This is a genomic window from Halosolutus gelatinilyticus (assembly GCF_023028105.1).
Taxonomy (GTDB): Archaea; Halobacteriota; Halobacteria; order Halobacteriales; family Natrialbaceae; genus Halosolutus; species Halosolutus gelatinilyticus.
This window is the reverse complement of record NZ_CP095491.1, coordinates 3374337-3487338: the sequence shown is the minus strand read 5'-3', so window position 1 is coordinate 3487338 and position 113002 is coordinate 3374337. Positions and strand designations below refer to the sequence as shown.

105 protein-coding genes, 1 tRNA gene, 3 rRNA genes and 1 pseudogene (2 of these 110 only partly in view) are annotated in these 113002 nt (G+C 64.8%); 53 read left to right on the top strand and 57 right to left on the bottom strand.

Annotated features, from left to right (window positions below):
- A protein-coding gene (locus tag MUH00_RS17100; RefSeq protein ID WP_247000650.1) for an NAD(P)/FAD-dependent oxidoreductase crosses the window boundary here: on the top strand, window positions 1-329 show its 3' portion. 1063 nt of this gene lie to the left of the window's left edge; 329 of the gene's 1392 nt are visible here — the last part of the coding sequence; its start codon lies beyond the left edge, outside the window; it ends in the stop codon at window positions 327-329.
- A gap of 237 nt (window positions 330-566) precedes the next feature.
- Entirely contained in the window at window positions 567-1508 is a 942-nt protein-coding gene (locus MUH00_RS17095; protein WP_247000649.1) for a cytochrome c oxidase subunit 3, read from the top strand.
- On the opposite strand, the gene MUH00_RS17090 is transcribed toward MUH00_RS17095, so the two are convergent.
- Together MUH00_RS17090 and MUH00_RS17085 are read right to left on the bottom strand one after the other, a co-directional pair.
- Window positions 1509-1685 carry a hypothetical protein gene (locus MUH00_RS17090; protein ID WP_247000648.1) on the bottom strand — a complete coding sequence of 59 codons (177 nt, stop codon included), beginning with the start codon at window positions 1683-1685 and terminating at the stop codon, window positions 1509-1511.
- Between the two features lie 98 nt (window positions 1686-1783).
- The gene (locus MUH00_RS17085) at window positions 1784-2230 is read right to left on the bottom strand and encodes a hypothetical protein (protein WP_247000647.1); all 447 of its coding nucleotides are present in this window, start codon (window positions 2228-2230) and stop codon (window positions 1784-1786) included.
- Window positions 2231-2384: 154 nt separating this feature from the next.
- On the opposite strand from MUH00_RS17085, the gene MUH00_RS17080 reads away from it, so the two are divergent.
- Window positions 2385-3215: a manganese catalase gene (locus MUH00_RS17080; RefSeq protein WP_247000646.1), complete on the top strand. Its 831-nt coding sequence runs from the start codon at window positions 2385-2387 to the stop codon at window positions 3213-3215.
- Between the two features lie 128 nt (window positions 3216-3343).
- Here the strand turns inward: MUH00_RS17080 and MUH00_RS17075 are convergent, their stop codons facing one another.
- On the bottom strand, window positions 3344-3925 hold the full coding sequence (locus MUH00_RS17075) for a DUF7979 domain-containing protein (RefSeq protein WP_247000645.1): 582 nt from the start codon (window positions 3923-3925) through the stop codon (window positions 3344-3346).
- Window positions 3922-6204, bottom strand: coding sequence for a DUF6789 family protein (locus tag MUH00_RS17070; RefSeq protein WP_247000644.1), 2283 nt, complete (start codon window positions 6202-6204; stop codon window positions 3922-3924). Before MUH00_RS17070 ends, MUH00_RS17075 begins: the two co-directional genes overlap by 4 nt.
- A 224-nt stretch (window positions 6205-6428) precedes the next feature.
- Between MUH00_RS17070 and coxB the strand changes: the two genes are divergently transcribed.
- Complete coding sequence (coxB, locus tag MUH00_RS17065) at window positions 6429-7199, top strand: cytochrome c oxidase subunit II (protein ID WP_247000643.1); 771 nt, start codon at window positions 6429-6431, stop codon at window positions 7197-7199.
- 455 nt (window positions 7200-7654) lie between these two features.
- Window positions 7655-8140, top strand: coding sequence for a plastocyanin/azurin family copper-binding protein (locus MUH00_RS17060; protein WP_247000641.1), 486 nt, complete (start codon window positions 7655-7657; stop codon window positions 8138-8140).
- Between the two features lie 104 nt (window positions 8141-8244).
- On the opposite strand, the gene MUH00_RS17055 is transcribed toward MUH00_RS17060, so the two are convergent.
- The 7 genes from MUH00_RS17055 to MUH00_RS17025 all read right to left on the bottom strand — a co-directional run bounded on the left by MUH00_RS17055 (window position 8245) and on the right by MUH00_RS17025 (window position 16870).
- Complete coding sequence (locus MUH00_RS17055; RefSeq protein ID WP_247000639.1) at window positions 8245-8658, bottom strand: DUF7344 domain-containing protein; 414 nt, start codon at window positions 8656-8658, stop codon at window positions 8245-8247.
- Window positions 8659-8847: 189 nt separating this feature from the next.
- Window positions 8848-8969, bottom strand: a 5S ribosomal RNA gene (rrf, locus tag MUH00_RS17050).
- Between the two features lie 134 nt (window positions 8970-9103).
- Window positions 9104-12022 (bottom strand): 23S ribosomal RNA (locus tag MUH00_RS17045).
- Between the two features lie 230 nt (window positions 12023-12252).
- A tRNA-Ala gene (locus MUH00_RS17040) sits at window positions 12253-12324 on the bottom strand.
- A gap of 136 nt (window positions 12325-12460) precedes the next feature.
- Window positions 12461-13932 (bottom strand): 16S ribosomal RNA (locus MUH00_RS17035).
- The 16S, 23S and 5S rRNA genes sit together here with 1 tRNA gene alongside, the layout of an rRNA operon.
- Window positions 13933-14809: 877 nt before the next feature.
- Window positions 14810-16168, bottom strand: coding sequence for a metallophosphoesterase (locus MUH00_RS17030; protein ID WP_247000637.1), 1359 nt, complete (start codon window positions 16166-16168; stop codon window positions 14810-14812).
- Window positions 16169-16237: 69 nt separating this feature from the next.
- A complete protein-coding gene (locus MUH00_RS17025; protein ID WP_247000635.1) occupies window positions 16238-16870 on the bottom strand; it encodes a metal-dependent hydrolase in 633 nt (210 codons plus the stop codon).
- A gap of 200 nt (window positions 16871-17070) precedes the next feature.
- Between MUH00_RS17025 and MUH00_RS17020 the strand changes: the two genes are divergently transcribed.
- From MUH00_RS17020 to MUH00_RS17000, 5 genes are all read left to right on the top strand, one after another.
- Entirely contained in the window at window positions 17071-17286 is a 216-nt protein-coding gene (locus MUH00_RS17020; RefSeq protein WP_247000633.1) for a hypothetical protein, read from the top strand.
- 66 nt (window positions 17287-17352) lie between these two features.
- On the top strand, window positions 17353-18645 hold the full coding sequence (gene hisD, locus MUH00_RS17015) for a histidinol dehydrogenase (RefSeq protein WP_247000631.1): 1293 nt from the start codon (window positions 17353-17355) through the stop codon (window positions 18643-18645).
- Between the two features lie 101 nt (window positions 18646-18746).
- Window positions 18747-18962, top strand: coding sequence for a hypothetical protein (locus MUH00_RS17010; protein ID WP_247000630.1), 216 nt, complete (start codon window positions 18747-18749; stop codon window positions 18960-18962).
- Window positions 18963-19203: 241 nt separating this feature from the next.
- Window positions 19204-19578, top strand: a complete 375-nt coding sequence (locus MUH00_RS17005; protein WP_247000628.1) for a HesB/IscA family protein — start codon at window positions 19204-19206, stop codon at window positions 19576-19578.
- A 98-nt stretch (window positions 19579-19676) separates the two neighbouring features.
- Window positions 19677-20570, top strand: coding sequence for a polysaccharide deacetylase family protein (locus MUH00_RS17000; RefSeq protein WP_247000626.1), 894 nt, complete (start codon window positions 19677-19679; stop codon window positions 20568-20570).
- A gap of 55 nt (window positions 20571-20625) precedes the next feature.
- Here MUH00_RS17000 and MUH00_RS16995 read toward each other — a convergent pair whose 3' ends face one another.
- The 4 genes from MUH00_RS16995 to MUH00_RS16980 all read right to left on the bottom strand — a co-directional run bounded on the left by MUH00_RS16995 (window position 20626) and on the right by MUH00_RS16980 (window position 23243).
- A complete protein-coding gene (locus MUH00_RS16995; protein WP_247000624.1) occupies window positions 20626-20826 on the bottom strand; it encodes a dodecin in 201 nt (66 codons plus the stop codon).
- A 90-nt stretch (window positions 20827-20916) separates the two neighbouring features.
- Complete coding sequence (locus tag MUH00_RS16990) at window positions 20917-21576, bottom strand: DUF2238 domain-containing protein (protein ID WP_247000622.1); 660 nt, start codon at window positions 21574-21576, stop codon at window positions 20917-20919.
- Entirely contained in the window at window positions 21569-22180 is a 612-nt protein-coding gene (locus MUH00_RS16985; RefSeq protein WP_247000620.1) for a hypothetical protein, read from the bottom strand. Before MUH00_RS16985 ends, MUH00_RS16990 begins: the two co-directional genes overlap by 8 nt.
- Before the next feature lie 79 nt (window positions 22181-22259).
- Complete coding sequence (locus MUH00_RS16980; RefSeq protein ID WP_247000618.1) at window positions 22260-23243, bottom strand: metal-dependent hydrolase; 984 nt, start codon at window positions 23241-23243, stop codon at window positions 22260-22262.
- Between the two features lie 189 nt (window positions 23244-23432).
- Between MUH00_RS16980 and MUH00_RS16975 the strand changes: the two genes are divergently transcribed.
- Window positions 23433-24638, top strand: a complete 1206-nt coding sequence (locus MUH00_RS16975) for a pyridoxal-phosphate-dependent aminotransferase family protein (protein ID WP_247000616.1) — start codon at window positions 23433-23435, stop codon at window positions 24636-24638.
- Between the two features lie 32 nt (window positions 24639-24670).
- On the opposite strand, the gene MUH00_RS16970 is transcribed toward MUH00_RS16975, so the two are convergent.
- Window positions 24671-24976: a DUF7116 family protein gene (locus MUH00_RS16970; protein WP_247003996.1), complete on the bottom strand. Its 306-nt coding sequence runs from the start codon at window positions 24974-24976 to the stop codon at window positions 24671-24673.
- Window positions 24977-25237: 261 nt separating this feature from the next.
- Window positions 25238-25477 carry a DUF5816 domain-containing protein gene (locus MUH00_RS16965; protein ID WP_247000614.1) on the bottom strand — a complete coding sequence of 80 codons (240 nt, stop codon included), beginning with the start codon at window positions 25475-25477 and terminating at the stop codon, window positions 25238-25240.
- Between the two features lie 183 nt (window positions 25478-25660).
- Here MUH00_RS16965 and MUH00_RS16960 point away from each other — a divergent pair, with 183 nt between their 5' ends.
- Window positions 25661-26071: a universal stress protein gene (locus tag MUH00_RS16960; protein WP_247000612.1), complete on the top strand. Its 411-nt coding sequence runs from the start codon at window positions 25661-25663 to the stop codon at window positions 26069-26071.
- 70 nt (window positions 26072-26141) lie between these two features.
- On the opposite strand, the gene MUH00_RS16955 is transcribed toward MUH00_RS16960, so the two are convergent.
- Window positions 26142-26582 carry a universal stress protein gene (locus tag MUH00_RS16955; protein ID WP_247000610.1) on the bottom strand — a complete coding sequence of 147 codons (441 nt, stop codon included), beginning with the start codon at window positions 26580-26582 and terminating at the stop codon, window positions 26142-26144.
- 76 nt (window positions 26583-26658) lie between these two features.
- Window positions 26659-27708 carry a mechanosensitive ion channel family protein gene (locus tag MUH00_RS16950; protein WP_247000608.1) on the bottom strand — a complete coding sequence of 350 codons (1050 nt, stop codon included), beginning with the start codon at window positions 27706-27708 and terminating at the stop codon, window positions 26659-26661.
- Between the two features lie 131 nt (window positions 27709-27839).
- Between MUH00_RS16950 and trmB the strand changes: the two genes are divergently transcribed.
- The 7 genes from trmB (at window position 27840) to MUH00_RS16915 (ending at window position 35528) form a co-directional block, all read left to right on the top strand.
- Window positions 27840-28904, top strand: a complete 1065-nt coding sequence (trmB, locus tag MUH00_RS16945; RefSeq protein WP_247000606.1) for an HTH-type sugar sensing transcriptional regulator TrmB — start codon at window positions 27840-27842, stop codon at window positions 28902-28904.
- A gap of 346 nt (window positions 28905-29250) precedes the next feature.
- Window positions 29251-30720: an extracellular solute-binding protein gene (locus MUH00_RS16940; protein WP_247000604.1), complete on the top strand. Its 1470-nt coding sequence runs from the start codon at window positions 29251-29253 to the stop codon at window positions 30718-30720.
- Window positions 30710-31741, top strand: a complete 1032-nt coding sequence (locus tag MUH00_RS16935) for a carbohydrate ABC transporter permease (protein WP_247000601.1) — start codon at window positions 30710-30712, stop codon at window positions 31739-31741. The genes MUH00_RS16940 and MUH00_RS16935 overlap by 11 nt, the downstream gene beginning before the upstream one ends.
- A 113-nt stretch (window positions 31742-31854) precedes the next feature.
- Window positions 31855-32829: a carbohydrate ABC transporter permease gene (locus MUH00_RS16930; RefSeq protein ID WP_247003994.1), complete on the top strand. Its 975-nt coding sequence runs from the start codon at window positions 31855-31857 to the stop codon at window positions 32827-32829.
- A gap of 14 nt (window positions 32830-32843) precedes the next feature.
- Window positions 32844-34028 (top strand): ABC transporter ATP-binding protein, encoded by a 1185-nt coding sequence (locus MUH00_RS16925; RefSeq protein ID WP_247000599.1) that lies wholly within the window; start codon window positions 32844-32846, stop codon window positions 34026-34028.
- Window positions 34029-34158: 130 nt separating this feature from the next.
- Window positions 34159-35226, top strand: a complete 1068-nt coding sequence (locus MUH00_RS16920; RefSeq protein ID WP_247000597.1) for a Gfo/Idh/MocA family protein — start codon at window positions 34159-34161, stop codon at window positions 35224-35226.
- 113 nt (window positions 35227-35339) lie between these two features.
- A complete protein-coding gene (locus MUH00_RS16915; RefSeq protein ID WP_247000595.1) occupies window positions 35340-35528 on the top strand; it encodes a zinc ribbon domain-containing protein in 189 nt (62 codons plus the stop codon).
- A gap of 90 nt (window positions 35529-35618) precedes the next feature.
- On the opposite strand, the gene MUH00_RS16910 is transcribed toward MUH00_RS16915, so the two are convergent.
- Both MUH00_RS16910 and MUH00_RS16905 read right to left on the bottom strand, forming a co-directional pair.
- Window positions 35619-36494, bottom strand: coding sequence for a phosphatase PAP2 family protein (locus MUH00_RS16910; protein WP_247000593.1), 876 nt, complete (start codon window positions 36492-36494; stop codon window positions 35619-35621).
- A 104-nt stretch (window positions 36495-36598) separates the two neighbouring features.
- Window positions 36599-38341: an ABC transporter substrate-binding protein gene (locus MUH00_RS16905; protein ID WP_247000591.1), complete on the bottom strand. Its 1743-nt coding sequence runs from the start codon at window positions 38339-38341 to the stop codon at window positions 36599-36601.
- Between the two features lie 328 nt (window positions 38342-38669).
- On the opposite strand from MUH00_RS16905, the gene MUH00_RS16900 reads away from it, so the two are divergent.
- Together MUH00_RS16900 and MUH00_RS16895 are read left to right on the top strand one after the other, a co-directional pair.
- Window positions 38670-39827, top strand: a complete 1158-nt coding sequence (locus MUH00_RS16900; protein WP_247000589.1) for a tubulin/FtsZ family protein — start codon at window positions 38670-38672, stop codon at window positions 39825-39827.
- Between the two features lie 341 nt (window positions 39828-40168).
- Window positions 40169-41173, top strand: coding sequence for a TIGR04024 family LLM class F420-dependent oxidoreductase (locus MUH00_RS16895; protein WP_247000587.1), 1005 nt, complete (start codon window positions 40169-40171; stop codon window positions 41171-41173).
- A gap of 147 nt (window positions 41174-41320) precedes the next feature.
- Here MUH00_RS16895 and MUH00_RS16890 read toward each other — a convergent pair whose 3' ends face one another.
- From MUH00_RS16890 to MUH00_RS16880, 3 genes are all read right to left on the bottom strand, one after another.
- Window positions 41321-42019, bottom strand: coding sequence for a 6-hydroxymethylpterin diphosphokinase MptE-like protein (locus tag MUH00_RS16890; protein ID WP_247000585.1), 699 nt, complete (start codon window positions 42017-42019; stop codon window positions 41321-41323).
- Window positions 42020-42270: 251 nt separating this feature from the next.
- The gene (gene folP / locus MUH00_RS16885) at window positions 42271-43464 is read right to left on the bottom strand and encodes a dihydropteroate synthase (RefSeq protein WP_247000583.1); all 1194 of its coding nucleotides are present in this window, start codon (window positions 43462-43464) and stop codon (window positions 42271-42273) included.
- A 78-nt stretch (window positions 43465-43542) separates the two neighbouring features.
- On the bottom strand, window positions 43543-44772 hold the full coding sequence (locus MUH00_RS16880; protein WP_247000581.1) for a Cdc6/Cdc18 family protein: 1230 nt from the start codon (window positions 44770-44772) through the stop codon (window positions 43543-43545).
- Between the two features lie 1242 nt (window positions 44773-46014).
- On the opposite strand from MUH00_RS16880, the gene MUH00_RS16875 reads away from it, so the two are divergent.
- Entirely contained in the window at window positions 46015-46779 is a 765-nt protein-coding gene (locus MUH00_RS16875; protein ID WP_247000579.1) for an RNA methyltransferase, read from the top strand.
- A gap of 320 nt (window positions 46780-47099) precedes the next feature.
- Window positions 47100-47240, top strand: coding sequence for a hypothetical protein (locus MUH00_RS16870; RefSeq protein ID WP_247000577.1), 141 nt, complete (start codon window positions 47100-47102; stop codon window positions 47238-47240).
- A gap of 69 nt (window positions 47241-47309) precedes the next feature.
- Here the strand turns inward: MUH00_RS16870 and MUH00_RS16865 are convergent, their stop codons facing one another.
- The 6 genes from MUH00_RS16865 to btuC form a co-directional block, all read right to left on the bottom strand.
- A complete protein-coding gene (locus MUH00_RS16865; protein WP_247000575.1) occupies window positions 47310-47963 on the bottom strand; it encodes an HTH domain-containing protein in 654 nt (217 codons plus the stop codon).
- Window positions 47964-48125: 162 nt separating this feature from the next.
- Window positions 48126-50000, bottom strand: coding sequence for a Glu-tRNA(Gln) amidotransferase subunit GatE (gatE, locus tag MUH00_RS16860; RefSeq protein WP_247000573.1), 1875 nt, complete (start codon window positions 49998-50000; stop codon window positions 48126-48128).
- Between the two features lie 209 nt (window positions 50001-50209).
- A complete protein-coding gene (locus MUH00_RS16855; protein WP_247000572.1) occupies window positions 50210-50425 on the bottom strand; it encodes a hypothetical protein in 216 nt (71 codons plus the stop codon).
- An 884-nt stretch (window positions 50426-51309) separates the two neighbouring features.
- On the bottom strand, window positions 51310-51837 hold the full coding sequence (locus tag MUH00_RS16850) for a cupredoxin domain-containing protein (protein ID WP_247000571.1): 528 nt from the start codon (window positions 51835-51837) through the stop codon (window positions 51310-51312).
- Window positions 51838-52171: 334 nt separating this feature from the next.
- Window positions 52172-53572, bottom strand: a complete 1401-nt coding sequence (locus MUH00_RS16845) for an ATP-binding cassette domain-containing protein (protein WP_425603021.1) — start codon at window positions 53570-53572, stop codon at window positions 52172-52174.
- Complete coding sequence (btuC, locus tag MUH00_RS16840) at window positions 53569-54582, bottom strand: vitamin B12 ABC transporter permease BtuC (RefSeq protein ID WP_247000569.1); 1014 nt, start codon at window positions 54580-54582, stop codon at window positions 53569-53571. The genes MUH00_RS16845 and btuC overlap by 4 nt, the downstream gene beginning before the upstream one ends.
- A 60-nt stretch (window positions 54583-54642) precedes the next feature.
- Here btuC and MUH00_RS16835 point away from each other — a divergent pair, with 60 nt between their 5' ends.
- The 4 genes from MUH00_RS16835 to MUH00_RS16820 all read left to right on the top strand — a co-directional run bounded on the left by MUH00_RS16835 (window position 54643) and on the right by MUH00_RS16820 (window position 57531).
- Window positions 54643-55779, top strand: a complete 1137-nt coding sequence (locus MUH00_RS16835; RefSeq protein ID WP_247000567.1) for a PGF-CTERM-anchored ABC transporter substrate-binding protein — start codon at window positions 54643-54645, stop codon at window positions 55777-55779.
- A 107-nt stretch (window positions 55780-55886) separates the two neighbouring features.
- Window positions 55887-56168 carry a signal recognition particle subunit SRP19 gene (gene srp19, locus MUH00_RS16830; RefSeq protein WP_247000565.1) on the top strand — a complete coding sequence of 94 codons (282 nt, stop codon included), beginning with the start codon at window positions 55887-55889 and terminating at the stop codon, window positions 56166-56168.
- Window positions 56168-56401: an H/ACA ribonucleoprotein complex subunit GAR1 gene (locus MUH00_RS16825; protein ID WP_247000563.1), complete on the top strand. Its 234-nt coding sequence runs from the start codon at window positions 56168-56170 to the stop codon at window positions 56399-56401. Before srp19 ends, MUH00_RS16825 begins: the two co-directional genes overlap by 1 nt.
- Window positions 56402-56511: 110 nt before the next feature.
- On the top strand, window positions 56512-57531 hold the full coding sequence (locus MUH00_RS16820; protein WP_247000561.1) for a presenilin family intramembrane aspartyl protease PSH: 1020 nt from the start codon (window positions 56512-56514) through the stop codon (window positions 57529-57531).
- Window positions 57532-57589: 58 nt separating this feature from the next.
- Here MUH00_RS16820 and MUH00_RS16815 read toward each other — a convergent pair whose 3' ends face one another.
- Together MUH00_RS16815 and cysS are read right to left on the bottom strand one after the other, a co-directional pair.
- On the bottom strand, window positions 57590-58285 hold the full coding sequence (locus MUH00_RS16815) for a DUF6517 family protein (RefSeq protein WP_247000559.1): 696 nt from the start codon (window positions 58283-58285) through the stop codon (window positions 57590-57592).
- Window positions 58286-58413: 128 nt separating this feature from the next.
- Window positions 58414-59925: a cysteine--tRNA ligase gene (cysS, locus tag MUH00_RS16810; protein ID WP_247000556.1), complete on the bottom strand. Its 1512-nt coding sequence runs from the start codon at window positions 59923-59925 to the stop codon at window positions 58414-58416.
- Window positions 59926-61241: 1316 nt separating this feature from the next.
- Here cysS and MUH00_RS16805 point away from each other — a divergent pair.
- A complete protein-coding gene (locus MUH00_RS16805) occupies window positions 61242-63671 on the top strand; it encodes an ArsR family transcriptional regulator (protein ID WP_247000554.1) in 2430 nt (809 codons plus the stop codon).
- 70 nt (window positions 63672-63741) lie between these two features.
- On the top strand, window positions 63742-64044 hold the full coding sequence (locus MUH00_RS16800; protein WP_247000552.1) for a DUF7344 domain-containing protein: 303 nt from the start codon (window positions 63742-63744) through the stop codon (window positions 64042-64044).
- 46 nt (window positions 64045-64090) lie between these two features.
- Here MUH00_RS16800 and MUH00_RS16795 read toward each other — a convergent pair whose 3' ends face one another.
- Window positions 64091-64594, bottom strand: a complete 504-nt coding sequence (locus tag MUH00_RS16795; protein ID WP_247000549.1) for a DUF7523 family protein — start codon at window positions 64592-64594, stop codon at window positions 64091-64093.
- Window positions 64595-64685: 91 nt separating this feature from the next.
- On the opposite strand from MUH00_RS16795, the gene MUH00_RS16790 reads away from it, so the two are divergent.
- Window positions 64686-64940, top strand: a complete 255-nt coding sequence (locus MUH00_RS16790; protein WP_247000547.1) for a BolA family protein — start codon at window positions 64686-64688, stop codon at window positions 64938-64940.
- A gap of 1514 nt (window positions 64941-66454) precedes the next feature.
- On the opposite strand, the gene MUH00_RS16785 is transcribed toward MUH00_RS16790, so the two are convergent.
- Window positions 66455-67498 (bottom strand): zinc-dependent alcohol dehydrogenase, encoded by a 1044-nt coding sequence (locus MUH00_RS16785; RefSeq protein WP_247000546.1) that lies wholly within the window; start codon window positions 67496-67498, stop codon window positions 66455-66457.
- A gap of 666 nt (window positions 67499-68164) precedes the next feature.
- Between MUH00_RS16785 and MUH00_RS16780 the strand changes: the two genes are divergently transcribed.
- The 5 genes from MUH00_RS16780 (at window position 68165) to MUH00_RS16760 (ending at window position 73763) form a co-directional block, all read left to right on the top strand.
- Window positions 68165-68926, top strand: a complete 762-nt coding sequence (locus MUH00_RS16780) for an IclR family transcriptional regulator (RefSeq protein ID WP_247000544.1) — start codon at window positions 68165-68167, stop codon at window positions 68924-68926.
- Between the two features lie 81 nt (window positions 68927-69007).
- Window positions 69008-69778 (top strand): SDR family NAD(P)-dependent oxidoreductase, encoded by a 771-nt coding sequence (locus tag MUH00_RS16775; RefSeq protein ID WP_247000542.1) that lies wholly within the window; start codon window positions 69008-69010, stop codon window positions 69776-69778.
- Window positions 69779-70788: 1010 nt separating this feature from the next.
- Window positions 70789-71250 (top strand): PH domain-containing protein, encoded by a 462-nt coding sequence (locus tag MUH00_RS16770; protein ID WP_247000539.1) that lies wholly within the window; start codon window positions 70789-70791, stop codon window positions 71248-71250.
- A gap of 1 nt (window position 71251) precedes the next feature.
- On the top strand, window positions 71252-72928 hold the full coding sequence (locus MUH00_RS16765) for a PH domain-containing protein (RefSeq protein WP_247000537.1): 1677 nt from the start codon (window positions 71252-71254) through the stop codon (window positions 72926-72928).
- Window positions 72929-73061: 133 nt separating this feature from the next.
- Window positions 73062-73763 (top strand): hypothetical protein, encoded by a 702-nt coding sequence (locus MUH00_RS16760; RefSeq protein ID WP_247000535.1) that lies wholly within the window; start codon window positions 73062-73064, stop codon window positions 73761-73763.
- A 172-nt stretch (window positions 73764-73935) separates the two neighbouring features.
- On the opposite strand, the gene MUH00_RS16755 is transcribed toward MUH00_RS16760, so the two are convergent.
- The 4 genes from MUH00_RS16755 to MUH00_RS16740 are packed head-to-tail and all read right to left on the bottom strand — an operon-like array spanning window position 73936 to window position 78381.
- Window positions 73936-75108, bottom strand: a complete 1173-nt coding sequence (locus MUH00_RS16755) for an ABC transporter ATP-binding protein (protein ID WP_247000533.1) — start codon at window positions 75106-75108, stop codon at window positions 73936-73938.
- Between the two features lie 40 nt (window positions 75109-75148).
- A complete protein-coding gene (locus tag MUH00_RS16750; protein ID WP_247000531.1) occupies window positions 75149-76075 on the bottom strand; it encodes a carbohydrate ABC transporter permease in 927 nt (308 codons plus the stop codon).
- The gene (locus MUH00_RS16745; protein WP_247000529.1) at window positions 76072-77085 is read right to left on the bottom strand and encodes a carbohydrate ABC transporter permease; all 1014 of its coding nucleotides are present in this window, start codon (window positions 77083-77085) and stop codon (window positions 76072-76074) included. Before MUH00_RS16745 ends, MUH00_RS16750 begins: the two co-directional genes overlap by 4 nt.
- Before the next feature lie 15 nt (window positions 77086-77100).
- Window positions 77101-78381 (bottom strand): ABC transporter substrate-binding protein, encoded by a 1281-nt coding sequence (locus MUH00_RS16740; RefSeq protein ID WP_247000527.1) that lies wholly within the window; start codon window positions 78379-78381, stop codon window positions 77101-77103.
- A gap of 186 nt (window positions 78382-78567) precedes the next feature.
- On the opposite strand from MUH00_RS16740, the gene MUH00_RS16735 reads away from it, so the two are divergent.
- Entirely contained in the window at window positions 78568-79977 is a 1410-nt protein-coding gene (locus MUH00_RS16735) for a class II fumarate hydratase (protein WP_247000525.1), read from the top strand.
- 292 nt (window positions 79978-80269) lie between these two features.
- Complete coding sequence (locus MUH00_RS16730; RefSeq protein ID WP_247000522.1) at window positions 80270-80503, top strand: transcriptional regulator; 234 nt, start codon at window positions 80270-80272, stop codon at window positions 80501-80503.
- Window positions 80504-80672: 169 nt separating this feature from the next.
- On the opposite strand, the gene MUH00_RS16725 is transcribed toward MUH00_RS16730, so the two are convergent.
- The 3 genes from MUH00_RS16725 to MUH00_RS16715 all read right to left on the bottom strand — a co-directional run bounded on the left by MUH00_RS16725 (window position 80673) and on the right by MUH00_RS16715 (window position 83289).
- Window positions 80673-81524, bottom strand: a complete 852-nt coding sequence (locus MUH00_RS16725) for an ABC transporter permease subunit (protein WP_247000521.1) — start codon at window positions 81522-81524, stop codon at window positions 80673-80675.
- Complete coding sequence (locus MUH00_RS16720; protein ID WP_247000518.1) at window positions 81521-82486, bottom strand: ABC transporter ATP-binding protein; 966 nt, start codon at window positions 82484-82486, stop codon at window positions 81521-81523. Before MUH00_RS16720 ends, MUH00_RS16725 begins: the two co-directional genes overlap by 4 nt.
- A 170-nt stretch (window positions 82487-82656) precedes the next feature.
- Window positions 82657-83289 (bottom strand): TetR/AcrR family transcriptional regulator, encoded by a 633-nt coding sequence (locus tag MUH00_RS16715; protein ID WP_247000516.1) that lies wholly within the window; start codon window positions 83287-83289, stop codon window positions 82657-82659.
- A gap of 1281 nt (window positions 83290-84570) precedes the next feature.
- On the opposite strand from MUH00_RS16715, the gene MUH00_RS16710 reads away from it, so the two are divergent.
- Together MUH00_RS16710 and MUH00_RS16705 are read left to right on the top strand one after the other, a co-directional pair.
- Entirely contained in the window at window positions 84571-84960 is a 390-nt protein-coding gene (locus MUH00_RS16710) for a DUF5805 domain-containing protein (protein WP_247000515.1), read from the top strand.
- Complete coding sequence (locus MUH00_RS16705; protein ID WP_247000514.1) at window positions 84953-85984, top strand: tyrosine-type recombinase/integrase; 1032 nt, start codon at window positions 84953-84955, stop codon at window positions 85982-85984. The genes MUH00_RS16710 and MUH00_RS16705 overlap by 8 nt, the downstream gene beginning before the upstream one ends.
- Window positions 85985-86357: 373 nt before the next feature.
- On the opposite strand, the gene MUH00_RS16700 is transcribed toward MUH00_RS16705, so the two are convergent.
- The 6 genes from MUH00_RS16700 to MUH00_RS16675 all read right to left on the bottom strand — a co-directional run bounded on the left by MUH00_RS16700 (window position 86358) and on the right by MUH00_RS16675 (window position 92854).
- Entirely contained in the window at window positions 86358-87284 is a 927-nt protein-coding gene (locus MUH00_RS16700) for a phosphoribosyltransferase HisG-related protein (RefSeq protein ID WP_247000513.1), read from the bottom strand.
- Window positions 87285-87336: 52 nt separating this feature from the next.
- Complete coding sequence (locus MUH00_RS16695; protein WP_247000511.1) at window positions 87337-89094, bottom strand: midas domain-containing protein; 1758 nt, start codon at window positions 89092-89094, stop codon at window positions 87337-87339.
- Between the two features lie 75 nt (window positions 89095-89169).
- Window positions 89170-90006, bottom strand: a complete 837-nt coding sequence (locus tag MUH00_RS16690) for an MBL fold metallo-hydrolase (protein WP_247000510.1) — start codon at window positions 90004-90006, stop codon at window positions 89170-89172.
- 94 nt (window positions 90007-90100) lie between these two features.
- On the bottom strand, window positions 90101-90835 hold the full coding sequence (locus tag MUH00_RS16685; RefSeq protein WP_247000509.1) for a DUF7344 domain-containing protein: 735 nt from the start codon (window positions 90833-90835) through the stop codon (window positions 90101-90103).
- A 216-nt stretch (window positions 90836-91051) separates the two neighbouring features.
- Window positions 91052-92098 carry a diphthamide biosynthesis enzyme Dph2 gene (gene dph2 / locus MUH00_RS16680; protein ID WP_247000508.1) on the bottom strand — a complete coding sequence of 349 codons (1047 nt, stop codon included), beginning with the start codon at window positions 92096-92098 and terminating at the stop codon, window positions 91052-91054.
- 153 nt (window positions 92099-92251) lie between these two features.
- Window positions 92252-92854 carry a HalX domain-containing protein gene (locus MUH00_RS16675; RefSeq protein WP_247000507.1) on the bottom strand — a complete coding sequence of 201 codons (603 nt, stop codon included), beginning with the start codon at window positions 92852-92854 and terminating at the stop codon, window positions 92252-92254.
- Window positions 92855-93042: 188 nt separating this feature from the next.
- Here MUH00_RS16675 and MUH00_RS16670 point away from each other — a divergent pair, with 188 nt between their 5' ends.
- Complete coding sequence (locus MUH00_RS16670; protein WP_247000506.1) at window positions 93043-93948, top strand: cell division protein CdpA domain-containing protein; 906 nt, start codon at window positions 93043-93045, stop codon at window positions 93946-93948.
- Between the two features lie 97 nt (window positions 93949-94045).
- A complete protein-coding gene (locus MUH00_RS16665) occupies window positions 94046-95068 on the top strand; it encodes a disk-shape morphogenesis protein volactin (protein WP_247000505.1) in 1023 nt (340 codons plus the stop codon).
- An 85-nt stretch (window positions 95069-95153) separates the two neighbouring features.
- On the opposite strand, the gene MUH00_RS16660 is transcribed toward MUH00_RS16665, so the two are convergent.
- Complete coding sequence (locus MUH00_RS16660; protein ID WP_247000504.1) at window positions 95154-95324, bottom strand: TFIIB-type zinc ribbon-containing protein; 171 nt, start codon at window positions 95322-95324, stop codon at window positions 95154-95156.
- Window positions 95325-95534: 210 nt separating this feature from the next.
- Between MUH00_RS16660 and MUH00_RS16655 the strand changes: the two genes are divergently transcribed.
- Together MUH00_RS16655 and MUH00_RS16650 are read left to right on the top strand one after the other, a co-directional pair.
- A complete protein-coding gene (locus MUH00_RS16655) occupies window positions 95535-95936 on the top strand; it encodes a DUF7961 family protein (protein WP_247000503.1) in 402 nt (133 codons plus the stop codon).
- A 6-nt stretch (window positions 95937-95942) separates the two neighbouring features.
- Complete coding sequence (locus MUH00_RS16650) at window positions 95943-96569, top strand: METTL5 family protein (RefSeq protein ID WP_247000500.1); 627 nt, start codon at window positions 95943-95945, stop codon at window positions 96567-96569.
- 240 nt (window positions 96570-96809) lie between these two features.
- Here the strand turns inward: MUH00_RS16650 and MUH00_RS16645 are convergent, their stop codons facing one another.
- Window positions 96810-98627: a rhomboid family intramembrane serine protease gene (locus MUH00_RS16645; protein ID WP_247000498.1), complete on the bottom strand. Its 1818-nt coding sequence runs from the start codon at window positions 98625-98627 to the stop codon at window positions 96810-96812.
- Between the two features lie 245 nt (window positions 98628-98872).
- Between MUH00_RS16645 and MUH00_RS16640 the strand changes: the two genes are divergently transcribed.
- Window positions 98873-99157: a DNA-directed RNA polymerase subunit L gene (locus MUH00_RS16640; protein WP_247000497.1), complete on the top strand. Its 285-nt coding sequence runs from the start codon at window positions 98873-98875 to the stop codon at window positions 99155-99157.
- A 44-nt stretch (window positions 99158-99201) separates the two neighbouring features.
- Here the strand turns inward: MUH00_RS16640 and MUH00_RS16635 are convergent, their stop codons facing one another.
- The 3 genes from MUH00_RS16635 to hisF form a co-directional block, all read right to left on the bottom strand.
- Window positions 99202-99966: an MSCRAMM family adhesin SdrC gene (locus tag MUH00_RS16635; protein WP_247000496.1), complete on the bottom strand. Its 765-nt coding sequence runs from the start codon at window positions 99964-99966 to the stop codon at window positions 99202-99204.
- A gap of 84 nt (window positions 99967-100050) precedes the next feature.
- On the bottom strand, window positions 100051-100914 hold the full coding sequence (locus MUH00_RS16630; RefSeq protein WP_247000495.1) for a hypothetical protein: 864 nt from the start codon (window positions 100912-100914) through the stop codon (window positions 100051-100053).
- Between the two features lie 108 nt (window positions 100915-101022).
- The gene (hisF, locus tag MUH00_RS16625) at window positions 101023-101838 is read right to left on the bottom strand and encodes an imidazole glycerol phosphate synthase subunit HisF (RefSeq protein ID WP_247000494.1); all 816 of its coding nucleotides are present in this window, start codon (window positions 101836-101838) and stop codon (window positions 101023-101025) included.
- A gap of 124 nt (window positions 101839-101962) precedes the next feature.
- Between hisF and MUH00_RS16620 the strand changes: the two genes are divergently transcribed.
- Complete coding sequence (locus tag MUH00_RS16620) at window positions 101963-102151, top strand: DUF7550 family protein (protein ID WP_247000493.1); 189 nt, start codon at window positions 101963-101965, stop codon at window positions 102149-102151.
- A gap of 6 nt (window positions 102152-102157) precedes the next feature.
- On the opposite strand, the gene MUH00_RS16615 is transcribed toward MUH00_RS16620, so the two are convergent.
- Together MUH00_RS16615 and MUH00_RS16610 are read right to left on the bottom strand one after the other, a co-directional pair.
- The gene (locus MUH00_RS16615; RefSeq protein WP_247000492.1) at window positions 102158-102379 is read right to left on the bottom strand and encodes a ribbon-helix-helix domain-containing protein; all 222 of its coding nucleotides are present in this window, start codon (window positions 102377-102379) and stop codon (window positions 102158-102160) included.
- Window positions 102380-102701: 322 nt separating this feature from the next.
- Entirely contained in the window at window positions 102702-103001 is a 300-nt protein-coding gene (locus tag MUH00_RS16610) for a hypothetical protein (protein ID WP_247000491.1), read from the bottom strand.
- Between the two features lie 293 nt (window positions 103002-103294).
- On the opposite strand from MUH00_RS16610, the gene MUH00_RS16605 reads away from it, so the two are divergent.
- The 3 genes from MUH00_RS16605 to menD are packed head-to-tail and all read left to right on the top strand — an operon-like array spanning window position 103295 to window position 107086.
- Window positions 103295-103885, top strand: a complete 591-nt coding sequence (locus MUH00_RS16605) for a sulfite oxidase-like oxidoreductase (RefSeq protein WP_247000490.1) — start codon at window positions 103295-103297, stop codon at window positions 103883-103885.
- Between the two features lie 53 nt (window positions 103886-103938).
- The gene (locus tag MUH00_RS16600) at window positions 103939-105303 is read left to right on the top strand and encodes an isochorismate synthase (RefSeq protein ID WP_247000488.1); all 1365 of its coding nucleotides are present in this window, start codon (window positions 103939-103941) and stop codon (window positions 105301-105303) included.
- Complete coding sequence (gene menD / locus MUH00_RS16595) at window positions 105290-107086, top strand: 2-succinyl-5-enolpyruvyl-6-hydroxy-3-cyclohexene-1-carboxylic-acid synthase (RefSeq protein WP_247000486.1); 1797 nt, start codon at window positions 105290-105292, stop codon at window positions 107084-107086. The genes MUH00_RS16600 and menD overlap by 14 nt, the downstream gene beginning before the upstream one ends.
- Window positions 107087-107103: 17 nt before the next feature.
- Here menD and MUH00_RS16590 read toward each other — a convergent pair whose 3' ends face one another.
- Window positions 107104-107274, bottom strand: a complete 171-nt coding sequence (locus MUH00_RS16590) for a hypothetical protein (RefSeq protein ID WP_247004088.1) — start codon at window positions 107272-107274, stop codon at window positions 107104-107106.
- A 92-nt stretch (window positions 107275-107366) separates the two neighbouring features.
- Window positions 107367-107594 (bottom strand): annotated as a pseudogene (locus MUH00_RS16585) (DnaJ domain-containing protein); the annotation flags it as partial.
- A 245-nt stretch (window positions 107595-107839) separates the two neighbouring features.
- Between MUH00_RS16585 and MUH00_RS22890 the strand changes: the two are divergent.
- Window positions 107840-107971, top strand: coding sequence for a hypothetical protein (locus MUH00_RS22890; RefSeq protein WP_256464795.1), 132 nt, complete (start codon window positions 107840-107842; stop codon window positions 107969-107971).
- An 84-nt stretch (window positions 107972-108055) separates the two neighbouring features.
- Here the strand turns inward: MUH00_RS22890 and MUH00_RS16580 are convergent, their stop codons facing one another.
- Window positions 108056-108913 (bottom strand): class I SAM-dependent methyltransferase, encoded by an 858-nt coding sequence (locus MUH00_RS16580; RefSeq protein WP_247000484.1) that lies wholly within the window; start codon window positions 108911-108913, stop codon window positions 108056-108058.
- 169 nt (window positions 108914-109082) lie between these two features.
- Between MUH00_RS16580 and MUH00_RS16575 the strand changes: the two genes are divergently transcribed.
- The 4 genes from MUH00_RS16575 to MUH00_RS16560 all read left to right on the top strand — a co-directional run.
- Window positions 109083-110021 carry a 1,4-dihydroxy-2-naphthoyl-CoA synthase gene (locus MUH00_RS16575; protein ID WP_247000482.1) on the top strand — a complete coding sequence of 313 codons (939 nt, stop codon included), beginning with the start codon at window positions 109083-109085 and terminating at the stop codon, window positions 110019-110021.
- A 220-nt stretch (window positions 110022-110241) separates the two neighbouring features.
- A complete protein-coding gene (locus MUH00_RS16570; protein ID WP_247000479.1) occupies window positions 110242-111180 on the top strand; it encodes a 1,4-dihydroxy-2-naphthoate polyprenyltransferase in 939 nt (312 codons plus the stop codon).
- Window positions 111177-112253, top strand: coding sequence for a mandelate racemase/muconate lactonizing enzyme family protein (locus MUH00_RS16565; protein WP_247000477.1), 1077 nt, complete (start codon window positions 111177-111179; stop codon window positions 112251-112253). Before MUH00_RS16570 ends, MUH00_RS16565 begins: the two co-directional genes overlap by 4 nt.
- Window positions 112250-113002: the 5' end (the start) of a class I adenylate-forming enzyme family protein gene (locus MUH00_RS16560; RefSeq protein ID WP_247000475.1), read on the top strand. 828 nt of this gene lie beyond the right edge of the window; 753 of the gene's 1581 nt are visible here — the first part of the coding sequence; it begins with the start codon at window positions 112250-112252; the stop codon falls past the right edge of the window. Before MUH00_RS16565 ends, MUH00_RS16560 begins: the two co-directional genes overlap by 4 nt.

Genomic DNA, 113002 nt, shown 5'->3' with positions numbered 1-113002 from the left:
CCGTCCGGTCCGGCAAGATCGCAGGCCGGCTCGCGGCGACGGACTCGCTCGAAAACTACAACGACGTTTGGAAGCGCGCGATCGGCGACGAGATCCTTCGGAACGTCGCCTTCGCGGACATCGTCGAGGACTACGAACCCGACGACTGGGACCGCGCGTTCGAGATCGTCAACGATATGCAACGCGGCAGCGGTGAGAACGTCCTGTTCAGCAAGCGTTACACGGCTGGAATCGGCGCCACGAGAATTCTCGCCACCTACAAGAAAAAGAAGTTCCAGTACCGCAACGGCGGCTACGTCCAGCTCTCGGAGGACGAGTACTTCTACTAGCTCTCCCGCCGACCGGATCCCGATCGACCGAATCGGTCACGGCAAATCGAAACGCCCCGAAACCGAGTGCAACGAGAGGTATCCGTCCTCGCAGTCCGGATCACGCAAACCGCGGTCTCGCAACCGTGAACCGTCCGACCCGTCGACGAACACTCTCGGATGCGCGAACGTCTCGTTCTCGAGGCACTCACGGAACCGGTAGCGACATCTTTTCGGTCATGCCGTGGTAGCGGGGATATGACCGATCGCTCCCGGACCGCTCCGGACGAGGCGTCGACGCCGCTGGCGGACGGCTCCGGTCACGGCACGGCGCGCGATCAATCGGGCCGAAGCCGAAGCGCCGCCTCCGACGCCGATCCCGGCCGTAGCGGCCCCGATCCTGGCGGCCACGACGAGCACGAGCACGAACACGAGAGCCGCTGGCCGCTCGTGGCCGCCGCCGGAGCCGCCGGCCTCTACAGCGGCATCGCGATCGCCATCTTCGGGGCGGTCGCGGGCGTGGTCCCACCGCTTCTCGGCGCCGGTCTCGCCGGCCTCGGCGCGATCGTTCTCCTGGCCGGGGTCGCCGGCTGGGTCGACGAAGCGTTTCTCGCCCCCGCCCGACGCGCCGACGGCCGGACGGACCGTGAATCGTACGTCACGACGACGCTGCTGTTTCTGGCGACGGACGTCTCGACGTTCAGCGCGCTGTTCGTCTACTACTTCTTTCTCCGGGTCGGGATCGCCTGGCCGCCCGGCGAGGCCCCGTCGCTCCTGCGCTCGATCGTGCTGATCAACACGTTCATCCTGCTCACGAGCAGCGTCACCTTTCACTACGGGCACGAGGCGCTACAACGGGGGAACCGGCGGCGATTTCTGGCCCTCCTCGGCACCACCTTGGTGCTCGGACTCGTCTTCCTCTCGGGGCAGGCCTACGAGTACTACGAGTTCGTCGTTCACGACGACTTTACGCTCGCGACTGGCGTCTTCGGCAGCGCGTTCTACGGACTGACCGGCCTGCACGGGCTCCACGTCACCCTCGGCGTCGGCGGCCTCGCCGTCCTCTGCTGGCGCGGGCTGCGAGGCCACTACGGCCCCGATCAGGACACGTCCGTCGAGACCGTCGGTCTCTACTGGCACTTCGTCGACGCGGTGTGGGTGTTCCTCGTCCTCATCGTCTACGTCGGATCGGCGCTCTGATCACGGTCTGTCGCTGCCTTCGAGGACGTGTAACTCGCCGTCGTCGCACCGACAGAGCTGGTCCTGGCCGAGCGGCTGGATCCGCCCGTCCGGCCAGATCTGGACGATCCCGATCGCCCCGCAGTTCGAACAGCGCGCCGCGGAGCGACGTTTCGTGTCGTTGCCGTTGTCACCCACGTCGATCACCGGATGGGTTCGGCCTACGACAGTCAGCGATGAAAAACCCCCAGTCCGCTCGCAGCGAGCGCCGACGAGGAACGCCTCGGAGCCCGAGATCACCCGACCGGCTCCAGTTCGACCCCCACCAGGCGACGATCGGTGCCGATCGCGGGCGGCCGTCGCGTTCGCTCCAACGTGAACGATCGCCCTCGCTGGAGCGCTTCGCCCGGTTCCGTGAAGACGAACGCTCGAAGCGACGGCGCGCGATCGTACGCGACCACGTGCGTTCCGACGCCCTCGTCGAGGTGCTGCGGTTGCCACTCGAGGTCGGACTCGACGACCGTAAATCTGCGTTCCGCTCTAAACTGGTAGGCTAACAGGGCGCCGCGCTCGGCCGGCGTCGATTCCCGCTCCCGATCGGCGCCCGCTCGGTCCCCTCGCTCGGCCGCGCTCGCGGTCCCGCTCGCGACGCCGACGATACCGGCCGTCGACAGTACTCCCGATTTGAGAACTGCTCGACGTGACGGCGACCGCGTCGGCACTGTGTTCGGTTGCTCGGTCACGGTATCTCCCCGACCAGCAGCGTCGGGATAATCGTTCGCCGTGACGATGCAACGGTGAGCCATCGTTCGGTATCGAACAGCTATCAGCCCGAGATACGGTCACTATCGCCCGTAATGGCCGTTTATTTCTCTGGGCCTCGGCAGACCGGAGTGGATGTTCTTTCACGAACCCGAACTCCAGTACGAGGTCACCGTCGAAGACCCGGACCCGCACTTCGCGAAGCTCCTGCAGCAGGCGATCGGCGGCCAGGAAGGCGAGATGCGAGTCGCGCTCCAGTACATGTTTCAGGCGTGGTCGCTTCCCGAGGAGTACGAAGCGTACCGAAACCTGCTGATGGAAACCGCGACCGAAGAGATCGGCCACATCGAGATGCTCGCTTCCGCCGTCACGAAGAACCTCCGCGGCTCGCCGAAGGAGATGCGCGAGGAGACCGAGGAGACCGCGGCCGCCGCGGCCGCGATGACCGGCCAGAATCCGCGACAGTTCCTCTCGGCGGGCCTCTCGGCGATGCCGGTCGACAGCAACGGCGTCCCGTTCACCGGCGGCTACGTCGTCGCCTCCGGCAACCTCGCGGGCGACCTGTACGCGAACGTGATGGCCGAGGCGACCGGTCGAACCCTCGCGACCCGACTCTGGGAGTACACCGACGATCCCGGGATGAAGGACATGCTCTCCTACCTCATCGCCCGCGACACGATGCACCAGAATCAGTGGCTCGAAGCCCTCCAGTCCCTCGACGACCCGGTGCCCGTCCCCGCGAGCTTTCCGCAGGAAGAGGAAAACCAGGACGTCAACTACACGTTCATCTCGACCCGACGCGAAGAGCAGCCCGACCCCGGATACCCCTGGACCCAGGGCGAGGCGCCGGACGGCAAGGGGCGGTTCTCCTACCTTCCCGAACAGCCGGGCGACGGCGAGGTCGTCGCGCCACCGCCGGATCCGAGCACGTTCGACGAGCCGAACGACACCGACGAGTCGGACTAACGATCGGTCGGGACGACGCGATCGGGATCAGTGCCGACGGATTGGAATCGAAACGAGGCGGATCGCGACGACGCGATCGTCCGTCGACCGATCGAACCGGGGTGCGGACGAAGCCGTGCGTTCACCCCTCAACGGCGCCGACCGCGTTGCATCCGTTCTTCGAATCCCGCCATCTTCCGGTATATCGGCGGCGTCAGCACGCCGGCGATCCCCACGAGGATCGCGACGCTACCGATCGGGAACAACAGCGGCCGGACCTGCAGACACGAATTCACCGACGCGATGCGCACGTAGTAGCGATCGCCGTCGACCGTGACGATCGCACCGTCCGACAGCACGCCCTGATTCTCCATCCGTTCGTCCTGGACGGGAGCTTCTCCGAGCGGGCTGTCGATCGCCTCGCGGATCGCCTCTTGCTCGGCCGGCGTGAGGCGGTCGAACTCGACCGTTTCGACGGTCTGTCCGGGTTGCTCGCCGTCTTCGAGCGCCCGAACCTCGATGTCGGGGTCGCCACAGAGGTCGAATGCGTCCTGCACGACGACGTATCCGCCGAGGATCGCGAGCGGGACGCCGGCGGCGATCAGGAGCACGCCGAAAAACGGAGCCGCGTAGGTCAACAACAGCGACTCCGACGGCTCGGTCGGCTCGCCGGCAACCGTTTCGTCCTCCGTCCGTTCTTCCTCGACTTTCGACGGTTCCTCGTCGCTCATGAGCCTCGTTCCTCGGGTGGGGACGGGCGACGGCCGCCGAGGTACTCGATCGTCCCGGCGAGACCGAGCCCGTAGATCCAGTGTGCGAGCAGGACGAACACGAGGTACGCGACCAGTTCGAGTCCGGTCTGAGTAGTGTGGAACGCGATCGCGAACCCGGAGGCAGCCACGGTCGCGTACCACAGCCCCGTAACGAGGGTGAGTTCGCCGGGCAGATACTCGCCGAGCGCCAGGAAGAGCAGCGGCCAGACGGTCATCCCGCCGACGAGGAAGACGGCGTAGCCGAGGGCGACGTTCGACGGGAAGCCGACCAGCGTCGCGAGCCCCGCGAAGGAGTCGAGGTCAAAGACCCCGAGGAGGACGGCCACGGCGAGCGCCCCGGACATGAGCAGCGTCCCGATGAGGCCGCCGATCGCCCCCACGCTGGCGTCGCTCACGACCGTCCGCGCGACCGGCCTGATCCGGGCGACCAACGAGGGCGGGCGATCGTGCGCCGGTTCGTACGTTCGCCGAACGACGTCCGGTTCCGTCGGAGGAATCCCGCGCTCGCGCTCGAGTTTCTCCTCGAACCACTGCCACTCCGGCGTGAACTGCTCGGTCGATTTGAGGTCCCACGGATCGGCGGACTCGACGGGGTCGCCGTGGAAGTACGACCAGATCAGGTTGTAGAGCCACAGCAGCACGCTCAGCCCGATGATGTAGGCGCCGACGGTCGCAACGATCTGGAAGTTCTGGAACTCGGACGGGTAGGTCGCGTACCGTCGGGGTAACTCCAGAAAGCCGATTGCCAACAGCGTTACGAACGTGAGCGCCGACCCAGCCACGAGCAGCGTCGACTGGAAGAGCGCGAGTCGGCGATCGTAGAGCCGCCCGGTCAGCAGGGGATACCAGTAGTAGCTCGCGGAGAACATCATCAGCGGGATGATTCCCATGACGATGAGGTGGAAGTGCCCCACGACGTAGTAGGTGTCGTGGTAGACGATGTCGATGGGGATCACGGCGAGGAAGATCCCGGTGATGCCGCCGTAAATGAACATCCCGATCCCGCCAACGCAGAGGATCGTCGGCGCGGCGAGTTTGACGTTCCCGTTCCACATCGTCGTAATCCAGTTGAACACCTTGATCGCGCTAGGGACGGCGATCGCGACCGACGTAGCCATGAAACTCGCCCGGACGCGGGGATCGATCCCGGTCGTGAACATGTGGTGTGCCCAGACGCCGAACGAGAGGACGCCGATCGCGATCGTCGAGTAGACGATGAACTTGAAGCCGAACAGCTTCCGCCCGACGAACTTCGGCAGGATGAGGCTCATCAGCCCGGCCGCGGGCAGAAAGAGGATGTACACCTCGGGGTGGCCCCAGAACCAGAACAGGTGCTGCCAGAGGATGGGACCGCCGCCGTCGGTTGCGAAGAAAGTCGTCCCGAAGTTACGATCGAACAGCAGCATCAAGAGCGCGGTGCCCAGCAGCGGGAACGCGAACAGGACGATCATACTCGTCACGAGCATGTTCCACGAGAAGATGTCGAGGTTCGCCCAGCCGATAGCGTCGTCGCGCTCGTAGACGATCGTCGTGACGAAGTTGATCGCACCGATCGTGGTGGCGATGCCGCTTAAGTGGAGCCCCAGCAGGAGGAAGTTGATCTGCGGATCCGGCGTCGTCGAGGACAGCGGCGTGTACATCGTCCAGCCGATCGCCGGCTCGCGGAGCACAAACAGGGCGGTGAGCCAGCTGTCGGGAACGATCAGCGAGAGGGTCTTCGCGGTCACCTCGGCGACGATCCCCAGCCGCGAGAGCAACAGGGCCGGCGGGAGCATCCAGAAACCCAGGGCGTTGAGCCGGGGAAACGCCATGTCGTCGGCCCCGATCAGCAACGGCAAGAAGTAGTTACCGATCCCGAAGAAGACGGGCGTGACGAAGAAAATGAGCATCGTCAGCCCGTGCATCGTGAACAGTTCGTTGTACGTCTGTTCCGTCCAGATGTCCGCCGCAGGGGTGAGCAGGTGGGTCCGCATCATCATCGCGTCGACCCCTCCCCACATCGCCGCGACGGTGCCGAAGGCGATGTAGAGCAATCCGATCTCCCGGTGATTCGTCGTCGTCGTCCAGCGAATCGCCGCCGCCTTCGCGTCGCGCCAGGTCACGCCGCGTTCGCCGACGGTCGCGTATCCACCGTCGGGCGACGGATCAGCCCGAAGCCACCGGGCGACGGCCGCCGTGAGGAGACAGCTCAGAAAAATCGCCGCGAACAGCGACACCTCCACGAGCGCCCGATTCACCGATTCGTCACCTCCCCCAGCGAAATCATCGTCGCTCGCGCACGTCCAACACACTCATCGGCGTTCATGCCCGTGGTCTCATCAGCGACGCCAATAAAGCTCAGTTGATGAGAGCGAGACTATCACAGACACCGATAAGTTCTTCTACAATACAAGTCAGTGTTCGTGATAGTCTGTTTCGTAATGAAGGCCGTATTTCACGGGGGTCGTTGAACGCCACCGCAATGAGTCGCCGCCGGCGTACGATCGGAACCGTCCTCGTCACACTCGCGGCGCTGCTCGCGTCGACCGGGAGCGTCGTCGCCCAGTCGGTAAATCGGGACGCGATCGTGGGGCTCGAGTACCAGCTACTCTACGTGGCGCTGCCCCTGTCGCTGTTCGTCGTCATGATCCTCGTCTACGCGGCCGTCAAGTTCCGCGACAACGACGATCCACAGCCGACCGCGGAAGATCCGGCCCTCGAGATCACCTGGACTATCGCGACGGCGATCATCCTACTGTTCGTCGGAGTCGCCGGCTACAGCGTCCTCGTCAATCCGTACGTCTCCCCTACACAGATCACCGAACCCGGCGCCGGCAGCGGGGAGGCGATCGAGTCGGTCGACGATCTCCCCGAAACCGACGACGAGGAACTGGTCGTCCGAGGCTACCAGTGGCACTGGGAGACGACCTATCCAAGCCACAACATCACGATGGAAGACGAACTGGTGCTGCCCGCCAATCAGGATGTGACGATATGGATCACGACCGAAGACGTCATTCACTCCCTGTTCATCCCGGACCTCGGCGTCAAACAGGACGGGTACCCCGGCGAGTACACCCGCATTCGGACTTTCGTCTACGAACCCGGCGAGTACGAGGCCGTCTGCACCGAGTTTTGCGGGGTCGGCCACTCGCGGATGGACGCCGACGTCGTCGTCCTCGAACAGGACGAATACGAGGCGTGGCTCGAGGAGAACGAAGATAGTCGCGCGACGGCGCCGGACGACCCGTAACGAGGCCGCCGCCGGCGACTGGAACACTTAACCGTCCGGATCGCCTACGTCAGGTGCGTGTCCTTAGTCCCCGTCCGAGCGAACCCATACGGGTGCGATGACAGCACGGCGAACCCGGACACGCGACATATCAGTGGTGTACTCCACCACGAGACGACCGACGTCGTCTCCGCCTGGGGACGCGCACACCCCCGCCCGGCACGAGGGTTAGCCAGCCGACGCGGCACGCCGCCACGGGATGAGGCTGGACGTTAGTGTTCCGGGTGACATTCTCATTGAACGGCAATCAGGCCAGAGAGCCGCTGTACTCCCGCTGCGATCGAGATTAACGACGGTTGTACTGACGCGATTCGCGTACTGTTCACGCTACCCGAATATATTCGGGTCCTGCTCCCACGACGTGGGAACCAAATTACGTCTTCATTGTCTCTGCTCCCCTACAGTCAGGTACACCGATGAGTTCCTTCAACCCCGACCGGCGAACGGTTCTGAAAGCGTCCGGCCTGACGATCGCTGCGCTCGCCGGCTGTCTCAGCGGCGGCGACAGCAGTGGCGAAAACGGCGACGAAAACGCCAATGAGAGCGATGGCAAGAACGGCGGCGACACGTACAAAATCGACCCTGGAACGACGATCGAGTTCGAAGCCAACACCGCCGGCTGGAAAGGGCTCGCCCCGTCGGCCATCGACGGCGTTGAGAACCCGACGCTCGTCCTTAAAGAAGAGAAAGACTACGAGATCGGATGGACCAAAAACGGCGGCAGCATGGAACACAACTTCATGATCTGGAACGATAGCGAGAAGGTCGTCAAAGACTACGAAACCGAGATGGCCTCGGAACCCGGCGACGATCAGATGCTCAAGATCACCGCAACGTCCGAGATGGCGTACTACCGCTGTCGCCCCCACACAAACATGCAGGGAGATATCCAAATCGAATAAGCCCCTGAACCGCGCGCGTTAATGCCTTCTCACCCCTTCGGACACTAATTATCGTTCGTTGCCCAGCCGCGCCGATCGGAGCCCGCTGTCGCCTTGGCCCCTATTCACCGAGTTCCGCCGGTTTCGTTTTCCGACCCATGCTCCGGATTACTGTACAGAAACGACTCTCGCGATTCGTCGATAACTGTCGCATCGTCGGCCGCTCTGGCTCGATCGACGAAGGGGCGAAGCTCTTCGAAGCGCGCTCCGGTCACCACGTCACCGCTTCGCGCGTCGTACTCGGCAACTTCGAGATCTGCGAGCTTCGGGATGTGCTTGTGAACCAACGAGATGACGATCGCCTTCCGATCGTCTTCCGAAACCGCCGTTACCGGGATTCCCGCCTCCCACGCGGCGATCTGGAGCGCCACCCCATCGATATTCCCTTCCTCGTTTTCGAGCAAATAATACAGGACGTACCGACGGCGAGCCGCCGACAAGAGTTCGTAAGCGGCATCCAGGGATAGCGAATTACCCATACCTCACGTACTTTCACACGTCGGGGTAAACGCCTCTCCAAAGTAATTTGGTGTTCGAATCGGCCACGAACCGCGTCCGATCGACGATGCCGCTCGACTGCGCTAACGATAGCCCTGGTGGAGATATGCAAAAAGCCCCGCACAGCCGCTGCTTCGGCTGTGCGGGGCGTGATTGAATAGAGTATGAGTGGTCGGCGGCGAATCGGGGTTTCCAGAGGGTCTCCCACTCCAGTACTGACCGACACGCTGGCGGGCTTATCTTCCGTGTTCGGGATGGGTACGGGAGGGTCCCCGCCGCTGTGGCCGCCGTAACGCCGATTCGCGGAATCGAACCGCGATCATGCCAATATCGGTTGGTTGTGTTGTGACCGTAATGTGCGTGTAGTCCAGTTTACGTCTGGACCCGTTTCCGGGCCAGTGCAGATCCAATGTAACGTAATGTATGATTGTGTGGCTTGATCGGTTAGTGCTCGCGGGCTCAACACCTCGTTGCCTTGGTGCGTACACCCCGAGTCTATCGAACTCGTCTTCTACGAGTGATCTCGGTGGTTCCTCTTTTCCAGGTGGGTTTCGAGCTTAGATGCGTTCAGCTCTTACCCCGTGGTGCGTAGCTGCCCGGCACGTGCTCTTTCGAACAGCCGGTAGACTAGTGGCACCCATTCGTAGTTCCTCTCGTACTATACGAACGTTCCCGTCAGGAACCTCACACCCCCAATAGATAGCAGCCGACCTGTCTCACGACGGTCTAAACCCAGCTCACGACCTCCTTTAATAGGCGAACAACCTCACCCTTGGCCGATGCTGCACGGCCAGGATGGAGGGAACCGACATCGAGGTAGCAAGCCACCCGGTCGATATGTGCTCTTGCGGGTGACGACTCTGTTATCCCTAAGGTAGCTTTTCTGTCAGCAATTGCCCGCATCTATCGGGCTAATTGGTTCGCTAGACCACGCTTTCGCGTCAGCGTCCCTTGTTGTGCAGGACACTGTCAGGCTTCCGTTTGCTCTTGCGCTCTGTTCCGGGTCTCCGACCCGGATGAGGAAACCTTGGGGCGCGCTCGATATCTTTTCAAGCGCGTACCGCCCCAGTCAAACTGCCCGGCTACCGGTGTCCTCCTCCCGGAGTGAGAGTCACAGTCACCATCGGGTAGTATTTCAGTGATGGCTCGGTGGCCCGCTGGCGCGGGTACCTGTGTAACGCCTCCTACCTATGCTGCACAATGGCGACCATGTCTCAGCGACAGCCTGCAGTAAAGCTCTATAGGGTCTTCGCTTCCCCTTGGGGGTCTCCAGACTCCGCACTGGAACGTACAGTTCACCGGGCCCAACGTTGGGACAGTGGCGCTCTCGTTGATCCATTCATGCAAGCCGCTACTGAAGCGGCAAGGTACTACGCTACCTTAAGAGGGTCATAGTTACCCCCGCCGTTAACAGGTCCTTCGTCCCCTTGTACGGGGTGTTCAGATACCTGCACTGGGCAGGATTCAGTGACCGTACGAGTCCTTGCGGATTTGCGGTCACCTATGTTGTTACTAGACAGTCGGAGCGCCCGAGTCACTGCGACCTGCCTCTTTCCGAGGCAGGCATCCCTTATTGCGAACGTACGGGACTAACTTGCCGAATTCCCTAACGTCGGTTATTCCCGACAGACCTTGGCTTTCGCTGCCACGAGTACCTGTGTCGGATCTCGGTACGGACAGTGTGCTCGCCTTTTCACGGGCTCTAGGTTGACCTGACTTGCGCTATCCAGCCATTCGATCGCTTCGTGCCATTACGGCTTCCACGGTCTTCGACTGTTCGACTGGGCGAAGGCCCAGCTCAGGCGGTCCCAAAGCGTCGGCTTTGAGTGCACACTGGCATAGGACTATTAACCTATTTCCCAATTTGTCGTATTCGACTTACGGTACGACTTAGGACCGGCTAACCCTCAGCTGATTAGCATTGCTGAGGAACCCTTACTCGTTCGGCCGTCGGGGTTCTCACCCGACTCACGCTGCTACTATGACCAGGATTTTCGTTACTGCACGGTCCACACGACTTCTCAGCCGTGCTTCCGCCCGAACAGAACGCCGACCTACGCGATTGCCCGCTTATGGGCACGGCTAGGTCTCGGTGGTGGACTTGAGCCCCGATCATTTTCGGCGCCGCAAACCTCGGCCGGTAAGCTGTTACGCTTTTCTTAGAGGGTAGCTGCTTCTAAGCTCACCTCCCGGCTGTCTAGGGCTTGCGACCACCTTCGATCGCACTTAGTCCACACTTGGGGACCTTAACCCAGCTCTGGGTTGTCTCCCTCACGGTACACAGGCTTACCCCGCGCACCGGACTCCCCGCGTCGACGGCGTCCGTAAGTTCGGAGTTGGACAGGGGGGCACACTCCTCTCGGAGTGCGATCCCCCAATCCGTCGCTCTACCTCACGGACTACCTTAACGGAGGTCATGCTTCGACATGTTTCGGTCGGAACCAGCTGTTTCCGGATTCGATGGGCCTTTCACCCCTAGACGCAGGTCACGCGAGGGTATTGTAGGACACCAACGCTAACGGGCCTCCACGTGGCTTTCGCCACGCTTCACCCTGCCTGAGTCTAGATCATCCGGTTTCGGGTCGTGCCCGTTTGACTCCCCGCGCTTGAACACGGTGGCCCTCGTCGTAAGACTGCGGCCATATCGGTTTCCCTACGCCTTCCCCGATGATCGGGTTAGACTCGTCAAACAGGCACACTCCCTGGTTCGTTTTTCAAAACGTACGACGGAACTTCGGCTCCCTGTGATTCCTACTGGAGGCTCGCACCTCGATCGTTTTTCGCAGGGCCTTGTAAGCCCCGTCGCTCTATCGCCAACTGATTTCACGCCCTATTGCACCTCCCTTCTCGGGGTGCTTTTCAGCGTTCGTTCACACTACTTGTTCGCTATCGGTCTCGAGGAGTGTTTAGTCTTCGCGGTTGATGCCCGCGGAATTCACGAGGAATATCCAATCCCCGCTACTCTGGAGCTGACTCGTCCGGTACTCATCTGCAGTACGGGGCTGTCACCCTGTTTCGCACTCTGTTCCAAGAGACTTCGTGCAGATTTTCGCGGAGTGATCGTCAGTCCGAACACCACATTGCCCGTGAGGGCTTCGGTTTGGACTGGGTCGCGTTCACTCGCCGTTACTAACGACATCGCGATTGCTTTCTTTTCCTGTCGATACTAAGATGTTTCAATTCTCGACGTTCCCCATTGCGCGAAGCAATTGCGGTGGGGATTCCCATTCGGAGATCCTGAGTTCTTCGCCTCCGTGCGGCTCCCTCAGGCTTATCGCAGCTTGGCACGTCCTTCTTCAGCTCTCGAGCCGAGCGATCCACCAGCTGGCACAGTAGCCACGTTCGTCGGATCTGGTATGGGTTACATCAGAGATGTAACCGAGTGACCCGGGAACGGGTCCAGTGGACGCCTGGACTACACGTACACACGGTCTCATCTGCACGCTTGGAGACTGCCAAGCGTGCATTAACCCTTCCCACCCACGCTTGCGCGGAGTGGTGCATCGGTTATTGTCGGATTGGATCGTAGCGCCGTCTCCCACTTAAGGGACACGATCTCGATCCGCTCCGAGACATGGACCCACAGGGATTCGAACCCTGGGCATCCTCCTTGCAAAGGAGGCACTCTACCACTGAGCTATGGGCCCACCCTCTCACCGCCGACCTCGGCGGTGAGAGGTACAAACGTTAGCCTCGACAGTTCAAAGGTGCCCGATCGGCCACGCGACGGTCGATCGAACGGTTGGACGTGGTGGGCCACCCCGTCGGGGTGGTCCCGGTCTGTGGAGGTGATCCAGCCGCAGATTCCCCTACGGCTACCTTGTTACGACTTAAGCCCCCTTGCGAAGCCCAGATTCGACCCCTATCGGGGCCTCATCCGGACCTCACTCGGGTGCTTTGACGGGCGGTGTGTGCAAGGAGCAGGGACGTATTCACCGCGCCCTTCTGAGGCGCGATTACTACCGAATCCAGCTTCATGTGGGCGAGTTTCAGCCCACAATCCGAACTACGACCGAGTTTCGGAGATTAGCGCCCCCTCTCGGGGTGGCGTCCCACTGTCTCGGCCATTGTAGCCCGCGTGTAGCCCAGCACATTCGGGGCATACTGACCTACCGTTGCCCGTTCCTTCCTCCAGTTTGGCACTGGCAGTCCTCCTAATGTACCCATCGACCTCAAGGGTCATGCTGGCAATTAGGAGTGCGGGTCTCGCTCGTTGCCTGACTTAACAGGACGCCTCACGGTACGAGCTGACGGCGGCCATGCACCTCCTCTCAGTAGCTCCACTAAGCTCATCACACTGAGCTTCACAGCATACTGTCGGTGCTGGTGAGATGTCCGGCGTTGAGTCCAATTAAACCGCAGGCTCCTCCGGTTGTAGTGCTCCCCCGCCAATTCCTTTAAGTTTCATCCTTGCGGACGTACTTCCCAGGCGGTCTGCTTCTCGGCTTCCCTACGGCACAACACAGGCTCGTAGCCTGTGTCACACCTAGCAGACATCGTTTACAGCTAGGACTACCCGGGTATCTAATCCGGTTCGTGACCCTAGCTTTCGTCCCTCACCGTCGGATCCGTCCTCCTGAGGCGCTTTCGCCACCGGTGGTCCGTCCAGGATTACAGGATTTCACTCCTACCCCGGACGTACCCCTCAGGTCTTCCGGTCCCAAGCCAGACAGTTTCCACCGGACGCCTCTCCGTTAGGCGGAGAGATTTCCCGATGGACTTGACTGGCCAGCTACGGACGCTTTAGGCCCAATAATAGCGGTCATCACTTGTGCTGCCGGTATTACCGCGGCGGCTGGCACCGGTCTTGCCCAGCACTTATTCGTGTACCACCTTACGGTACACAAAAGCGAGGACGATATGCCCTCGCACCTGGAGTCCCCTTATCGCACTGTCGTGCAGTGTAAAGGTTTCGCGCCTGCTGCGCCCCGTAGGGCCCGGTATCTTGTCTCAGATACCGTCTCCGGGCTCTTGCTCTCACAACCCGTACCGATTATCGGCACGGTGGGCCGTTACCCCACCGTCTACCTAATCGGCCGCAGCCACATCCTGTCGCGCCGGAGCGTTTCGAGCTCTCTGCAGTTCCAGCAGGAGAGCCGTATGCGGTATTAGCCTCAGTTTCCCGAGGTTATCCCGCTCGACAGGGTAGTTTGGCCACGTGTTACTGAGCTATCTGCCACGAGTCTGAACTCGTGCGACTAGCATGGCTAAATCGGACTCCACTAGCAATGACCTCCGGCAGGATCAACCGGAATGCTATTCCCCGAGCGAACTCGGGGGTTGGCGGTGAATGTTGGTACACACTCACACTAATGGTCCAATCGTTCGATAACGCGGATCGGATGACCGATCGGGCGTCACCGAACTGTCGAGGCTAACATCAGATCCCATCTGTACGGCGGACCGCAGGGGTGGAATCCTCATTTCCTTCGGACGTAATTGTAGTCCACCGGAGTATATAACCCCTTTGAACCCGATTCGTCCGATCGACGAGGCGTCGAGCGCCTCGTCCGTCACATCGTATCCGAGCGCCCTTGTACACTTAAAGGCAACGGATCGATCCCGCGCCGAAAACAGCATCCGGCATGGGTTTGTGCGTATCATTTCGTACGCGCCCCGAGTATATAAGGGCGTCGTGTCGAAGCGGCGTCGATCGCAGCTCGATCCGGCGCCTCGCGAGCGCGGCGGCGGCAGCGGAAGCCGTGGCCGCGAAACGAGGGGTGGATACGGTGCCTGCCTCCGTGCTGGGACACAGCCGGAGGGGACGCGGCCTGCGCCACGTCGTTCGCATTATCACCGAAGCCCGGGTCCCTACATAAGGCCGTCGTCTCGGTGGTCGCCTGTCCTACGTTGGTCATTCTCGAGGTAGTGCGGTTCCGACCGACGGAGATCGTCCGCGGGCTGCCGATCGAGGCGCCACAGACGAGGGTGGTGCGTCGACACTACGCCGAGTCGGTCAAAAGCGGACGTGTTCGATCGTCCGTACGTGCGACGTCGGACCTGGACGTCGAACGACGGCTGCCGTTTCGACGCGACTCTCCGGTGACCGCAGAGAACGCGCTCCGAGCGTCTACGCGTTCACCGACGGCGATCGAGCGGTGAGCGTCGGCCGTGGAGTGAACATCGTATGCGTCAGTCGTCGCCGTCGGCGGGCACTCCGTCGGCCGCCGAATCGAGAGTGGGGCGGACGATGGTCCGATCGGGAAGCGATGGCTTGCTCGGTGGAGCGGGCGCAACGAGTCGTTCGGTTAGCGTCAACTCCTCCGCGGCCGGATCCGGTTTCTCGATGCCGTGGCACTCGACCGCGACGCCGTCGGAAGCGGCCGTAACCCGTACGTAGTACAGCTGAAAGGAGGGGTAGAACACGGGCGGAAGCAGACCGAACCGCGCCGGCTGGCGGTGGAGGCGCTTGAGCCAGGTCCCCGTGTTGACGACGAGCCGATCGCCCAGTTCGGTCACCGAAGGGCGGTGGGTGTGGCCGTAGATGAAGACCGCGGTCTCCGGCCGGTCAGCGAACACGCGTCGCGCGGCCGCGAGGTACTGCTCGTCCGGATCAGTCGGCGCGTCGTCCTTGACGATCCCGAACCGGTTCAGGGTCCGTTTGGCGTCGAGAGCGAAGAACAGCAGTGGGATGGAAACGAGGACCAGGAGTCCGACGACGGCGAGGGCGACTGCGCCGATGAGTTCCACGGCCGAGCCAACGACTCCGAGCCGGCCGAGGAGGGACTCTAGCAGGGCGACCGGTGCCGACCAGATGCCCGCGTAGTCGAGAGCGACCGGCACGAGCAACCAGAGACACAGGTTGAAAAGTAGGAGAAAGGGAAGGGACGCGTACCGGAGCAGCGGATTCATCTCGCGGTAGAAGTACTTGGACGTGATCCACTCGGGGATCAGATCGAGCGGGACGACCGCTTGAATGTCCTTGAGCCAGTTGTAGCGACCGCGTTCGGAGAGCTGACCCGCCTCGGCCGTGACGTGACGGTTCACGTAGTAGCCCAGCGGGTGGGCGTAGGGGTTCCCGAAATCGGGAATCCGGTTGTTCGGGTCGCGTTGCATCCCGTGTTCGATCCAGATCGATCGATCGCCGACCTCGCGCGTGATCACCTCTTCCTGAACGATATCGACGTTATACGCTGCGAACCGCTCGGCGTAGGCGTCGTAGGCCGCGAGTTCGTAGTCGTGGTTGCCCGGAATGATCGTGATCGGCACGGTTTCGCCGGTCGTGCGGAGTTGCTCAAACAGCTCGGGATACCGCTGGAGGAGCGCGTCGAACTTTTCGATGCCATCGACGTCGGTGAACTCCCAGAGGCCGAAGGCATCGCCGTTGATTATCAGCTCCGCGTTCTCGTCGGTCGCTTCGAGCGTCCGGAGAAACGAGAGCAGCTCGTCGAGAAAATCGACGTCCTCGAGCGCCTCGTCGCCGCCGATGTGGAGATCGCTGATGAAGTAGTAAACCGGGTCCGCTCCCGCTCCGTCGGGGTCGGGCTCCATTGTGTGATAATCGCGAGCCCTGCTGAAAACGGTTGTCGTCGAGTCGATCGCCGCCCGGATCGAAGACGATCACCGATGCCGCGGCGATTCCCCTGACGAATCGCTCGCCAGCCCGATCGCACCGAGGGCGATCCGCTTTGCGCCCCGAAAACACTCGCGCAGCACGGGTGCGCCGTCGGCGAGCCACACCAGGACGGCGACCGCGGCGAGGGCGAGCTGGAGTCGAAGGTACGTCGAGGGAGCACCGCTGAGGAGGTCCTGCTGATAGCGCCCGAACAGCTGAATGAAATTCGTCTTGAAGCTGGTGATCGGTTCCTGGTAGGTCGGCACCGGTGCGATCGGCCACAGCAGGATCTCGAACTGGACGACGCCGCCGCGAACGTAGCTGTCGAACACGTCCGCCGGGAGGTGCAACAGGTAACCCGCCCCGAAGGCCAGACCCAGCCGGGACCGGCCGGCCACCCGAGCGGCCGCCCCGATCAGGATCGCCAGGGGAACCGCGAAAAAAACGGAGTGGCCGAGCGCGTATCCGGTTTCGAAGATTCCGAACTCCCAAGCGAGGGGTTTGTCGATGAGATCCGGTAACACGGAGGCGAAGACCACCAGTACGACTTCGAGCCCGCCAGGCGAATCGCGGTAGACGAGCCGGACGAAGAGCGAATAGACGAGATAGGCGACGATCGCGTGTTCCCACGGCCACATACGGAAGAAGTGCGGCGGCCGTGGGATAGTAATGGATCGCCTGCCCACGCCGGCGATCGGAGTCGAGTCGCGCGACTCCGACCGTCGCAAGCGACCGGGAATGGGGAGAACGTCGCGATAACGAGACCTTACGGACCGGCGAGCGGGATCGATCGGCGGTTAACCGACACGATTTAGCAACCGGAGTCGGAATCGCACGTATGGACCGATCGGGGTTCGTCAAACTCTCGGTGATCGCGATCGGCCTCGTCGTCGCGAGTTTCTTCGTTCGCGGATTCGGTCAGTTGATCGTCGGTCGTCCCGCGGCGGACCTGCTGCAGGCGCCGTTCGCGATCGTCGGCTTCGCCCTGCTCGTGTATCTGTTCGTCAGGGCGACACTCGACGCCGTCGGCGTCTGGGAGGTCGAGGACGCGTGAGTTCGTCCCGTCCGAGGGGAGCGGCGTAAGGAAACGGTTTTTCGCGCGCCGCGCCAACGGAGAGCCATGACAGTCGACGTGCAGGAGATCGCCGATCTCGGACCGGGCGACCGCGCCGCGTTCTTCGACCGCGACGCCGGCATCGAGGCGATCGGCGGCGACGTCCGGGAGATCGTCGACCGGGTTCGCGAGGAGGGCGACGTCGCGGTTCGGGAGTTTTCGAGCGAGTTCGACGCCGTCGAACTCGGAAACATCGAGATCACGGACGCCTGCGAGCGCGCGTACGAGGAGATCGACGCGGAGCTCCGGGAGGCGATCGAGACCGCCGCGGACAACGTCAGGGAGTTCCACGAGGCCCAGGTGCCTGACGACTGGCGCGAGGAGTTCGGCCCCGGTCGGGAACTCGGGCGCCGGTTCCGCCCGATCGATCGGGTCGGCGTCTACGTCCCCGGCGGCTCGGCGGCCTACCCGTCGAGCGCGATCATGGGCGTCGTCCCCGCGGTCGTCGCGGGCGTCGACCACGTCGCGGTCGTTACGCCGCCGGCCGACGATCCGAATCCGGCCACGCTCGCGGCGATCCACGTCGCGGGGGCGGACGCAGTCTACAGCGTCGGCGGCGCGCAGGCGGTGGCCGCCCTCGCGTACGGCACCGAAACGGTCGCCCGCGTCCGGAAGATCGTCGGCCCCGGGAACAAATGGGTCACGGCGGCCAAAGCCGAGGTACGGGGCGACGTCGAGATCGACTTCCTCGCGGGCCCGAGCGAGGTCGTCGCGATCGCGGACGACACCGCGGATCCGGACCTCGTCGCGGCCGAATTGGTCGCCCAGGCCGAACACGACTCGAACGCCTCCGTCGTCGCCGTCACGGACGACGAGGCCACCGCCGATGCCGTCGCGGTCGCCGTCGACGAGCAGGCCGCCTCGCGCGCACGCGAGGATACCATTCGGTCCGCGCTCGACAACGACGCCAGCGGGGTCTTGCTCGCCCGATCGATGAGCGAGGCGATCCTCTTCACCGAGGAGTACGCGCCGGAACACCTCTCGATCGTCGCCGACGACGACGAATCGATCCTCGATCGCATCGACAACGCGGGGAGCGTGTTCCTCGGGCCGAACACCCCCGTCGCGGCGGGCGACTACGCCAGCGGGACCAACCACGTGCTGCCGACCAACGGCGGCGCGCGGGTCACGGGCGGACTCTCCGTCGAGACGTTCGTCCGATCGACGACCGTCCAGCGGCTCTCGGCCGAGGGGGTTGCTGATCTCGGGGAGACGATCACCACCCTCGCCGATGCCGAGGGGCTCGGGGCACACGCCGAGAGCGTTCGGCTGCGTCTCGCGGACGATATCGACGAGTGAATCCGAGCGAAGCCGAGCTTACCCGCCGCTGTCAGGTCCGAGAACAGGTCACCAAGGGGCGAACTGGTTTTACGTGTCTGCGGGCCGGAGGTACACATGCGATGGAACCGCGCGAGGTCGATCCGACCGACGAGCGCGTCCTCGAACGCAACTACGACTACGCACAGAAGAACGTGCGCATCCTCGCGATTTGGTACGATCGCGAGGTCGAGCAGATGGTCGAGTTGCTCGCGGAGAACGACGTTTCGCTGTCGGCAAACGACGAGCGGATGTTCGGGACGTACTACCGGTCGGTGAGGCGGCGATCGCACGTATAGGGCGAGTTCGAGCGATATCTGGCGTCGATCGGCGGGATCGGCGCCGTCGCCGCGTCCAACGGGTCGACGAGTGCCGACAGTATCGATCGCGTCGAGTACGTAACTAGATCGAGCAGCCGAGCGTATCTCGATCGCATCGATCGTACCGAACGGATCGATCGTGTCGGCCGGCCAACTCGGTCGCGATCGAACGGGTTCTCCCGGCGTCACAGTTAACATCGTTGCGCCGGTAGGGATGGATATGAGCACGGACAGTGTGGACGGCGGGGACGCGGAGACGCGCCCCCAGATCGAGATCACGGAGGATGCCGCCGACCAGGCCCGCTCGCTGCTCGAGCGGGAAGGGCTCGACGACGGCGACGCCGGTCTTCGTCTCTTCGTCCAGCAAGGGGGGTGCGCCGGCCTCTCCTACGGGATGCGCTTCGACGACGAACCGGACGACGAGGACACGATCTACGAACACCACGGCCTGCGCGTGTTCGTGGACCCGGCGAGCCTGAAGTACATCGAAGGCAGTATCCTCGACTACGAACACGGACTGCAGGCCGAAGGGTTCCACGTCGAGAATCCTAACGTCGTCAGCGAGTGCGGCTGCGGCGAATCGTTCCGGACGTAGGCGAATCGGCACGATCGTTCCCGAGTCTTCGATTTTCGATCGGAACCGTCACGATTGCCGTAGCGTACGCTTATGCGGATCGGTGTCGTGTAATACGTATGTCACGTGCAACCGTCTGCATCTCGTATCACTTCGACGCCGTCTCGACCTGGCTCTGGTCGTACGACTCGTGGGACATGCCGACGAGACACTCCCGCGGCGTCTTCGGCGCCGAGATCGGCGCCCACCGGCTTCTCGACCTCCACGACGAGTACGACGCCGACGCGACGTGGTGCATCCCCGGGCACACGATCGAGAGCTTTCCGGAGATCTGCGGCGAGGTGGCGGACCGCGGATACGATATCCAGCACCACGGCTGGACCCACCGCGGTCCGTCCACGTACGAGAGCCGCGAAGCCGAGCAGGCGGACATCGAGCGGGGGATCGACGCGATCTACGACCTCACGGGCGAGAAGCCGACCGGCTACGCCTCCCCCGCGTGGGACTTCTCCGAACACACCCTCGAAATCCTCCTCGACCTCGGCTTCGAGTGGGACTCGAGCATCATGACGTCCGACTTCAAACCACACTACGTCTACGGCGGCTGGGAAGCGCCGGAAGACGGCGCGTACGATCGCGGCGAGCCGGTGGACATCGTCGAACTGCCCGCCTCGTGGGAGCGCGACGACTTCCCCGCGCTCACGTACACCTGGTCGCGGCCCCACCGCATGGGGTACGTGAGCGAGGACTCGCTGTTCAGGCGCTGGTACGACCAGTTCGACTGGATGTACGAGCACGTCGACGGCGGCGTGTTCGTCCTGACGCTCCACCCGCAGGTGATCGGACAGGCCCACCGGCTCCAGCGCCTCGATGCGCTACTGGACCACGTGTCGTCGAAGCCCGACGTCGCCTTCTCGACGATGGACGAGGCGGCGTCGGCGTTTCGCGAGAAGAACCCCGATCCCAGCGCGTTCCGCGACGACTACTTCTTCTCGCACCGCGACCGGACCTGAGTCCGAAATCGGTGAGTCGACTGCCGCGCGGGTTCGCCCCGATCCGGTTCGATCATCACTCCTCGAGTTCGAACGCGACGGTGACCTCGGCCTGGTACTCCCGGTCCTCGACGCTCGCGATTTCGACCCCGAGCTCGTCGACCTCGATCCAGTAGACGTTCTGGAGCGTCTCCTCGGCCCGATCGATGGCGTTGTCCGCGGCGGCGTCGAAGCTCTCCGTGCTCGTCCCGATCAGCGTGATCTTCTTGAAGACCATATGTCGGAGAACTATGCCCCGAAGGGACGTAAAACCGCGCGTCGATTTCGGAGCGTGAATCGGCACACGGCGGCGTCAGCGAGCCGCAAGTCAGTCCTCGCGCGAATCGAATCGATCGCGGATCGCGTCGGAGACGTCCGCGAGGTAGACCCAGCCCCACAGCGCGACGACGAGGCCGCCGATCAGATCGAACACGAGGTCGAGCATGGTATCGTCGAGGCCGTACTGGGTGAGCACGGCCCCGACGCCGAACGCCTCGGCCGACAGGGCGATCGCGAACTCGAGGATCTCCCAGAGGACGCCGAACGCGAGGACGAAAAGCAGGATGAACACCGCGACGAACTTCCGAGGGAGATAGATTTCGGTCGTGTGTTCGTCGAGCGCGCGGACGGTCGCGTACCCCGCGGCGGCGACTAACGACGACGATAGCGCGTGGGTCATGTGGTCCCACCACCAGACGTCCCCGTAGAAGTTCGTCGCGGAGCCGGGGAGACCCACGATTCCGAACGCGTGGAGAAAGACGGCGGTGGTAATCCACAGCGTGAGACGCGGATCCATCGGGATCTCGTAATCGCGTTCGAGGACCGGCGGGAGCTGAGTCACGGCCAGCGCGACGGCGGTATTGACCACGATTCCGACGTTCCCGCGATCGACGCCGACGAAGAACAACCCGACCAGCGCGAGTTCCATGCAGTAGGTTAGCTGCCGCTGGCGGCGTCGGGACGGGAACCAGTCGATCCGGTTACGCATCGTCGACACCCGCCGCCGGGTCCTCGGGAAGCCGCGATCCAACGCTGACGAAGCGTCTGAAGTACAGTTCGAACACGACGCCGCCGCCGAGACCGGCGGTCGCGGAGTAGACGAATTCCCACAGTACCGCGTCGTGGTCGGCCGGGAACGGAACGTCGAGGACGCCGGCGACGCCCCACCGGAACAGCGCCCACAGCGCGGCCGCGGCCATCGTCGCGACGACGACGAAGACGACGGCGAAGGTCGGAGTCATCCGAACGGACGTAAAGGAGTGCAACTCGACGGCGAGGACGAGTGCGATCGCCGCGACCGAGAGGTACGACGTGAAGTGGCCGGTCACTCGGTCGGCGCCGATCGCCACCCCGAGCACGGGAAGCGCCGCCAGCAGCAACACCTCCCAGGGGAGCATGATCAGCGGCGACCGAAACGCGATCGGCGAGATCAGCGCGAGGACCAGCAACGCGGTTGCGAACGTCGCCCACAGAACGCCGCCCGTCACCAGTTCGCTACCGCCGACGGCCGCGATCGCGGCAACCAGCAGCCACGAGGCGGCCGCGTTGCGTCGGCCGTCCGCGATCACGTCTTCGAGTCCGATTCGGGACACAGTGACACCTACCGACTGGTCTCGCAAAAGCGTATGCGCTCGCCGATGAACGAACGCCGGAACGAGGCGAGGCGACGGGTCACGTGGGCACGACGACGAATAGATAGACCGCGCCGTAGGCGGCTATCGCCGCCGCCACGGCAGCGACGGCCGTGTGTGCGACCTCGAGAACCGCGTCGGGAGACGGGAGCGCGGCGGCGGTCGAACGATCGAGCGGCGTCGGAGCGCGAACGGCGCCGCAAAGGAGGCCGACGCCGAGGACGGAGAAGACGAAGTGGTACGAGACCGCGAGGGTCGGCGGCGTCGCGGCGAGCGCCACGAGCCCGTAGGTTGCGCCGATCGCGGCCCTGCGGTCGACGGACGCGACGACCGATCGATCGGTGAGCCGACAGACCACCGCGATCGCGAACCAGACGACGGCGAGTTCGATCGCGAAGGCGCCGAGAAGGTGTAGCGTCGGATCCGGGTGGAGGGTAATCCGGGCGGTGAGCGCCGGCGCTTCGAGCGGATAGAGCCAGTCCGGGGGCGCCCCGGTCACGAAGTCCCCCCAGGGGTGAGACCACAGCCCCCAGAGCGCCGCCAGGGCGATCGAACTCGCCGAGAAGGGGAGCGACCGGGCGGCAACCGCGGCGACGAGCGCGCCGCTCACCGCGAACAGCCCCGCTACGAGCGCGATCAGGGGACCGTCGGCGACGAACGAGAGCGCCGCGAGCGATGCGAGGAGTCCGACGGCGACGGTCCGAGCGAGCCGAACGCGGTCCGGGTCGCGGACCGCGAACAACCCGAACGCCGGCGCCGCAATTGCGCCGACGAGAAGCGAGTGTGTGACCGAACGGTGGACGGTCCGGCTCGCGTCCCAGAAGGCCGTCGAGGCCGCGAGCGCGCCGTCCTCGAGTTGCCACTCGGCGAGCCCGACGAGCGCATAGGCGACGTCGACGTCCGGAACGGTGGCGAACGCGCCCGCGACGACGCCGATGGCGGCAGCCCGACGACGGTCCCAGCCTCGCCGATCGGCGACGAGTGCCGCGACGGCGAACGCGAGCAGTGCGTGGCCGATGAACACGACGTATCGGGTAGGCGCGGGGGATTCTTAAGCGACTCGCACCCACGAATATCGACGGTGGCGACGGGTTTCCGCTCGCCCGCGTTGGACGACGCTGACTGGCCGCGCCCGACCGGACCCGCGTCGGTCGTCGGTCTCGATTTCGCCGCGGCGTGAACGTTTTTGGGGGTTCCCATACCACGTATCACCATGCCAGACGCTGACGGCTCGATCGACGTGTCGGAGATCGACGAACTGACCCCGCCGGATCGAACGCTGATGGGGCCGGGGCCGAGCGACGTCCACCCGCGGGTCCTGCAGGCGATGAGCACGCCGCTCGTGGGTCACCTCGATCCGTCGTTCATCGAGATCATGAACGAGGTCCAGGAGCTGCTGCGGTACACCTTCCGGACGGACAACCGGTGGACGATTCCGGTTTCGGGAACCGGCTCCGCCGCGATGGAGGCTGCGATCGGCAACGTCGTCGAACCGGACGATACGATGCTCGTGCCGACGAACGGCTACTTCGGCGGCCGGATGGCGTCGATGGCCCGTCGTGCGGGCGGCGAGGTCGTCGAGGTCGACGCCCCGTGGGGCGAGCCGCTCGATCCCGCCGACGTCTCCGACGCGCTCGCGGAACACGATCCGGACGTGTTCGGATTCATCCACGCCGAGACGAGCACGGGCGTGCTCCAGCCCGACGTCCCGGAACTGACCGCCGCGGCCCACGATCACGACGCCCTGGTGATCGCCGACACCGTGACCTCGATCGGCGGCGTCGAACTGCGCGTCGACGAGTGGGATATCGACGTCGCCTACGCGGGCCCCCAGAAGTGTCTCTCCTGTCCGCCGGGCGCGAGTCCGCTCACGCTCTCGGATACGGCGATGGAGAAGGTCCTCTCGCGCGAGTCGGACCCCCGATCGTGGTACCTCGACCTCTCCCTGCTGGAGGGCTACTGGGGCGACGATCGATCGTACCACCACACCGCGCCGATCACGAACGTCTACGCGATCCGAGAGGCGCTACGGCTGGTCGCCGAGGAGGGCATCGAACGGCGGTGGGCCCGTCACGAACGCCTGGCCGGCGCGCTGAAAGCCGGCGTCGAGGCGATGGGCCTGGGGATGAACGCCCCCGACGAGTACTGGCTCCCCAGCCTCAACGCCGTCCGCGTCCCCGAAGGGATCGACGACGGCGCGGTCTGTTCGGAATTGCTCGATCGGTACGACCTCGAGGTGGCGAGCGGTCTCGGCGACCTCGACGGGGAGATCTTCCGGATCGGTTGTATGGGCCACTCCGCGCGGCCGGAGAACGTCGTCTACGTGGTCACTGCGCTCGGCGACGTACTGGAGGAGATGGGTGCCGACGTCGATCCGGGCGCCGGCGCGACGGCGACGCGACGGGCGCTAAAAGAGTGACGACGGAACCGCGCCGCGACGGCGGTGCGATCCTAGACTGAGGCTCGCGGTCCTGGCGGAGCGCGCTCGACCTGATACTCCTCGCCGTCGGCGACGATAATCGCCCACTCGTAGTCCGGATTCTGACTGGTGAGTCGCCGTTCGAGTTCGTCCGCGTCCTCGGGTCGGGCGACGAAACAATGGAACTTCCCCGTTCCGGATGGAAGCTCGCCGGCCTCGAGTACCGTATTCACGTGAACGACTTTCCACTCCCGTTCTGCGCGGAACTCCGGACCGTCGCCTTCGACGGTGTAGCCCAGTTCAGCGAAAATCGACCTGGCCTGCTCGACGAGTCGCATGTTAACAGGACCCATTCGTGAGTACGTACGTCGGCATCAGGCATAAACGTTAGTATGTGACAAGGTTTCTCCGCAATCCAAAACACTCGACAACCCGTTCGGGAAACCGATCGTATTTTGTCCGCTACCGGACCCGATTACTGGACGTACTTCGAGAGAGACTGGAAATAACTTCTGTTCGGCAACCAACACGACGCGCGGCGCTGACCGGTTGTAGCGGGTGGTGTCCGCTCGGACGTCGACTTGCGAACGCGGCGGTCCTCACTCGTGTGCGGCGTCCCACTCGGTCGGCTTGCGAAAGTTCCCACAGCGGTTGCACTTGATCCGCCCCATCGAGTCCATCGCGTTGTCGAAACTCTCGCAATTCGTACAGAACCAGCCGTATCGGCGATCGGCGTCGCGGGACTCGTAAGCGACGAGAAAGGGGCCTTCGGAGCCGCGATCGCCGTCGGTCGCTGCCACGTAGACGGTCGTTCCGTCTTCGGTCGTCCGTGTTTCCATGCGCGTGCCTACCGCGGCGGGTGGTAAAGGACTGTCTTTCCGGGGCGAATCTGCGAATCGGACGAACACCGTTCCGCCGCTGAGCCCGCCGTCCGGACGGGTTCGCCCTCGTGCGCGAGGGTCGCACATGCCGGCGCACCGTAACTGAAAAGTTTACCCGGCAGGGTCTCGTTCGATGCCGTGATGACGCTGGTCGTGGTCCCCGTTCGGTACCCCTTGACGAAGCACTCACGACGAACGCTCGAACGGGCAATCCAGGTCGCACGAGAGCGGGACGCAGCCCTGACTATCCTGCACGTCGACCTCTACCAGAACGGGCGAAAGGTGCGCCGAACGGACCTGAAAACCGCCGTCGAGGAGACGTTCGGACCGATCGAGAACGCCCGATACGTCGTTCGAACGGGCTTTCTGGTCGAAGAGAGCATCCTCGACGAAGTCGCCGCCGAGAAAGCCGACGTCGTCGTCATCGGCACCCAGCAGGCGAGTCGACTGCGACGGATCTTTCGGCGCTTCACCGACAACCCAGACATCGATCGGTACCTGCGGACCCACCTCGACTGCGACGTGATCACGGTCGAAAGCGCAGCGGCGTGATCAACGCGTCTCCGGCGGACCACCGTTTCGCGAGCGGCGGCCGACGATCGGGAGTGTCGGCCGCCGAAGGCTAGTTCTCCCCCACGCCGCGTACGACGAGCACCGGGATCGACGCATTGTCCACGACGCGCTCGGAAACGCTCCCGAGCGACGCCACTTTCTCCCGCGGGCTCTTTCCGCGCGTCCCGATGACGATCAGATCGATCCCCCGCTCGTCGGCGTACTCGAGGATGGTCTTCGGCGGCGTTCCGCGGCGAACCTCGCCGACCGTCTCGAGGCCGTCCGCGTCCGCGCGATCCCTGACGGCGGCGACCGCGTCGTCGCCCGCCGTCGCCAGCGATCGTTCGAGGTCCGGTCTGGACTCCTCGGCGGCCGCGGCGAGGATGCGGTTGTCGACGACGTACAGCGCGTGGACCGTCGCGTCGTGGGTCTCGGCGATCGGCAACGCGTGATCGAGCGTTCTGGAGACGGTCCGGCTGCCGTCCGTCGGTACGAGAATCGCGTCGTACATGCGGTTCGGATACGCGCCGGAGGCGTATGAAGATCGGCTCCGGTCGGTTCCGAATCGCCGGCTCGCCAGCCGACGATCACCGATCGGTCGACTCGGCGTCACCCTCCCTCGAATCGGGGGAGCCGTCGGCGCGGATCCCGTCGGTCCGTCGCTCCTCGACGGCCATCCGTGCGACGCCGCTCGTGCCGTCGAAGACGAGGTGCCGGTGCGGGTAGGCGAACTCGACGTCGCGATCGGCGAATCGCTCTCGGATCGCCGTCTGGACGGCCGATCGGGAGATGGGCTGCTTGTACGGCTGGTTGATCCAGAAGAACAGTTCGAGGAGGATGCCGCTGTCGGCGTATTTCTTGATAGTACAGATAGGAGCCGCGGCGTAGCGGGCGCTTCCGATCCGGATGTCCGGCCCGCCGGAGATGACCGCGTCGACCGATCGCGCGGCCCGTTCGGCCTGTCGTTTCGCGGTCTCGACGTCGCTTTCGTAGGTGACCTCGAACTCGACCGAGATTCGGGTTCGCTCGTCTTCGGCGGAGTAGTTGATGACGTCCCGCTGTTGAATCGCGGAGTTCGGGACGACGAGGAACGTGTTTTGGAGGGTGAAGATCTTGGTGTAGCGGATCGTGATGTCCTCGACGAAGCCGACGTGACCCTGATCGACGATCTCGATCATGTCGCCGATCTCGTACGGTCGGTCCGCGAGGACGAACAATCCGTTGATGAAACTGCCGACCAGCGGCGCGAGCACGATGGCAACGACGGCCGAAATGACGGTCACTGAAAGGAGGATCTCGAAGCCGCTGACGCCGAGAATCGCGAGAGCGAAGACGAACGAGAGCAACAGCACGGAAGCTCTGACCCCTCGAAGCACGGTTCGGGTGACGCTCGGCCGCTCGATCCGGCGGGCGACCGTCCGGCCGGCGATCCGGACGACGAGCTTCGAGAGGTACCAGCCGATAAGGAGGACGAGCACCGCGAGTGCGACGTCTATGACAGTCTCTGGAACGTACTCCTGGACGATATCCGGGATGAGCCAGGAGTCGGACACGCCCTCGGCAGCCTCACCGATCTCCGTCTGGTTCGTCTCGTTGCCCGTCTCGTTCGTCTCGTTTCCCTGTACGACTCCGCGCATGGAAACACACTCAGGCCGGCCGTGGATAAGCGTTCTGACCCGTCGAATTCGCCGTAGAATACGCAATTTCGGAAATCCGTATTACTCGGTGTATAATAAATCATTTATCCATCGGGAACGTGTCTCGGGCTATGGCACCAGACGAGCTTCGCTCGACCGTCGAACACGTCGGGGATCGATTCAGCCTCGGCGAATACGAGATCGACGCCTACCTCACCGTCCTGGAACAGGGACAGTTGACGGCGAGCGAGATCGCCGATCGCACTGATATTCCCCAACCTCGCGTCTACGACACCGTACGGAGCCTGAGCGATCGCGGCCTCGTCGAACTGCGAGAATCCCGCCCGATGAAGGTCGTCGCGATCGACCCCGCCGAAGCCTTCGACGAGGTCCAGAGCTCCCTGGAACAGATGATCGACGAACTCGAGGCCCGGTACACGGCGCCGGCCCGCGAGACGGAGGCCGTCTCCCTCGTCAAATCCCGATCGACGATCCTACGATATCTCGAAGAGGTCATCGAGGCCGCCGAGTACGAGCTCTCGCTGTCGCTGACGCCGGAACTCCTGACCCGGTTCCGAGACGAGCTCGGCAGCGCCATCGACGACGGCGTGAGCGTCGATCTCATCGTGACGCCGGGAGAGGAGGCGCCGGACCCGGGCGAGTTCGAGTACTTCGACGTCGCGACGACGGCCCGGGCCCGCCGCGGGATCACCACGCCCGTCGTCGCCGTCGCCGACGGGAACTACTCGGTGTATGCGACCCAGGACGCGCTCCGCGACGATCGAGACCGGTACGGCGTCATCTTCAACCGATCGGCGCTCGGCTTTCTGGTATCCGGCTTCTTCGGGACCGTCCTCTGGACGACCGCAGAGCGAACGCTCGCCGAAGACGGCAGCGCCCGCCCCTATCCCCGCAAGTACGCCTCGATCCGTCGGTGCGTAAAGGACGTCATCGACGGCGGCGGCGAGTTCTACGCGACCATCGAGGGACGCGACGTGACGGCCGGCGGCCCGCGTATCGTCAAGGGCCGCATCACCGACGTGTCCTTCGAAGTCACCGAGGAGGTCGCCGCGCTCACTCTGGAAACCAGCGACGGCGAGGTGGTCACGGTCGGCGGCCGCGTCGCCGCGCTCGAAGACGTCGAGGCCCACGAGATCCACATCGGCCGCCACGAACCGCCGACGATCGACGAGTAACGCCGATCGACGGACGATCCCTCGAACCGAACGCGGACCGTCTCTCGATCGGAATTCGAGGAGCGAGTATCGTCCGTATACCGGCCCGGGCGACGATCGGCCAACGACCGATTTCCGATCTCGGGTATCGTTCCGACGACTGCCCCTAACGGTGCGATTCCGCACGTTCGTCTCCCTTTCTCCGGTAGAACCGCGAGAGATCGAGGGTTCGACCGATCTTTGATCGGTTGCGTCTCGTGAACGAAGTAAGCATCCATTGTACACCCACGGCAGTACGACTGTTCGCGTTAGTTACATTCGTGCAAGCCGACCAATTAAGGGCGCGAGCAGCATTGAGTTACGTCGGATGGGACAAGATCATACAAATCCCGGCGCCCGTGCCGGGGTGTCCCGTCGGACGTTCGTAAAGGCCGCATCAGCATCGACGGTGGGCGGGACGATCGCTGTCGCCGGCTGCGTGGGGCAGGGGCGAGAGCCGAACACCGTTGTGATGACCGGTGCGACGGACTTCGAGGGGATTCTCCACACTGAAGGGGACAAACCATCGGTGCAACAGGCGCTGTGGGACGCCGGGCTCGACGAAAACATCACGGTCGAAGTACAGACTGTCGTCAGCGATTCAGTCCAGCGGATGCAGGAGGCCCAATCGACGCTGCAGGCGGGCCGATCACCGCCGGACATCCACATGATGGATACCGGATGGACGGTTCCGTTCATCCTGCGGGAACAAACGACGAACCTGTCCGACGAACTTCCGGACGTCGCCAACCGCGTCGAAAACCAGTATCTCGAGATGCTGGTACGGACGGCGCAACATCCGGAAACGGGCGACCTGCACGGGGTGCCGCTGTTCACGGACCTCGGGTTCACGCTCTATCGGCAGGATCTCATCAAGGACGCCGGTCACAACGCCGAAAATTGGGGCCAGGAACCGCCGTCGTGGGAGGAGTTCTCGACTGCCGTGAGCGACGCGAAGGCAAAGGCCGGCCTCGATTACGGATACACCACTCAGGCGGCCACCTACGAGGGACTGTCGTGTTGTACGTTCAACGAAACGATGACGAGCTGGGGTGGGGCGTACTTCGGCGGCGTCGACAACCTGTTCACCGCTGGCGATCGACCGATCACGGTCGACGAGAAGAACGCCGTGGACGCGGTTCGGATGATGCGGACGTTCGTTGACGAGAACGCCCCGAACGCGCTCGACGAGTACAACGGGATCTGCCCGACGTCGATCGTCCAGTGGACCGAACAGGAGTCGCTCGGTCCGTTCGCCGACGGGAACGCGGTTGCACACCGGAACTGGTCGTTCGCGATGGCCGAAACCGGCGGGGAAGACGCATTCGGCAAGGATCTCGGCGTTACGACGACGCCGATCGGGGTTCCGCAGGACGAAGCCGAGTATCCGGGTGTCGGCGGCACGGCGTCAGCACTCGGCGGCTGGAACCTCGTCGTGAGCCCGTACACCGAACGGAAGGAGGAGGCCTTCCAGGTGCTCGATGCGTTCGCGACCGAGGAGGTCATGCTCACGATCTTCGAACTGCAGGGGTTCCTGCCGCCGAAAATCGAACTCGTGACGGAGGCCAGCGAGGAGGACGTCGGCCCGCTCGCCCGGTACTCCAACCAGATCCAGCAGGCCAGCGAGAACGCGATCCCGCGACCGGTGACTGACGTCTGGCCGGAGCAGTCGGCGCTGATCTACCAGGAGGTCAACGCGGCCTACCGCGGCGCGAAATCGCCCGAGGCGGCGATGAGCGACCTGGCGAATCGGCTGGAACGAAGCGAAACGGAGGTGGCACAACAGAATGGCGGCTGATACGGACACCCTGATCGGCGGCGAAACCGAAACTGAACACGATCGGACGGGGAACGCGGTCGTCAACTGGATGGAGAACCTGAGCGAGGAGGCGTACGCGTATCTCCTCCTGCTTCCGGCGTTCGCCCTGTTGACGCTGATCGCGTTCTATCCGCTGATCAGCACGTTCATCATGTCGTTGCGCGCGGACCAGACCCGCGGACTCGATCCGCTCGGGGGCTTCGTCGGCGTCGAGAACTACGTCGACATCCTGACGGGGAACGCGCGACTCGCCAGGCAGTTCCTCGACGTCTCGCTGTCGGGGTCGTTCCCGTTCGTCGAACTCGGGGTCCCGTTCTTCCAGCAGGCGCTGTTCGTCACGCTGGCGTTCGCGATCATCAGCGTCTTCTTCGAGACGATCATCGGCTTCGGTCAGGCCTACGTCCTTGACCAGGACTTCCGCGGACGGCGCTGGGTTCGCGTCGCCATCATCCTCCCGTGGGCGGTGCCGATCGTGATCCAGGGGATGATCTTCTTCCTGATCTTCCAGCCGGAAGTCGGGTTCGGGACCAACATCATGCAGCAACTCGGCATCTTCAGCGCCGCGCCGCTGGCGAACAGCCGCGACGCGTTCATCATCATCCTCGTCGCCGACATCTGGAAGTCCTCGGCGTTCATGGCCCTGCTCATCCTCGCCGGCCTCCAGAGCGTCGATCGGAGCCTGTACGACGTCGCACGCGTCGCCGGGGCATCGCCGTGGCAGCGATTCAAGATGATCACGTTACCGCTCGTGTTGCCGGCGCTGCTGGTGGCGATGCTGTTCCGCACGATGGACGCGATGCGCGTGTTCGGACTGATCGAGTCGACCGCGGGCTGTACGACCGTGCCGTCGCTGACGTGTCTCGTCGTCGAGGCGATGTTCGGCGGCACCCGCATCTTCGCGACGGCCGCCGCCGTCGCGTTCGCGACCGCACTCGTGATCGGCCTGATAATCGGCGTGTACGTGTTGCTCTTCCGCGACACCGAAGGAGGGCCCTACTGATGACGCACGAAAACGATCCACCGAACGACCGGATGGCGAACGATCGCTCCTCCGAGCGCGACGCGAGCGAGGCCGCCGGGTCCGTGCCGGACCACTGGAAGCACGCGCGCCGGATGACCGACGGGGGACAGACGACCGGAACGGAGCGAAGCGGCGCCTTGATAGACGGAGACGACGCCGAGCTCGATCGCGGCCCGTTCCAGCAATGGGTCGCGGACTCCATCTCCAGCCCGGAGCGAGTGTACCGGGCGATGTTCTACGTCGCGGCGATCTTCTTCCTGTTCACGACGCTGTTCCCGTTCTACTGGCTGCTCATGGTCGCGCTGACGCCGGAAGGCCAACTCCAGGACATCCTCTTTACGCCCAACGGGTTCAATCCCGGCGCGTTCGTCGAAGTGTTCCAGGTCATCCCGTTCCACCGATACATGTTCAACAGCTTCGTGATCGCGCTGGGGTCGACGATCGTCGTCCTCGTCGTTGGCAGCCTCGCGGGGTACGCGTTCGGTCGACTGCGGTTTCGCGGACGGACGCCGCTCATGCTGCTCGTGTTGATCATCTCGTTCTTCCCACCAGCGGCGTTTTTCATTCCGCTGAACGACCTGTTCAACACCCAGTTCTTCTTCCTCGAACCGATCACCGGCGACGGCACCCTCTACAACACACCCTTCGCGATGGTGACGCCGCTGTCGGCGATCTTCATGCCGCTGGCGATCTTCATCCTCACCACCTTCTACTCGCAGATCCCCGACGGGCTCGAGGACGCGGCTCGCGTCGAAGGGACGACCCGACTCGGCGCGCTGTTCCGGGTCATCATCCCGCTGTCGGCGCCCGGCGTCGCGACCGCCGGCGTGTTGACGTTCATCGCCGTCTACAACGAGTTCTTCTTCTCGTTCCTGATGACCGACGGCCAGCCGCAGAACTGGGCGCCGATCCTCGAAGGCATCCTGGCCTACCAGGGTCAGTACGAAGTGCTCTACCACCTCATGGCCGCCGCGAGCATCATCGGGGTGATCCCCGTCGCGATCCTCGTCATCGTCGCACAGGAAAAGATCGTCAGCGGACTCACCGCGGGCGCGCTCAAAGAATAAAGGAGATCACAATCATGGCACGAGTCAAACTCGAGAACATCACGAAACGCTACGAAGACGTCAGCGCGGTCGACGACGTGAGCATGGAAATCGAAGACGGCGAGTTCGTCACCTTCGTCGGCCCGTCGGGCTGTGGCAAGTCGACGACGATGGAAACGGTCGCGGGGTTGACCCAGCCGACCGAGGGCCGAGTCTACATCGGCGATGACGACGTGACGAACCTCGCACCCAAAGACCGGGGCGTGGCGATGGTCTTCCAGAACATCGCACTGTTCCCGCATATGAACGTCTTCGACAACATCTCGTTCGGACTCCGGCTCCGGACGTACGAGGACGAGGAGATCAGACGCCGCGTCGAGCAGGCCGCCGACATCGTTCAACTGGAGGGCATGCTCGAACGGATGCCCGACGAGATGTCCGGCGGCCAGCGCCAGCGCGTCGCGATCGCCCGCGCGATCGTTCGCAATCCGGACGTCTTCCTGATGGACGAACCGCTGGCCAACCTCGACGCGAAGCTGCGCGTCCACATGCGGACGGAACTCCAGCGACTCCACCGCGAACTCGGGACGACGATCATCTACGTCACGCACGATCAGGCAGAGGCGATGACGATGTCCAACCGGATCGCCGTCCTGAACGAGGGGAGACTCCAGCAGATCGACCCGCCGCTTATCTGTTACAACGAACCCGCGAACCTGTTCGTCGCCGGCTTCATCGGCTCGCCATCGATGAACTTCGCTGAGGGCCAACTCGTCGAAGAGGGCCTCGAAACGAGAAACTTCACCGTCGATCTCGATCCGACCAATATCCCGGGAGTGACGGTCGGCGACGACGTCACCCTCGGGATCAGGCCCGAAGACGTCCACCTCTCGCAGTACGCGGACTCGCTCGAATCGTCGACGGAGCCGATTTACGCTCGGACCGACGTCCTGGAGCCGATGGGCAACGAGATATTCGTCTACCTGATGCTCTCCGAAGCCGCCGCCGGATCGATGGAAGAAGACCCCGCGACGTCGCCCGACCAGTTGCTGATGAGTGTCACGCCCGACACGGACATCGAGGCAAACCAGGATATCGACGTCGTGCTGGATCGATCGAAGATCCACATCTTCGATACGGCTACCGGCGAGGCGCTGATCCACGGCATCACCGATCTTCCCGAGGGAGAACCGGGAACCGCCCCGACGGAGGCGGATTGAGAGGACGGACGCGGTGGCGCCGATCGGCTTTTCGTTGGCAACGGAGCAAAGACGTTCGAGCACAAAGTTTTGTATAGCTGAATCAGGTGTACAGATCTGAAATGAGTTACCCCCGCCCGACAGACCTCCGATGACACTCGATCGATCCGACATCAGAGCCGGTATCGTTGGCCTCGGAAACATCGGCCAGTACCACGCCGAACGCCTCCTCGACCTCGACGTGTCGTTGGTCGGTGGGATGGACGTCGCCGCCGAAGCACGGACGCGATTCGCCCGCCGATACGACGTCGACGTCTACGAGGATCACACCGAATTGTACGACACCGTCGACGCAATCATCATCACGACGCCCAACAAGTTCCACGAAGAGTACGCCGTCGATGCGTTCGAGCGCGATCTCCACGTGCTCCTCGAGAAACCGCTCGCGCACTCGATCGAGAGCGCCAGGCGAATCGCCGACGCTGCGGGCGACAGCGACGGCGTCTGTATGGTGGGATTCAACAACCGCTTCGCCAACACGGTCCAAATCGTCAAAAATCGAATCGTCCAGGGCGAACTGGGTGCCGTCTCGCACATCGAGGCCAACTACGTCCGTCGTCGGGGGATCCCCGGCCGCGGATCGTGGTTCACGCGACAGCAGATCGCCGGCGGCGGTGCGCTCATCGATCTCGGCGTCCACGCGATCGATCTCGCTCTCTACCTGCTCGGCTATCCGCCGGTGGCGGAAGTAACCGGCGTCGCCCGCGGCGAATTCGGCTCTCGGAAGGAGTACGCTTACCTCGATATGTGGGGCAACGACGCGGGACCCGCCGGCTTCGACGTGGACGACTCCGCGAGCGCGTTCATCCGCTGTGCGGAAGACTGTACGATCTCGCTGGAGGTCGCGTGGGCGACCAACCGGCCGGCCAACCACGAGTTCGTCGTTCGGGGAACGGAGTCGGCCGCCCGGTTCGACCTGCTCGAGGGCGACCTGTCGGTCCACTCCGCGAGCACGATCGGTCCCGACCACCTCGAGGACACGTCCATCGAAACCCGGCAAAACGACACTCACACGGCCGAGCAGCGCGCGTTCTTCGACGCGATCGTCGAGGGAACGGAGCTCGAAGAGAGCATCAATCGTGCGCTACAGGTCCAGCGGATCATCGACGCGATCTACCGGTCAAGCGAGGCCGGACAGACGATCTCGATCGAGCGGTAGCGGTCCCGTAACCGTACCGTCGCACCCGCTCGACGGGTCGTCTATCGGTCAGCCGCCGTGAGAGTCGCGGTATGAACACCGTAACAAATTGTGATATGCTGGATCGGTGCGATATGACCGATCGACGTCGACTGAACGACCGGTCGTCGAACCGACTGCTACGGACCGCAATCGAGGGCGTGCTCAAGCGCAGGAACCGAACGATCGTCGACGAGTGCCGACACTGCGGGACGTCGGTTTCCTCGCCGGAGCATACGTGTCCGACCTGCGGCTCGGACGAGATCGTCCGGTACACGATCTAGTCGGGCCATCAAGGGGGCGACCGGCACGCGTTCGCCGGGCGGCGATCTGGCGAGGAGCCTCACGGGCACGCTCGAGGCGGCCGTCCCCCTTCAGCCGTCCGGTTCACCCCCGGTATCGCGAGCGGTCGGGACGAGTCGCCGGACGGCGGCTATGCCCCCTTCGACCGTGTAGTTTTGGCCGACGTAGACGCTGACGAGTGCGAGTGCGATTCCGGCGACGACGTCGGCGAACCAGTGGATCCCGAGGTACATCGTCGACACGGAGATGGCGATCGCGAGGAAGCCGGCGATCGGCGTCCAGGGCGGATAGCGATCGCGCGTCGTCCAGGCGAGAAAGAACACCGTCATCGAGAGCGAGGTGTGCAGCGACGGGAACACGTTCGTGTACTGATTCACCGTGTTCGTGAGAAAACTCGACGCAGGGAAGTTGTCGTAGAGTAATCCCTCGAACAACAGCGGATCGTAGTTTCGGGGGCCGAAAGAGACGAACAGCACGTAACACACCAGCCCGATGGCGTAGTTCGTCGCGTAGGCGAGCAGCAGATTAGAGAGGTCGTCCATCTCCGGCAAGGAGAAGTAGGCGACCAACGGAAAGAGGAGCAAGAACGCGTAGCCGTAAATGTAGATGAACACGAAAAACGTCGTCAGCGTCTCGGACTGCAGCGACTGGATGAGCGTCACCGGATGTTCACCGAAGAACAACGATTCGTCGAGTTCGAACAGGTACTGCGTGATGTTGTTCCCGAACACGCGGCGTTCGAGGCGCCGGAACACGTCCTGGGTCGACCACCGGAGGGCCAACACCACGATCAGCGCGCCGATCGGGAGCGCGCAGTCCCGGAGCCGCCAGCGAAATCCGCGTATTGCGACACCTAGTCGTCGAGGGCCGACGATCGCGAACGTCGCGGTGAGCAACATCGCGGCGACGACGAGTGACAGTTCGAGAACGACTCCGGCCAGCGTCATGGGATGCTGATTACACTACTCGGCGGGAGACATTAATAGCGACCGGTTGGGATCCGCCGCACGTCGATCGATCGCCACTCGGTCGGGAGTCGAGCGATCGACGCTCACTTGAGAAGCGCATCGTTCTCGTACCGGTAGCCTTCGGATTCGAACATCGTCCGCACCCGCGGGGCGGAAATCTCGCCGTCGGCGCCGGGGAAGTCGGTAACGCTCGGCTCGGTGGGCGACTCCCAGCGACTGTCGCGAACGCCGAGTAACTGGCTGTGAGAGGACGCCGGATCGCCGCGGCCGTCGAGAAACTGTTCGACGACGTACTCGCGGTCGATCAGTCGGGAGAGGATCCGTCTGAAGTGCGGGTTCGAGAGTTCGGGGTGGTGGATGTTGTACCCGATCATGTAGAACGCGTCGCTCGAGCCGACGATCGGCAGGACGTCCGACGAGCCGTGGATCTCGTCGGCTCGATCGGGCGGGATGGGCGACGCCGTGACGTCGAGTTCGCCGTCGACGAGTAACTCGACGAGCGGGCCGGGGCTCGGGGCGATCTGAAACCGGATTCCGTCGAACCGAGAGAAGCCGTCCATAGCCGCCGGCCGATCGCCCGTACCCGTTCTGAACGGGTGGTCGTCGAACGGTTCGAGGAGGATTTCGTGGTTGGTCGGTTGCTCCTCGAGCCGGAACAGTCCCGAACCGACGGGCTGTTTGTTGTCGTCCACGAGCGCTGCCGTCTGCCGTTCGGCGATGACCTCCGATCGGTCCGCCCAGACGTGTTCCGGGAGCAGCGGAATCGAAAAGACGCGCTTCGCGACGGGACGGGCGGTGGTGTCGAACGAGAACTGGACCGTTAGCCCGTCTACGACGGTCACCGACTCGACGAGCGTCTGGCGACTTCGGTACCGCGGTGCCGGAAGGCCGCCGTCGATCTTGCCCGAGGACGTGTCCTTCAGGAACCGGTACGTGAACGCCACGTCCTCCGCGTCGAGGTCGGTCCCGTCGTGCCACGAGAGCCCGTCGCGGAGTTCGACTCGCGCACCGAGCCAACTCTCCTCGTCCCACTCGATCGAGTCGGCCAGCCAGGGAACGTCGTCGCCGTTCCAGCGGCGCACGAGCGGATCGTACAACAGGTCCAGCAAGCCGTCGCTCCGCACTCGATCGACGACGATCGGGTTCAGCCGCTGTCCCAGTCCCTCGCCGAAGACGCCGACCTTGAGCGGGCGATCCTCCGGGCCGTGTTCCCGATTCGAGAGCACGTCGAGGTAATCGACCGTCCGACAGGGCGGCCGATCGACCTCGAGCGACGCTCGTGCGCCGCCGAACCGGTGGGGAAATGCGACGGTCGTGTAGGGGCTCGTATCCTCGAGATATTCGAACAGCTCCCGGAGCGCCGTGCCGCGGGACTCGCCGTCGGTCGTTTGCTGCGTTTCGAGGAGTTCGTCGGCCGTTACGTCGGAGAAGTGAAACGGGTTCTGCCAGCCGCGTTCGCTGACGAACTGCGAGTGGAGCAGCCCGCGGATAGCGTCCACCTCGTCGAACCCCATGTGTTTCAGCACGAACACGTCGTAATCGCCCTCGAGGAGCACGTCCCGATAAAGTTCCGCCTCCGAGACGGGTTCGTGCGTGACGTCGATCCCGGCGGCTAGAAAGTTCTCCCGGAGCTGACTCTGGATCGTCGAGGCGATGACGTCGTCGTCCGCGGGAACCGTCTTGATCGTGAGCGACACCTGCTCCGGGCCGGCGTTTTCCGCCTGCGACCAGAACCACTCCGAACAGCCGGCGAGGGCGCTGGCGCCGACGACACCTGCACCTGCGAGCACCTCGCGTCGCGGCCTCAACGACTCGCCCTCGTCCATGTGCCCGGGGTATGCCTCCATCGGGTATAGGACTTACTTTTGAGACGACATCTCGATATACCGGTCGTTCCACCCGGGCCCATCGATAATCATCCGTGAATATCATCGAACTAAAACAGTCTCGATTTCGGTACCGTCGTCGGCCGATAAACGTCAGGTTTTACCGAATGTCTTTCGCCAACGACAGTTTTTCATCCGCGTATACGAGGCCCATAACAATACCCGAGTTCGGTAACGGTCCTCATGTGGAATCCGTTCACGTCACGGCCGAACGGGCGAGTCCTCGCTGACTGCCGGTCGGCCGAGAGAACGGCCACGTGAGACAGTTATGAAACTCGCACTCATCGGCTTCGGTCAGGCAGGCGGGAAGGTCGTCGACGAGTTCCTGGCGTTCGACGAGCGGACGGACGGCGGCTTCGTCGAATCGGCGATCGCGGTCAACTCCGCGACGGTCGATCTCCGGGGGCTCGAGAACGTTCCGGAACGGAACCGCGTACTCATCGGACAGGCGCGCGTCAAGGGACACGGCGTCGGCGCCGACAACGAACTCGGTGCGCAGATCACCGAGGAGGACGTCGACGAGATCCAGGGCGCGATCGATCGAATCCCGGTCCACGAGATCGACGCGTTTCTCATCGCCGCCGGCATGGGCGGCGGGACGGGCTCGGGCGGCGCCCCCGTCCTCGCGAAACACCTCAAGCGAATTTACACCGTCCCCGTCTACGGCCTCGGAATCCTCCCCGGAACGGACGAAGGGGGGATCTACACGCTGAACGCGGCTCGATCGTTCCAGACGTTCGTCCGTGAGGTGGACAACCTGCTGGTCTTCGACAACGACGTCTGGCGGAGCACCGGCGAATCGGTCAAGAGCGGTTACGATCGGATCAACCGCGAGATCGTCGAACGGTTCGGGCTACTGTTCGCCGCCGGCGAGGTCGACGAGGGCGATCACGTCGCCGAGAGCGTCGTCGACTCCTCGGAGATCATCAACACGCTCTCCGGGGGCGTCTCGACGATCGGCTACGCCAGCGAGACCGTCGACACCGGCGGCGGTCTGCTCTCGTCGTTCATCGACGGCGACGACTTCGACGAGAGCCAGTCGGTCAACCGCATGACGAGTCTCGTCCGGAAGGCGACCCTCGGTCGTCTCACCCTCCCGTGTGACGTCTCGAGTGCCGACCGAGGCTTGGTCGTCGCCACCGGTCCTGCCGACCACCTCAATCGGAAAGGCGTCGAACGGGGCCGTCAGTGGCTCGAAGAGGAGACGGGAAGCATGGAGATCCGCGGCGGCGACTTCCCGAACCCCCCGACGGACGACGTCGGCGCGATCGTCCTCCTCTCGGGCGTCACGGCGGTTCCGCGAATCAAGCAACTCCAGCAGGTCGCGATCGAAGCGCAGGACAGAACCGAACAGATCCGCACGACCGCGCACCGAGACTTCGACTCGCTGATGGATACCAGCGGCGAACTCGACGCGCTCTTCTAGCCGCCGATCGAGAATCGTCGGATAACGGCCTCGTTCGCCCGATCTGTGTCTGCACACCTCGTCCTCGGAAACCGCGTCTCGCGATCCCCGTCCGCCCGATCTGCACTCGCAGATCTCCGTTTCCTGATCGCGGTATCGGGTGCGAACCGTCCGTCGACGGAGTCGGCGCCGACGGGCGCAATACTATCAGACAACTTTAATAGCGTTGGGTGAGTGTCTACGAGTGGAACTGTCTCGCACGATCGGCGCGTCCCGATCGGAACCCGTCGAGGACGTCAGCACCACCCGAACTCGTCGACCGTGCGAGACCGACCGCTGCCGTCGACGCGGCGTGATCGTCAATGACAGCCCGAAGCCTACACCTGCCGGTCGCTGCACAGCCGAGCGTCGATTCGCTCACCGCGCTCGCCCAACTCGGCGAAACGTGCGGTTACGAGTACGCCTGGCTCCCCGAAACGTGGGGTCGCGACGCCGTGACCGTCCTCACCGATATCGCCCGCGAGACCGACGAAATCGGCCTCGGGCCGAGCATCGTCAACGTCTACTCGCGATCGCCGGCGCTGCTCGCCCAGACCGCGACCACCCTCCAGGAGGTCGCCGACGGACGCCTGCGGATGGGCATCGCGCCCAGCGGTCCCGCCGTTATCGAGGGCTGGCACGGCGTCGACTTCGATCGGCCGCTCCGGCGGACCCGCGAGTACGTGGAGATCATGCGGACCGTCATGAGCGGCGAGACGGTGAACTACGACGGCGACATCTTCTCGCTGGCCGGCTTCCGCCTGCGCTGCGATCCGCCCGATGAGCCCGTTCCGATCGACGCTGCGGGCATGGGTCCGAAGTCGGTCGAACTCGCCGGTCGGTTCGCAGACGGCTGGCACGCCACCGTCTTCACGCCCGAGGGGCTCGAGGACCGACTCGACGACCTGCGCCGCGGGATGGAACTCGGCGATCGCGACCCCGATGATGTCCGGGTAACGCTCTCGCTGACCGGTTGCGCCCTGGAAGACGGCGATCGGGCCCGGGAACTCGCCCGACAGCACCTCGCCTTCTACGTCGGGGCGATGGGCACCTACTACCGCGAATCGCTCTCCCGGCAGGGCTACGAGGAAGAAGCCAACGAGATCGCCGCGAGGTGGGCCAGCGGCGACCGAGAGGCCGCGCTGGCCGCTATTTCGGACGACCTGCTCGACGATCTCGGCGCCGCCGGGGCCCCCGAACGCGCCCGCGAGGAACTGCGCGCGTTCGAGTCCGTCGACGGCGTCGACGACGTCGCGATCGGGTTTCCGCGCGGCGCGACGCGGGAAGAGATCGAGTCGACGATCGAAGCGTTCGCACCCGAGACCTGAGACCGAGCGTCCGCGCGATCCTCGGCCGTCGGGCACCGGCTCGGGAAGGTCGAGATCGAGCGGAGAGCACCCATACTGACGAGTCGTTCATCCGTGGTCGGGTGGACACCGATCGCCTGTCGCGTATTCTCGATCGATACCCGGATCTCACTCGATCGGCAGCGCGCTCGCGTCGATCCCGTCGCGGCACCCGTCCAGCAGGTCGAACCGATCGCCGCGGCGCGTCTCGAGCCAGTAGAGGAGCCGCTCCGCCCACCCCAGTTTTTGGGCTTTGACCGGGTCGACCGACGGATCGTCGAGGTCCCAGCCGACGAAGACGAGCCGATCGGCTCCGAGGTGATCCGCGAGGAACGCGGCCCGATCCCCGTCGGTGAACCCGCCGAAGTTCCGAACCGGCCCCGCGGGAGCGACCTGCGTCGTCGGCAAGACGTATGCGTCGTCGCAGTCGGGAACGACCGCCTGAACGGCCGGGACGTTGTCGCCGTGGGCGTGGACCGCGACCGGCGTCCCGCGATCGGTGAATCGCACCACCGTCTCCGGGTTCTTGTCGAGGTCCGTCACCAGACAGTCGACCCCGAGTCCGCGATCCTCGAGGACGTCCGCCGCCGTCGACGCTGCGACGACGACGTCCGCGCCGGCCGCGCGGTCGAGATCGCGCTCGGAGTCGAGCGACGGTCCCGCGCCCGCGATCGCGACGGTCGCGTCCTCGATCGCCGACAGCCGATCGAGGTCGAAGGGGCCGGTCACGGACGCGAGGACGTCCCGCGCGCGCTCGTCGCCCGTCCGGTCGTAGCCGAAGTCGCGACGGATCGCCTCGTACACGGGTTCCCACTCGTCGAACTCCATCGTCCAAGACACCGATGCGAAGCTACAAGAGTCCCGTCGGTTCCCGTGTGAGTTCGCGCGGCTCACCCGATCGGTACCGCCTCTCCGCGTCGGCATCCGTCCGCCGGTTCGATCGATGGCGCCGCCGCTGGGCAACGTAGTACCGCAATAATTCCGAGTTGTGGGCCGGGGGTCGCCTCCAAAGTACCCCTACCCGGGAGGCCGCCCGGCGTCCACTCTCTCATTTCGATGCCTTCGCCATAAGCTTTCTCTTACTGTAGTATTTCAGCGAGTATGACGCGTATCCGATCGAGACCGTCGTCTTCGCCGTCCAGACGCGTCGAGACGTCCGATAGCGTCGTCGTCGACCCCGACAGGACGACGCGATCGGCGTCCACGCGGCGCTCGTCGACCCCTGACTCGGTCGCGATCGACGCCAGACGGCGGCCGGCCACCGGGTCGAGTCCCTCGATCTCGAGCACGCGGGACCGCCAGTCGTCAGCCGTCGCCGGGTCGATCCCCCGCTCGGCGAGGTACCGCCGAAGTTCCCGATTCGATCGGACGTTCACGTCGGCGACGGAGAGCGAGTCGGTTCTGACGGACCGCCGGTCGGTAAACGCCTCGCCGATCAGCGCCGCGTCCCGCGTTTCGGCCACGTCGTGGGTTCGGATCACGTGCGCGCCGCGCTCGACGGCCATCGACGTGGCGGCCAGGCTGACCGGCAGTCGCTCCTCGGTTTCGCGGCCGGCGATCGCGCCGAGGAAGTTCTTCCGGTTGATCGAGACGAGCATCGGCTGGCCGAGCGCGCGGAACTCCCGTAATCGGCGGAAAGTCTCGCGGTCATCGGCGAGCGTCTGGGCCTCGCTCCAGCCGCCGAACGCCGGGTCGACGATCGTTTTGTCGGTGATGCCGTTCTGTTTCAACGCCTCGTACACCCGATCGACGTAGTCGGCCCGCACAGCCCACTCCTCGGACTTCCGTTCGGCCCAGGGCGTCTCCTCGACCGCACCGGGTCGTTCGAGATCCGGCGGACTGGCCATCTTCGTGACGGCGACGTCGTACTCCTCGCAGACGCGGGGCATCTCGGGATCGGCGAAGCCGCAGATATCGTTGACCATGTCGAATCCCCCGTCCAGAGCCGCTTCAGCGACCTCGGCGTAGCGCGTCTCGATCGAGAAGACCGCATCGCCGGAGACGCTCTCGATCGTCTCGAGCGCGACGTGGAGCCGGTCGAGTTCTTCCTCGGCCGAGAGCACGTCGAAGCGCTTGTTCGCGGATTCGAGCCCGACGTCGACGATGTCGGCGCCCTCGCCGATCAGTTCCTCGTCGACGTACTGCGCCGCCTCCCCGGGATCGTCGTAGACGCTCGGATCGTACGGGGACTCCTCGCTGACGTTCAACACGCCCATGATCCGGGGCGGGTACTCGTCGCCGATCCCCAGTCCGGCGGCGTCGACGCTGTTCATACTGGTGCTGGGAAAGGGAGACAAAAAGGCGCCGCGGTTCCGGCGAACCGTCGCGAGGGTTGCTTCCGGTCGATCGAATCAGCCGTCGTCTTCGAGCACCGCCAGCCGCGAGTCTCGCAGGAGCACTTTCTTGACGATCGACGGGTTCTCGAGCAGTCGGTGTTTCGCGTGAGCGCCGCGCCCGCGCCCGCGTCCCTCGCGCTCGGACTGAATCACGTTGAGGAAGTTCTGCTCCTGGAGGATCTCCTGGACGCGCCGCTCCGAGAGCACGTCAAAATCGAGCCGGCGGGCGATCTCCTTGTACTGGTTGTAGATGATCTTCGTCGGGAACTCCTTCTCGGAGCTGTTCTCCGTCAGCAGGGTCAGCGAGTACAGGATGGCCTTAGCCTGCTGCGGCGAGCCCTCGATCAACTCGTTGAATCGATCGGCCTCCGTCTTCTCCTTCGCGTCGCGGACGTGCTCCGCGGTGACGCGCGTCTCGTTTCGTTTCTTGGCGATCCGGCCGGCGTTCCGGAGAATGTCGATCGCCTTCCGTGCGTCACCGTGTTCCTGGGCGGCGAGGGCGGCCGTGAGCGGGATCACGTCCTCCGACAGCACCCCGTCGTGGAACGCGTCGCGGCGTTTTTCGAGGATCTCGACGAGCTGGTTCGCGTCGTAGGGGGAGAAGACGAGTTCATCCCGCGAGAGGCTGGACTTGACCCGTTCGGAGAGGTGATCCGGAAAGTCGATCTTGTTCGAGATGCCGATGATTCCGATGCTCGAGTTCGAGATCCGGCGGTTCTCGCCCGCCCGGGAGAGCTTTCGGAGCACCTCGTCGTCCTCGAGCATGTCGATCTCGTCCAGGATGACGATGGTCACGTCGGTGCAGTTGTCGACGGCCTCCCAGAGCCGTTTGTAGTAGTCGCCGGTACCCAGCCCCCGATCGGGGACGGTGATCCCGCTCCTGTCGGGTTCGTTGACGAGCTGGGCGATCGTCTTGACGATCGACGCCTCGGTGTTCTGTTCGCCGCAGTCGATGAACGCGTACTTCACCCGGATGTCGTCGCGCTCGGCCTCGGAGATCACGCGCTTGGTGACCGACCGCGAGATGAGCGACTTTCCGGTGCCGGTTTTCCCGAAGATGAACAGGTGGTTGGGCTCGCTCCCGAAGATAGCCGGGTTCAGGGCGTCCGCTACCCGCTGCATCTGCTCGTCGCGTCCGACGATCCGGTCCGGGCCGGGGAGGTGCGTGATCTCGAGCAACCGCTCGTCGGCAAACACCGGATCGTCGTACCGAAAGAGTGGATCACGATCGTCGTTCACGGACATTGCAGTACCCCGTCCCTTCCAACTCGATTGAAATAAAGCTATGGAGATCGATCGCGGGTGTAAATACGGTATTCGAGCGCCGTAACAGCCCCTGAGGACCCGTATTGGTAAGTATTCGAACGACCCGCCGGCATCGCGTTTCTAACTGACGGATCTCCGGAACCATCCGCTCGAGGAGCGGGGGACGGACACCCCCCTCGCGGATGTAACGGAACCGATACGCATTTCAGTGTGGAGTCACGGGTCCGGGTTCGATACCGACGAGAGAAGACGCGACGAACGATGCCGCCGTCGATCCGAAAACCACTATACAGCCGCCGAAACGGCCGAGAGAACCAGTTGAACAGGATCGGCAACGCCGATCCGCACGATTCGAAACGAGAGCACATCGGTCCGCGCGGATCGAATGTGGATCATGCCATCGATCGTCCGCCGCGTTATGACGACGGGCCAACCGCCGCGAGTACGGCGCACACACCTCCGTCGCGGATGTAACGGAAAAGAGGCGGGGTGGTGTTCGACCGATCGGCGAAATTCGGGCTCGAACGGCCGTCGATCGCGGAATTTTACATCCGCGGCGGAGGTGTGTATCCGTCCAGTACTTCCGCACACAATTGGTCTTACAAACGCGACGGGGGTGTGCCCCCGTCTCACTACTCACTCGACGTTCACATCAGACGTGAGTCAGACGGGTTACCGCATATAACGGCCCATTTCGGCGCAGAACGCGGTTCGATCGGTATCTAGCGATCACTACCTGTTTTTCACCCTATCTGTTCTCAGACCTATCAATCAGCACCGAACCCGTTCGACGATCCGCCTGTTCGGGACCATTTGTTTAGCATGGCTACCGGAAAAGACGAGGGAAACCCCGATCTATCGAGTCCACCTCCCTAGACTAGTAGTGCTAGTCTAGTCACACTACTAGTGTAGGAGTAGTGTAGGAGACTGGTGTACGAGAGAAGAGTAGTGTAACACGACACCGAAGGGACGAGAAGATCTACGCAGCCCTCCACCCCGTTCGTCGATCGGAAAGCGTTTTCATGATCGGATACGCACGATCGCTCTCCGAACTGGCCCTCGATCGCTCCTCGAATTGACTTCCCAATCACGCATCTCGGCTCGGGGCGAACACGTCACTTTTGCCCTCCGGGTCGAACTCCAGTATATGAGCAGTCCGAGCGGGATCGACGAACGGACACCAGAAGGCCGAACGAACCGGACGAAGGTCCCTCAACGATCATGAGCAGCGAATCCGTCGACTCGAACGGTCCCGATCGCACGCCGCCGGCAGTCGCCGTCGTCGACGCGCAGACGCCGGGAAACGTGGGAACGATCGCGAGGGCGATGAAGAACTTCGGATTCGAGGAGCTCCTGCTCGTGGACCCGCCGGAACTGGACCCCGACGGTGAGGCGTACGGCTTCGCGGGTCACGCGCGCGAGGACGTCCTTCCGAACGCGACGGAACTGACGTTCGATCGACTCGCCGAGGAGTACCACACGATCGGTTGTACGGCGGTAACGAACGAAGACGATCGCAATCACGTCCGGTTTCCGTACTCCACGCCCGCCGATCTCGCGGTGCGGTTACCGACGGTCGAGGCGCCGACGGCGCTCGTCTTCGGACGCGAACGCGTCGGGTTGACCAACGAGGAACTCGCCCGCATCGACGAGATCTGTTCGATTCCGGCCGCCGCCGAGTACCCCGTCCTCAACCTCGGTCAGGCGGCGACGGTGACGCTGTACGAACTGCGATCGCTCGCGCTGGACGCCGACGATACCCAGCTTCCGGACCTGGAGCGGGTCCGGGCGCCCGAACCGGCGATCGATCGGCTCTATGACCAGTGGGGTGCGCTGCTCGCGGAACTCAACCATCCAGCGGAAAAACGCGAGAAGACGATGCGGATGCTCCGGCGGGTCTTCGGTCGCGCTGACCTCACCGAACGCGAAGTGAACACGCTGCTCGGAATCTTGCGGCGAGCGACGGAGCGGCCGGACAAGCGGTAAGCCGCCCGGTGACGACGTTTCGGATCAGCTGTACCAGTACGTTTCGGACTGACCGATGGCAGTAACTTCTGTACCGGTGACGACGGGGTCTCAGCTGCCCGATGGCAGCGACTCGAACTGATTTCGCCTATCACAGTACTAGCCGGGTAGTGGCCACGTCTACTCGATGACCGACGTAGACCGACGGATTGCCCTCCACCTCCTGGGGGCTGGCGCGGGACTAGCGCTGCTCGCGGGCTGTTCGTCGTCAAGCGACGAACCGAACGACAATTCTGACGACGGTGACGCCGAATCCGGAGCGTTCGACGAATTCGGCGGTCGTGGCACACGAGAACGCCGATCGGATCGACGACGATCGGCTGGAATCGAACCTGGGGACGGACGCCGATGCGATCGCGTTCGATCGGCGGGGAGCGGCGGTGCTGGTCGAAGCCGAGTACGAGGGTACCGTCGACAACTGAGTCCGGTCGACCGATTCTTCGCGAGCCGTCGCTTCGGAGCGGGTACCTCCGACCGGCTCTCCGGAGCCGCTACCGCGGTCCGGCGCGTTCGCCCTCGACGGGTAGTCGCCGGCGCACCTCGTCCCGTTTCGATCCCTGTGGGTGCGGCGCGTACGTTCCCGCCTCGGTGAGCGTTCCGACCCATCCGCAGTCGCCGCAGGCGAACAGGCCCTGTCCGTCGACCAGCGAGCCGCCACAATCCGGACAGCCGTCCGAATCCGTCGCTTCGATCGGCCGCTCCGGCGCGAGCGGCCGGGGGAGTTCCCCCGTCCGAAGCTTCGCGATCGCGTCGTCGGTCGTGTAGGTCTCCTCGCCCAACGAGTGGGGAAACACGCCGACCAGCTCGTCGTCTGCGTACAGTTCCAGACACAGCAGCGGCGTCACGAGCAGTTCGGTCGTCTCCCCGGTAACCTGCGAGGTGGTCGTCCGCTTCCGGAACGGCGGTTCGATGCGCACGCCCCGCCGATCGGCCCACTCGGCGAACCGCTCGTAGGTTTCGAGCACCTCCTGGTGCGGGGTTCCATCGAGCGCAACCTCCTTGGGCCAACTGCGAAGCAGGAGATCGTCGACCGCCCCCTCCATCTCGCACGCTCGAAGCGTTTCGACCTGGCTGTCGATCGGTTCGAAGAGCAAGGGCGCGCGCACGTGGCAGACCACGGTCACGTCGGACGATTGCGGGCTCATTGGGGGATCACCATCTGGGTAGGTGAGCGAGCAACGTTTCCACTGATAAATGTTTTCGACAAGACGTGTCACACCCCTCGCGGTCCGCCGACGAACCGAAGCTTCGGTTCGCGTTCTCGCTGCCACCGAAATCGTCGATCGCGTCCGGAAAATCGACCGCCGTCAGGCGCGCTTCTGAATCTCTTCGCGAAGGAGTCGACTCACGAGGTCGCCGTCCGCTTTCCCGCGGAGAGCACCCATGCACTCGCCCATGAGCCCCGAGAACGCCTGCATCCCCTCTTCTTCGACCTGCGCCTCGTTCCGTTCGACGACTTCGACGACCGTCTCGCGCACCTCGTCCTCGCCGGCGGATCCGAGGCCCGCGTCCTCCGCGGCCGCTTCCGCCGATCGATCGGGATCGGTCGCCAGCGCGGTCAACAGGTCCGGAATCCCCTCTCTGGCGAGATCGCCGCCCTCGGCCATGGCGAAGACGTCCACGAGGCGGTCGTCGGTCAGGTTTTCGACGGGGACGTCGTCCCGGCTGAGTTCGGTCAGCGTGGATTCGAGCGTAGTCGCGGCCAGCGTGGGATCGACGCCGTCGGCGACGAGGCGCTCGAACAGCGGCATCCGCTTGCCGTAGGCGACCTGCTCCGCGAGTCCCGCGTCGAGATCGTACTCGTCCTGATAGCGCTCGACCTTCTCGGTCAGGAGTTCGGGTTCGGGGACGTCGCTCGGGTCCGGTTCGACCGGCGGCACGTCCGTCTCGGGGTACATCCGCGCTGCGCCGGGCAGCGGCCGGAGGTAGCGGGTCGTCCCGTCGTCGTTCGCGCCGCGGGTCTCCTCGGGGACGCCTTCGATCGCGGTCGTCGCCCGGTCGGCGACGGCTTCGATCGCCGTTTCCGCCGTGGTCGCGTCGTCGGCGACGATCGCAACCGCGTCCTCGGGACCGGCCCCCACTGCATCCCGAAGGCCCGCCACCTCGTCTTCCGTTACGCCGTAGGCCGGGAGTTCGTCCGTGTGGAAGATGCCGCCCGCGCCGTGGCGCTTCGCGTGATCGGAGAACTCGGTGCCGAGGCGGCGATCGGGGGCGATCTCCCGGCCGACGAGGCCGTCGAAGCCGTAGAGCGGGACGGCCACCACCGCTCCGCCGGAATCGAGCGCACCCCGGATAACGCCACTGTCCGTCTCGTCGAACACCGCGGTCACGTCCCGCGTCTCGCCGATCGACGCGTCGCGATCGGCCAACTCCTCGGCGATGTCGACCAGTTCGACCTGACGGGCGACCTCGTTGCGGACGATGTCGTCGATGTCGTCGAGGCTCTGGACGCCCTTGATCTCGACGCGGGCACCGTCGGCGATCGAGACGTTGACGTCCTGTCGGATCGTCCCGAGGCCGCGCTTGACCTTGCCCGTCGAGCGCAGCAGCATGCCGATCCGTTCGGCGGCTTCGAGGGCCTGTTCGGGCGTGGAGATGTCCGGACTCGTTCCGATCTCGACCAGCGGAATCCCGAGGCGATCGAGGCTGTACCGGACGCCGTCCTCGGTCTCGGCGACGCGCTGCGCGCTCTCCTCTTCCAGCATGAGGTCCTCGATGCCCACCGCACCGTCGCTCGTCTCGATCTCGCCGCCGGTGGCGATCAGCGTCGATCGCTGGAAGCCCGAGGTGTTCGACCCGTCGACGACGATCTTCCGCATGACGTGCGCCTGGTCGACGGGGGACATGTTCATCAACTGGGCGATCTCGAGGGCCGTCTCGAGGGCGTCGTCGTCCAGTCGATGCGGCGGCTCGTCGTCCTCCTCGACGAGGCAGGTGGTATCGTACGCGAGGTACTCGAACTCCCGATCGACCTTGCTCTCCTCGAGGGCGGCTTGATCGATCTCGCCGAGCTCGCTTCGGGTCGGGTGGAGGTAGCGCGCGAACCGGCGCGTCGACGCCTCGGGCTCTCGCAGTTCGGTCGGACAGTTACAGAACAGCTTCGTCACCGTGTCCAGTTGCTGGTGGATCTCCAGCCCGGCGACGAGTCCGAGCTCGTCGTAGTCGTACTCGGTGGCACTCATTGCCGGCCACTCGGTGGCCGAGGGGTAAAAAACCGTTCAGTTCCGCCCGTCCGCGGCGTCCCTTGCGATCGACGGTCCGCCGACGCGCATCGAGAAATCTTCAGTCTAGTCTTCGAAATTTAGCGCTGTTGATGCCCAAGTTATCGATGTTACCAACGGAAATATAGCACGTGGATAGCTGTGGAACCTCTCAGAATCCAGCTCAGTGATTACTTGTTCTCCTTGTTTTCTGGTCGTCGAACAGCCTGTGTCACGACGGTACTGCTCATTCCGGCAGCAACGATGAGGATAAAAAATACAAGTGCGAAGTGTTCTGATCCGTTCGATACAATCGAAACGGCGATAATCAGCACTGCCCAGATGATAGCGTTCTGGACCTGTGGGTCAGATAACACTCCCTTCCACACGGATTGGTTCTGGTTCATCGTACCGAAATGGCATCCATAGATAAAAAGGGTTTCCGCGGGACTATATCAATTACTGCCCCAGTCCGCGATCTGTTGAGTTCTCCCCTTCGGGATTCCATGCCGGATCATAAGAGAATCGACTGCTACGCCGAACGCGATCCCGCGAGAGTCGTCTCTCTGCAATCCAGAACACCAGCGAATTGACCCCAAGTTCACGTGTTGAATACACGCTCTCTACGTATCGATGGAGGAAGCATTGAACTGGTATTGTTCGAGGGCACGGTAGATCACCTGCGCTTGCGCCCGAGCATGGCTGAACGCAGGGCTAATTAATGTTGTACGGTAGCGGAACTTCACCCTTTGCTCACCTGATGGGAGAGTCACGTCTGAAAGCACAGCAAGGAGAACACCACTTCTCGTCCGCACCTCAATTGTCCGGAACTCCACATCTGGGACGCGCTCAGCAATGGTCTGTCGAGCAGTATCCTACCCGACGTCAAGTATGAGCGTCTTGCACACCGTACCTGAAACTACGTGCCGCCGGTGCAAGATACTGTTCACGAACTGAGACACTCACACAGCATCCTACTATCTGTTTCAGTACTAACCGTCTTGAACAGAACTCCGGGTAGCTCGTCCCATGTGCATTGAGAAGGCCAGTCTCAACTACTGGTTCGCTCCTGATTCTGTATAGCACTCCATGGTATATCTGCCCGAAACACGACGGCGCATCGACTGACACAATTATTACAACTTTGACCGTTCAGACACAGGCCGGCGGGCGACGGACCGATCGCGAACGCCGTCGCTCGGTCGTCGAGGGCACCGATCGCCGCAGTCCGACGTTCCGGACCCCAGGCAACGACGGGACCGCTTTCGTGGCTCCGTGGTTCGCGTTCTCCTCAGTACCCGGCGTCGCCATCGTCCTCGTCGGTTTCGTTCCCCGCTCCGTCGTGTTCGTGCTCGTGTTCCGCGTGATCGTGGGACGACAGGTCGAAGCCGCCGTCGAACTCGACGCCGCCGCGCATCGTTTCGGGATGGTACTCGCAGTAGTACTCGGCGGCGTTCTCGCTCGCTTCGAACGACATCGACACGGCCTCTCCCGCCGTCTCCGACGAGTCGGACGCCTCCAGTTCCCCGCCGTCCTCGTCCTCGACGATCAATTCGTGCTCTGCACCGTCGACGTTGATCCAGACGAGTTCGTACTCCCGTCCTTCTTCGAAGTTCAACGCGGGGTTCTCCTCGCCTTCGATCTCCTCCGGAGCGACGCCGTACCAGTACTCGGTTCGACCGGCGAGGACGATCGGCAGCTGCTCGCCGCTCTCGCCGTTCTCGTCGCTCTGCGCCGTCGCCACGCCCGCGAGGTCGATCACTGCCGCCGTTCCGACGAGTTCCAGCGCCGTTCGTCTGGTGTATCGATTTCCGGGCATATCGCTTCGATCGATGCACAGATCGGGGAAAAACCCGACCGCTCGTTTCGCCCAGCAGAGCGAGGTTTGCCGCCCGAATCCGACGGGGAACTGCTGCGGCTACGGCGCGCTAGCGCCGCTCCCGTTTCGGTAGCGGACGATTACGTTCGTTCGCGTCGGCAGGTGTACGCGTTGGCGGAGAACCGCGGACGAGCGCAGCAGATCGGTCCAGCACGACGTCACAGCGACGTACGGGAGCGGGACGAGCGGATTCAGGCGATAACAAGTGGATTACGCGAGGCCGAGCGGATTCGGCCGGCAGTTCGGTGCGGAGTCGGCTGGGATGCGACCGTTATCAGTCGTCGTCCGCCTCGATCGACGACTGCGACCCGTTCGCCGCCGCGTCCGCGACGGCGTCGAGTACCGCCTCCGGCGTCGTCTCGGTCGCCCGCTCGCGGAGCGCGTCCCTCGGACGCTTCGCGCGACTCCCATCGCGCGCGTCGTTGCGTTCGGAGAACGGCCCCGTCTTCACCACGACGAGAGGGACCGATCCGTCGACGCGATCGAGGACGTTCCCGGTCTGATCTTCGAGGGCCGTACAGATCGTCACGTCGGCGATTTCGATCAGCCGTTCGGCGTCGGTCCGATCCGCGGCCGAGAGCGGCGCGAACGGATCGACCGTGAGCGCGGTGGCGCCGAGCGATCGGGCCGTCTCGGCGGCCGCGTCCCCGCGCGACACCGGGCCGAGGGACGTCTCGACGCCCGCGGCTTCGAGGCGGGCGAGAACCGCGGCCGCTACGGCACCCGATCCCAGCACGTGCGCTCGATCCGGCAGCGACGACGCGACGCGGCCGGTCGCGAGCGCGGTCACGGTCTCAGCGCCGGTGATCGGGTTCGGCGTCACCACGGCGTTCGCGTCGAACGAGTCGGCGAGAGCGTCCCGCGTGAGCACCGACGACGGCCGCCCGACCCGACTGATCGTGCTGTCCGAGAGCAGCGCCAGCCGATCGCAGTAGCGGGCGGCCAGATCCAGGTCGTGGATCGCCGCGATCGCGGTTCGGCCGTCGGCGACCAGCTCTCGGATCAACTCGAGGGTCTCGATCTGGTGGTTGACGTCGAGGCTGGCCGTCGGCTCGTCGAGCACCAGCACCGGCGTCTCCTGTGCGATGGCGCGGGCCAGGACGACCCGCTGGCGCTGCCCGCCGCTGATCTCGTCGATCGGTCGATCCGCGAGGGTCGTCGTGCGCGTCCGCTCCAGCGCGCGCTCGACCGCGGCGCGATCCGCGGGCGCGGGCGACGAGAACCGCGATCGGTGCGGGTGGCGCCCCATCTCGACGACGTCGCGGACGGGAAACGAAAACGAGAGCGTCGTGTCCTGCGGGACGACCGCCACCAGCCGGCTCGAAGCCTTCGAGGAGACCTCGTGGACGTCGACGCCGCCGATCGTCACCGCCCCCGCGTCGGGCTCGATCGCCCCGCTGATCGTGCGCAGGAGCGTCGTCTTTCCCGCCCCGTTGGGACCGACAACGCCGACGAACTCGCCGGGTTCGACGGTCAGCGAGAGCTCCTCCAGCACCCGGAGGTCGTCGAAGGACAGCGAACAGTTTTCGACGGTAACCGACGCCGGATCGATGGGATCGCCTCGATCGGTGTTGCGATGGTGATCGGCGCCACGGCGGCCGTCGCCGTCACGATCTCCGCTGTGATTGTGCCGATCGCGGCGATCGTCGTGGCCGGATCGATCGAACGGTCTCACACCGAATGCACCTCCCGGCGGACGAGCAGGAAGAGGAAGAACGGCGCGCCGACGAACGCGGTGACGATGCCGACCGGGACCTCGGCGGGACCGGCCCGGGCGATCGTGTCGGCGAGGACGAGAAACGAGGCCCCGGCGAGGGCGCTGGTCGGCAGGAGGATCCGGTGATCGGGGCCGACGAGCAGCCGCATGACGTGCGGGACGACGAGTCCGACGAAGCCGATGACGCCCGCGACGGCGACGCCCGCGGCGGTGACGAGGGTCGCGAGCGCGAGCAGGACGAACTTGGTGCGTTCGACCTCCGCCCCGAGGTGGTAGGCGTCCTCCTCGCCGAGCAGGAGGACGTTCAGGTCGCGCGCGTACGCCCCGAGGACGACCGTGCCGACGATCGTGACCGGAAGCGCGAAGCCGACGTCGCTCCAGGTGGTATTGCTGAGGTGGCCCATCATCCAGACGACGGCTCGTCGGAGGCTGTCGCCGCTGTGGACGAGCATGTACGAGATGAGCGCGCCCAGGAATGCCTGCATGGCGACACCGGCGAGCAACAGCGTCGCCACCGGCGTGCGCCCGCCGTCGGTCGCGATCCCGTAGACGAGAAACGCCGTCACGATCGCGCCGACGAACGCGGCGAGGTGGAGACTTCCGAACGGGACGATCGCGGGGAACGCGATCGCCGCGACGGCGCCAGCCGCGGCGCCCGACGAGACGCCGATGATCGACGGATCGGCGAGCGGATTCCGGAAGAACCCCTGCATGACGGTGCCGGCGGTCGCGAGGGCGAAGCCGACCGTCGCCGCGAGCGCGATCCGCGGGAGGCGAATGTCCGCGACGATCGTCTGGTGGGGCGTCGACACGTCGTAGGTGCCGATCCTGGCCAGGTTCAGGATCGCCTTCGAGACCGTCACCGGATCGATTCTGACCGGGCCGAGCGCGGCACTCGCGACGACGACGCAGACGAGCACTCCCGTCAGCGCGAGCGACCACGAGACGATGCGACCTCGGTCTGACACGACTGAAATCTCGCTTGCAGTAGGCAAATATTTGTTGGAGAGCGTTCGAGTGTTCCAGCGATGCGAAAATCACTGATCGCGTTCGTGGCGGTGCTGGTTGCGGCAGCCGCGTTCGCGCCGACCGCAGTCGCGGCGGGACAGGCGAACGCAGCGGAGCGGACGACCATCGCACAGAAGGGACCGACCTGCGAGTACCCGTTCGAAGGCGAAGACGCGACCGGACAACAGGTGACGATCGAGGAGGAACCCGAGTCCGTCGTCGTACTACAGCCGAGCGACGCCCAGATCATGTTCGAGATCGGCGCCGAGGGGAAGCTCGCCGGCATGCCGGTCAACGAGTACACCGCGTACCTCAACCCCGACGAGGACCTCGCCCTCCAGCTGGACGGCAACGGCGTTCCCGTCGCTGAGGACGTCGTCGATCGCAATCCCGACGTCGTCCTCGCCGCGAGCCACGTCGCGGACGACGACGTGATCGATCAACTCCGCGACGCCGGGTTGACCGTCTACGTCTTCCCCACCGAGGAGTCGCTCGACGGCGTCGCCGAGAACGTCAGGCTGACCGGCGAGATCGTCGGCGAGTGCGAGGGTGCCCAGGAGACGCTCGACTGGATGGACGAGCGCCTCGGGATCATCGAGGAGGCGACCGCGAACGTGGAGCGTCCGCTCGCGCTCTACGCGATGGGCGGCGGCTACACCGCCGGCGAAGCGACGTTCCAGCACGAGATCCTGACGACCGCCGGCGTCGAGAACCTCGGTGCGGAAGCCGGAATCCAGGGCTGGGCCGAGATCAGCGACGAGGTCGTCGTCGAGGAAGATCCCGAGTGGATCATCTACGGGGACTCCTTCGAGGAGCCGCCGGTCGGCGAGGCGGCGATGGGGACGACCGCGTACGAGAACGAGCAGTTCGTCGCCGTCGACGCCAACTTCATGAATCAGCCCGGGCCCCTCGTGGTCCAGGCCATCGAGGAGATCGTTCAGCAGGTACACCCCGACGCGTACGAGGAGGCCGAGGCTGCGATCGAGGACGCCGACGGATCCGGGACATCCGACGACGGCAACGAATCCGGCGCGTCCGACGCAGACGACGAGACCGACGCGGGCGCCGAGGCGAACGATTCGATCCCCGGACTCGGCGCTCCCGCGGCCGTCGCCGCGCTGCTCGCGGTCGTCGGCGCGGTCTCGCGACGACCGTAACGGCCCGTCGTTCGGGCGGATCTATCGCCTCGTGAGCGAGTCGCCGCCCACGGGGTGACGCGACAGTTTTGAAAAGTGTTTACCCGCAGGCCCACCGAGGTGACCGCATGGTCGAGAACGTCATCTGGCCCGCCTACCTCGATGCGGCCCTCTCGCGGGCCGAGGGGCGACGGGTATCGCAGGACCTCGCGGTCGAAGAGCCGACGGTCGACGAGATCGCGAAGGCCGTCCAGCAGATCGGGTACGACGCCACGATCGAGCGAGACAAGGCCTACTCGCGCGAGCACTGGGCCGATCGGGGCCGGGTCGTCGTTCGCGGGGCCGACGACTCGACGAAGAACGACCTCGTGCAAGCCGTCGCGGCGTACGTCGTCGCGATGCGAGACTGATGCGCCGGGTCGGACAGGTCGTCCGCACCGCACAGGGGTTGGCGATCCTGCGGGCGGACGACGGCGAGGACGCGAGCGACGAAATCGGCACGATGGTCCTCGACGAGTCGCTCGACGGGGTCGGCCGCGTCGTCGACGTGTTCGGGCCCGTCGATCGTCCCTATCTGGCGGTGACGCCGGACGACGGCGTCCACCTCCCGTCGTTGGTCACGTCGACGCTGTACGCGCGGTAGCTCGGACGACGGCCGACGCGGCGATCGATCGTCGGCGGACGGTCGCGATTCGCCCGGCCGATCGGACGCCAACGAAAACACCCATAGGATCGGGGTTCGAACGCCGGGCTATGAACGATCGGACACGGGTACTCGCTGCGGTCGGCTTGACGGTCCTGCTGTTTCTCGGCGTTCAACTCGGCGCGCTGGCGCTGGTCGAGCCGTTCGACGCCTCGGAGCGCCAGGCCGTCGACGACCCCGAGAATCCGACGAACAGCATCGTCTACTTCGCGATCATCCTCGTCGCGACCGGGATCATGCTCGCGGCGTTCAAGTTCGACCTCCAGTGGCTCATCAGGCTCCTGATCATCGGCGTCAGCGTGATGCTCGCCTGGTTCGTTTTCACCGAGTTCCTCCCGCCGGTCGCCGAGATCGCCGGCGTCAACGTCCCCGCTGCCGTCGCCGCGATCGGCGTCGGCGCGGCCCTGCTGTGGTATCCGGAGTGGTACGTCATCGACACCACCGGCGTCCTGATGGGCGCCGGTGCGGCCGCGCTGTTCGGGATCAGTTTCGGATTGCTTCCTGCACTGCTGTTGTTGACCGTACTCGCCGTTTACGACGCGATCAGCGTCTACGGCACCGAGCACATGCTCGACCTGGCCGAGGGCGTCATGGACCTCAAGATCCCCGTCGTGCTCGTCGTCCCGACGACCCTCTCGTACTCCTATCTCGCTGCGGGCAGCACCGACGACGTCCTCGAAGACGGCGGCAGGAAGGCAGCCGACGACGGCGACGGCGCAGCCGGCGCCGAAAACGACGATCGAAACGACGCCGAGCCGGCGGACGATGATGAACTCGGTCGCGACGCGCTGTTCATCGGCCTCGGCGACGCCGTCATCCCGACGATCCTCGTCGCGAGCGCGGCCTTCTTCCTCGACGCCGGGACGATCGCGGTTCCCGGAATCGTGCTGAACGCGCCCGCGCTCGGCGCCCTCCTCGGCACGATCGCCGGTCTGCTCGTCCTCATGTACATGGTTCTCAAGGGCCGACCCCACGCGGGACTCCCGCTGCTCAACGGCGGCGCCATCGGGGGCTATCTCCTCGGCGCCGTCGCGAGCGGGGTCTCGCTCGTCACGGCGCTCGGACTCTAAGAATCGGACTCCTCGCGTCCGCTCCGGTTGGCAGTCCGGCTCCGATCGACGGCCCGCCTTACCGTTCGTCCGCGTCGACGATCTCGACCGGCACGTCGTCGCCGTGTTCTAACCCGCCGATCATCGTGTCGATCCGGCCCTCCTCGTCGCCCGCGAGCAGGCCGGAGTCGTCCGGGTACGCGCCGACGATCACGAGGTGGTCGTCGCCGTCGTCCGGTTGCGCGACGTCGACGAAGACGTCGACGTCTTGCTGTCCCAGAAACTTCGCCTCGCCCGCGAACGTTTCGACGTCGATCGACTGCCCGAGGCCGTCGACGGTTCGAGTCCCGACCGAGCCGTTGATCGTTAGATCCTCGTACTGGCTCTGGATGCGCTCTGTGATCTCCGCGTTCGACATGTCGCCGACGGGATTGAAATCCCGGCCCGCGATTTGGACTTGCGGCGTGGTGATGACGGCGAACGCCCCCGCCTCGGGGCTGTTCTCGTCGAGCACGTCGAGGCCCACCTCGATCGTCCGCGTGTACTCGCTGATGTAGTTCGTGGCTTCGACGGTCTCGTCGGTTCTGGGCACCTCCCTAGTTTCGACCCGCTCTACGGTCCCCTGGTACTCGTAGCCGGCGTCGGCCGCCCGATCGGGATCGACGATCGCCGGCGACGCGACGAACGAGGTGGCGTCGTCGAACAGCCCGAAACAGCCGGCGGTCGCGCCGATCGACCCCGTGGCGAGCGCGGCGACGAACGGTCGTCGATTCATGCTACGCGTGGAGACCCTCCCTCCACGCATAAGTTTCGCGGGGTCCGTTCGACCGACGAGTCAGTGTAGGAACGTTCTACGGTCAGGTGCGAGTCGATCGAGTAGAACCCGTGGGTCGTACTCGGCCGTCAGGGCAGTCGGTACGCGGGCCCGTCGTCCGTGTCCTGAACCTCGATCCCGAGCGCTTCGAGTTCGTCGCGCAGTTCGTCGGCCCGGTCGTAGTTGCCGTCGGCCCGCTCCCGCTCGCGCACGTCGAGGACGAGTTCGACCACGTCGCCGGCGACCGTCGCCGTCCCCGTCGTCTCGCCCCGGAAGGAGAGGCCGAGGACGCCGCCGAGTTCCTCGAGCGCGTCGAGGGCATTGCGGAGGCCGCGGTAGTCGTACCCGTCCGCCCCTCCGTCCCCGGTGGCCGCCGCGCTCTCGAGGTGACGGTTGATCGCCGTCGCGATCGATAGCAGCGCCGACTGCGCCTCGCGCGTGTTGAAATCGTCGTTCATCGCGGTCGCGAACGCCTCGCGCGCCCGTTCGACGCCGGTTCGAAGCTCCTCGTCTTTGGCCTTCGACGACGCGTCCGGCGAGTCGATCGCGTCGACGGCGGCCTCGTGGGCTCGCCGCAGCCGATCCCACCGCTCCTCGGCTTCGGCGATCGGCTCGTCCCCGTAGACCTGTTTGCTATTGTACGAGCCCGCCGTGAGGAAGATCCGAAGGACGTTCGTTCCCCACCGATCGACCGCCTCGTCGACGGTGACGAAGTTGCCCAGGCTGGAGGACATCTTCTCGTCGTCCATCTGGAACAGTTCACAGTGGAGCCAGTACCTCGCGAACGTCCGGCCGGTCGCGGCTTCGGACTGGGCGATCTCGTTCTCGTGGTGGGGAAAGACGAGATCCCGGCCTCCGACGTGGACGTCGATGGTCTCGCCGAGGTGGGTCGTGCTCATCGCCGAGCACTCGATGTGCCAACCGGGCCGTCCCTCGCCCCACGGCGAGTCCCAGGTCAGCGCCGTCTCGCAGGCGGCTTCGGGGTCCGCCGCGCCCTCGTGGCGGTGTTCGCGGATGGCGTCCGCGTCAATGCCCCCGGCCTTCCAGAGCGCGAAGTCCGCGGCATTGCGCTTCTCCGATCGCTCGTCCGGGTCACCCTGGGACTCGATCTCGTCGAGTTCCTGGTTCGAAAGTTTGCCGTACTCGTCGAACGTCGTCACGTCGAAGTAGACCGACCCGTTGGACTCGTAGGCGTAGCCCCTCTCGACCAGGGTCTCGACGAGGTCGATGATCTCGGGGACGTGCTCGGACACGCGGGGGTAGACCTCCGCCCGGAGGAGGTTGAGCGATCGCATGTCCGCGAGCGTTCGCTCGACGTACGTCCGGGCGACCTCGGCTTCGTCCTCGCCGAGGTCGTCCTCGCCGACGCGGGCGACGATCTTCTCGTTGACGTCCGTGAAGTTTTCGACGTGACGGACGTCGTACCCCAGGTGCTCGAGCCAGCGGTGCACGACGTCGACGTGGACCCACGATCGAGCGTGGCCCAGGTGCGGCGGGTCCGAGACCGTCAGGCCACAGTAGTAGAGGAGGACGTTCTCGGGGTCCTGTGGCTCGAAGGCCTCTTTCTCGCCCGTCAGCGTGTTCGTTACGTGCAGGGTCATGGCGCTAATTTCTCGCGGACGGAAGTTAAACGGTGTGATGGGGTTTCCGGGGCTCAAACCGACGGCGCCCCGAGTATCGAGTCCGCACCGAGAGGTCGTAAACGGGCGCCAACACGGACTGCGAGGATACTCCGATCGGTAATGATCAATTGCACCGGACGGAGGAAGCGGAGGATAAACGCCCGACGGCGGTAATGACGATTTACGCTGCTGTTCTCGCGGTAACGCGGCGCTACGGATCGAAAACCCGGGCTAAGTCTGAGAAATGAGCGGCTACATTTATTCGAGGCGGGTCGGTACGGGCTGGCGACCTGCGTGGATCGACAATTCCGCTACACTCTCCGCGTCCGCTACGCCGGCGCTCGGCTGGCCCGTTCAATCCGATCCACGATCCCGTCGCCTATGATTCGGACACTCCCATCTTCCGCTGACGCTGACAGCACCACACCGCAGAGAAGCGCCCGGGTTACGCGCACGCGGTCTCGACTTCCGCGTCGGTTCGTGTTGGTCGCGGTCGCGCTCGCGATGGTATGTCTGCTGACCACGTCGGTGGCGGCTGCCGCTCCAGCCGACTCTCCGGTTGCTCCCGATGGCGGTGATACCCCGGCTCCCGGCGATCGGAGCCCCGCGAACGACGCAGGGTCCGCCGAAAGCGGGGAGAGCCGGCCACCCGATGCCGAAGCCGATCCCTCGCCGGGGCAAAGGCCCGCCGCTAACGGAGGCGAGGGCGGTAGCGACGATGCTACGGCTACCGGCGGGAACGCCGCCGATACCGGAAACCCGGCCAGTCAAAGCGGTGGCGAAGTGAACGGCAACGACGAGTCCGCTGACGGAGCGAACGAGGACGATTCTACAGGCGGAGCAAACGGCGGTGGACAGCCCGCCGGAGACGGGAACGGTGACGCATCGCCGAGAGGACCGGACCCCGTCGGTACCGCCCCCGAGTCCGGCGCGACCGACGGCGGATCGTCCGAATCGTCGCCCGCACCCGACGATCGTCCCGATCGGATCGGTCAGCAGCGAGCCGACGGACCGGTCAGCACTGGACCGCCGACCGACTCGGACGACGGGACGCCGTCGAGCCAGGTATCGGAACCCCGCGAGTCGACGCCCGTCGAGGCGGATTTCGAACCGAAGGTGCCGTCACAAGGCTCGAGCGCCGGGAACGCACCGGGACGAGCCGGTGTCGCGGACGAGCCGGGAACTGACGCGCCGGGCACCCCCCAAGGGATCGCGCGGACCCCGCCGACGGAACCGCCCCGGTTGATACGAACGGCGAGCCCGGCGATCTCGGCGCTGACACGAAAAACGCCAGAATGGGGCCGATCGAGGCGGGACCGAAACCGGATCGCGCCGGGGACAAGCCGGACCACGCGGGTGGGAAGCCGGCGAACGTCGGAAGCGCGCTCGAAGAGAGGGACGAAAAACCGGACCACGTCGAACTGCCGGACCGCGTGGAAAGCAAACCGGCGGACGTCAGCGGCAAGTCGGACCGGGCAGAAGGGGCTGCGGGCCGCGCGAAAGGGAAGCCGGACCGCGCGGGCGGCGAGTCGATCGACCGACGCGCCGGTCCGATCGATCGCGAACGACCGGCCGAGGCGAGTTCGCTTCCGAAGAACGGCGGGCTCCCCGGAGAGCGAGCCGCCGTCGCCGCTCCGTCCGCCGGTCTCGACGAAGCCGCCCACGTCGAGAACCCGCGCGGTCCGAGCAACGATGTACCGGCGACCGAGCCGCTCGAAAGCGCCGCCCGCGGAGCCACGAACGCGCCCGAGACCGATCGCGGCTCGCTGCGCGCACCCGAGTCCGTCGGCGAATCCGGGGAACCGATTGGAGCGGTCGCCGGCGAGTCGCTCGGTGACGCGACTGACGTTCGAGATCTGACGGACGATCCCTCGCCGTCAACCCGAACGGAGACGCCCCCGCAGAATCCCGCGGAAGACGACGATTCGTTCGTCGGGATTTCGCCATCGATCCGGTCGATCGACGGGACTGCTCGCGGCGAATCCTCTGCGCTCGACGATCCCGCCGTTCGCGACGCTCCCTCCGCGATCGACGGGAGCGCTACGCACGTCGAATCGGCTCCGACGCCCCCGAATTCGGCGCGAGGGCTCGAGTCGGAGCCGATCACCGAACCCGTTATCGGCGGCGCACCGTCGGCGTCACCATCGACCGCCGCTCCCAGCGCGGGCGTTCGCGACGGATCGGAAGCTCACGACGGATCGGGTGTCCTCGACGGGACGGCAGTCCGAACTCCTTCGATCGAGTCGACTACCGATCGGCCGGTCGACGAGACCACGGGGCCGATCGACGGAACCACTGGGCCGAACGACAGAACCGCCGGACCGATCGATCGCGGGCTCGACCCGACGGTCGACACGCCCAGCACGTCCGGAACCAGCACGACCACGACGGCACCCGTATTACGGCCGTCACCGGACGGATCAGACCCCGTGACGACCGCCGCCTCCGGCGCCGATCGCTCGATCGAGGGTTCCGTCGCCGAACCCGAGTCGGTCACGGCGGCAGCGACTGACTCGGACGCCGGACTCGGAGCCGCGACGGCCGGATCCCCGGGGCTCGATCGCCGCTCCTCGAGTCCGATCGCGGCGAGCGATACCGGCGGTTCCGACGCGTCGATCACGACCACCGCGCCGGCACCCGAACCGGGAGTCATGTCGGGCACTCTCGGGAGTTCGAGCGACTCCGGTACGAGTTCGAGCACCCCTGGCGAGACCGCGCTCACGGCGGAAACGCCGACCTCGAACGCTGGCTCGGAACGACCGAACGCCGTCCAGTCGTCCGACGTCGTCTTGAGCGATTCCGCCCGATTTTCGGACGACGAATCGGCCGCTTTCAACGGCCGTGGCACCGACGCCGTCGAACCGGCGTTCACGCCGCCCGAAGGGGCGATCGACCGCGTCGGCGGGCCGCCGTCAGAACCGGATGGAACCCGCCCTGTCGGATCCGGCGGGGAGCCACCCTCCGCGTTCGACGGCTCGTTCGGAAGCGGCCTGCCGACGCCGGACGGGAAAACCGCCGGCATCGTCGCCCTGGTGACTCTGAGCGGGGTGGCCGTCGGTCGATCGCTGACCAGCACCTCGCCCGTGGTCGTCGCGACGCCGTCGTCGTCGGTCTGGCTCCTCCTGCAGTCGCTCTGGTTCCAGATCCAGACGACGGTCGCGGCCGCACGTCGCTGCTTCCAGACCCTTCCGTGGTCGGCCCTCGGAATCGGATACAGCCGATACGACGACACGGACCCGCTCGAGAACGAAACTCGCGCCACCCTCCACGATTCGATTCGATCGATGCCCGGCGTCAACCTCGCGGAGTTGAGCCGGGACGCGGACGTCTCGCGATCGACCGCCCGGTATCACCTGCGGGTCCTCGAATACGAACGGCTGGTCGCCTCGTCGAAGGTTCGCGGGAAACGGCGATTGTACCCCGTCGTGACCGACGAGGACGAACGAATACTCGCAGCGGCGCTCAGAGACGAGTCGACGGCGACGGTGCTCGAGGCCTTGGCCGAGCGCGAACCGGCCACCGGTTCGGAACTGGCGGACGCGCTCGACCGCGATCCGAGCACGATCACCCACCACCTCTCGCGACTCGCGGAGGAGGAACTCGTCGAACGCGAACGCGACGGACGCGCGGTCGTCAATCGACTCTCCGGGGAGACGCGTGCGATGCTCGCTCGTCGCGTCGCTGAGGCCGAAGCGTCGCATCCCGCGACGAACCCGGCCGACTGAGATTCGATCGCACCCTTGGACGCGTTGGTCAGAACCCCTTTTTACGCCGTGTCGGTCTAGTCGGCCGACGATGATCCAGGACGACCACCTCCCGTCGATCGTACTGCGCAGCGAGTCCTCGTCGCCCGACCGGAGCGATCCGATAACACGCCGTAATCGCGTACTCGAGCACCTCGAATCCCGGTCCGGCGTCGCAACGCTTGACGAGCTCGTCGCCGCGCTGTCGACCGCCGACGGGTCCGACGAGCGGTATCGGTTGCGGATACACCTCCATCACGTCGATCTCCCGTGGCTCGAAGACGCGGACAAGATCGTGTACGAACACGCCGGAGGGGCCGTGATCCTCCTCGAGAACCAGCGCGGCCGGTCGTGACCGGGCGAGAAACGCCAGTCGTCGCGTCGGACGGCGAGCCGCGCAGTTAGGCTCTCGGAATCCGCTCGAGCGCCGACTCGACCGTCCGAAGGGCCATCGCTCCGTCGAGCCGGTCGACCACGACGATCATCGTCCCATCGGCGACCGCGGCCGCCGTCGTCGAGACGTCCGCGATCGCGAGCGCCCGGAGCGTTTCGGCGAGCGCGGTCGGCTCGACGTCACCGGTCGCGACGATCGCGGTCCGATCGCCGTCGCCGGGAGCGAGCGTGACGCCCCCGACCGTGAGTAGCCCGTCGGCCGAGGGCGCAGCCGCAGTCTCTTCGACGGGACCGATCCCGCTTTCCATCCTGACGCGAACCTCGCGCGTAGTGGGGTCGTACACCGGTAACTCCTCGGCGTAGCGACGGATCGCCGTCGCGACCGCCTCGGTCTCGCCGTCGACGTCGAGAAACCGCGCGGCGGCCGTATAATTGACGACGCCGGCGCGCAGCGCGGTTACGAGAAAGGGGTGTTCGTCGACGGCCCGGCGCGTCTCGCTCGCGAGTGACATACCGTCGACACCGGATGGCTGCGGTATAAACGCCGCGATCGACGCTCTCGGGACCGCGGCGTTTTTGGCGCGAGCGCGCAACCTCTTCCGTATGAAGCCGGAAGACGTCGCGGAACTCATCGAATCGGAACTCGAGGACGCCGAGGCGACGGTCACGCACGCGCGCGACGAGCACGACGACGATCACCTCGCGGCAACGGTGGTCTCACCCTCGTTTGAGGGGCTCCCGCTGGTCCAGCAACACCAGCGGGTTTACGACGCCCTCGACGATCACATGACGACCGATATCCACGCACTCGAGCTCTCGACGTACACGCCCGAGGAGTACGACGCGACGCGCGAATAGTTTACGAGGCGTGACCCGTTCCCGATCCCGGGATCGGGTCAGACCGTCCGTGGCGCTACGGCGATCGAGCTCCGCGCTGCCGGCGAGGACGAGAGTTCTGCCGCTCGCAGGTCCGGTCCCGTACGCACCGCTCGTCACGAGCACGACATTCCGCAGGATTTTGACGGTCGGCGGCGGTTGGCTACGGATCGAGGAGCGAGCCGTATCGCTCCCTGCGCGCTCGGCACCCGAACTGCACGAACCGGTTTCGATGTCGACCGGCTCGAGCGGTCTATTGCGAGGCGAGAACACCCACGAGCCTTCATAATCTCGGATTCCGTTCTCTACAGAAATATCGTTTTTGAATGCTGTATCTATTTTCGATACGATGTCGTAGCTGGAAGCGGATGACTGCCGATACCTGCGTTCACGACGCTGATCGACGATCGTGTGCCGGATCGCACCTCAGTTAACGCGTCCGAGTTCGGATTCGACAACGAGAAGCGCTGCCCGTACACTTGAGACGGTTTCGCGTCGACTGATTCGATCCGAACGAAATTCGTCTCGAACGGTGGTCGTCGCAAGTACGATCGACCGAAAATCCGGGAGAAACGCGATATCGTCGCCATCGCGTATCCCGTCGATGTCGGTCGTCCACTGGTTTGCCCGGTGACCGACACGACTTCGATTTCACAGCCAACCGGTGTGAACGCTGTTCGGTAGAATTAATAAATTAACTGATGTTATTCGTTTTACGAGGTTATGTTGATATATGCGGGCGCAACGAAAGTTCTCCTCACGATTTCTCGAACCGTCTCCGTTTGCGCGGAACCTGCTTCTTCGAGCTCGGTCCGCCGATCCGGCGTCACCTTCGTGCTCTTCCGCTAGGGCGGGGGAGAGGAAACGATCGATCGATACTGCGGACTCCCGTTACGCGGAGGTTCGGATACGAGTACCGGGATTCGATCCAAACTCGCGGGAGGCGTCGACGCGCGAGGGACGAGAGGCGACCTCTCGCTTCGCCCGTTTCGAGACGGTGATTCGGTTCCGGTCCCCTCGTTCTGACGGCGTCGATTTCGCCCGTCGGCTGGCGCTGCGGCCGGTCTGTCGGCCGAGTCAGCATTGAGACGCGTGGATCGATTAGTCGGCACCCTGTTTAGGGACGTGTCTACAGTGCGGACAGGTCGGGGGAAACTCTCGGACGGACAGCGTTCGAGAGCAACGAGCACACTCGTACTCCATACCGCGGACGAGCATCGCTAATCACTAAAACATTACTACGACGATCGTCGAACTAACGACGAGTAACCAGAACCGTTCCGGCCGCGACGAAAACTGCGCGCTTCCACGGCGCGTGAATCCGTGCGACGTCGGCGTGCTACGTGCGAGTCGACGCCGAGTAGCGTGCAGCCGAACCGGCGCTGAAGAAGTCGGTGATGGACGCGTCGCTGGCCGTACTGGCCACGCGTCACGGTTGGATTCAGCGTAAACCCGCGCCGCCTACGCCGGCAAATAGCGAACGTCCGGTGATCGCGTTACGCTCTGAGTTCGCTAACGTCGAATACCGGCTTGCAGGTATCGCCGGCCAGAAACGCCTCGAACGCCTCGTCGGTATCGAGCAGCGAGTATCGGTCGTCGAGAAGCGTCTCGAGATCGACATCGTCGGATTCGACCAGCCGGAACGATCGCTCGAAGTCCTTCCAGGTCGAGGCGTACGAACACTGGAGGTCGATCTCCGCGCGGACGAGCGGCGAGTACTCCATCGTCGTTTCGCCGGTCTGTCCGACCACGACGATCTGGCCGCCCTTTCGAACCTCGTCGACGGCCATCGTCAGGCCGGACGGATGGCCCGTCGTGTCGAAAACGACGTCGTATCCGACGCCACCGGTCATCTCATCGCGGGCCGCCTCGAGGTCGTGTTCCTCCACGTTGAGCGTCCGAAAGCCGAGGTCCTCGGCGAGCGGCAGTCGATAGCTCGTATCGTTGCCGACGCCGGCGACGACCACGTCGCCGCCCTGCGCGTCGGCTATCTGGGCCGTCAGCAGGCCGATCGGGCCGGGTCCGGCGACCATGACGCGCGACCCGGCGTCCACGCGCGAGTTCCGGATGACGGCCCGAGCGCCGATGCTCGTCGGTTCCACGAGCGCGGCGTGTCGCGGATCGACGTCGTTGGGAACGTGCTGGAGCGCGGTCTCCGGCACGGAGATGTAGCCCGCGTACGCGCCGTCGTGATCGACGCCGGTGATGACGGCGTCCCGGCAGACGTTTTCGTCGCCTATCCGACACTGGTGACAGGTGCCGCAAGCGCGAATCGGTCGTTCGACGACGCGGTCGCCTCGCTCGAACTCGGTGACGTCCTCGCCGACGTCGACGACGCGACCGGTGTATTCGTGGCCGATCACGGTGGGAAGCGACATTCGCTCGAACGCCGATTTGAACTTGTAGATTCCCGCGTCGCTGCCACAGAGTCCGGCGTACTCGACTTCGATCAGCACCGCTCCGGCGGCCGGTTTCGGTCGGTCTCGATCGACGAGTTCCATCGCGCCGTACTCTCGGCTCGTTTTCGCAAGCGCGCGCATACACCGACTCTTTAACCGACGATTATAATTCTATTGAAGGAGGCGGTTTGACCCCGATGATACGCGTTCGATGCGGCCCTGTACGGGCCGATCGCTCGTTCTCGTCGACCGGGGTCTGTACCGTGGCTTCCGAGGCCGGACGACTTTCGAGAATCCTGTTCTATTTTACAGAACACTCGAACAGAATCTCGACACGATTGTTCTCAGTGGGGAGCGTGATACGGAATCAGCACCCGCGATAGCGAGCTCTCGGCTCGGTGAATCCGCGACGGACCCGCGAAAACGACTTCTCGATGCGTAGTCGTAATTGCGGCCCGTTCGAAGCGGCTCGATAGTTTACGATCATATGGTTGTAAACAACTCTTCCGCGAGCGCGTTTCGGATTGCTCGCGTATTTCGACCGGGCCCGATCGGACGACGAGAGAAACCGATTCGTAGTCCGTCAGCCGCCCACTCGGCGAGGTGTCCGGCGCGAGCCGGGCGCGCCACGGAGTCACGCGGATTATTGTACGCGTCGCGTTCCGTGGAGGTAGATCGCGTTCTGTGATGAAGAATCCAGTTGTGCACCGTTCGAAGATCTCCATCGCACGCGGACTGCCGAACAGGAGACGACTCGATCCGTAACCGCGGACCAACCTATATATGTGACCGGTGTGATCTGGGCGCATGGCTGCACCGAAACCACAGGTCCAAACCGTCAGCAGGACGTTCGAGATCCTCGAGACCATCCAAGAACTCGACGGCGCTGGCGTCTCGGAGATCGCGGAGCGCGTCGATATCGGAAAGAGTGCGGTGCACAACCACTTGACGACGCTCGCGAACGACGAGTACGTCACCAAAGACGGCGACGAGTATCACATCGGGCTCTCGTTTCTGGGGCTCGGCGCGTACGCGCGGGATCGGACGTCGATATACGATACCGGTCAGATGCAGGCCGATAAACTCGCCGACGAAACGGGCGAACTGGTGAACCTCCTCGTCGAAAAGAACGGGATGGGGATCTACCTGTATCAGGCGAAAGGGCAGAATGCCGTGGAGTTAGACACCCACGAGGGAAAGCGCGTCAGGCTGCACTGTACGGGGCTCGGCAAGGCGATACTCGCGTTTCGATCCCGAGCCGAAATCGACGAGATCCTCGACGAACACGGACTGGCGAAACTCACGCCCCACACGATCACCGATCACGAGGCGTTGCACGCGGAACTCGAGACGGTTCGCGAGCAGCGGTACGCGATCGATCGCGAGGAACGACTCCACGGATTGCGGTGTATCGCGGCACCGATCACTGACGACTCGGATCGAAGCATCGCCGCGATCAGCGTCGCCTGCCCCGTCCATCGCGTCGATGACGAACGGTTCTACGAGGAGCTCCCCGAATCCGTGCTTGGCGCGGCGAACGTGATCGAACTCGAACACAACTACTCCTGATTCGGACCGCCGAGTCGCCCGTCGGCCGACGCTCCGGCGCCGATGAAAACGTTCTTGGGGTCGCGAGAGCGTGACTGGCGTATGGACGAGTATACGCACGCGCCAGTGACTGTCGCAGACAAACGCGCCGTCGTCGTCGGCGGAACCAGCGGACTCGGCCAGGCGATCGCGGTCGGTTTCGCGGCCGACGGCGCGGACGTTATCGCGACGAGCAGAGGCGAGGAGAACGTCGACGAGACCGCCGCCCTCCTCGAGGACCACGGCGCGGCGACGGCCCGGGTCACCTGCGACGTCACGGACCGGGCGTCGCTCGAGGCGGCTCGGGAGGTCGCCGAGGAGACGCTCGGAGGAATCGACGTCGTCGTCGCCTCACAGGGGGCGATCTCTCGCGAGACCGTCCTCGGAATCGACGACGACTGGGAGTTCGTCACCGACGTCGCCCTCGACGGCGTTCGGCGCGTGACCCAGGCGTTCGCCCCGGCGGTGGACGACGGCGGGAGCATCATCAACATCTCCTCGCTCTCGGCTCGGCTGGCGATGGCGAACCTGCCCGCGTACTCGGCGGCCAAAGGCGGCGTCGAAGCGTTCACTCGCGCCTCGGCGAAGGAACTCGCGCCCGAGATCCGAGTGAACGCGATCGCGCCCGGCTTTTTCATCACGCCGCAGAACGCAGACACCTACGCGGACGGAACCGAGAAACGAAACCGGATCGACGATCGAACGCCGCTGGGACGCGTCGGCGAACGCGAGGAACTCATCGGGGCGGCGATCTACCTCTCGAGCGACGCGTCGTCGTTCGTCACCGGCGAGGTACTCACCGTCGACGGCGGGTTCGCCGACAGCGCCTTCTGATCCCATTTCGCCGCGACGAACTCCAATCGTCGAGTTTCGGCGATCGGAACCGGCCGCACGGGCCTTCACTGCGAATGGGCCGTCACGGATCCGATGCTCGTCCGGGTGGAGGGACGCGCTGCGCGTAGGTGGGACTCCGACATGGAGAACAACATTTCACAGTGGAGGAAAATATCTGTATTAATCGAATTTCAATATGAAATGGAAAAACGAACCGATCAGGCGCGGCGATCCAGTTCGATCGGTTCGGGACTGTCCTCGCACCGGCCAGCTCGAGTTGGGATCCGGTTTGAAAACGAGATTGGTGTTTACATCTTCAGTATCCTATCTAATCTTCTCATATCTAATTTTAGAATGCTATAAAAATATCAGATATGTATCGTCGGTCGGACACGGTCACGGTTACGAATCGGTGCCACAGAGCTGATCTACGGATCAGTACCGGACGCGAAGCGCGCCACAATCGGCGAAACCGCAAACCGTGCTCGTTGACGGACGGTACCGGCTGTACCCGCTGGCGATCTACCACGATTGAATCGCCCGAAACGATGGAGTGCTGATTGAGAACAAGAGGGTTGCGGGTTGTCTGTTCGAGAGATCCTGGAGAAGCACGGCACCAGCGCCGCCGTGATCTCCGGCAGCTATCGGCCGCTGAACCACGCCCGTAGCTGAGAGAACCTTGCTTCTACGAACGGCGAGAAATTGACGCTATAAAATATATAACAAAAATATTAGGAAATGGTATTGTACTTCTTACAGACTACTCCATTGACGCCTGTAAATAAACGTTCATTCTATTTAAAACCGCTTCCGTTCGCGAAGGCTCCTTCCCGAACGCGATCCGCCGACCACAGCGAAGGAGTACTGCCGCTCCGTGGCCGTTCCCGAAGATCACCAGTAAAAAGCAAATCTCGGTAGCGCCCGTCGCGCCGTCGAGGGACAGATCCGATCCCGACTCGGACGTCGCCAGGAACGGGAGTTTTATCGTACGCTGTTGATACGATTCGAGTATGGAGTCGCTACATCCCCGCATCAGAGTGCTCTGGATCGCGCAGGCCGCGATCGCCGCGCTCGTCGTCGGTGCCGCCCTCGTCGCGATCGATCGGTGGTTCACCGACGTCCCGACCGCGATCCTGCTGGGCGTGATCGCGATCGGCGTCGGCCTCGGCATCGCCTACGCCCTCCGGCTCTACCGGGTCTGGAAGTTCGAACTCCAACCGGACGCACTGTACCTGGAGCGCGGCGTGATCACGTTCGTCGAGACGGCAGTGCCGTTCGTCCGCGTCCAGCACGTCGACACCCAGTTCGGCCCCGTCGAACGCGCGCTCGGGCTCTCGAGCGTCGTCGTCTACACCGCCGGCTCGCGAAACGCCGACGTTCGCATCCCCGGACTGCGACCCGGTCGAGCGCGGGACCTGCAGGATACCCTCCGCGAACTCGCCGTCGAAAGCGAGGCCGACGACGCCGTCTAACATGAACCGACTCCATCCACTCAGCGCGGCGATGATGGCCCTCCAGCGCGGCGTTACCGGCTTTTCCGTTCCGTTTTTCGTCGTGATGATGCTGTCGAGCGTGTTCGACTTCATCGACATCGGCTGGGTGTTCTGGCTGGCCCCGATCGGGCTGATCGTCGGCGTCGCCTACGGGATCGCGCACTACTACCGGTTCGAGTACGAGGTCACGTCGACTACGGTCGACGTCGCTTCCGGCGTGCTCTCGCGTCGCTCCCGCGAGATTCCCTACCGCCGCATCCAGAACGTCGACGTCACGCAGGGCGTCGTCCAGCGGCTGCTCGGCCTCGCCGTCGTCTCGATCGAGACGGCGGGCGGCGGCGACACCGAGGCGACCCTGAACTTCGTCAGCGAGGAGGAAGCCTCGCGTCTCCAGCGCGAGATTCGCCGACGCACCGCCGAGGTGAAAGATCGCCGCCGGAGCCGAACGACGGACTCGGATCCCGAGGAAGCCGACGCGATCGAGTCGGAGCCGACCACCGACGAGGCGACGGCCGGGGCAGACGCGGCTCGCGATCGATCGATCGCCGAACCGGACGACGCGGCGAGCCCCGCGGAGCCGGACCGGCGGGAGCGATCGTTCGATCGTGAGCGGGAACGCCGACAGCGATTGTTCGCGCTCGAGCCGCGCGAACTCCTCCTGTACTCGTTTACCTCGTTCCGTCCGGCCGCCGTCGCGGCAGTCATGTTCCTCTTCTTCCTCGCGACCGATCGGGTCGTCGAGCTGCTGGTGGCCACCGCACAACCGTTCGGCGGACCGTCGGATCTCGCGAGCGGCGACGCCGGAAGTTACGGGGTCTTCACCCTCGTCTCGTTCGTCAACGGGATCGCGATCACGTACGCGGTCAGCGTCGCGTACACGTTCGCCACCTACTACGACTTCCGATTGGGACGAGTCGGAGACGACTTCGTCTACGAGCGCGGGCTGCTCCAGCGTTACAGCGGTTCGATCCCCGCCGAGAAGGTCCAGTCGGTCACGATCACCGACAATCCCCTCCAGCGGCTGATCGGCTACGCCGGCCTGTGGGTCGAAACCGCCGGCTACGGTCCCGACAGCGACGGCGGTAGCCAGTCGGCGGTGCCGCTGGCCGAAGGGTCCCGAATCCACCGGTTCGCCGAAAACCTCACCGGCGTCGACGCCCCGTCGTTTCGCAGCCCGCCGACGCTCGCACGACGACGGTACCTCGTTCGATTCTCGCTGGTCGCGGCAACGATCGTCGCGATCGCCTACGGCGTCGCGCAGGTGACGCCGATCAATCGCTGGTATCTGGCCGCGATCGTCTTCGCGGCGGTGCCGCCGGCGGCCCACCTCCGGTACGTCCACCTGGGTTACTACGTCGGCGAGGACCACCTCGTGATCCGGCGGGGCTTCTGGCGGCGGCGGACGACCGTGATCCCGTACTACCGGATCCAGACCGTGAGCACCCGTCGATCGATCTTCCAGCGCCGCCTCGGGCTGGCGTCGGTCGTCGTCGACACCGCCAGTTCCCGATCGTTCTTCTGGGACGCGTCGACGATCTACGATATCGAACTCGACGACGCCCGCGACGTCCACGAGACGGGACGGAAGAAGCTTCAAACGGCGCTTCGAAAGCGCGCTCGCTCCGACGGCCCGGATCTCTCGGTGGAGTTCACGTGACCGATTCCGCCCCGCCCGCGACCGATCAGGGCGTGACGGCCGAGACCGCGACGTTTTTGCCTCGAGTGTCCCTCTCGCCGCACATGAACTCGGAACGGGGCAATCCATTGCCGGGAACGTGTCGGGGGCGAACGTGATCGTCGACGCGCTTCGGTACCCGATCGCCGACGAGTTCGGGCGGACGGCGCTGCTCAGGAGCGTCGTCACCGTCGTCGCGGTTGCGGTCGGGGTTCGGTACGCGGCCGCGCTATCACCGTCGTCGGTCGCGCTCGTCCCCGCGGCCGTCGCGCTGGTCGGCCTCGTTTTCCTCCTCGGAACGACGGCGCTCGTTCTCGTCCCGGCCGACCGCCACTCGCGCCCGTCCGCTCGGACGCTGCTCCGTCCCGGTCTCGGCGCGCTCGCGCTGTCGATCGCGGTGCTCGCCCCCTCGATCGTCCTGCTGGCGTGGTCGCTGACGGCGGCACTCGAGGGGCTCTTGGCCGGAGACGACGCGGCCCTCTTCTCGCTCGTCTCGTCGACCGCGGCGGTGTTCTTCTTTCTCGCGTGCGCGTACGTCTATCCCACCGCGGTCGCCACGAGCGCCGCGGCCGGACGGGTGCGGGCGGCCGCCGACGCCGACGCCCTGCTTCCCGCGGTAACCGACCCGGGGTACTTCCTTCGCTGGACGGTCGGATTTTCGCTCGCCGTCCTCGCGACGTGGTTGACGATCGCGACGATCGATCGCGGCGACGTCCTCGGCGTGGTCGCCGCCGCGGTCGCCGCCTATCTCCTCGTGGCGGGCGCCCGCGCGGTCGGCGTGGGCTACGCCCGTACCGCCGCCGGGCCGCCGTCGTAGCTGCCGCCGGTCCGTCCGCTGACGGTTATAACGGCGGTTCAGACCGCGAGCACCGACGCGAGACCGTCCTGTTCGAACACGGCGTGACGGCGGTGACCGTCGGCCTGACGATCGACCGTCGAAAAACGAGTCGCTCGAATCCGGCGATCTCCGTCGGCGTCGAAACCGACGCTCAGAGGTTCGGTACTCGCGGTTCGGTGCTCTCGACGCGGCGGTTGTGGAGCGCCTCGCCGCTCTCCGCGTCGAACACGTGGATCGCATCCTCGGGGATGTGAGCGACGACGCGCTGGCCGGCTTCGACCCGGCTCATGCCGTCGATCGTGGCGATGGCCGTCGCGTCGCTCTCACCGTCGCCGAGCGCGAGGTAGACGACGTTCTCGTCGCCCATCGGTTCGACGACCGTGACCGTCGCGGAGACGACGCGCCCGTCCGTTCGTCGCGATTCCTCTTCGGCGACCTCGATGCCGATGTCCTCCGGGCGCACCCCCAGCACGAAGTCGGTCCGGCCGTCGAGCGCCGCCGCGACGTCGGCCGAGACGGCGTACTCGAGGTGGTCGCCGCCGAGGATGGCGCCCTCGTCCGCGTCGCGACGCGTGACGTCGAAGAAGTTCATCGCGGGTTCGCCGATGAAGTCCGCGACGAACGTGTTCGCCGGCTCGTGATAGCACTCGAGGGGCGTCCCGACTTGCTGGAGCCGGCCGTCGTTGAGGATTGCGATGCGGTCGCCCATGGTCATCGCTTCCGTCTGGTCGTGCGTGACGTAGACCGTCGTCGTTCCGAGTTCCTCCTGGAGGCGCTGGAGTTCGGTGCGCATCTGCGCGCGGAGTTTCGCGTCCAGGTTCGACAGCGGCTCGTCCATGAGGAACACTGCGGGTTCGCGGACGATCGCCCGACCGAGCGCGACCCGCTGTTGCTGGCCGCCCGAGAGCTCGCCCGGCTTGCGGTCCAGGAGGTCGCCGATCCCCATCATCTCGGCGGTTTCTTCGACTCGAGAGGCGATCTCGTCGTCCGAGAGAACGGTGGATTCCTCGAGTCCGAACGACATGTTCTCCTGGACGGTCATGTGCGGGTACAGCGCGTACGACTGGAACACCATCGCGATGTCCCGGCTCTTCGGGGGGACGTCGTTGATCACCCGGCCGTCGAGGCGAATCTCGCCGCCCGAGATCGTCTCGAGTCCGGCGATCATCCGCAGCGTCGTCGACTTGCCGCAGCCGGACGGGCCGACGAGAACGAGGAACTCCCCGTCCTCGATGTCGATCGATACCTCGTCGACGGCAACGATATCGCTGCCGTCGTCGTCCGTGAACACTTTCGTTACGTCGTGGAGTTGCGTTTCTGCCATCGTCAGAGCCTCCGGTTTGGTGAAGTCGGTCGTCGATCGGTCATACTCGCACGCCCTCCGCGAACTTGTCGGCGAACAGCACGTAGACGAGCAGCGTCGGGAACGCCGTGATGAACGCCCCCGCCATGCGAAGCGGGTAGTCGGTTCCCTCGAGCGCCTCGCCCAGTCCCGACAGGATCAGGGTGGCGGACGCGGCGGGGTTGTTGACGCTCCCGATGATCGTCAGCGAGAACAGGAACTCGTTCCATATCTGGGTGAACTGGAAGATGAACACCACCGCGAACATCGGGACCGACAGCGGTAGAACGATCCGGCGGTAGACCCGCCAGACCGACGCGCCGTCGAGTCTCGCGGCCTCGATCATCTCCTCGGACATCGTCTTGTACTGCGAGCGGAACAGCAGCGTGATGATCGGGATGCCGTACGCCGTGTGCGTGATGATCAGTTCGAGGATCGTCGCGTGGTGCTCGTCGAGCAGCGGCAGGCCCCACAGGAACGCGAGGCGCGTGTCCAGCTGGGCCCACTGGGCCCAGAACTCGTAGAGGGGAACGATCACCGCCTGGTACGGAACGAAGATGCCCGCGATGAACAGCGCGAGGACGGCGATCTGGCCGCGCCACTTGACCAGCGTCAGGCCGTAGGCGGCCATGCTGCCGAAGATCGCACAGAGGATCGTCGACGGGATCGTAAACAGGAGGCTGTTGACCATCCCCGGCGCGAGGAACTCGTAGGCTACCTGCCACTTCTCGAACGTGATCCCGCTGAGTCCCGGCGGTAGGAAGGGCCAGGTCTCGCGCAGCGCTTCCGAGGTCTTGATCGACGTCACGAGCCCCGACTCGATCGGGATGAGGTAGAACGCGATCAGGCCGAGCAGCGTGGCGTACAACCCTATCGTTCGGAGTCCGATCCCCTCGATCGTTCCGTCCGCCGCCGTCGGCGTCTCGGTCGTAACTGACTTCTCGCTCATAGGTTCCCTCGCTTGTATTGGTTGTACAGGTACGGCGCGATGACGGCCAGCGACAGCACGAACAGCAGGATTGCGATCGACGAGCCGTACGCCCACTCGGAGCGGCTGAACGACTCGCGAACCATCTTCGTCGCCAGGATGTCGGCCCCGCGACGGGGTCGGTAGCCGCCCGAAATCGCGTACAGGAAGTCGAACGCCTTCAGCGCGAACAGCATCAGCACCACGGAGGCGCTGACCATCGCGGGCCGCAACTGCGGGATGATCACGCGCCAGTACATCCGGAGTGCGCTCGCACCGTCGACCCGCGCGGCTTCGTACTGGTCGTTCGGGATCGCCCGGAGCGCGGCGAGGTAGATGATCATCGTGTACCCGCTGAACTGCCAGACGAGCGCGAAGATCACCGATCCCAGCACGAGCCGCGGACTCCCCAACCAGCTGTACGGACCGAGGCCGAAGAGTCCGATGAACTGGTTGATGATGCCGTTGTCGAAGTTGTACATCCACCGCCAGAACTGGGCCGTGACGATGAACGACAGGGCGAACGGGAGGAGGTAGATCGTTCGAAACGACCTGCCGAACCGGATTTCTCGGTCGAGCAACAGCGCCAACACGAGTCCGACGACCAGACAGGCCACGGTGAAGCCCACGAGTAGGACGAACGTGTTCCGCGTTGCCGACCACATCTCGGGGTCGTCCAGCATCGCCCAGTAGTTGTGGAAGCCGAGGTTCGTGTAGTCCGGGTCGCTAAACCCAGAGTGATCCGTCAGCGAGAGCAGGAAGTTCCACCCGATCGCGGCGTAGACGAAAAAGCCCATCAGGAGGAACGGCGGGAGCCAGAACGGCGCCGACTGCACCAGATCGCTGTCGATCCAGCGGCGGAGCGTCGATCGCTCGTCGACGGCCCCGCCGTCGGTTCTGACCGGGCGCTCGTCGGAACTGCCCTCGGGACGGCCTCGCCCCGTACCCCGGCCGCGCCGGACGCTACGCAGTAGTTCTAGGACGTCTTTCATAAAATGGACTGAGGGTTAGAAGACGTTCATGAACCCGTTCGTCGCGTCGTCGACGTTGTACGGATCCGCGAAGTTGTTGCTGAGCACTCCTTCGAGATCGGGCTGAGTTTTCTGGTCGACGGCGAGGCCGTGGGCGAGCGTCGGCGGCTTCTCGGAGGCGTTGTTGAAGTCGTCGATCGTGTCCGTGAGGTAGGCGTTGAAGTCGTCGGTGGGCGTATCCATCCGCGTCGGGATCGATCCCTTGTACTGGTTGAACGCGACCTGCGCCCGCTCGCTGCCGACGAATCGCAGCCAGGCGGCCGTCTCTTCGGGGCTCGGGTTGTCGCTCGGGTAGATGAACGAGTCGATGTGGAGGGTGTAGTAGTCTTCCGTGCCCGGGTACCGGATGGCATCCCACTCTTCGCCGTACTCGAGTTCCTCCGCGATGTACGCACCGGCGACCCAGTTCCCCTGGTGGATGAACGCGGCGTCGCCGCTCATGATGTCCTGGTTGACTTCGGTGAAGTTGACCGTGACGGCGTCGGCGTTGATGTAGTTGTCGAGGATCTCCTCGAGCGTCTCGAACGTCGATCGCACCTGCTCCTCGTCGCCGTTCCCCTCGATGAAGCTCATGTAGGCGTCGTAGCCGTGCTCGCCGAGCATCGTCTGGGCCCACGTCTGGAGGATACACCACGGCTCGAGCGACATCGCGAGCGGTGTCGCGTCGGTCTCGGACTGGACTGCGTCCAGCGCGTCGATGAACGCGTCGGCGCTGTCGATCGACTCGGGGTCCACGCCCGCCGCTTCGACGACCTCGACGTTGTAGAAGAGGTCGTTCATCCGGTGGGAGCCGATCGGCACCGCCGAGAAGCCGTCGTTGTACTGGCAGAGTTCGACGGCCTCCTCGGCGTGGGCGTCCTTCAGGTTGCCCTCGTCCCAGACCTCGGACTCGATGTCGCCGACGGCGTCCCCGTACTGCTCGAGGTTCGCGCCGGGCCAGCCGGCGAACGAACTCGGCGGATCGCGTCCCTGGAGACGATTCTTGACCGTATCGTCGAGGTTCTGGTTCCCGCCGCCGGCGATCGGCTTCTCCTCGAGGTTGACGTCGGGATGTTCGTCCTCGAACGCGCCGAAGAGCGCGTCGGCGGCATCGGCACCGTCGCCGTCGGTCCATCCGTGGAGGACTTCGAGCGCGTTGCCCCCGTCACCGTCGTCGTCACCGCCGCCCGTACACCCCGCGAGCGCGACGAGACTCGCGGTTCCAGTAATTCCGGCCCCCTTCAGAAGTCTTCGCCGAGAGAACGTACCCTTGGTCATTGTACTCCGGTTGACGTATACCGAGGACAGTACCTAATGGTTTTCGGTTATTAATTCGCCTTCGAATGAATTGTTTTCCCACCGTTCCGGAGCTCACCCGGAAAGTCGCTCGCGGCCGTCGGCGTCGGATCGATCCCCGGCGGCGGACCGGTGGATTTTACGCACCCGATCGCCAACCCAGAGGACATGAGCGAGGACTTCAGAGTCGAACGAGACAGCCTCGGAGAGATGCAGGTCCCGGCGGACGCCTACTGGGGCGCACAGACCCAGCGCGCCATCCAGAACTTCCCCATCTCGGGGATCACCTTCGGCCGGCGGTTCGTCCGCGCCCTCGGCGTCGTCAAGAAGGCCGCCGCGCAGGCCAACCGCGATCTCGGACTGATCGAGGAGGACGTCGCGGAGGCGATCGTCGCGGCCGCAGACGAGGTCATCGCCGGCGAACACGACGATCAGTTCCCCGTGGACGTCTTCCAGACCGGCTCCGGCACCTCGTCGAACATGAACGCCAACGAGGTCATCGCCAATCGCGCCGCGGAGATCATGGGCCACGGGATCGGCGATCGAGCGGTGCACCCGAACGACCACGTCAACTACGGCCAGTCGAGCAACGACGTCATCCCGACGGCGATGCACGTCGCCTCCCTCGAGGCGGTCGAGAAGGACGTTACGCCGGCTCTCGACACGCTTCGCGAGGCGCTCGAGGAGAAAGAAGAGGAGTTCGACGACGTCGTCAAGACGGGCCGGACGCACCTCCAGGACGCCACGCCCGTCACCCTCGGTCAGGAGTTCGGCGGCTACCGCACTCAGGTCGAGAAGGGACTCGCCCGCGTCGATAAGACTCGCGAGCACCTCGCGGAACTCGCCCTCGGCGGCACCGCCGTCGGGACGGGCCTGAACACCCACCCCGAGTTCCCCGGCCGCGCGGCCGAGTACATCACCAAGGAGACCGGCGTCCAGTTCCGCGAAGCCGACGACCACTTCGAGGCCCAGGCAGCCCACGACGCGATGAGCGAGGCCCACGGCGCGCTCCGCGTCGTCGCGGGATCGCTCAACAAGATCGCCAACGACCTCCGACTGCTCGCCTCCGGTCCGCGGAACGGCCTGGGCGAGATCGAACAGCCCGAGAACCAGCCCGGATCCTCGATCATGCCCGGCAAGATCAACCCCGTCGTCGCCGAGGCCGTCAACCAGGTCCACAAGCAGGTCGTCGGCAACGACGCCGCCGTCTCCGCCGGCGCCGCCGAGGGCCAGATCGACCTCAACCTCTACAAGCCCGTCCTCGCGCACAATTTCCTCCAGTCGGCGGAACTCATCTCGAACGCGAGCCGGGTCTTCGCCGAGCGCTTCGTCGCGAAGCTCGAGGCCAACCGCGAGCACTGCGAGACGGAAGTCGAGCAGTCGATGGCGCTCGCGACGTCGCTCAACGTCCACATCGGCTACGACAAGGCCAGCGACGTCGCCAAGACCGCGCTGAAGGAGGGCAAGACCGTCCGCGAGGTCGCCATCGAGAAGGACTACCTCACCGAGGCGGAGGCCGACGAGGTGCTCGACCCCCGGAAGATGACCGAGCGCGGCATCCTCGGCCGGGACGACTGATCGTCGCCGCCGATCGCTACTCCATCGACTGCCGATTGACCCGATAGCCGACCCACTCCGTCGAACACCTACCACCGTTTTGACACTGGTTCGATGACGACGGTTCCGCGCTCTCGATCGACCCAGTTCTGACAGGAAACGTAGAACACGGTTTCGAGTAAACTGGAAATACTGTGGTTCTTTCTTGCCGGAATGTTGATCCTAAATCGGGGCAGTAGCGCCGAATCAGTGCCACTCAGCGCGGAATAAAAGAACCCAAGCAGTTTTGAAGGAGGGTGTCGTCAGACGAAATATGCACACCTGTCGCAACTGTAACCAGTCATTCCAGACCGAGCTCGCCCTCGAGTTACACCGAGATACGTGCAAAAAGGGACAGCTTTTCTGTCAGGTATGTGGCGATCGATTTCGCGAACGCGACGCGACGCAGGACGGGTGGCATTACGAATGTCCGAACGAAGGCTGCGACGGCACCGGGCTGCAAGAAGACCTGTACCAGGTACGAGACGTCAAAGCGACGACGCAGTAGTCTCTGGCCGGCCGTTCTTCTCGCTTCGGTATCGGTTTGACGCTCTTCCACTCCCGCTCCCACTTGTAACACCGTTGGTTCCGCTCGCGGCGGTCGTTCCGATCATCGACCGCGTCGAGCATCGGGAAAATCGAGTCGAACGATCGAGGACGGACGGCGAGCCGGGGCGTTAGCTCAGCTTGGCCCGGCTGAATCGGTAGTAGCCGATGCCGAGCGGGAGCACGATCCACGCGACGACGAACACCCAGGCGAACCAGGTCTCGAGGTAGAACGGAACGTCGCCGGCGAGGCGATCGGCCGTCGGAACCGGCTCGACGCCGCCGATGTCGACGAGCGTCCAGGATATCGCGCCGATCGGTTCCCAGATGCCGAACCGCTCGACGAGTACGTACCACGTCGGGAGCCCGGTCGCGCCGGGGAACTCCCCCTCGAGAAGCCGATAGATCGCCATCGGAACCAACGTCCAGAGCCAATCGAAGACGATGTAGATGCCGAGGACACCGGCGACGGCTTTCGAGCGCGTGCTGACCGACGCGGACACGCCGACGGCGACCGACACGTACACCAGCCCCGTGATGATCGTCAGCGCCAGGAGTCCGACGTAATCGGCGGCGTCGAACCCGTCGTAGAGCGCAACGATCACGACCGCACCGACCAGGAAGCCGATCACCGTCGAAACGGTGACGACGGCGGTCCGTCCTACCACTTTGCCGGCGACAACGTCGAAGCGGGTGTTCGGCAAGCCGAGCAGGAAGCGGATGCTTCCCGACTCGCGTTCCTTGACGATCGACTGATACCCGACGACCAGCCCGATGATCGAGGCCATCAGCACGATCCACGTGAACATGAAGCTCATCGCATCGTCGAATCCCGGAGCGGGCCCCTGGCCGGGAACGTGAATGAGGTTCGGAATCGCCGAGATGCCCGCCACGATCAGGACCGTCAGCGCGGATAGCGCCCAGAACACCTTCGAGCGAACCGCGTCTTCGAAGTCCTTGCGGGCGATGTGTGCCCAGCTCATGCGTCCGATCCCTCCGGGGTCGCCGCGGGTTTCGGTTCACTCGCCGCCTCCGACCGATCGTCGCGCGTGTAGGCGGCGAAGAGGTCCTCGAGGGACGGCTCCTGGCTCGTGATGTCCGTGACCACCGCACCGGTCTCCTCGACGGCGTTGATGATCACCGCCTTCCGCCTCGAGTCGGCGAGCGCCGCCGAGATCTCGGTGCCGTCGACGAACACATCGGCGACGCCGTCGAGCGCTTCGAGGGCGGGGACGAGGTCGTCGTTGACGGCGTCAACGGTGACGGTCAGTCGGGAGTCCGCGTCGAACTGCTTTTTCAGCGCGCCGATGGTGTCTTCGGCGACGAGTCGACCGGATCGCATGATCCCCACGCGATCGCAGATGGCCTCGACCTGCTCCATGATGTGACTCGAGAAGAACACCGTCGCGCCGCGCTCGTTCTCCTCGCGGATGATCTCGCGCATCTCCCTGGCGCCGTTCGGGTCGAGGCCAGAGGAGGGCTCGTCGAGGATGAGGAGTTCGGGTTCGCCGACGAGCGCCATTGCAAGGGCGACGCGCTGTCGCATGCCGGTCGAGAAGCCGCCGGTCTTCCGGTCGGCCGCGTCGGTCATGCCGACCCGCTCGAGGAGGGCGTCGGGGTCGTCGTCCGTCCCCTTCGTGTTGATGGCGAACTGAACGTGTTTGCGGGCGGTCAGCCGCCCGTACATCCCGAAGTTCTCGGGGAGGATCCCGATCGATTGGCGAACGTTGACGGACTCGCGTTCGATGTCGTATCCAACGACCGTTCCCGTTCCCGACGACGGCGGAATGAACCCGAGTAGCATGTTGATGGTCGTCGACTTCCCGGCGCCGTTCGGGCCGAGAAAGCCGTAGATTTCGCCGTCGTGGACGGTTAAATCGAGCGACTCGACGGCCGTGACGTCGCCGAACTGCCGGGCGAGCGCGCTCGTCTGTATTGCTGGCACGGTTGATCGTTTATTTTCCAGATGGCAAACAGCATAAGCTCTCCTATCGAGACCGCGAGCTGCTCGATGCTGGCACGAACGCTGCCAGCACGCGTCTAGCTGTTCCACCGGACGATTCCGCGCCCCTCTCGCATGCAATCGTCCTCCAGAACTCCGTGAACCCCTAACCGCTAGCTCGGCGACCGATCCTCCGGCGATCGGACCAACTGCGGGATGACGATCCGATCGATCATCGCTCGCGTCTCGGCGGGCGCGTCGTCGTGCCCCAGGAAGATCTTCTTCACGTGTGCGCCGGTGACGAGGTCGTCGATGAAGTTCGCCGTCCGAACCGGGTCGATCTCCTCAAACTCCCCTCGGTCGATTCCCTCCTGAATGATGTCGCGTATCCGTTCGACGAATTTGGTGTACAGTCGATCGAGCTGTTCTTGATGGTCCGGATTGTGGTGCGCCTGCGACATGATCTCGTAGATCGGGGTCATGAACACCCAGAAGTCGACTTCGTCCATTCCCGATCCCAGGAGAATCAAATCGATCTCGTGGTTCAACTTCGTCAACGGATCGGCGTCCGGATCGTGATCGAAGTGATCGTCGCCGTATTCGATGAGGAACGAGAGGAGTTCCGTTATCAGTTCGTCCTTCCCGTCGAAGTAGTGGTTGATCAGCTGCCGACTCTTTTCGAACTCGTCGTCGATGTGCCTGACTCTCACGTTCGTGTAACCGTTCTTCGACAGTGCGACGAACGTCGCCCAGATGAGTTCCTCGTACGTCTCGTCTGGAATCGACGGGGGCTTCGTATCGGTCATCGTCGGGGATTTCGCTCAAGGATAGTTACCGAGACGGCTTGAACTGTTCTCATACGCTCCTAGCGACCATCCGGTGAACCGAAACTCTCAGTCGGCGGACCGGATCTGCGAGTTCGGAACTCCCCGTTTGGATATAGCAATATGAGATTTACCAGTCCGATCTCGGCCGAACACGTCCTGAATTACTATTCCAGGTGAGAGTACCTCTCTCCGGAATTGGCGAGGTGGAGTACTTCGAACGGACCGTGATCGGTCGCCGGTCGTCGTTTCCGTCCGTATTCGGTGGGTTCTCGATCACGTCGATCGCAGGTTACGCCCGTTCACCGGATCTCGAACGGGCACTCGCGTTTCGCGGACGAACGTTACGGATCCCCCGAAGCGCCGCAGGCGGTGGACGATCGCGTCGACGGCAAGGTGGCCCATAGTATCGATATGACGAGCCCCACAGCGTGAAGGCGTTCTGAACCTGCTGATAGGAAAGATGTGGTCACGCACGAAGGACAGAGCACGGATTTCAGGGTGCAACCGTCTACAGCCACATCGTCGGAGTCGGAACCGATACGATAACCGGCGACGTCAGGGCGTCATCCTGCAAACACCCATCGGACGTTCACGTGGGCATCGATACGAGTACCATCGACCGAGACGAACGAAGAGAGCCCGCAGTCTCGCCTGGCACCGATCGATCGGTCCGATCCGACGCGACGGAGGAAATCGGCGAACAACAGAGCCGGATCTGACGGTCGGTACCGACGCCTCGGTCGGCCCCAGATCCGGGGTCGGACGATGGGTCGGTTCGAAGGAATCGGTTCGACGGTAGCGGCGATTGATCCGAAGATCGAGTGATGGACGCGGCGTTCGTAATATCTATATGACACGTTCGGCTCCCCGGGAGTCGAATTCGACTACCCCGTTTTCCGGCCGTAACCCCTAGGGTGTGGCCGCCGAAAACGGGTGCGGAGATCTATAGCACTCCTGTCAACTATTGCGGTATTGGCCTACCGTAGGTGTCTATCTTCCTACATCATGGGCAGGCCGTACGGGAAAAGAGTGTAACCAGATGACACCATCCGCCGAGAGATCTCGTTTCGGGAGGCTGGTCGAACGCTGCCGTGGGAATTGATTATATCCCTCTATAGTACTGAAAATGGCGGTTTGATGGTGATAGATACACAAATAATGTATTAACCGGGCGGGATATGCAGGCCCATCCAGCGAAATAAATGCCCTTATTTGTGAATGTGGGATACAGTGAAGTGTCTCGACTGCGTGGACGTTCGTATGACCGACGACGATCGAGTCGCGGTGAAGACGTACGTCCCGCGATACCAGAAAGAGCACTGGCGCGAGCACGCCGACGAACTCGAGATGAGCCAGAGCGAGTTCGTTCGGACGATGGTCCAGGCCGGACGCCGGGAGTTCGAGGTTCCGTCTGCGGGCGAGTCGACCCGGACAGAATCGGCGCCGGAGCCCGACGGCGACGACGAGTTCGACGACCGAATCCTCGCCGTGCTCGATCGACGGGGTGCACTCGGCTGGGACGACCTCGTCGACGCGCTGATCGACGACGTCGAAGACGAACTCGACGCAACGCTCCAGCGGCTCCAGGACGAGAACCTGGTCCGGTACAGCGGCCGAGACGGCGGATACGTGCTCACGAACGATGAGTGAAGGCGCACAGCGGACTCATGCGGTCGAGTACTTCCTCCAGGACATCGAGCACCACGGCCGGAACGAACGGACGGCAGCCGCCTATGAACGGGTGCTGACCGACTACGAGGCGTTCCTCGAGGAGCGCTTCGACGAAGCGCCGGCGGAGGCGAGTTACCGGGACTGTATGGCCTACATCCACGAGCTTCGCTCGACTCACTCGGAGAGTACCGTCGCGACCTACGCGTCGTATCTCAACCGGTTTTACGGCTACTTAGAGCGGGTCGGCCACGCGGACGAGAACCCGATGACGGTCGTGCTCGAAGAGATGACCGAGTCGATCGAGGCGAACCCGACGCGACGGGATATCACGCTCCCGGAAATGCGATCGTTCGTCGCGGGTATCCGCCACCCGCTACATCACGCCCTCGTCGTCACGCTGCTGAAAACCGGTATCCGAGCCGGCGAACTGTGCAATCTCGACCTGATCGATCTCAACCTCGACCACGAGGCCCAGACGCGACAGCCCCGCGCTCACATCGCCGGGCGACCGGACTCGCTGTTCGTCTCGTCGGAGCACACCTACGGCCGCGAGTCGGGCGGTGAGCGCCGTCAGGCCTCGAACAAGCGAAAGCGAGAGACTGTCATTCCGATCGACGACGAACTGAAGGACGCGCTCGTCCGCTGGCTCGCGATTCGTCCCGATCGGCCGCCAAAATCGGGTCGATCGGCCGATCCGCTATTTCTCGGAACGGCGGATCGGTGGGGCCGACGGCTAACGCCTAATATCGTCCATCACACCGTCGAAATGTACGCCAGGGACGCCGGCTGGTACAGAACCGGCGGCGGCGCGTCCGAGAACGTGACGCCACACTACTTCCGGCACTTCTTCACGACCCATCTCCGGGATCGGACCGGCGATCGCGGGATCGTCCAGTACCTCCGCGGCGACGTTGCGAGCGACGTGATCGACACCTACACCCACAACTGGGGCGATCGGGTTCGCGAGACCTATCTCGAACACATCTACTCCCTGGCGGAGTAACGATTCGCGCTCCGAGAGAACGTGTTTCTCTACGGGTTCGACGACCCGTCGATCGACCGTGCGAGACCTGATTACTGGGTGATTTCAGACGCTGTTCCGTCTCGTTCGAAAACGAGCCCGTCCGATATCGGACCGATAAACCATATTCCGATATATCTAACTTCGGGGTAGAGCCGGACACGCCAAGGCCGATTCCCGGCGGTTCGGCTCCGCATCGTTCCGGTTTGTTCGGATCTTGGCGTTTCGTTCGGTACTCGATCGAGCAGAGAGGAGCGTCTGCGGGTAACGAGGAACCCGAGAATCGGCGACTACCGTTCGAGCAGGTTTGCGGCGGCGATTGAGGACGGGACGGGTTCACCCGGCCGGCGATCGCTCACAGCTCGACCGCGAGTTCCGTCTCTTCGGTCCCGTTCGCGAGCAGCGATCGAACCGCGGCGATCGACTCCGTGACTTCCGGCGTACTCTCAAGCAGGACGGTCTCGCTCGGGAAGAGTTGCTCGCCGAGTATCAGCCCGTGTTCGCGAGCGGTCGATCCGGTCATCGTCAGGTAGACGCCCGCGCCGGCGTCGGCGATCGCGGCTTCCTCTTCCGTCCCTTCCGGCGGGTACTCGAACGAGACGCCGTCGAGCGTTCGGGTTCCGAGCACGGCTTGAACGAGCCGCTCGTACCGCGGCTCGATGCAAAGCGGCCCCTCGTAGGACTCGAGGAACGATCGATCGAGCGACGTCGACGCGGGCACCGTTTCGGGGGTGGCCATCAGGGTGTGATACACCGTGTCGCCGAGTCCCGTCACCACGCGCACGTCCGTGTCCGCGGGGTTGATCCGAGCGTTGACGTCCGCGATCCGATCGAGCGGTTCCGGTCGGAGTTCGACGACCTCTTCGAGGACGAGGTCGGCGCTGTCGAATCCGAGCGCGAACTCGTGCGTGCGAAGCGCGCGAAAGGGCTCCTCGCGCCCGATCAACTGGATCTCGGTGCCGTCGGGAACGCCGTCGACGCCGCCGATCGGGATCGTCACGCTGTCGAAGACGATCCGCCGGGGCTTTCCGGCCCTGGCGTCGCGTACGAGCGTGTACTCCGGTTCGGTGGGATCGTCGACGGCGCTGTAGGCGGCGAGACGATGGTAGACGTCCTCCTCGTCGGGGGAGACCGTCCCCTTCGTAAGCGCCTTTTCGTGTCGGAGCGTCGAAGTGACGTCGTCCGCGAGAGCGGAAACGTCGAGTCGCCCCGCGAGGCGGTCAAACACTGACTCGAGCGGCCGCCCCTTCCGCGGAATTGCGATCGGAATCGTCTCGCCCATCGGTCAGTCATCGACAGGCGACGGATAAACGAGTTGCGTTTCGCGAACCGGCTCAGCTGTCGGAGAACATCGACCCGAGCTGATCGCGCCAGGACTGAATGTCGGTGACGTCCTCGCGAACCGCCTCCAGTTCGCCCTCGAGATCGTCGAGGTCGGATCCCAGTTCGTCGACGTTCTCGTCGAGGTCGTTCACGTCGGTTTCGAGGGTATCCACGTCGCCTTCGAGGTCGTCGACGTCGTCGTCGATCGTCGCGACGTCGTCCGCGACGTCTTCGAGATCGGTTTCGATGGTATCGGCCCGGTCGACGAGATCGGTCTCGACGTCGAGAACGTGGTCTTCGGTGTCGGTGAGGCGCTCGTCCATCGCGCCGAGGTCGGATTCGAAATCGGCGAGTCGCTCCTTGAACTCCTCGATCAACTGGTCGCCGGTACCGTGTTCGTCGAGAAACGCCTCGAGCGCGTCGGTGTACGCGGCGACCTCCTCGATCCGCGACTGGAGGTGATCGACCTTCGCCACGTCGGACCCGGTGAGTTCGACCTCGAGCTCGGCTCGGAGCACCTCGAGATCGTCGTCGTCGACCTCGTCGTTTCGGAGCTCCGCGGCGAGACGCGCGGCGATCGATTCGGCCGAGTCGGGGGCGGGCGCCGATTCGTCGTCGATCGCGAGGTCGGATTCCTCGACGTCGGTATCCGTCTCGTTCGCATCCGGGTGCGCGCCGTCGCCGGATTCGGCGTCGGACGCCCCGTCAGACTCCGGTTCCGTACCGCCGACGTCGATCGTGACCGTCTGTTCGGGCTCCTGCTCGGACGCGGCGTCCGGGTCCGCCTCGGGGTGGCTCGATCCGTCGACTTCCTCCGCGTCCGTCTCCGGTTCGTCGACGTCGGCCGCTGCCGCTTCGAGATCGAGGTCGATCTCGGGTTCGTCGATCTCGTCCTCGGGCGACTCGTCGCCGACGGCGTCGTGAGTGTCGTCCGCTTCGAGATCGATCGACTCGTCGGCCTCCTCCGAACCCGTCTCGTCGACGTCGTGGGCGTCCGACTCGTCGAATTCGAGATCGATTTCGACGCCGTCCGATCCGGCGTCATCATCGTCGCCAGCGTCCGCCGGATCGTCGCCGGGTTCCGGAATCTCGTCGTCGTCGAACCCGAGATCGATGTCCGGCGTCTCGTCGTCCGCCTCGCCGTCATCCGCGGCGTCCACCGGTTCGGGTTCGGGATCGACGTCGCTGAGATCGAGATCGAGTTCCCCGTCCGCGTCTCCGAGGGCGGACTCGTCGCTATCGGCTCCAGTCGGCTCGTCGTCTCTCGGGTCGTCCTCGAGACCCGGAACTGTGGTTGACTCACCAGAGAGCATGTCCTTTACGGGCTGGTTCCGATCGTCGGAGACGATGCTGCCGATGACGTCGTCGTCGACCTCGTCGGCGTCCGAACCGCTCTCCTCGCCCGGGTCGACTTCGACGATCGCCGGGTCTGCGAGGAACTCCGTCGCCTCGCTTTCGTCGTCGATCCGGATGCCGTACACCGTGACGAGTTCCCCGTCCGGCTCGATCGTGCCGGTGAACTCGACGTGGTTGTCCTGGAACGCGGTCCAGTCCTCGCTGTAGTAGTCCGGGTGGAACCCCACCCTGTCCATCGGAAACGATTCGGGGATATCTTCGGAGAGTCGGAACCTGACGTCGTCGTCGTGATCCGAGTGGATCTCGAACCGGATCGCAGGGACGGGAAACTCATCCGCCGTGAAGGTTTTCCGGACCGTCAACCCATCGGCGCTGACCTCGATCACGTCGTCCGTGTCGGCGGTGCTACTCATGAACCCAACGTTACCATACCACTACTATAAATTGTACGGAGGATCTCGAATTCGGAACGGTTCCCCTTCGAGCCCCTAGAGATCGACGCGATCGCCGATCTCGACGACCTCGAGTCGGCGCGGGTACTCGAATGACTTCGCGTGGTGGTGGAGCACTTTCGGATCCGAGGTGAGCCCGCGCCACATGTCCCAGTGACTCGGAAGGAGTCGATCGAGCCGCAGGTCGGCGGCGGCCTCGACGATCTGGTTTTCGTCGTTGTACCAGCGGGTTCGCTCGGGTTCCCGAGTTTCCTTGTCCGGAATCCGTCCCACGGTTCCGAACGCGAGGACGCCGAGATCGATGTCGTACTGCTCGCCGATACGTTCGAACTCGTCGGACGGTTTGGTGTCGCCGCCGTGGAAGAACGTCCCGGCGTCGTGTTCGAGTACGTAGCTCACCGGGTGGGTGGCGTCGGGGTCGAACGCGTCCTCGACGTGGAGCGTGAACTCCCCGATCTCGACGGTATCGCCTTCGGCGACGTCGGCGAACTGGTCCTCGCCGACGTCCCACTCGTCGGTCCAGTGTTCTTCGCGCGCGACCGCGAGGCTATCGTCGGGGGCGTAGAGGGTTGCGCCCGCGTTCGCGAGGAGTGGTCCCTGGCTCGGGCCGTCGACGTGATCGGTGTGTTCGTGCGTCGCGAGCACGGCGTCCGCCTCGGCGACGTCGGCCGGGTCGAACGGCACGGGGATCATCCGGACGGTCCGTGGCGGATCGCCGAGTCCGACGTACGGATCGATGAAGATCGTCGTCCCCTCGCGTCCTTTCAGCACGAAGCCGTTGCAGCCGAGGTACCAGATCGCCACCCCGTCCGGGTCGGCGTCTTCGACGTCGCGAACCAACCAGTCTCCCCAGTCGCTCTGGATCTGCGTCATACCGGGGAGTGCGTACAGCGACCGCGTAAGTGTTGTTGTTACCGATCGAGCGACGAATCGCGGCGGGCGCGAGCACCGGTGGACGCTTCGTTCTTCAGTCGCCGGATCGCGCGAAACCCGCAACTCGCGCGACGAGCGCCGTCATCGCGTTGCGCGACGCGCGCAAGCGATCGTGCGCTTCGGGATCGTCCAGACCAGGCCACTCGTCGCGGAGCATGGGGTGGCCCTCGTAGGCGACGCGGGACTCGTCGATATCGTACGCGACGAGGTCAGCGTCGGCGAGCGCCGGGAGGTGGACGTGAACGAGCGAAGCGAGCACTCGATCGACGCGGTCGGCCGGGATCGAATCCGGAGCGGCCCCGGTCTCGCGTTCTGCGACCGCCCTCGCGAGTGCTTGCGTCGAGACGGGCTGATCTCGGGCTTCGAGCGTACACAGGATCGCGCGCCGCCGTTCGTCGGCGATCGCCCCGAACACCGCATCGAGCTCGCCGGGCGGTTCGTCGGCGAAGGTTTTTGTGAGGGCCGTCGTCTCGAACGCCCAGTGGTCGGTGGCGACGACGCCTCCATCGTCGGTCTCCGCGATTACGCCGGCGTTCTTCAGCGCCGGTAGGTCGCGGTGGTGGAGTTCGACCCTGACGCGCCGATCGTCGTCGGTACGGCTATCAGTCAGTACCGCTGCGACCCGGCGACTAAGCTCGTCTTTCCCGACCGGGGCCGGTGACCGTTCGGCGACGAAACGAACGATTTCGCGCCGTCGGGGGGACGCCATGGCCCGATACACCGTGTTCAGGGACTGCGCCGATCGGTCCGCGATTTCCGAGTTAGTCATCGACTACTGCTCGGGTCGGTTCGGGCAAAAGTACTCCTCCAAAGAAGTTTGGGATCATCCATCAGTTACTGGGAAGAATAGGATAATTGAATTAATATCTCTGTTTTTCCACCCGTTCGATATTCGGTTTCGTGTAAAAGGACACAATCTCATACTCGAACGACCGTCACTTCGCGACGAAACTCAGCGAATCGTGACGCGGGTTCTCGACGTCGCTTACCAGGTGCCGTGGAAGGTGTCGAACGAGAGGCTGTCGAGCGGTTCGTCGCCCACGGCGATCCGGTACTCGCCCGGCGTGAGCATCGGCTTGTGGAATCGCGGACCGTCGTCGGTCGTAATCCGCGGACAGCCGGTGTTGACGAACGCGTCCATGTCGAAGTTCCGCAGGCGATCGGGCGTCACCTCGTCCATCGTGATGAGGTAGGCGTCGTCGTTGTCCGCGAGGATCTCCTGGGCGGTCTCCCAGCGGCCCTGCCCGATCTTGGTGCAGAAGATCACGCCCCACTTCTCGGCGTCCATCGCCCGGTGGACGGCGCCGTAGCGCTGTTTCAGGAACTTCTCCGTGTCGGCGACGGTGACGACGTTGTTGACCGGATCGGCGATGACGACGTGCTTGTCGGGGTGTTCCATCGCCAGCCCGAGCGGGTGGAACTTCCCGCCGCCGACGTAGAGGACCTGATCCGCGGGCACGTCCGCGCTCGCGTAGTTGCACCCGAGCACCTGCCCCTCGTGGGTCAGCCGATCGTCGCCGCGACGGCTGTGAACTTCGTAGCCCCGTTCTTCGAGGAACTCCCGCATCTCCTCGTAGCGGTTCATGTGCTGGGCCGTGGTGACGAGGCCGACGCCGCCGGTCTCTTCGGGCGGTTCGAGGGTGTCGAGTGCCTCCTTCATGATCGGCGTGACGTCGACGTTCGAGAACAGGGGGACGTAGATCACCTTGTCCGTGTCCTTCATCGGCGAGTGGCCGAAGTGGACGAACACGTCGGTACGTTTCATCAGGTAGGTGTCGAGGTCGCAGGCCCCGTAGCACGGCTGGCCCGAGAGCATGAACGTCACGTCGTCGGTCAGTTCCCGGAGATCGTCGGCGACGGCCGGCCCCCGTCGCTTCAGCCCCTCGGGGAACTGGAGCCCGACCTTCGCGGCGTCTCGCTCCTCGATCGCGTCGACGATCTGTTCGAGTTCGTAGTCCCACTCGCGATCGTGCTTGAGACGCATTCCCGTGTTCCTGAGGTCCCCCTCGCTGTACTCCGGCTCCTGGCTCATTGGCCCACATTATGGCCTCGGACGTATAACGCCGACGCTTCGGGGACCGACCGCGCTCGAATACCGTGGCGCGGACCGCACCGCTCGGGACTCTCGGTATCGGCGTCGGAACCGTATTCGGTTCGATACCGACGATCGGCGCGAACGACGCCGTCACGGGAGCCAGGTGGTCCGCTGCACGCGCGGGCGGCCGGCGAAATCGGGCGTCTCGAAGGCGGCCCGGAAATCCTCGGCGTCGAACTCCGTCGTCGCGTCGTTCAGGTCGTCGAGGAGAACGGCGATACGACGGCAGAGTTCCTGGTACTCCTCGTCGCGTTCGAGTTCCGATCGGGAGCGAGCCGCCTCGAGCGCGGCGCGCTCGGCCGCGAGGTTCGCACACTCGGCGAGTCGATCGTCGTATCGGGCGCGGCTGCGAAGGCGCTCGACGATCTCGACGAGTTCGTCCCGTTCGACGGGATCGTCGAGGGATTCGTGACAGGTGACGCGCAGAACGTCCGTCTCCGGTTCGACGGTGCCGGCCAACGCGATCGTTCGGTCGCGTTCCCGCCGATCGATCTCCCGGGCGAGTACGTCGCCGGACGGGGCCGGAAAGACCCGATCGAGGAGCGCGACGTCGACGTCGTCGAGGTCCTCGCGGGTGCCGTCACCGTCGATCACCGTTGTCACTCGGTACCGATCCGAGAGCCAGCCTTCGAACTGCTCGACGACGCCTGGCTCGTCGGCGACGACGAGGACGGTGTACGTGTCGTCCGGCATTTATTGCTGTGAGACAACGTACCGACTACCTCCGTATCAAAGTATTTTATCCGAGCCGATAGTTCAGATCGCCTATCAGGTCGATCGGACGAGCGATCGCGAGACGGCTGCGGCTCCGATAACATAACGAACGAAAAACACGTTATTCGACCCAACAGTCATAGTACTGGAGTGTAAACCGGGTGCCTATGACAGCGGAACGGCGCCCGAGCGGCTACCTCTTCGATCTCTATCGCCAGTACATCGGCGAACCGGAGGATCGAACGGACGTCTACCTCGGCTTCGGACTGTTCCTCGGTGGGATCGGCCTTGCAATCGTCGCACTGCTCCTGTACCTGTGGAGCAGCACGTTCGAGCCACGTTCACCGGCACATCTCACGTGGGCGGAGCCCGCGTACGCGGTGGCGATGGTTTCGCTTCCGATCCTGATGCTCGGGATCGTCGTCCTGCTCCCCTCGGAGCGTCGCGTCCTGTACGCGTCGATCGCCGGTGTCCTCGTGACGATCGTGGCTGTCGGCGCTTTCCTCTACGCCTACCCGGTCGACTGGAACGGCTACAACGCCGACTACACCGCGGAGGTCGTTGCGGTCTACGCCGTGGGACTCGCCTCGATCACGGCGTCGACCGGCGCGGCGCTGATCGCCCATTACCTCGACATGGCTCGCACCGTCGAACGGGTCGAAGCGGCCGACGACGAATCCGAGGACGAATCGTACACCGACGAGGAGATCCGGCGAGATATCGACGGCGCGATGGAGGGCGTCGACCTCTCGTGGGGCGGCGTCGAGAAGACGGATCATACGCGTCTGAACTTCTCGAACGACGAGTTCGACGACATCGACGTCGACGTCGACACCGTCGCGAAGAAGACTCGATCGACCGGCGTCGACGCGCAAGTCGCCGGACTCAAGGGCCTGAAAGGCGGCGAGACGAAGACGACGACGTCCAGCTCAACGGTCGACGAGCAGACGCAGAAGTTGAAAGAACTCCGCGAACAGAAACGCGCGGAGGAGGCGGCCGCCGAGGGGGCCGAGAGCGGGTCATTACTCTCGACGCTTCGGTCCCGGTTCCGGGCGTTGTTCGCCCGGGAGTAACAGTCTCGACGACGTATAAATACGGCTTTCGCGAGTTACTCTCATAATTGAAATTAATGCACATAGATTTATAATCCGTCAGTGGCCTTGGCAAACCATGGCCAAAGGCCTAGACGTTGGTACGATGAACATCCTGTCCGCACAGCAGGATGGTAACGACACGGTGTTCGTGCAGCAGCGGAACTCCTTCGTAGAGATCGAGTACTCGGACATGGCCGAGCAGATGCTCTCGCGAAGCGAAGTACTCCACATCCGCAAGGACGACAAGGTGTACGTCGTCGGCGACGACGCCCTCAACTTCGCGAACATCTTCAACAAGGAGACCCGTCGACCGATGAAACACGGGATCCTCTCGAACGACGAGAAGAGCGCGATCCCGATGATGAAACTCATCATCGAACAGGTCGTCGGCGAGCCCGCCTATCCCGACGAGAAGCTGTACTTCTCGTCTCCGGCGGATCCGATCGACTCGGATCTCTCGACGCTGTACCACCAGAAGACGATCGAATCCTTCCTCGACGACATGGGCTACGACTCCGAGCCGATCAACGAGGGGATGTCCGTCATCTACAGCGAACTCGCGGACAACAACTTCACCGGCCTCGGGATCAGCTTCGGCGCCGGCATGACGAACGTCTGTCTGGCGTACTACGCGGTGCCGGTCATGAAGTTCTCCGTCGCCCGCGGCGGCGACTGGATCGACGAGCAGGCCGCCCGCGCGACCGGGACGCCGGTCGACAAGGTGACCTCGATCAAGGAGGACGACTTCGAACTCGACTTCACGACGGACGTCGGCGGCGTCGAAGGGGCCCTCTCGATCTACTACGAGAACCTGCTCGATTACGTGATCGAGAACATCGTCGCGGAAGTCGACGACGAGGACGTGGAGGAAGGCCTCGACGTCCCCGTCGTCGTCACCGGCGGCACCTCGAGTCCGAGCGGGTTCGAGGCGCTCTTCCGCGACCACCTCGAGGACGCGAATATTCCGTTCTCGATCAGCGGCGTCACGCACGCGGACGAACCCCTCTACAGCGTGGCCCGCGGTGGACTCGTCGCCGCCCGCTCCGACGAGGACATCGACCACAAGGAAGAGGCCGAAGCGCCCGCGGCAAACGAGTAACGCCCTCGCTTTTCCGTTTCCAGTTCGTCTCTCAGCCGCGGCTCATCGTCGCTTACAACGTCCGATCGGCACAGGACGCCGATCGTCACCCCTCGTAGAATCGGTTGAACGCGTCTCGCCAACTCTCTCGCCTCTCGGGTGGCCGATCGTGTTCGACCGGGACGTCCGCATACCCACAGTGCGGACACGTCACGGTCGAGACGTCGCCCAAGGAGAGTTCCTCCAGGGACCCCTGACACCGTGGACACTGCTCCATACCTGTAGCTGACACGGTACGTTCTTAACTCTAGTCGATACTGTAACGTAACTATTATTTTCGCAAATCTAGTAAATCGGTCCGAGATACTCGGGAGTCGACGTCGATCGACGCCGCCCGAGTTCTCGACGAAACGCCTCGATCCCCGGCGTCGTATTACTACTGCGAATTGGACAAACTTTTTGTATGCAGCCCATGTATGGTCCGATAATGAGTACGACATCCGCGTCCGACCGCGACCCCCAGATCGACGGCTGCCGACCCGCAGACGTCACCCCGGTGACGCTCGACGCCTCGGCGCTCGAATCGACGGCACCGCAGCAACTCCGCGAGTTCAAACGCGCCCTGATCGACCAGGGATTGACGCCCGCAACCCTGACCGTCGACGCGTGTTTCGACGAGAACTGCTCGCTCGCGACCCAGGACGAGATCGATCGAATTCGACGCTACGTCCGCGCCGGGGCGTTCCTCGGCGTCGGAACCGTCACCGTGGCGATCGACGAGGTCGCCGACCCCGAGAAGGTCCGCCCCGCGCTGTCGGCCTGCGCCGAACGCGCCGATCGCGACGGCCTCACGCTCGACGTCGACGGCGACGTCTCGATCGAGTACTGAGCGGGCATGTCGGGTCCCGCACGGCGAACGCTCGCCCGGCGACTGGAGTCGGTCGCGGATTTTCGCCGCCCGTCCGCGTCGCTCGAACAGTACCTGACGCCCGCCGACCTCGCCGCCCACGTTTGTCACCTCGCCGGCCTGCAGGACGACCTCGGTCGCCCGGTCCTCGACCTCGGGACCGGAACCGGCATGCTCGCGATCGCCGCCGCGCTTTCGGGTGCGAAACGCGTCGTCGGCGTCGACGTCGATCCCGACGCGCTCGCACTGGCTAGAGAGAACGCCGCGGCGGCCGGCGTCCCTGATTCGATCGACTGGCTCCGCGGCGACGTCACTCGCCATCCGTTCTCGCTGTCGGACGCGACGATCCTTTCGAACCCGCCGTTCGGCGCCCAGCGCGGGAACCGCCACGCCGATCGGGCGTTCCTCGAGACGGCCGCGGCGGTCGCCGCCGTCTCCTACACGATCCACAACGCGGGGAGCCAGGAGTTCGTCGAGTCGTTCGCCGACGACGCCGGGGCGACGGTGACACACGCGTTCCAGGCGCCGTTTCCCATCCCGAAACGATTCGAGTTTCACACCGAGGCCGAGCGGTCGATCGACGCGGAAGTGTTCAGAATCGAGTGGTCCTCGTAGGCAATCCGATCGCCTCGGACGGGTCGTTCGACGTCACCGCGGTACGACGCGGCCGATCTGGGAATCGCCGACGGGCCGGTCGCGGATCTGGGCTACGTGAACGAACGGCAACGAACGAGAAATCTCTTCGGGACGGTCGGGCCCGATCTCTCCGCCGCGATCGATTGATTCGTCCGTCCGTATCGGGCCCGACGGCACGGTTGCGGAGCGTACTTCGAACGATGCCCCGACGGCCAGCGGCTACCGATACGTTTCTTCGCGCGCGACGGCAACTTCGGTGCCGTCCGCGCTGGCGTAGAGCGTCGCCCCCTCGCGTTCGAAGGTGAGCCCACCCGCCTCGACCGTCTCGTTCTCGTCGGGAATCGCCGCGGCGTCGACGATGCCGTTGGATTCGACTTCGATCTGGAACTCACCGTCCTCGGACGCGATCGTCACGTTCCGATCGGCGATTCGGAGGTCAGCCTGCGAAGTGTTCGACTCGTACGCGACCCGTTCGTCGGCACCGTCCGCCCAGATTCGAACCTGGTAGACGGTCTCGTTCCCGACGGGGTTCCAGCCGGTTCGCTCGACGTGGACGGCCTCCCGCCAGCCCGGCCCGCCGACGTAGATCGTTTCCTCCCCGTCAAAGGCTAGCTGCTGGGCGGACACCGCCTCCAGCCACAGGTTGCGCTCCTCGCTTACGACGATCACCCCGCTGGACTCGATCGCCAGTTCGTCGTCGAACCCGCCGACGGCGATCGCCGAGACGAGTTCGTTCTCGACGTCCTCGGCGTACATCACGGTGTAATCTTCGACCTCGACCGACGCCTCCGAGGCGCTCGGTGCGGTCGTTCCGTCGAGGAGGAGTAGGTTTACCGGAATCGCGATACCGGCGACGATCGCGAACACGACCAGAACCGCCAGGAACGCGGACCCGCGGTACGTCGCGTTCGACAGGCGCGACTCGTTCGTCCGGGCGCCGGCGCCGATCGCCCGGATCCGATCGAACCGATCGCTCGTCCTCGCACCGTCTTCTCCCTCGTGGTCGGCCGCAGAACCGAGTTCGAGGGCCCGATCGAGGGCCCCGGTCCGCCTCGTTCCGACGACGGGGAGGCGGCGTGCGAGCCGCGGCGGGACCAGCGGCGTCTCGGGCCCAACGATCGCGACCGTGACGACGAGCGCGAGGATCGAGACGATCACGACCCCCGGCCCCCGGAAGAGGACGTAGGTGTTCGACTCGCCGAACCAGTAGATCGCCCACAGCGAGCTCGAGAAGCCGTACAGCAGGATGGCGAGCCAGGTCCGCAGCGCGTCGGGCCGGCGGTTCCGTTGCTGGAGGACGAGGACGCCGAGGACGAGGCCGACGAAGAAGCCGAGGGCGTGGCCCTGGATGGCGATCGTCGCCCACGACGGCGGGGCGGGCGGCTGCGCCTCGGCGGTGTAGACGTAGATCGGCGACTGCAGCGCCCGGTACACCGTCCCGAGGACGCTCCTGACGCCGATCACGGCGAGGATCGTCGCGATCGGATAGTGGACGATGGCGAAGCCGGCGAAGGCGAAGACGACCCCGGAGAAGCCGATCACGGGGCCGAGCGCGAAGAAGCTCGTGAGCAGGGCGACCCCGATCGCGGCGAGCGGGAAGACGACGAGCGCCCGAACCCACGGCTCGGTTCGCCACGAACCGACCGACTCGGAGTCGCGCTCGGCCGGATAGTGCCCCCAGGCGAACTCCGCGATCGGCGCGACGACGAGCGTTCCGATCAGGTTCCCAGTGAGGTGGTTCGGTCCAGCGTGGGACAGCCCCGCCGTCAGCATCCCGAGCGGGTAGAAGTACGACCACGCTCGGAACGGAATCACCACGGGGTCGGCGAAATCGCCGATCCCGTCCTGGACGAACAGGTAGACGCAGCAGACGAGCGCGATCACGACGAGCGTTCCCCAGGGAACCCCCATCACGAGCCGCGATCGGGCGACGTCGCCCCACCGTCGGCCGCGCCGGTCGAGCCGTTTGACGACTGCGATCGAACCCAGAATCGTCGCCACAACGACGACCGCGATGGCGGTCGCGATCGGATCCATGTCCTGTGGTTCGATCGGAGCCGTATAGGGATTTACATTCCGCGGGTGTCGTCGACGGACGGTCGGTTCGGGCGGCGCTCGCCGACCGTGTGGCCGGGCCGATCGAGCGTTGATCGGGCGACCCGCCGACCCGAGTTCCGCATCGATCGCGCGAGGGGCGCGCGATCGGCGAGTCGGCGGCGTTCGGCGGCGACGATAGGGTCGGCTTCGAAAGGTACAAGCGGCCGACGGACGGAATACCGGGTATGGAACTGCGGGTTACCGAGAGCAGCGAGGACGAACTCTCGATCGAAATCGCGGGCGAGGACCACACGTTCATGAACGTCCTCAAGGGAGCGCTTCTCGAACACGAGGACGTGAGCGCGGCGACTTACGACGTCAACCCCGAGCAGTCGGGTGGACAGACGGAGCCGATCCTCACGATCAAGACCGAAAGCGGCGTCGAACCGCTCGAAGCCCTGGAGGACGCGGCGGTCAACGTCCGCGAGAAGGCGGTCTCGTTCCGCGACGCGTTCGAGGCTGCGGCGTAACCGTCGAAATCGACGCCCGCTTTCGAACGGCGGTTCTCGTCCTATTATTCGACAGTTACCACGCCGTCCGTCGAGTCGACGGTGACCCGCCGATCCTCCTCGACCGTTAGACTCGCGCGAGCGAGATCGATCGAATCGCTGTCGGACGGGCGATCGGCCACGACGACGGAGTGTCGGGACGTGAGATCGTTCGTTTGCTCGTACGGCTGCGTGTAGTAGCCGTGAAGGTGGAGGCCGTCGTCGACGGCTTCGGCGCGAGCCCAGCGGTGCTCGACCGAACCGGAGCCAAAGCCCGACTCGACGACGATCACGACCCGGCGGTCGAAGTCGACGGTTTCGAGCGTCGACCGAGCGTCCGCGTTCGTCTCTTCCAGGTCGACCACCTCGCCCAACTCGTCCTCGCCGAGGACGAGCCGAACCGCGTACGCGCCGCCCGCGAGATCGAAATCCACGGTCCGGAGCGCGTAGTCGGCGAGTCGCACGGACTCGAGAGATTCGAACGCGACGGACGGTTCGGCGGCCATGTGTTCGCCGAGATAGTCGTCGTTCCACGCTTCCCGCGGCTCGTCCTCGTCGTCGACGTCGGGCCGCTCGATCTCGTGCGGCGGCTCGTCGACGCGGGGGTCGCCGTTCGACCCGTACGTCCCGTCGGTACCGGTTTCGCTGTCCGTATCCGTTTCGCCGTCAGCGTCCGTTTCGCCGTCAGCGTCCGTACCCGGGTCGCTGGTCTCGTCGAGACAGCCGGCGCCGATCGCCGCGAGCGCGATTCCGGTTCCCGCGACGAACGTCCGTCGAGTGGGTCGGTCCATACGATCCCGTTACGGACGGGGCGATAAGTCCCTTCAGCTAGCTCAAAGAGCGCTTGTAGTGTTTCGAGTTACCGACCGACGGTCTCAGCACGCCGCGTACATCACGAAGACCCGATCGTCCAGGGCGACGTGAACGTCGATCCCCTCGGCGCCGAAGCCGGCTCGAACCTCGTCGCCGAACTCCGACCCGAGGAGTTCGGCGGCGATATCGTCGGCGAGGGCGCCTTCGTCGTCGTACTCGTCGATCGAGATCGTCCCGATCGCCAGCGGCGCGCTCAGGACCCGGTCGCCGCCGCAATCGGGATCGAACTCGTCCAGCGGCGGCACGTCGACGTCGTCGGGATCGATCTCCTCGTATTCGATCGCGACCACGTAGCGGTTTAGATACTCAGCGTACGCGCCGAGTCCGTCGTCGTGCGATCTGGAGGGGGCGTTCGCGGCGTCTCGCTCGGCTTCGAGCCGATCGTGGACCTCCCGTTCCGTCTCGTCGAGATCGAGGCCCGCGGCTTCGGTCCCGCTCCCCGGGGCGTCGGGAGGTGACGAGGTTCCGATTCCCGGGAGGATCGAGAGCGGGACGGTGCCCGTGACGAACAGGAGGGCGACGATCCCGACGACGACGAGGATCGGCGCGTACGGCTTTGCGACCTCGACCCACCCGGGAACGTCGAGGTCCCGATCGACGTCGGCGTAGCGCTGTTCGGTCTTCTCCAGGTCGGGGTTGCCACACCGCGAGCACGGCGGATTGTTTCTGACGTGATCGCGACCGCAGTTCGGACACCGCCAGACGTAGGTCGTTCCGGTGTCGACCGTTCGCGGGACGAGTTCGTCGTCGGTTTCGCTTTCGTCGACGCGGACGATCGCCTCTTCGAAGACGTTGTGACCGCACTTGTCGCAGGGCGGATCGTTGTCCGCGTGTGGTTTCCCGCACCACGTGCACCGCCACTTCACTGGTAGAAGTGCGCGACTACGAGGCCATAAGCGTAGTGGATAACGCAGCGAGATCGGTTTCGGCGAGCGTCCGACGCCGGAACGCTACGGCCGGCGTTCGACGGGAACTTAGAGGCGAACGGGGACGCCGTGCTCGTCGAGGTACGCCTTCGTCTCTTCGATCGAGTACTCGTCGAAGTGGAAGATCGAGGCGGCCAGGCCGGCGTCGGCGCCGGCCTCCGTGAAGACGTCGTACATGTCCTCGGGGCCGCCACAGCCCGAGGAGGCGATCACCGGCGTGTCGACGGCGTCGCAGACCGCCGTCGTGAGGGGAAGGTCGTAGCCGTCCTTGGTGCCGTCCTTGTCGATCGAGTTGACGAACAGTTCGCCGGCGCCGCGGGATTCGGCCTCCCGCGCCCACTCGACGACGTCAACGCCGGTTCCCTCGCGGCCGCCCTTCTTCGTGCACTCGAACCAGCAGGACTCGCCGTCGATCTCGACGTAGTGTTCGCCCCCCTCGTCGAACCGCCGTTTAGCGTCGACGCTGATGACGATACACTGGCTGCCGAACGCGCGCGCGCCCTCGGTAATCAGTTCGGGGCGTTCGAGCGCCCCGGTCGTGATCGAGACCTTGTCCGCGCCGGCCCGCAGGGTTTCCTTGATGTCCTCGGCGGTCCGGATGCCGCCGCCCACGGTGAGCGGGATGAAGACCTCGTCGGCGACGCGCTCGACGACGTCAAGCATCGTCTCCCGGCCCTCCGCGGACGCGGTGATGTCGAGGAAGACGAACTCGTCCGCCCCCGACTCGTTGTACGCCTTGGCCATCTCGACCGGATCGCCGGTGTACTCGAGGTCCTCGAAGTGAACGCCGGTGTAGACCGCCGGATTCCCGTCTTCATCGAGATCGACGTCGATACACGGGATGATTCGCTTGGTCAATACCATGTGGTTACTGTCCGTCCGTTCGAACCGGGAGTAGTAAAGGAACGTGATCCTTCGCGGTCGATCTCGAGGGTCGCCCGCACACCGTCTCAGTGAAGTTAAGTGCGCGAAACGGAAACCTACGCGCATGGCAGACGATACCGATCACGCGGCGGACGACGATTCGGGCGCGGACGTGGGACACGATCTCGACGCCGAGCGGACGACGGCGCCGATGAGCGACTACTCGGCGCGCGACGTCGGCGTCGGGTTCGTCGTCCTCGCGATCGGGGCGGCGATCGCGTTCGGCATCCCGCTGGCGACGCTGTCGCTCTAACTGAGTTTAGAAGACGTACTCGTCGTCGTGGCCCATCATCCCGTCGTCTTCGAGTCCGGTTCCCGGACTCTCCTCCTCGCTCATCGGGCCGCTGGTCTTGTAGGCTTTGATGCCCGTCGAGAGGAGGTCCTCGATCGCCTCCTCCCGATTGACGAATTCACCGCGCTCTACCATCTGCGCGATCTGCATCTCGAGGTGCTCCGGAATGGTGATCTCTACTTTCGGCATCTGATTCGGCTTTCGGCGAGGGGGTATTTAGCTTTGACGGGGAATCTGCACGGAAGCGGAAGAAAAATTCTCTCGGCCGTAACTAATGTTTCCCGTCCCGTTCGTCGGCGAGCCGACGATCGATCGACGCGCCTGGAACCGCGTCTGGCAGGGCGTCGGGCGGGGATCGGACGATCGGCTCGGTCCGCGCCGTCGGCCGTAATCCAAGCGGCGACGCCGCGACCGGTGACCGGCGACGGCCGACAGTCGGAGGACTCCACGTCGTACCCGTCCAAAAAAGCGTTCCCGCGATCGCTCGGCGGCGGCGATGCAGTCGATCGAGTTACCGGTTGCCCATCATCGAGTCGATCGCGTTCTTCAGCGTCGAGCCGGGCTGGGTGATCATGTCCAGCTGCTGGCGCATCTTGCGCTGGTTGAAGTAACTCGCGAACGCGAGGATCGTCGGCGGCCACAGGCCGATGAACAGCCCGCGCTCTCGCTCGCCGCGCAGGAAAAAGTAGTACCACGACAGCCCGACGGAGGCCGCCGACGCGATGAACGCGGGCCCCATGGCCTGTTCGCCCACCTCTTCCGCTGCCTGTCCTGACATTTCACGCTCGGTGATCTGCTGTCTACTAGCCATACGGACGTACGGTCGCGGAGTCGTTACTAAGGGGTGACGAGGGTTTCGAGAGCAACAGCCCAATTGTGGTTCCGCTCGCACTATTCCGGACCGTTTCGACCCCGGTGCAGTCCGGGAAACGCCACGTTATCGCGAGAACTCGTATCACGAACTGTGTTTTCCCTTCCGCAGGTCGACGCTGGACGGGTGGCCGATCGGTCGATCTCATTTTCGCCGTCGAGACCGCCCTCGCCGGTCTCGGCGATCGTGACCGAAACGCCAGCGTTACGTCGGCGACGCCGGTACGGATCCGTATGAGAGACGTCACGGACCTCTATCGGGAGTTCGGGGACGATCGGCTGCCCCCGGGACAGCGCGAGACCACCGCGTTTCCGGTGCTCTCGAAGAGCGGGACGCCCGACTGGGACCCCGATACCTGGGAGTTCACCGTCGCGGGCGCCGTCGAGACCGAACTCGGCTTCTCGTGGGACGAGTTCCGCGCTCTCCCCGGCGAAACCCAGCGTCAGGACTTCCACTGCGTGACCGGTTGGAGCAAGTTCGACTGCGAGTTTACTGGCGTCCCGTTTCCGGAACTCGCGGAGCGAGCGGGCGTCCACGAGGATGCCGTCCACGTCATGTTCTCCGCGCTGGACGGCTACACCACGGACCTGCCGCTTGAGGCGTGCCTCCGCGACGGGGTGCTTTTCGCCTGGAAATTCGACGGCGAGCCCCTGCCCGAGGAGCACGGCGGACCGCTTCGGGTCGTCACGCCCCACAAGTACGCCTACAAAGGGGCCAAGTGGGTCGACGGGATCGAGTTCCTCACCGAACCCCAGCGCGGCTACTGGGAACGGCGAGGATACTCTCAGACGGCGAATCCGTGGCGCGAAGAGCGATACAGCTAGCGTCGCTTCGCGAATAGTTAGGCTGAAGGCACGTCAGTTCCCAACTGCGTTCGATGGACCACACGCCGGGGGAGGGAGGACTGGCGGGTGAGGCAGCGTCGGGTCCGCGGACAGCGGATGCTCTTATCAGCCGATGTCGCGAACTCGAGGATGTCTCCTTCGCCGCGATCGTCGACGCCGCGGACGCGGCGCGAATCCAGTGGGCCACGCCCAACGGATTGGAGATCGCCGGTCGCGGCGTCGCCGCACGGATTACGGCCGGCGGCGCGGACCGGTTCGATCGCGTTCGCGCGGCGGCGAGCGCGGTGTTCGACGGCCTCGACCACGACGGCCCCGCCGTCGCTCGGCCGCGCGCGTTCGGCGGCTTTTCATTTCACGACGGCCACGAACCGCGGGCGCCCTGGGCCGGATTCAACGCGGCGTCGTTCGTCGTCCCGGAGATTCTCGTCACCCGAAGCGACGAGGGAACGTGGCTGACGGCGGTCGCAACCGACGACGAGACGGCGACCGATCGGCTGGATCGCTGGTACGATCGACTCACCGCGGTGGCCGCGATGCGCCCGAGCGGAACGGGTCCGGGCGTCGCCGAGACGCGCCGAACCACGTCGCCCGCGGTGTGGACCGACCAGGTCGAAACCGCCCTCGAACGGATCGCGGACGGTCGGCTAACGAAAGTGGTGCTCGCGCAGGCGCTGACGGTCGATATCGAGGGACCGATCGACGTGCCGGCGACCCTCGAACGGCTCCGACGACAGTACCCGAACTGTTACCGGTTCCTGATCGGTGCGGCGGACGGGGGAACGTTCTTCGGCGCGCCACCCGAGCGCCTCGTTTCCAAGCGCGGCAGGCACGTCGAGACCGAGGCTCTGGCGGGTTCGGTTCCCCGCGGCGAGACGCCCGAAGCGGACGAGGAGTACGTCGATCGGATGCTCGCAAGCGAGAAGTTCCGGCGGGAACACGGCCTCGTCGTCGAGGCGATCACCGAACAACTCCGCCCCGTCGCCGCGGAACTCGTCGTCGACGACCGGACGATCCGGCGACTGGCGACGATCCAACACCTGCAGACGCCGATCGAGGCGACGCTCGACGGCGATCGGCACGTCCTCGAACTCGTGGAGGCGCTGCACCCGACCCCCGCCGTCGGCGGCGTCCCCCCGAGCGCGGCCTGGGAGACGATCCGGGACACGGAGACGTTCGATCGCGGCTGGTACGCGGCCCCCGTCGGCTGGTTCGACGCCGACGGCGACGGCGAATTCGCCGTCGGGATTCGCTCCGCGATCGCCGCGGACGAGACCGTCACGCTCTTCGCGGGGAACGGCATCGTCGCCGACAGCGATCCGGACGACGAGTGGGACGAGGTACAGCTGAAGTTTCGACCGATCCTCGACGAACTTCGAGACGACGATGACGGCACCTAATCGCGCGACGCTCTGGGGGCGGGTTCTCGTCGACGAACTCGCGACCGGCGGCCTCGAGGCCGTCTGTATCGCCCCGGGAAGCCGATCGACGCCCCTGACGGTCGCGTTCGCCGAACATCCGGATATCGAGGTCTTTTCGCACCTCGACGAACGATCGGCCGCGTACTTCGCGCTCGGTCGCGCCCGGCGAACGGCCGAGCCTACCGCGCTGGTCTGCACCTCGGGCACGGCGGCGGCGAACTTTCACCCCGCCGTGATCGAGGCGGACCGGGCGCGCGTCCCGCTGCTCGTGCTCACGGCCGATCGCCCCCTCGAACTGCGGGACAGCGGCGCGAACCAGACGATCGACCAGGTCGACCTTTACGGGGACGCGGTCCGGTGGGACGCGGAACTCCCCGACCCCGAAGCCGACGAGCGGAAGGTTCGAAGCCTTCGCACGACCGCCGCACGAGCGCTCGCGAAGACGACCGGTACCCCGGCTGGCCCCGTCCACCTCAACTGTCCGTTCCGAAAGCCGCTCGAACCGATCGACGTGCCGGGGGACGTGCCGGACGCCTTCTCGGACACGCTGGCCGGACGGGGCCGGGACGGGCCGTTCGTCGATACCGTCGCCGGCCGGCCGACCGTGGATCGCGAGCCGATCGGCGCCCTCCGCGAGGCGCTCGTCGACGCCGATCGGCCGCTGATCGTCGCCGGACCGGCGGATCCCGCGGATCTCGCGGGGCTCGATCGGCACAGCGTGAGCGCCCTCGCGGCCCGACTCGGCGCGCCCGTGCTCGCCGACCCGCTCTCGAATCTGCGGTTCGGACCCCACGTCGACGGCGCCCCGATATACGGAGGGTACGACGCGTACATCGGCGCGATGCCGGCTCCTGACGTCGTGCTTCGGTTCGGCGCCTCGCCGACTTCGAAAGCGCTGCGACACGCGCTACGCGATGCGGACGCGGACCAGTACCTGATCGACCCCGCCGGCGAGTGGCGCGAGGCGACGTTCACCGCGACCGATCTGCTGGCCGCGACGCCGGAATCGGTCGTCGAGAGCCTAGTCGACGGCCTCGACGCGGCGGACGGCGATATCGACTCTGACAGCGACGAGTGGATCGCCCGGTTCGACGCCGTCGAGCGCCGACACTGGAAGATCCGCGACGAGGCCCTGACGGCGGACGAACCCTCCGAATCGCCCTTCGAAGGCGCGATCCTCGCGTCCGTCTTCGCCGACGCTCCCGATCGGGCGACCGTCTTCGTCTCGAACAGCATGCCAATCCGGGACGCCGATCGGTTCGGCCGGCCCCGTCGCGCGGACCTCACGGTGCTCGCCAACCGCGGCGCGAGCGGGATCGACGGCATCACGAGCACCGCGCTCGGAGCCGGCAGCGTCGACGCCGACCCGCTCGTGCTCGTCACCGGCGATCTCGCCTTCTACCACGATTCGAACGGCCTGCTCGCGCTCGATCGCTGCGGCGTCGACGCCACGATCGTCCTGCTCGACAACAACGGCGGCGGCATCTTCCACAAACTCCCGATCGAAGGGTTCGATCCGCCGTTTACCGGCCAGTTCAAGACGCCACACGGGCTCGATTTCGAACCGCTCGCCGACCTCTACGGGTTCGAGTTCGAACGCGTCGAGCTGGCCGACTTTCCGGACGCGTACCGGCGGTCGCTCGATGCGGACGGGACGCAGGTGCTTTCGATCGAGTTCGACTCGGCGGCGAGTCACAGACGTCGGGAAGACCTTCGCCGACGGGTCGAAACCGCAGTCGAGCGAGACGGGAGCGAATCGTAGACGGCAGGGTGCCCGAATCAGGGTCGTAATACCCACCAGACCCCGATCGCGTAGCCGAACGGGATCCAGCAGCACGCGATCGCGAGCAGGCCGCGAATCGAGAGCGGACCCACCGGGGCCGCGTAGAGCCCGATCGGCGTCGTCCAGTTCGTCCAGTCGTCCGCGAATCGCTCGTCCCCGTCGCACAACGGGCGGTTTTCCTTCTCGACGCGGTCCTCGATTTCTCGGTTCGTTCGGCCCCGGAATCGGCCGCCTCGTCCGCGGACGAGGCGGTCGCGTCGGCGAGACGGACGTACGACTCGTGACCGAGCCGATCGTACCGCGCGCGTTCGGTCTCGTCCGCGAGGACCGACTCGGCGGTCGAGACGCGCGTGAACTGCTCGGCCGCGTCGGGGTCGTCGTTGTGATCCGGGTGCGTCTCGAGGACGCGGCCGCGGTACGCCGCCCGGCTCTCCGCCTGCGTCGCGTCCGGATCGACCCCGAGAACGTCGTAGTACGTCTCGCCCATCGATCGGGTCTGGGTAGGCGTCCGGGCGAAAAATCCCTCGGATCCGGCGACTGTCAGCCGAGGTGATCGACGCGCCGGCGCCTCGGTGCCGGGCCGGTTGACTTCTCGATCGAGACCTGGACTATCGGCTAGCAGGCGGAATTACCGTCGGTAACTGGCCGTTGTCGGATCGGCTCATCTCCGACGGATACACTATAATGTGCTATATCAAATCCGGTGGTTCGACGATCGGTTCGTCGAGCACGATGGTCCGAGTTGACGGCAGACGCGGAAGTGACGGGTGTATAGAGCGGGTCAACGAGCGATCGCACGAGTTCTCCAGCCACGAGGAGACCGGCGTAACTGGGACGATCGTCGAGATGACGAAGGAACTGTGACGGCGGCCGCTTTCGGCGGATCGGCTAGCTTCGCCGCAGCGGATCGGGATCGGTCGCGATCGCACGACTCCCGGTTCGACGGTCTCAGGCCCTGCAAACGGCGAGCATGTGCGGCGACAGGTCGGCCACCGATCGATCGGTCCGCAGCAGGTCGTTTACCTCGCGAATCGCGTCCCGATCGGCCGCGGTCAGGTCGTCGAAGCGAGTTCGACGGGTCGCGGCGACGCCTTCGAGCGCGACGATCGTCTCGACGGCGAGTCCCGCGTCCGAGAGGAGGGCTTCGAGTTCGTCGCGCCGGAAGAAGTGGCAGTCGAAGAGCGTCGGTTCCGTGCCGCGACTCCGCACGAGGTCGCCCGTGTGATCCCCCTCTCGGACGATCGCGGGCAGCAACGAGGGATCGAGGGGTTCCTCGTCGCGACCGGCGTACTGGGCCGTGATCAGCACGATTCCGAGCAACCCCATGACGGAGACGAAGACCGGTTCTCCGGGGTTCGTCACTCGTTTCAGTTCGCGGGCCGCTCGGCGCCGCTCGTCCGCGTCGAGGACGTGCGAGAGCGGCCCGCCGAGACAGCACGTCGCGTCGAACGCGTCGTCGTCGAACGCGAGGTCGCGGACGTCGCCGTCGACGACCGTCGCGGCCTCTTCGACGTCGCGCTCTGGGATCTTCTCGCGGGCGATCGTCCGCTGGGTTTCACTCGGTTCCGCGAGCGTCACCTTGTACCCCCGCCGGGCGAGCCAGACGCTGTACCGGCCCGCCCCGCCGCCGATATCGAGGACGCGCGGGGCGTCGGATCCGCTCGCCGGCGGAAGGTGCGCTTCGAGTCGATCGATCGTCCCCTCCCACTCGAGGCGGTGGAAGAAGTCTCGATCGAGCCGTTCCCACTCGCGTTCGCCGTACTCGTCGTAGAACGATTCGGGCTCCGTCCGATCGGACTGGTCCATCTGTCCGCCATTTCTCTGGGTGGTGAATAACTGTTGTCGCGAACCGCGCCGATCGCGGCGGAGACCGGTCCGGATAGCGACAGAGCGACGCGACGGACCGGGTGCGAAGTTCGCGGCACCGACCGCGGACGCGAATCTATTTCAGGCGCTGCCCGCCAAACTGGAGGCAATGGTTTCGAAACTCTTCGATGCGGATCGGTGGGAACCGATCGACGGCTTCGACTTTCGCGATCTGACCTACCATCGGGCCGTCGACTCCGGGACGGTCCGCATCGCGTTCGATCGGCCCGCGGTCCGCAACGCCTTTCGGCCGGGGACCGTGGACGAACTCTACGACGCGTTGGATCACGCCAAGCGGCAGACGGACGTCGGCTGCGTCCTGCTGACGGGCAATGGGCCGTCGCCGAAGGACGGCGGCTGGGCGTTCTGTTCGGGCGGCGATCAGACGGTTCGCGGGGAGGACGGCTACCAGTACGAAGGTGACGAGGAGAGCGAGGCGCAACGCGCCTCGGAAAATTCGAGCGGACAGCGCCCGCGAGCACGGGCCTCGGAGCAGGGGCGGCTCCACATCCTCGAAGTCCAGCGGCTTATCCGGCACATCCCGAAGGTCGTCGTCTGCGTCGTCCCCGGGTGGGCCGTCGGCGGCGGCCACTCGCTGCACGTGGTCTGCGATCTGACGCTGGCGAGCGAGGAGCACGCGAAGTTCCTCCAGACCGATCCCGACGTGGCGAGCTACGACGCCGGCTTCGGCTCCGCCTACCTCGCCCAGCAGATCGGCCAAAAGAAGGCCCGCGAGGTGTTCTTCCTCGGCAAGACCTACTCGGCCGAGGAGGCCGCGGAGATGGGGATGGTCAACGAGGTCGTCCCCCACGACGAACTCGAGGAGACGGCCCTGGAGTGGGGCCGGCGGATCAACTCGAAGAGCCCGACGGCGATGCGGATGCTCAAGTACGCGTTCAACATGGCCGACGACGGCATGATCGGCCAGCAGGTGTTCGCCGGCGAGGCCACGCGACTGGGATACATGACCGACGAGGCCGAGGAGGGCCGCGACGCGTTCGTCGAGGGCCGCGATCCGGACTTCGACGACTACCCGTGGCACTACTGAGTCCGCGATACGTTCAGGTGATTTGATCTATTCGGTCCGCGAAGCGAACGGCACCTCGAATGAGCTACTCGACGCGAAGACGACTTCTGTTCGGCGCGATCGCCGCGTTCGCTGCAGGTTCCGGCTGTCTCGGGACGTTCGATGTCGGCAGCGACGAGGCCGGCGATCCGTCGCGCGCAATGCCAACGTTGACACTCTCCCGAGTGGGATACTCGAGAAAATGAGTACGGCCGAAGTCGAGACTTCGCGGACGAAGGCGTGGCTGATGGCCGCGCGTCCGCAAACGCTTCCCGCGGCGGCGGCGCCCGTTATCGTCGGAACCGGGCTCGCGATCCACGAGGACGTGTTCGCCCTCCTCCCGGCGATGATGGCCCTCGTCAGCACGGTGCTAATCCAGGTGGGGACGAACTTTGCAAACGACTACTACGACGCGATCAAGGGTGCGGATACGGACGATCGAGAGGGCTTTACGCGGGTCACGCAGGCGGGCCTCATCCCGCCCGAGCGAGTCAAACTCGCGATGATCGTTGCCTTCGGGCTGGCGATCCTCTCGGGGACGTACCTCGTCTACGTGGGGGGACTGCCGGTCCTCGCGATCGGCGCCGTCAGCGTCTTCTGCGGGTGGGCCTACACCGGCGGCCCCTACCCGCTGGGGTATCACGGCCTCGGCGATCTCTTCGTGTTCGTCTTCTTCGGATTCGTCGCCGTAATCGGCACATACTACGTTCAGGCGGCGGCCGCCCTCGAGCCGCTGACGATCGCGATTCCGGAGGGGACGATCACGCGCGAGTCCATCGTCGCGAGCCTCCCGATCGCCGGCATCTCGACGGCGATCCTCGTCGTGAACAACGTCCGAGATCTGGAGACCGACGCCGAGGCCGGCAAGCGGACGCTCGCCGTGCGGCTGGGCTATCGCGCGAGCCGCTTCGAGTACGTCGGCCTGCTCGCGCTGGCGTACGTCACGCCGCCGTGGTTCTGGCTCGCCGCCGGCTTCGACCCGACGATCCTGCTGCCGCTCGTGACGCTCCCCTACGCTGCGCTGGTCGCGCGGACGGTCTGCACCCGGACGGACGGGGCGGCGCTCAACCCCGCGCTCGAGCGCACCGGAAAGCTGCTCGCGCTGTATGCGATCCTGTTCGCCGCGGGGCTGATCGTATGAGTTCGCCCGAGGAAGGCGGCTGCGGGTCGGGCCCCGCCTTCGAGTATCGCTCCTTCTCGCTGCCGCTGAAGCGCCCGCTCGAGAGCGCGACCGGGACGATCGAGTCCCGCGACGGCTTTCTCGTCCGACTCGTCGACGACGACGGGAACGTCGGATACGGCGAGGCGACGCCGCTGACCGGCTGGACCGAATCGATCGACGACTGCGAATCGGCGCTCGAGCGGGCGGGCGACGCCGTCGAGCGGGGAGACCAGCGCGGCGCGCTCGAGGCCGTCGATCGGACGGTCGCGGCCAGGCACGCGGTCACCCTCGCGTTCGCGGACCTGGAGGCGACTCGTGAAGCGACCCCGCTGTACCGGTATCTCAGCAGGGGGCCGCTCGTCGGACGAGTCCCGGTGAACGCGACGGTCGGCGACGGCGATCCGAGCGAGACCGCCGCGGCGGCCCGGCGCGCGCACGAACGCGGGTTCGACGTCTGCAAGGTGAAAGTCGGGCTCCGATCGATCGAGGAGGACGTCGAGCGGCTGCGCCGGGTCAGAGACGCCGTCGGGCCGGGCGTCGAACTCCGCGCGGACGCCAACGAGGCCTGGACCTACGAGGAGGCGGAGTCCGCGATCGAGGCCTTCGCCGCCCTCGACGTCTCGATCCTCGAGCAGCCGCTGCCCGCCGGCGCGCTCGAGGGACACGCCGCGCTCCGCGGGAAGGGCGTCTCGATCGCCCTCGACGAGGGGCTGCTCGATCACGGCATCGACACGATCTGCGAGGCCGGCGCGGCGGACGTCGCCGTGCTCAAACCGATGGCGCTCGGCGGAATCGACGTCGCCCGACAGGTCGCGGCGTGGGCGACCGAACTCGACGTCACGCCGCTGGTGACGACGACGATCGACGGTGTCGTCGCGCGCACCGGCGCGGTCCACCTCGCGGCGGCGATCGCCGACGTGCCGGCCTGCGGGCTCGCGACGGGCGAGCTGTTGGCCGACGACCTCGCTCGCGACCCGGTCCTCCTCGAAAAGGGGTCCGCCGTGGTTCCGCAGGCCAAGGGACTCGGCGTCGACGGAGCGTGGGAGGAATGAACGGCGAGCCGGTCGCGTGGCCGACACGCGATCTCCTCTCTCACCGCGCGGCGACCACGCCGGACCGGACAGCGATCGTCGACGCCGACGCCGGTGCGGAGTGGACGTACGGCGAGTTCGATCGGCGCGTCGACTCGGTCGCCGGAGTGCTCGCGGTGAGAGAGGACGATCGGCTCGGCGTGCTCTTGGGGACTCGACCCGCCTTCGCTGCGGTGTACTTCGCCGCGATGCGCCGCGGCGCGACGGTCGTTCCCCTGAACGTCCGCGAGACGGTCGGCGAACTCCGATCGAAGGTGCGGCGGATCGAACTCGACGCGATCGTCTGCGAGTCGGCGACGGAAGGGGGCGCCGCGGAACTCGCGAACGGTCCGGTCGTCTCGGTCGACGAGCCCGAACGCGACGGCGTCTCGTCGCTCCGGGCGGATACCGACGGGGACGGAGACGCGACACCGGTTCGACTCGACCGCGATCGAACGCACCTGCTCATGTTCACGTCGGGCACTTCCGGCGAACCGAAGGTCGTCCGCCTGACGCTCGGCAACCTCGTCGCCAGCGCCACCGCGTCGGCGTTCCGCCTCGGCGTGTTGCCGGACGATCGGTGGCTCTGCTGTCTGCCGATGTACCACATGGGCGGGCTGGCGCCGGTCGTCCGATCGACCCTCTACGGGACGACCGTCGTAATTCAGCGCGAGTTCGACCCCGAGCAGACGGCCCGCGCGATCGACGAGCGCGACATTTCGGGCGTCTCG

Excerpts from the sequence above, each read along its gene's own strand:
- MUH00_RS17095 (WP_247000649.1), top strand. The coding sequence starts at position 567 with ATGACCGATCGCTCCCGGACCGCTCCGGACGAGGCGTCGACGCCGCTG.
- MUH00_RS17080 (WP_247000646.1), top strand. The coding sequence starts at position 2,385 with ATGTTCTTTCACGAACCCGAACTCCAGTACGAGGTCACCGTCGAAGAC.
- MUH00_RS17075 (WP_247000645.1), bottom strand. The coding sequence starts at position 3,925 with ATGAGCGACGAGGAACCGTCGAAAGTCGAGGAAGAACGGACGGAGGAC.
- coxB (WP_247000643.1), top strand. The coding sequence starts at position 6,429 with ATGAGTCGCCGCCGGCGTACGATCGGAACCGTCCTCGTCACACTCGCG.
- MUH00_RS17060 (WP_247000641.1), top strand. The coding sequence starts at position 7,655 with ATGAGTTCCTTCAACCCCGACCGGCGAACGGTTCTGAAAGCGTCCGGC.
- MUH00_RS17055 (WP_247000639.1), bottom strand. The coding sequence starts at position 8,658 with ATGGGTAATTCGCTATCCCTGGATGCCGCTTACGAACTCTTGTCGGCG.
- MUH00_RS17030 (WP_247000637.1), bottom strand. The coding sequence starts at position 16,168 with ATGGAGCCCGACCCCGACGGAGCGGGAGCGGACCCGGTTTACTACTTC.
- MUH00_RS17025 (WP_247000635.1), bottom strand. The coding sequence starts at position 16,870 with ATGTGGCCGTGGGAACACGCGATCGTCGCCTATCTCGTCTATTCGCTC.
- MUH00_RS17020 (WP_247000633.1), top strand. The coding sequence starts at position 17,071 with ATGGACCGATCGGGGTTCGTCAAACTCTCGGTGATCGCGATCGGCCTC.
- hisD (WP_247000631.1), top strand. The coding sequence starts at position 17,353 with ATGACAGTCGACGTGCAGGAGATCGCCGATCTCGGACCGGGCGACCGC.
- MUH00_RS17010 (WP_247000630.1), top strand. The coding sequence starts at position 18,747 with ATGGAACCGCGCGAGGTCGATCCGACCGACGAGCGCGTCCTCGAACGC.
- MUH00_RS17005 (WP_247000628.1), top strand. The coding sequence starts at position 19,204 with ATGAGCACGGACAGTGTGGACGGCGGGGACGCGGAGACGCGCCCCCAG.
- MUH00_RS17000 (WP_247000626.1), top strand. The coding sequence starts at position 19,677 with ATGTCACGTGCAACCGTCTGCATCTCGTATCACTTCGACGCCGTCTCG.
- MUH00_RS16995 (WP_247000624.1), bottom strand. The coding sequence starts at position 20,826 with ATGGTCTTCAAGAAGATCACGCTGATCGGGACGAGCACGGAGAGCTTC.
- MUH00_RS16990 (WP_247000622.1), bottom strand. The coding sequence starts at position 21,576 with ATGCGTAACCGGATCGACTGGTTCCCGTCCCGACGCCGCCAGCGGCAG.
- MUH00_RS16975 (WP_247000616.1), top strand. The coding sequence starts at position 23,433 with ATGCCAGACGCTGACGGCTCGATCGACGTGTCGGAGATCGACGAACTG.
- MUH00_RS16970 (WP_247003996.1), bottom strand. The coding sequence starts at position 24,976 with ATGCGACTCGTCGAGCAGGCCAGGTCGATTTTCGCTGAACTGGGCTAC.
- MUH00_RS16965 (WP_247000614.1), bottom strand. The coding sequence starts at position 25,477 with ATGGAAACACGGACGACCGAAGACGGAACGACCGTCTACGTGGCAGCG.
- MUH00_RS16960 (WP_247000612.1), top strand. The coding sequence starts at position 25,661 with ATGACGCTGGTCGTGGTCCCCGTTCGGTACCCCTTGACGAAGCACTCA.
- MUH00_RS16955 (WP_247000610.1), bottom strand. The coding sequence starts at position 26,582 with ATGTACGACGCGATTCTCGTACCGACGGACGGCAGCCGGACCGTCTCC.
- MUH00_RS16950 (WP_247000608.1), bottom strand. The coding sequence starts at position 27,708 with ATGCGCGGAGTCGTACAGGGAAACGAGACGAACGAGACGGGCAACGAG.
- trmB (WP_247000606.1), top strand. The coding sequence starts at position 27,840 with ATGGCACCAGACGAGCTTCGCTCGACCGTCGAACACGTCGGGGATCGA.
- MUH00_RS16940 (WP_247000604.1), top strand. The coding sequence starts at position 29,251 with ATGGGACAAGATCATACAAATCCCGGCGCCCGTGCCGGGGTGTCCCGT.
- MUH00_RS16935 (WP_247000601.1), top strand. The coding sequence starts at position 30,710 with ATGGCGGCTGATACGGACACCCTGATCGGCGGCGAAACCGAAACTGAA.
- MUH00_RS16930 (WP_247003994.1), top strand. The coding sequence starts at position 31,855 with ATGACCGACGGGGGACAGACGACCGGAACGGAGCGAAGCGGCGCCTTG.
- MUH00_RS16925 (WP_247000599.1), top strand. The coding sequence starts at position 32,844 with ATGGCACGAGTCAAACTCGAGAACATCACGAAACGCTACGAAGACGTC.
- MUH00_RS16920 (WP_247000597.1), top strand. The coding sequence starts at position 34,159 with ATGACACTCGATCGATCCGACATCAGAGCCGGTATCGTTGGCCTCGGA.
- MUH00_RS16915 (WP_247000595.1), top strand. The coding sequence starts at position 35,340 with ATGACCGATCGACGTCGACTGAACGACCGGTCGTCGAACCGACTGCTA.
- MUH00_RS16910 (WP_247000593.1), bottom strand. The coding sequence starts at position 36,494 with ATGACGCTGGCCGGAGTCGTTCTCGAACTGTCACTCGTCGTCGCCGCG.
- MUH00_RS16905 (WP_247000591.1), bottom strand. The coding sequence starts at position 38,341 with ATGGACGAGGGCGAGTCGTTGAGGCCGCGACGCGAGGTGCTCGCAGGT.
- MUH00_RS16900 (WP_247000589.1), top strand. The coding sequence starts at position 38,670 with ATGAAACTCGCACTCATCGGCTTCGGTCAGGCAGGCGGGAAGGTCGTC.
- MUH00_RS16895 (WP_247000587.1), top strand. The coding sequence starts at position 40,169 with ATGACAGCCCGAAGCCTACACCTGCCGGTCGCTGCACAGCCGAGCGTC.
- MUH00_RS16890 (WP_247000585.1), bottom strand. The coding sequence starts at position 42,019 with ATGGAGTTCGACGAGTGGGAACCCGTGTACGAGGCGATCCGTCGCGAC.
- folP (WP_247000583.1), bottom strand. The coding sequence starts at position 43,464 with ATGAACAGCGTCGACGCCGCCGGACTGGGGATCGGCGACGAGTACCCG.
- MUH00_RS16880 (WP_247000581.1), bottom strand. The coding sequence starts at position 44,772 with ATGTCCGTGAACGACGATCGTGATCCACTCTTTCGGTACGACGATCCG.
- MUH00_RS16875 (WP_247000579.1), top strand. The coding sequence starts at position 46,015 with ATGAGCAGCGAATCCGTCGACTCGAACGGTCCCGATCGCACGCCGCCG.
- MUH00_RS16865 (WP_247000575.1), bottom strand. The coding sequence starts at position 47,963 with ATGAGCCCGCAATCGTCCGACGTGACCGTGGTCTGCCACGTGCGCGCG.
- gatE (WP_247000573.1), bottom strand. The coding sequence starts at position 50,000 with ATGAGTGCCACCGAGTACGACTACGACGAGCTCGGACTCGTCGCCGGG.
- MUH00_RS16855 (WP_247000572.1), bottom strand. The coding sequence starts at position 50,425 with ATGAACCAGAACCAATCCGTGTGGAAGGGAGTGTTATCTGACCCACAG.
- MUH00_RS16850 (WP_247000571.1), bottom strand. The coding sequence starts at position 51,837 with ATGCCCGGAAATCGATACACCAGACGAACGGCGCTGGAACTCGTCGGA.
- MUH00_RS16835 (WP_247000567.1), top strand. The coding sequence starts at position 54,643 with ATGCGAAAATCACTGATCGCGTTCGTGGCGGTGCTGGTTGCGGCAGCC.
- srp19 (WP_247000565.1), top strand. The coding sequence starts at position 55,887 with ATGGTCGAGAACGTCATCTGGCCCGCCTACCTCGATGCGGCCCTCTCG.
- MUH00_RS16825 (WP_247000563.1), top strand. The coding sequence starts at position 56,168 with ATGCGCCGGGTCGGACAGGTCGTCCGCACCGCACAGGGGTTGGCGATC.
- MUH00_RS16820 (WP_247000561.1), top strand. The coding sequence starts at position 56,512 with ATGAACGATCGGACACGGGTACTCGCTGCGGTCGGCTTGACGGTCCTG.
- MUH00_RS16815 (WP_247000559.1), bottom strand. The coding sequence starts at position 58,285 with ATGAATCGACGACCGTTCGTCGCCGCGCTCGCCACGGGGTCGATCGGC.
- cysS (WP_247000556.1), bottom strand. The coding sequence starts at position 59,925 with ATGACCCTGCACGTAACGAACACGCTGACGGGCGAGAAAGAGGCCTTC.
- MUH00_RS16805 (WP_247000554.1), top strand. The coding sequence starts at position 61,242 with ATGGGGCCGATCGAGGCGGGACCGAAACCGGATCGCGCCGGGGACAAG.
- MUH00_RS16800 (WP_247000552.1), top strand. The coding sequence starts at position 63,742 with ATGATCCAGGACGACCACCTCCCGTCGATCGTACTGCGCAGCGAGTCC.
- MUH00_RS16795 (WP_247000549.1), bottom strand. The coding sequence starts at position 64,594 with ATGTCACTCGCGAGCGAGACGCGCCGGGCCGTCGACGAACACCCCTTT.
- MUH00_RS16790 (WP_247000547.1), top strand. The coding sequence starts at position 64,686 with ATGAAGCCGGAAGACGTCGCGGAACTCATCGAATCGGAACTCGAGGAC.
- MUH00_RS16785 (WP_247000546.1), bottom strand. The coding sequence starts at position 67,498 with ATGCGCGCGCTTGCGAAAACGAGCCGAGAGTACGGCGCGATGGAACTC.
- MUH00_RS16780 (WP_247000544.1), top strand. The coding sequence starts at position 68,165 with ATGGCTGCACCGAAACCACAGGTCCAAACCGTCAGCAGGACGTTCGAG.
- MUH00_RS16775 (WP_247000542.1), top strand. The coding sequence starts at position 69,008 with ATGGACGAGTATACGCACGCGCCAGTGACTGTCGCAGACAAACGCGCC.
- MUH00_RS16770 (WP_247000539.1), top strand. The coding sequence starts at position 70,789 with ATGGAGTCGCTACATCCCCGCATCAGAGTGCTCTGGATCGCGCAGGCC.
- MUH00_RS16765 (WP_247000537.1), top strand. The coding sequence starts at position 71,252 with ATGAACCGACTCCATCCACTCAGCGCGGCGATGATGGCCCTCCAGCGC.
- MUH00_RS16755 (WP_247000533.1), bottom strand. The coding sequence starts at position 75,108 with ATGGCAGAAACGCAACTCCACGACGTAACGAAAGTGTTCACGGACGAC.
- MUH00_RS16750 (WP_247000531.1), bottom strand. The coding sequence starts at position 76,075 with ATGAGCGAGAAGTCAGTTACGACCGAGACGCCGACGGCGGCGGACGGA.
- MUH00_RS16745 (WP_247000529.1), bottom strand. The coding sequence starts at position 77,085 with ATGAAAGACGTCCTAGAACTACTGCGTAGCGTCCGGCGCGGCCGGGGT.
- MUH00_RS16740 (WP_247000527.1), bottom strand. The coding sequence starts at position 78,381 with ATGACCAAGGGTACGTTCTCTCGGCGAAGACTTCTGAAGGGGGCCGGA.
- MUH00_RS16735 (WP_247000525.1), top strand. The coding sequence starts at position 78,568 with ATGAGCGAGGACTTCAGAGTCGAACGAGACAGCCTCGGAGAGATGCAG.
- MUH00_RS16730 (WP_247000522.1), top strand. The coding sequence starts at position 80,270 with ATGCACACCTGTCGCAACTGTAACCAGTCATTCCAGACCGAGCTCGCC.
- MUH00_RS16725 (WP_247000521.1), bottom strand. The coding sequence starts at position 81,524 with ATGAGCTGGGCACACATCGCCCGCAAGGACTTCGAAGACGCGGTTCGC.
- MUH00_RS16715 (WP_247000516.1), bottom strand. The coding sequence starts at position 83,289 with ATGACCGATACGAAGCCCCCGTCGATTCCAGACGAGACGTACGAGGAA.
- MUH00_RS16710 (WP_247000515.1), top strand. The coding sequence starts at position 84,571 with ATGACCGACGACGATCGAGTCGCGGTGAAGACGTACGTCCCGCGATAC.
- MUH00_RS16705 (WP_247000514.1), top strand. The coding sequence starts at position 84,953 with ATGAGTGAAGGCGCACAGCGGACTCATGCGGTCGAGTACTTCCTCCAG.
- MUH00_RS16700 (WP_247000513.1), bottom strand. The coding sequence starts at position 87,284 with ATGGGCGAGACGATTCCGATCGCAATTCCGCGGAAGGGGCGGCCGCTC.
- MUH00_RS16695 (WP_247000511.1), bottom strand. The coding sequence starts at position 89,094 with ATGAGTAGCACCGCCGACACGGACGACGTGATCGAGGTCAGCGCCGAT.
- MUH00_RS16690 (WP_247000510.1), bottom strand. The coding sequence starts at position 90,006 with ATGACGCAGATCCAGAGCGACTGGGGAGACTGGTTGGTTCGCGACGTC.
- MUH00_RS16685 (WP_247000509.1), bottom strand. The coding sequence starts at position 90,835 with ATGACTAACTCGGAAATCGCGGACCGATCGGCGCAGTCCCTGAACACG.
- dph2 (WP_247000508.1), bottom strand. The coding sequence starts at position 92,098 with ATGAGCCAGGAGCCGGAGTACAGCGAGGGGGACCTCAGGAACACGGGA.
- MUH00_RS16675 (WP_247000507.1), bottom strand. The coding sequence starts at position 92,854 with ATGCCGGACGACACGTACACCGTCCTCGTCGTCGCCGACGAGCCAGGC.
- MUH00_RS16670 (WP_247000506.1), top strand. The coding sequence starts at position 93,043 with ATGACAGCGGAACGGCGCCCGAGCGGCTACCTCTTCGATCTCTATCGC.
- MUH00_RS16665 (WP_247000505.1), top strand. The coding sequence starts at position 94,046 with ATGGCCAAAGGCCTAGACGTTGGTACGATGAACATCCTGTCCGCACAG.
- MUH00_RS16660 (WP_247000504.1), bottom strand. The coding sequence starts at position 95,324 with ATGGAGCAGTGTCCACGGTGTCAGGGGTCCCTGGAGGAACTCTCCTTG.
- MUH00_RS16655 (WP_247000503.1), top strand. The coding sequence starts at position 95,535 with ATGAGTACGACATCCGCGTCCGACCGCGACCCCCAGATCGACGGCTGC.
- MUH00_RS16650 (WP_247000500.1), top strand. The coding sequence starts at position 95,943 with ATGTCGGGTCCCGCACGGCGAACGCTCGCCCGGCGACTGGAGTCGGTC.
- MUH00_RS16645 (WP_247000498.1), bottom strand. The coding sequence starts at position 98,627 with ATGGATCCGATCGCGACCGCCATCGCGGTCGTCGTTGTGGCGACGATT.
- MUH00_RS16640 (WP_247000497.1), top strand. The coding sequence starts at position 98,873 with ATGGAACTGCGGGTTACCGAGAGCAGCGAGGACGAACTCTCGATCGAA.
- MUH00_RS16635 (WP_247000496.1), bottom strand. The coding sequence starts at position 99,966 with ATGGACCGACCCACTCGACGGACGTTCGTCGCGGGAACCGGAATCGCG.
- hisF (WP_247000494.1), bottom strand. The coding sequence starts at position 101,838 with ATGGTATTGACCAAGCGAATCATCCCGTGTATCGACGTCGATCTCGAT.
- MUH00_RS16620 (WP_247000493.1), top strand. The coding sequence starts at position 101,963 with ATGGCAGACGATACCGATCACGCGGCGGACGACGATTCGGGCGCGGAC.
- MUH00_RS16615 (WP_247000492.1), bottom strand. The coding sequence starts at position 102,379 with ATGCCGAAAGTAGAGATCACCATTCCGGAGCACCTCGAGATGCAGATC.
- MUH00_RS16610 (WP_247000491.1), bottom strand. The coding sequence starts at position 103,001 with ATGGCTAGTAGACAGCAGATCACCGAGCGTGAAATGTCAGGACAGGCA.
- MUH00_RS16605 (WP_247000490.1), top strand. The coding sequence starts at position 103,295 with ATGAGAGACGTCACGGACCTCTATCGGGAGTTCGGGGACGATCGGCTG.
- MUH00_RS16600 (WP_247000488.1), top strand. The coding sequence starts at position 103,939 with ATGGACCACACGCCGGGGGAGGGAGGACTGGCGGGTGAGGCAGCGTCG.
- menD (WP_247000486.1), top strand. The coding sequence starts at position 105,290 with ATGACGGCACCTAATCGCGCGACGCTCTGGGGGCGGGTTCTCGTCGAC.
- MUH00_RS22890 (WP_256464795.1), top strand. The coding sequence starts at position 107,840 with ATGGTCCGAGTTGACGGCAGACGCGGAAGTGACGGGTGTATAGAGCGG.
- MUH00_RS16580 (WP_247000484.1), bottom strand. The coding sequence starts at position 108,913 with ATGGACCAGTCCGATCGGACGGAGCCCGAATCGTTCTACGACGAGTAC.
- MUH00_RS16575 (WP_247000482.1), top strand. The coding sequence starts at position 109,083 with ATGGTTTCGAAACTCTTCGATGCGGATCGGTGGGAACCGATCGACGGC.
- MUH00_RS16570 (WP_247000479.1), top strand. The coding sequence starts at position 110,242 with ATGAGTACGGCCGAAGTCGAGACTTCGCGGACGAAGGCGTGGCTGATG.
- MUH00_RS16565 (WP_247000477.1), top strand. The coding sequence starts at position 111,177 with ATGAGTTCGCCCGAGGAAGGCGGCTGCGGGTCGGGCCCCGCCTTCGAG.